Annotated in this window: 67 protein-coding genes and 1 pseudogene (1 of these 68 only partly in view); 29 read left to right on the plus strand and 39 right to left on the minus strand. The window is 37.2% G+C overall.

Annotated features, from left to right (window positions below; all coding sequences use genetic code 11):
• The 3 genes from J0M08_02595 to J0M08_02605 form a co-directional block, all read left to right on the plus strand.
• Window positions 1–200, plus strand: partial view of an AAA family ATPase gene (locus J0M08_02595; GenBank protein MBN8701923.1) — the end only. The gene continues 1,318 nt to the left of window position 1, outside the view; the window shows 200 of its 1,518 coding nt (coding positions 1,319–1,518); its start codon lies off the left edge, out of view; its stop codon occupies window positions 198–200.
• Window positions 201–289: 89 nt separating this feature from the next.
• The gene (locus J0M08_02600; protein MBN8701924.1) at window positions 290–1,174 is read left to right on the plus strand and encodes a DUF488 domain-containing protein; all 885 of its coding nucleotides are present in this window, start codon (window positions 290–292) and stop codon (window positions 1,172–1,174) included.
• 1 nt (window position 1,175) lies between these two features.
• The gene (locus J0M08_02605) at window positions 1,176–1,991 is read left to right on the plus strand and encodes a hypothetical protein (GenBank protein ID MBN8701925.1); all 816 of its coding nucleotides are present in this window, start codon (window positions 1,176–1,178) and stop codon (window positions 1,989–1,991) included.
• On the opposite strand, the gene J0M08_02610 is transcribed toward J0M08_02605, so the two are convergent.
• The 6 genes from J0M08_02610 to J0M08_02635 all read right to left on the minus strand — a co-directional run bounded on the left by J0M08_02610 (window position 1,988) and on the right by J0M08_02635 (window position 8,115).
• Complete coding sequence (locus J0M08_02610) at window positions 1,988–2,569, minus strand: hypothetical protein (GenBank protein ID MBN8701926.1); 582 nt, start codon at window positions 2,567–2,569, stop codon at window positions 1,988–1,990. The genes J0M08_02605 and J0M08_02610 overlap by 4 nt on opposite strands.
• Before the next feature lie 492 nt (window positions 2,570–3,061).
• Window positions 3,062–4,033: a deoxyhypusine synthase family protein gene (locus J0M08_02615; protein ID MBN8701927.1), complete on the minus strand. Its 972-nt coding sequence runs from the start codon at window positions 4,031–4,033 to the stop codon at window positions 3,062–3,064.
• Between the two features lie 253 nt (window positions 4,034–4,286).
• Window positions 4,287–5,945: a T9SS type A sorting domain-containing protein gene (locus J0M08_02620; protein ID MBN8701928.1), complete on the minus strand. Its 1,659-nt coding sequence runs from the start codon at window positions 5,943–5,945 to the stop codon at window positions 4,287–4,289.
• Window positions 5,946–6,112: 167 nt separating this feature from the next.
• Window positions 6,113–7,123, minus strand: a complete 1,011-nt coding sequence (locus J0M08_02625) for a M42 family metallopeptidase (protein ID MBN8701929.1) — start codon at window positions 7,121–7,123, stop codon at window positions 6,113–6,115.
• A 22-nt stretch (window positions 7,124–7,145) separates the two neighbouring features.
• Window positions 7,146–7,916, minus strand: a complete 771-nt coding sequence (locus J0M08_02630; GenBank protein ID MBN8701930.1) for a hypothetical protein — start codon at window positions 7,914–7,916, stop codon at window positions 7,146–7,148.
• Window positions 7,891–8,115, minus strand: a complete 225-nt coding sequence (locus tag J0M08_02635) for a hypothetical protein (GenBank protein ID MBN8701931.1) — start codon at window positions 8,113–8,115, stop codon at window positions 7,891–7,893. Before J0M08_02635 ends, J0M08_02630 begins: the two co-directional genes overlap by 26 nt.
• Before the next feature lie 208 nt (window positions 8,116–8,323).
• On the opposite strand from J0M08_02635, the gene J0M08_02640 reads away from it, so the two are divergent.
• Window positions 8,324–12,523: a choice-of-anchor L domain-containing protein gene (locus J0M08_02640; protein MBN8701932.1), complete on the plus strand. Its 4,200-nt coding sequence runs from the start codon at window positions 8,324–8,326 to the stop codon at window positions 12,521–12,523.
• A 25-nt stretch (window positions 12,524–12,548) separates the two neighbouring features.
• Here J0M08_02640 and J0M08_02645 read toward each other — a convergent pair whose 3' ends face one another.
• The gene (locus tag J0M08_02645) at window positions 12,549–13,709 is read right to left on the minus strand and encodes a PLP-dependent transferase (protein MBN8701933.1); all 1,161 of its coding nucleotides are present in this window, start codon (window positions 13,707–13,709) and stop codon (window positions 12,549–12,551) included.
• Between the two features lie 56 nt (window positions 13,710–13,765).
• On the opposite strand from J0M08_02645, the pseudogene J0M08_02650 reads away from it, so the two are divergent.
• The 6 genes and pseudogenes from J0M08_02650 to J0M08_02675 all read left to right on the plus strand — a co-directional run bounded on the left by J0M08_02650 (window position 13,766) and on the right by J0M08_02675 (window position 20,713).
• A pseudogene (locus tag J0M08_02650) lies at window positions 13,766–14,095 on the plus strand (hypothetical protein).
• An 85-nt stretch (window positions 14,096–14,180) separates the two neighbouring features.
• The gene (locus tag J0M08_02655) at window positions 14,181–15,413 is read left to right on the plus strand and encodes a hypothetical protein (GenBank protein MBN8701934.1); all 1,233 of its coding nucleotides are present in this window, start codon (window positions 14,181–14,183) and stop codon (window positions 15,411–15,413) included.
• Window positions 15,414–15,592: 179 nt separating this feature from the next.
• Window positions 15,593–17,638 carry a DUF4153 domain-containing protein gene (locus tag J0M08_02660; protein ID MBN8701935.1) on the plus strand — a complete coding sequence of 682 codons (2,046 nt, stop codon included), beginning with the start codon at window positions 15,593–15,595 and terminating at the stop codon, window positions 17,636–17,638.
• A gap of 137 nt (window positions 17,639–17,775) precedes the next feature.
• Window positions 17,776–18,216, plus strand: a complete 441-nt coding sequence (locus tag J0M08_02665; GenBank protein ID MBN8701936.1) for a single-stranded DNA-binding protein — start codon at window positions 17,776–17,778, stop codon at window positions 18,214–18,216.
• Window positions 18,217–18,322: 106 nt separating this feature from the next.
• Window positions 18,323–20,299, plus strand: coding sequence for a (E)-4-hydroxy-3-methylbut-2-enyl-diphosphate synthase (gene ispG / locus J0M08_02670; protein ID MBN8701937.1), 1,977 nt, complete (start codon window positions 18,323–18,325; stop codon window positions 20,297–20,299).
• Window positions 20,300–20,713 (plus strand): SRPBCC family protein, encoded by a 414-nt coding sequence (locus J0M08_02675; protein MBN8701938.1) that lies wholly within the window; start codon window positions 20,300–20,302, stop codon window positions 20,711–20,713.
• Window positions 20,714–20,815: 102 nt separating this feature from the next.
• On the opposite strand, the gene J0M08_02680 is transcribed toward J0M08_02675, so the two are convergent.
• On the minus strand, window positions 20,816–22,381 hold the full coding sequence (locus J0M08_02680; GenBank protein ID MBN8701939.1) for a T9SS type A sorting domain-containing protein: 1,566 nt from the start codon (window positions 22,379–22,381) through the stop codon (window positions 20,816–20,818).
• Between the two features lie 137 nt (window positions 22,382–22,518).
• Between J0M08_02680 and J0M08_02685 the strand changes: the two genes are divergently transcribed.
• The 3 genes from J0M08_02685 (at window position 22,519) to J0M08_02695 (ending at window position 25,919) form a co-directional block, all read left to right on the plus strand.
• Window positions 22,519–23,019, plus strand: a complete 501-nt coding sequence (locus J0M08_02685) for a GNAT family N-acetyltransferase (protein ID MBN8701940.1) — start codon at window positions 22,519–22,521, stop codon at window positions 23,017–23,019.
• 68 nt (window positions 23,020–23,087) lie between these two features.
• Window positions 23,088–24,281 (plus strand): hypothetical protein, encoded by a 1,194-nt coding sequence (locus tag J0M08_02690; protein MBN8701941.1) that lies wholly within the window; start codon window positions 23,088–23,090, stop codon window positions 24,279–24,281.
• Between the two features lie 96 nt (window positions 24,282–24,377).
• Window positions 24,378–25,919: an acyl-CoA carboxylase subunit beta gene (locus J0M08_02695; GenBank protein MBN8701942.1), complete on the plus strand. Its 1,542-nt coding sequence runs from the start codon at window positions 24,378–24,380 to the stop codon at window positions 25,917–25,919.
• A gap of 32 nt (window positions 25,920–25,951) precedes the next feature.
• On the opposite strand, the gene J0M08_02700 is transcribed toward J0M08_02695, so the two are convergent.
• The 10 genes from J0M08_02700 to rseP form a co-directional block, all read right to left on the minus strand.
• Window positions 25,952–26,620 (minus strand): ABC transporter ATP-binding protein, encoded by a 669-nt coding sequence (locus J0M08_02700; protein ID MBN8701943.1) that lies wholly within the window; start codon window positions 26,618–26,620, stop codon window positions 25,952–25,954.
• The gene (locus J0M08_02705; protein MBN8701944.1) at window positions 26,620–27,885 is read right to left on the minus strand and encodes an ABC transporter permease; all 1,266 of its coding nucleotides are present in this window, start codon (window positions 27,883–27,885) and stop codon (window positions 26,620–26,622) included. The genes J0M08_02700 and J0M08_02705 overlap by 1 nt, the downstream gene beginning before the upstream one ends.
• Window positions 27,882–28,979: an efflux RND transporter periplasmic adaptor subunit gene (locus J0M08_02710; GenBank protein MBN8701945.1), complete on the minus strand. Its 1,098-nt coding sequence runs from the start codon at window positions 28,977–28,979 to the stop codon at window positions 27,882–27,884. The genes J0M08_02705 and J0M08_02710 overlap by 4 nt, the downstream gene beginning before the upstream one ends.
• Window positions 28,979–32,347 (minus strand): efflux RND transporter permease subunit, encoded by a 3,369-nt coding sequence (locus tag J0M08_02715; GenBank protein ID MBN8701946.1) that lies wholly within the window; start codon window positions 32,345–32,347, stop codon window positions 28,979–28,981. Before J0M08_02715 ends, J0M08_02710 begins: the two co-directional genes overlap by 1 nt.
• Before the next feature lie 66 nt (window positions 32,348–32,413).
• Window positions 32,414–33,529 carry an efflux RND transporter periplasmic adaptor subunit gene (locus J0M08_02720; GenBank protein MBN8701947.1) on the minus strand — a complete coding sequence of 372 codons (1,116 nt, stop codon included), beginning with the start codon at window positions 33,527–33,529 and terminating at the stop codon, window positions 32,414–32,416.
• Window positions 33,530–33,571: 42 nt separating this feature from the next.
• On the minus strand, window positions 33,572–34,936 hold the full coding sequence (locus tag J0M08_02725) for a TolC family protein (GenBank protein MBN8701948.1): 1,365 nt from the start codon (window positions 34,934–34,936) through the stop codon (window positions 33,572–33,574).
• A gap of 18 nt (window positions 34,937–34,954) precedes the next feature.
• On the minus strand, window positions 34,955–35,575 hold the full coding sequence (locus J0M08_02730; protein ID MBN8701949.1) for a TetR/AcrR family transcriptional regulator: 621 nt from the start codon (window positions 35,573–35,575) through the stop codon (window positions 34,955–34,957).
• A gap of 71 nt (window positions 35,576–35,646) precedes the next feature.
• Entirely contained in the window at window positions 35,647–36,498 is an 852-nt protein-coding gene (locus J0M08_02735) for a hypothetical protein (GenBank protein ID MBN8701950.1), read from the minus strand.
• 15 nt (window positions 36,499–36,513) lie between these two features.
• Window positions 36,514–36,900, minus strand: coding sequence for a hypothetical protein (locus tag J0M08_02740; protein MBN8701951.1), 387 nt, complete (start codon window positions 36,898–36,900; stop codon window positions 36,514–36,516).
• A 12-nt stretch (window positions 36,901–36,912) separates the two neighbouring features.
• A complete protein-coding gene (gene rseP / locus J0M08_02745; protein ID MBN8701952.1) occupies window positions 36,913–38,232 on the minus strand; it encodes an RIP metalloprotease RseP in 1,320 nt (439 codons plus the stop codon).
• A 163-nt stretch (window positions 38,233–38,395) separates the two neighbouring features.
• Between rseP and hemA the strand changes: the two genes are divergently transcribed.
• Genes hemA through J0M08_02760 form a run of 3 tightly spaced genes read left to right on the plus strand, consistent with a single transcriptional unit; the run spans window position 38,396 to window position 42,858 of the window.
• On the plus strand, window positions 38,396–39,634 hold the full coding sequence (gene hemA, locus J0M08_02750; protein MBN8701953.1) for a glutamyl-tRNA reductase: 1,239 nt from the start codon (window positions 38,396–38,398) through the stop codon (window positions 39,632–39,634).
• Window positions 39,635–39,659: 25 nt separating this feature from the next.
• Window positions 39,660–41,240 carry a hydroxymethylbilane synthase gene (gene hemC / locus J0M08_02755; protein ID MBN8701954.1) on the plus strand — a complete coding sequence of 527 codons (1,581 nt, stop codon included), beginning with the start codon at window positions 39,660–39,662 and terminating at the stop codon, window positions 41,238–41,240.
• A 46-nt stretch (window positions 41,241–41,286) separates the two neighbouring features.
• The gene (locus J0M08_02760) at window positions 41,287–42,858 is read left to right on the plus strand and encodes a glutamate--tRNA ligase (protein ID MBN8701955.1); all 1,572 of its coding nucleotides are present in this window, start codon (window positions 41,287–41,289) and stop codon (window positions 42,856–42,858) included.
• Window positions 42,859–42,920: 62 nt separating this feature from the next.
• Here J0M08_02760 and J0M08_02765 read toward each other — a convergent pair whose 3' ends face one another.
• The 5 genes from J0M08_02765 to J0M08_02785 form a co-directional block, all read right to left on the minus strand.
• Window positions 42,921–45,830, minus strand: a complete 2,910-nt coding sequence (locus J0M08_02765; protein ID MBN8701956.1) for an insulinase family protein — start codon at window positions 45,828–45,830, stop codon at window positions 42,921–42,923.
• 125 nt (window positions 45,831–45,955) lie between these two features.
• Window positions 45,956–49,105: a SpoIIE family protein phosphatase gene (locus J0M08_02770; GenBank protein MBN8701957.1), complete on the minus strand. Its 3,150-nt coding sequence runs from the start codon at window positions 49,103–49,105 to the stop codon at window positions 45,956–45,958.
• 215 nt (window positions 49,106–49,320) lie between these two features.
• A complete protein-coding gene (locus tag J0M08_02775) occupies window positions 49,321–52,536 on the minus strand; it encodes a PKD domain-containing protein (GenBank protein MBN8701958.1) in 3,216 nt (1,071 codons plus the stop codon).
• Window positions 52,537–52,603: 67 nt separating this feature from the next.
• Window positions 52,604–53,767, minus strand: a complete 1,164-nt coding sequence (locus J0M08_02780; protein ID MBN8701959.1) for a 1-deoxy-D-xylulose-5-phosphate reductoisomerase — start codon at window positions 53,765–53,767, stop codon at window positions 52,604–52,606.
• A 4-nt stretch (window positions 53,768–53,771) separates the two neighbouring features.
• Window positions 53,772–54,641, minus strand: a complete 870-nt coding sequence (locus J0M08_02785; protein MBN8701960.1) for a M23 family metallopeptidase — start codon at window positions 54,639–54,641, stop codon at window positions 53,772–53,774.
• 97 nt (window positions 54,642–54,738) lie between these two features.
• On the opposite strand from J0M08_02785, the gene J0M08_02790 reads away from it, so the two are divergent.
• Genes J0M08_02790 through J0M08_02805 form a run of 4 tightly spaced genes read left to right on the plus strand, consistent with a single transcriptional unit; the run spans window position 54,739 to window position 59,548 of the window.
• Window positions 54,739–57,399 carry a hypothetical protein gene (locus J0M08_02790; GenBank protein MBN8701961.1) on the plus strand — a complete coding sequence of 887 codons (2,661 nt, stop codon included), beginning with the start codon at window positions 54,739–54,741 and terminating at the stop codon, window positions 57,397–57,399.
• Between the two features lie 59 nt (window positions 57,400–57,458).
• Complete coding sequence (locus J0M08_02795) at window positions 57,459–57,785, plus strand: heavy-metal-associated domain-containing protein (GenBank protein ID MBN8701962.1); 327 nt, start codon at window positions 57,459–57,461, stop codon at window positions 57,783–57,785.
• 5 nt (window positions 57,786–57,790) lie between these two features.
• On the plus strand, window positions 57,791–58,303 hold the full coding sequence (locus tag J0M08_02800) for a gamma carbonic anhydrase family protein (protein MBN8701963.1): 513 nt from the start codon (window positions 57,791–57,793) through the stop codon (window positions 58,301–58,303).
• Window positions 58,304–58,312: 9 nt separating this feature from the next.
• Complete coding sequence (locus tag J0M08_02805; protein MBN8701964.1) at window positions 58,313–59,548, plus strand: MFS transporter; 1,236 nt, start codon at window positions 58,313–58,315, stop codon at window positions 59,546–59,548.
• A gap of 16 nt (window positions 59,549–59,564) precedes the next feature.
• Here J0M08_02805 and J0M08_02810 read toward each other — a convergent pair whose 3' ends face one another.
• Window positions 59,565–60,419: a restriction endonuclease gene (locus J0M08_02810; GenBank protein ID MBN8701965.1), complete on the minus strand. Its 855-nt coding sequence runs from the start codon at window positions 60,417–60,419 to the stop codon at window positions 59,565–59,567.
• Window positions 60,420–60,553: 134 nt separating this feature from the next.
• On the opposite strand from J0M08_02810, the gene J0M08_02815 reads away from it, so the two are divergent.
• The 3 genes from J0M08_02815 to J0M08_02825 are packed head-to-tail and all read left to right on the plus strand — an operon-like array spanning window position 60,554 to window position 62,867.
• The gene (locus J0M08_02815; protein MBN8701966.1) at window positions 60,554–60,961 is read left to right on the plus strand and encodes a cobalamin B12-binding domain-containing protein; all 408 of its coding nucleotides are present in this window, start codon (window positions 60,554–60,556) and stop codon (window positions 60,959–60,961) included.
• A gap of 46 nt (window positions 60,962–61,007) precedes the next feature.
• Entirely contained in the window at window positions 61,008–61,787 is a 780-nt protein-coding gene (locus J0M08_02820; protein ID MBN8701967.1) for an enoyl-CoA hydratase/isomerase family protein, read from the plus strand.
• Between the two features lie 15 nt (window positions 61,788–61,802).
• A complete protein-coding gene (locus tag J0M08_02825) occupies window positions 61,803–62,867 on the plus strand; it encodes a type I asparaginase (GenBank protein MBN8701968.1) in 1,065 nt (354 codons plus the stop codon).
• Between the two features lies 1 nt (window position 62,868).
• Here the strand turns inward: J0M08_02825 and J0M08_02830 are convergent, their stop codons facing one another.
• The 5 genes from J0M08_02830 to J0M08_02850 all read right to left on the minus strand — a co-directional run bounded on the left by J0M08_02830 (window position 62,869) and on the right by J0M08_02850 (window position 68,450).
• A complete protein-coding gene (locus J0M08_02830) occupies window positions 62,869–63,675 on the minus strand; it encodes a glutamate racemase (GenBank protein MBN8701969.1) in 807 nt (268 codons plus the stop codon).
• A gap of 60 nt (window positions 63,676–63,735) precedes the next feature.
• On the minus strand, window positions 63,736–64,314 hold the full coding sequence (locus J0M08_02835) for an OmpH family outer membrane protein (GenBank protein MBN8701970.1): 579 nt from the start codon (window positions 64,312–64,314) through the stop codon (window positions 63,736–63,738).
• 148 nt (window positions 64,315–64,462) lie between these two features.
• The gene (locus tag J0M08_02840; GenBank protein MBN8701971.1) at window positions 64,463–65,020 is read right to left on the minus strand and encodes an OmpH family outer membrane protein; all 558 of its coding nucleotides are present in this window, start codon (window positions 65,018–65,020) and stop codon (window positions 64,463–64,465) included.
• Window positions 65,021–65,124: 104 nt separating this feature from the next.
• Window positions 65,125–67,698, minus strand: a complete 2,574-nt coding sequence (gene bamA / locus J0M08_02845; protein ID MBN8701972.1) for an outer membrane protein assembly factor BamA — start codon at window positions 67,696–67,698, stop codon at window positions 65,125–65,127.
• A gap of 5 nt (window positions 67,699–67,703) precedes the next feature.
• Complete coding sequence (locus J0M08_02850) at window positions 67,704–68,450, minus strand: isoprenyl transferase (GenBank protein MBN8701973.1); 747 nt, start codon at window positions 68,448–68,450, stop codon at window positions 67,704–67,706.
• A gap of 221 nt (window positions 68,451–68,671) precedes the next feature.
• Here J0M08_02850 and J0M08_02855 point away from each other — a divergent pair, with 221 nt between their 5' ends.
• Both J0M08_02855 and J0M08_02860 read left to right on the plus strand, forming a co-directional pair.
• Window positions 68,672–69,241, plus strand: coding sequence for a hypothetical protein (locus J0M08_02855; protein MBN8701974.1), 570 nt, complete (start codon window positions 68,672–68,674; stop codon window positions 69,239–69,241).
• A 4-nt stretch (window positions 69,242–69,245) separates the two neighbouring features.
• The gene (locus J0M08_02860; protein ID MBN8701975.1) at window positions 69,246–70,784 is read left to right on the plus strand and encodes a GMC family oxidoreductase; all 1,539 of its coding nucleotides are present in this window, start codon (window positions 69,246–69,248) and stop codon (window positions 70,782–70,784) included.
• An 82-nt stretch (window positions 70,785–70,866) separates the two neighbouring features.
• Here J0M08_02860 and J0M08_02865 read toward each other — a convergent pair whose 3' ends face one another.
• The 3 genes from J0M08_02865 to J0M08_02875 form a co-directional block, all read right to left on the minus strand.
• Entirely contained in the window at window positions 70,867–72,882 is a 2,016-nt protein-coding gene (locus J0M08_02865; GenBank protein MBN8701976.1) for a T9SS type A sorting domain-containing protein, read from the minus strand.
• 175 nt (window positions 72,883–73,057) lie between these two features.
• Window positions 73,058–73,690: a response regulator transcription factor gene (locus tag J0M08_02870; protein ID MBN8701977.1), complete on the minus strand. Its 633-nt coding sequence runs from the start codon at window positions 73,688–73,690 to the stop codon at window positions 73,058–73,060.
• 22 nt (window positions 73,691–73,712) lie between these two features.
• Window positions 73,713–74,945 (minus strand): hypothetical protein, encoded by a 1,233-nt coding sequence (locus J0M08_02875; protein MBN8701978.1) that lies wholly within the window; start codon window positions 74,943–74,945, stop codon window positions 73,713–73,715.
• Window positions 74,946–75,009: 64 nt separating this feature from the next.
• Between J0M08_02875 and J0M08_02880 the strand changes: the two genes are divergently transcribed.
• Window positions 75,010–75,417: a DUF2147 domain-containing protein gene (locus tag J0M08_02880; protein MBN8701979.1), complete on the plus strand. Its 408-nt coding sequence runs from the start codon at window positions 75,010–75,012 to the stop codon at window positions 75,415–75,417.
• Here J0M08_02880 and J0M08_02885 read toward each other — a convergent pair.
• Window positions 75,414–76,235 (minus strand): hypothetical protein, encoded by an 822-nt coding sequence (locus J0M08_02885; GenBank protein MBN8701980.1) that lies wholly within the window; start codon window positions 76,233–76,235, stop codon window positions 75,414–75,416. The genes J0M08_02880 and J0M08_02885 overlap by 4 nt on opposite strands.
• Window positions 76,236–76,284: 49 nt before the next feature.
• Window positions 76,285–77,295, minus strand: coding sequence for an SPASM domain-containing protein (locus J0M08_02890; GenBank protein ID MBN8701981.1), 1,011 nt, complete (start codon window positions 77,293–77,295; stop codon window positions 76,285–76,287).
• 111 nt (window positions 77,296–77,406) lie between these two features.
• On the opposite strand from J0M08_02890, the gene J0M08_02895 reads away from it, so the two are divergent.
• Genes J0M08_02895 through plsX form a run of 3 tightly spaced genes read left to right on the plus strand, consistent with a single transcriptional unit; the run spans window position 77,407 to window position 79,105 of the window.
• Complete coding sequence (locus J0M08_02895; protein MBN8701982.1) at window positions 77,407–77,940, plus strand: DUF177 domain-containing protein; 534 nt, start codon at window positions 77,407–77,409, stop codon at window positions 77,938–77,940.
• A gap of 13 nt (window positions 77,941–77,953) precedes the next feature.
• Entirely contained in the window at window positions 77,954–78,139 is a 186-nt protein-coding gene (gene rpmF, locus J0M08_02900; protein MBN8701983.1) for a 50S ribosomal protein L32, read from the plus strand.
• 27 nt (window positions 78,140–78,166) lie between these two features.
• The gene (gene plsX, locus J0M08_02905; GenBank protein ID MBN8701984.1) at window positions 78,167–79,105 is read left to right on the plus strand and encodes a phosphate acyltransferase PlsX; all 939 of its coding nucleotides are present in this window, start codon (window positions 78,167–78,169) and stop codon (window positions 79,103–79,105) included.
• 26 nt (window positions 79,106–79,131) lie between these two features.
• On the opposite strand, the gene J0M08_02910 is transcribed toward plsX, so the two are convergent.
• The 5 genes from J0M08_02910 to J0M08_02930 all read right to left on the minus strand — a co-directional run.
• Window positions 79,132–79,779 (minus strand): NAD(P)H-binding protein, encoded by a 648-nt coding sequence (locus J0M08_02910; protein ID MBN8701985.1) that lies wholly within the window; start codon window positions 79,777–79,779, stop codon window positions 79,132–79,134.
• Between the two features lie 48 nt (window positions 79,780–79,827).
• Window positions 79,828–82,656: a T9SS type A sorting domain-containing protein gene (locus J0M08_02915; protein MBN8701986.1), complete on the minus strand. Its 2,829-nt coding sequence runs from the start codon at window positions 82,654–82,656 to the stop codon at window positions 79,828–79,830.
• A gap of 61 nt (window positions 82,657–82,717) precedes the next feature.
• Window positions 82,718–84,409 (minus strand): SUMF1/EgtB/PvdO family nonheme iron enzyme, encoded by a 1,692-nt coding sequence (locus J0M08_02920; GenBank protein MBN8701987.1) that lies wholly within the window; start codon window positions 84,407–84,409, stop codon window positions 82,718–82,720.
• 37 nt (window positions 84,410–84,446) lie between these two features.
• Window positions 84,447–86,126, minus strand: a complete 1,680-nt coding sequence (locus J0M08_02925; protein MBN8701988.1) for an SUMF1/EgtB/PvdO family nonheme iron enzyme — start codon at window positions 86,124–86,126, stop codon at window positions 84,447–84,449.
• A gap of 109 nt (window positions 86,127–86,235) precedes the next feature.
• A partial coding sequence (locus J0M08_02930) for a hypothetical protein (GenBank protein MBN8701989.1) occupies window positions 86,236–86,477 on the minus strand: 242 nt, incomplete at its 5' end.

An 86,477-nucleotide genomic window follows, 5' to 3' on the forward strand; every position in this document is an offset into this window, starting at 1 on the left:
GGATTGCAATCAAGGATTATAAAAATGCATATCCAACAAGGTGTAACTTAACTCCTGCAACGACTTCAAATATTGAAAGCTTCAGAAAACTGGTTTTAAACCCACTAAGTCACCATGACATAAACAAGCACGAGATTTCATCTGAAATAATAAGTGCAATTGGAGTTATTAGAACATTAAGAACTGAATTGAACGTCTAAAAGGTTAAGACTATTCAGCTAACATAAAGCATTTAATAAATGAATTATAATTTCAATTTAGTCAAGAAAAAAAAAGATAACTTTGTACTGTGTATTATAGAAGAAAAGTCATATTAGCCCTTTTAGAGTCTTTTAATGGAGAATTAGGTAAAATTTCCTTCCAAAAATTACTCTTTTTATTTACCAAGCATCAGGAGAAACCTGCGTTTGATTTTGTTCCATACAAACAAGGATGCTTTTCTTTCCAGTCTTATGCTGATATGCGCACTATGATGAAATATGGAATGGTGGCGGAAGAAAAGGAAAAGTGGACAAAGACAGATAAAACAAATTACACATCTACACTTACCGCTAAAGACAAGCAAACATTACTTTATATCAAAAACAAGTTTGGTAAAGCTTCAAGCGATGATTTAATAGAATTTACGTATAAGAATTATCCTTACTACGCTTTCAAAAGCACTATTTCAAAGAAGTTTTTAAGTACTGAAGAATTGAAGACAGTTGCCAAAACCGTACCTGCAAATGATGATACAATTCTTTATACTATTGGATACGAAGGTATAAGTCTTGAGCAGTATTTAAACAAACTCATTCTTAACAATGTTAAGGTGCTTTGTGATGTAAGGAAAAATCCACTGAGCATGAAGTATGGTTTTTCAAAGAGTCAATTACAAAAAGCTTGCGAAAACCTTGATATAAAATACATTCATATTCCGGATCTTGGTATAGATTCAGATAAACGTCAAAGTCTAAATACTCAAAACGATTACGATCGTTTATTTAAAGAATATGAAAAGACTACGCTAGTAGCAAAGAAATCAACAGTTCATCAGGTACTTGATATTTTAAAAGAGAATGATAGAGTTGCATTAACTTGCTTTGAAGCTCACCAATGCCAATGCCATAGAGGAACTTTAGCTAAAGCGATTACACATTTGCCCGAATGGAAGTATGAATTAAAACATCTGTAAAATGGCACTTACAAAAGTTTTAATTACAGTAAAAACCTATCCAACCTTATCAGCTAAATATGAGGAGTTGGTTTGTACTGCCGGATTTAGGGAAGATGGCACGTGGATTAGAATTTACCCTGTTCAGTTCCGAAAAAAGGCTTACCATGAGCAATATGGTAAATACCAATGGATTGAAATTGACTTGGTAAAAAACGATAGTGATTTTCGTCCGGAGAGTTACAGACCTATTACACACGATACAGAAATTAAGATTATCGGAAGTATACCCACTGATGGTGATGCTTGGATGGAAAGAAGAAAATTTGTCTTAAATAAGGTTTACTTCAGCCTTACAGAGTTAATTGCTGAAGCAAAAGACAGAAATATAGAAACTTCATTAGCTGTTTTTAAGCCAACTAAAGTATTGGATTTTATATGGGAATCCGTTGATCGGGAGTGGGATGAGAAAAAACTTGCAGTTCTTCGACAGTATAACTTATTTGAACCTGATGCCGAAAACAGACTAGAAGTAGTAAAAAAATTGCCTTACAAATTCTCCTATGTTTTTTCTGATAACCAAGGAAAAGAAAGTACAATAATGATTGAAGATTGGGAGGTCGGTGCTTTGTTTTGGAATATGCTTAAAAAACTTGGTAATGAAGAAGAGGCTTGCAAAGCTGTAAAAGCTAAGTATTTTGATGATTTTGCGATGACTAAAGATTTACATTTTTACTTAGGCACTTCTGCTCAATTCCACTTGGTTGCTCCAAATCCTTTCTTAATTATTGGTACGTTCCACCCTAAGAAAATTACTCAAGCTACCCTTGATTTTTAAGTTGAATTTTTCAAGTTCCTGAGCCACCTTTCGTGGTTTTCAAAGTCGTCTTTATCTTTTTTAAACTTTTCATAGCTGTTATAAATCCCTGCTTCCAACCAGACGTGAATTATTTGAGCTTTGTCTGTAAATTCATGTTGGATTCTACTAACAAAGAAATTGCCCATACCATTATTAAATGCTCTCAAGAATGGAAATTCAAAATCATCACCGACTCTTGGCATAATAGGTATTTTGCCTTTAAAATTAATGGAGTTCCTCCATCCTTTGACATAAAAGGCATAAATCAACTCTTTAAAATTGAATAAATCCGGATTATCGAAAGCAATTTTAAAAATTTCATCATGAATTTGCTCCATTTGGGATTTGATTTTCTGATGACTTAAACCAGTTAACTCTTGAAGCTCTTTACTACTAAAATAACGATCCTCATTGTTTTCGTCATAAAAATCCTTAGAAATAAGTACTTGCAATAATTTATTGTAAGTGTTATTATTAGCTAAAAGCGTTTCTGCCTGCGCTCTCATTGCCTGAATTGACATAATCAAGTCTTTAAATCCCATTGTTTCTTCTTTCATAATTCCAATCTATTAAGTAAAGGCTAAAATAAGCCGTAAAAACGGATTCCTGAACCGTCAAAACGTTTCGCTTTTTACGGCTTTTATTCTTTGGTAACGAGGGTTTGGGCAATGTTGAAAGAAAAACCCCGCAAAAGCCAAAATAATGGTATTTTTGCGGGGAGAAAAAGTCAAACTTAAGCTAGAGGTCTTTTCAATAACCGAACAGGTGTTTTTTTATGCCAAGAAAGTCGGCCACAAACCGCTTCGATGTCATGCAAACCCGTTCTACTAGAGAAAAGCCGATTCATTAATTTGAGTCGGCTTTTTTATTTTCTTCAAGTTACGATGTTGGGCTCTTATCCGCCAGTTGGCGGACATCGGTTCGATCCCGAAAGCTATCGGGACGGTCCTAACTAATAAAAAAAGCCGATTCATAAATTGAATCGGCTTTTTTTATTTGAATTAAATCGAAAATCTGGAGTTTACATCAAAAAGGTAGTATCCTAACTTCTATTGCCCCAAAATCCAGGCAAATACAAGTGGCGCAACTATTGTAGCATCACTCTCAATTATAAATTTAGGCGTTGTTTTATCTAATTTTCCCCACGTAATTTTTTCATTTGGCACCGCTCCGGAATAAGAGCCATAACTAGTTGTTGAATCGGATATTTGACAGAAGTAGCCCCAGAATGGAACATCATGCCACTCTAAATCTTGGTACATCATTGGCACTACACAAATAGGAAAATCTCCTGCTATACCACCACCAATTTGAAAAAAACCAACTCCTTTGCCTGATGAATTTTTTCTGTACCAGTCGCTAAGCCACACCATATAGTCAATTCCCGACTTCATGGTGGTGGATTGTATTTCTCCTTTTATGCAATACGATGCAAAAATATTTCCCATGGTAGAATCTTCCCAGCCCGGACATATGATTGGTAAATTTTTTTCTGCAGCCGCCAACATCCAACTGTTTTTTGGGTCTATCTCATAATATTCTTTCAACACCCCACTCAATAACATTTTGTACATAAACTCGTGTGGAAAGTAGCGCTCTCCCTTATCGTTCGCATCTTTCCATAATTTATAAATATGCTTTTGTAATCTACGGAAAGCTTCTTCTTCCGGAATACATGTGTCTGTAACACGATTAAAGCCATTCTCTAGCAAATCCCACTCGTCTTGTGGACTTAAGTCTCTGTAGTTCGGAACACGCTTGTAGTGGCTGTGTGCAACTAGGTTCATAATATCTTCTTCCAAGTTAGCTCCTGTACAAGATATAATTTGAACTTTATCCTGGCGAATCATTTCTGCTAAGGATATTCCCAATTCCGCAGTACTCATAGCACCTGCAAGGGTAATCATCATTTTTCCGCCCTCTTCCAGGTGAGTAACATATGCCTTAGAAGCATCTACCAGTGCGGCAGAGTTGAAGTGTAAATAATTTTTTTCAATAAATTGAGAAATAGGTCCTTTCATATAATTAAGTTTAAAGTTGGAAAGTTTAAAGTTTGTTGGACGCAAAAATAGGAAAATGAATTAAAAAACCGGAATAATTGTTGCACAATAGTTTCGTGTTATGTGCAAACTACCATAATAATGAAACTTGTAATCTATTTCGTTCTCCTTCTTAATCGATTCACAATTGCAAGGTTAACACCCCGCTATACTCCTAAAGGATTGAGTAAAAGAAGTGTGCAAGAATTAGAATTATAAACAATTCATTTATATGTTATTCTTTTATTATTCTATTCACACTAACACCATTGTTATCAATTATTTTAACAATATACACGCCTTCTGAAAATGTTGATAAATCAAGCTGTGTAGCGCTAGAGGTAATAGAAATGGTATTTAACCGTTTTCCATTGGCACTGAATAGTTCAAGCGTTGTTGTGTTTTCCTTGGAATACGAAGGGATATAAACTGTTGTGACCCCCTCTGTTGGATTTGGGATAAGTACTATGCTACCTTCGGATAAACTTGTTGTAAATGAGTTTACCCAAACTGCATTGGCGTGCTTACTGGCCGATTTAGCAGACTGATTGTCAAAGCTGCTAACCGTGTAGTAATAGCCGGAAGAAGCCGGAGCAGAAAAATCATCGTAATACGTGTTTGTAGTGGTGCCTATGTATTCCCAGTATCCTTCGTTGGTGGCAGAGCGGTACACTCTATATCCGCCAAGTGGAAACGAGCCTGCGGTGCTTGCCTGCCACGATAGTGAGTAGTGGTCTTGAAAAGCAGTTGCTTGCAGCGAAGTGGGCACGGAGGGTGTAAAAATGTTTGTACCTCGCCCGGCTACAAGCTCTGCAAAACCATTACCGCTCACGGGTTTTCCTCCTATCGTGCCTTTTAAAGATGTTCCCCCCTCCCAAAACTTAAACAATACAACATTCGTCAACTGGTTTAGAATTAGGGGTGTCATTTCTACATTTATTCCACGCAAGGGATTGATAAATCGCCAACCGCTAGAATAATATTTATTATTCACTTGATCGTGCCAATAGCCCGTTCTTTCGAATATAAAAGTAGAACAGGTATCTTGTGAATCATCATCATACATAGCACTTACAAGTCGTGACGATGGTGTGCTTGGAATACTGTTGGTATCTGAAAATATCTGCCAAATATTAAACTCCGATGGGGTTTGCGGAATGCCCGGTGTAGTGCCCGGTTTATCGAGTTGAAGTGAAAACCACTCATAGTAATTGTCAGGATTAATACCTACTGTAAATGGTCCGTATTGCCTGTCTATCCAAGCAATGCCCGATGATATAGTATCTACTACACCGGCAAATTTAATCGTACCGGTTACTTTCATGTTGGAGTAAGAGTAGTAGTAAGAAGAATCGCCTTGCTCACCAATAGCTATAAACCCATCTTCTCCAACAATTAAAGGCGCTCTGTTACTTATCACATTTACATTCAGCTCATCGTTGTATATAATAGATTTTGCACGTGAATTGTAACTAAATGTTTTGCCATCTGTGGGGTATGTCCACTTGGAGTAGTCGCTAATAAAGGGCGGTATGGTGTATGTAAAATCCCACTTGCCGGTTTGTTGCGAAAACACAAACTGAGTAATATTTACATCGGTATGAAAAGTACCATCATTGGGCGTTGCAATATTAAAAATACGCATGGTAGCAGGTTTGGAAAAATAACACAACATCACATCGTACACCTTGTAATTAGGAGCCGAACCAATAATGTGCAAATTTAAATACCACCATTCCGTAGAGGTACTGGAACTTGTATGTTTACCATCATCAATGGGAAACGAGATTTTGCAATTGGGTGGTGTGTAGGGATAAGTTTGCCAGCTCTGTGCAAACATAGTTGCTGTAACAGCAAAAAAAATAAGCAAAGAGAAAAAGTGGTTATGTCGCATTTTAAAAAAGTTGAGCAAAGATATTGATAATTCTATTTCTCACAAGGGAGCCACTTTTTATAACACCACCCTAACCCTCCTCAAGGAGGGAAAACAAAATTTAGTAATAGAACTAATCTTGTTTTTAAAATTCAATATTCACATCCCGATAGCTATCGGCACAACACTCAATATTGGCTTTTTATATACGCCAAGCACAAGTCAATGGTGGCTTCTATACCTTTTTTGTGTGTACGCTCCACTCCGTGAGAAGCTGCTACCCCCGGACCAATTAGTGCTACACGAAAATCTTTTCCGGCTCTTAATGCAGCGGATCCGTCAGATCCGTAATAGGGATACACATCTAATTTGTAAGGAATTTTGTTTTTGTCTGCTAATTCTACCAATGTTTTTCTAAAGTGGAAATCGTATGGTCCACTGCTATCTTTCACACAGATAGAGCACGATACCTCGTTTCCTTCGCACGCGTTGCCCAACACACCCATGTCAATTACTAACAACTCTTCAATAGTAGGAGCGTAGCCAGCGGTGCCGCCATGTCCAACTTCTTCGTAGGTGGAGAAAAATAATTCTACAGGTAACGATTTTTTCTTTGCTGCCAAACGCCTTGCTAATTCAAATAAAACATAGCACCCGGCTTTATTATCCATAAAGCGTGATTTTATAAATCCACTTTTCAATTCTTGGTAACGAGGCTCAAAGCAAATAAAATCGCCCGTTTTTATGTCTAATTTTTCTACATCTTTTTTTGAATACACTTCTTCGTCAATACGTATGTGCATGTTTGAAACATCCCGTTTTTCTGTTTCTCTGGTGTTGTTGGCATGTGAAGAAGGGTTGTTTAATAACAATGTTCCGGAAAATTTTTTTCCATCCATGGTGATTATTTTTACATATTCTCCTTCCGCACTGGTAAGTGAAAGTCCACCAAGCAATGAAATAGCAAGAGTTCCGTTTGCATTTATTCCAGATACTATTGCACCAAGTGTGTCAACGTGCGCTGCAATAGCTAATTTGGGGTTTTCTCCTAACTTGCATTTTACGGCTCCTTTGTTGGTGTACTCGGGTTTGTAGCCGTAGCTTTTTAATAAATTAAAAATATATTTTGATGCTTCGTGCGTATATCCCGTTGGAGAGTCAATATTTACAAGCTCTTCCAGAGTTTTATAATTGTTCATGTTCTATTAATTAGTGAAAAACTTATTTTACCGATTGGAAAAGCACGGGAGAGTTGCCATACAACGGAGTATGTCCATCCCACTTTTCAATAAACATTTGTTGAATAAGCATTGGTGTTAAGGATAGTTGTTTTAATTGATTAGCAGTTTTTTCAGCTTCAGCTTGTACAATTAGTTTTTTGGCTTGTGCCTCTGCAACTCGCAATTCGTTTTCAACTTTCATGGCTTCTTGTACTGCTTTATTCTTCGCATTAACAGCATCTACAATTGTTTGGGGATATTTTAATCCACTTGTTAATTGTTCTAACTTAAAACCCTCAGCCGATAACACATCGGATAGTGTTCTTTGTACATCTGTCTCGAATTTCTCTCTATTACTAACAATCTCGTCTGTGGTATATTTATTCATTTGTAAACGGAATGCATCTTTTACATAGTTTAAAATGGTGGTTCTACTTACTTCATCCAAATCTTTTCTATACTTACGAAATATATTTGGAGAATTTCCCGGTACTATATTAAAGGAGAGTGTTGGGTCAACAATAAATTCACTACCATCTTTTGCGTTTACATTAAATGCTTCGTAATCCACTGTTTGAATAAATGTTGCATACTGCGCTACATCTTCTGTCCATGGGTTGTACCAAACACGCCCGGTAACAAGCGATACATCTTGCACACCTTTTTCGCTACCATATTGTTTTATTAAAATGCCTTCGTGCCCAGCGTCAATGCGCGTGCAGCTTGCAAGAACAAGTGTTAATAGGCTAAGCGTTAGGATTCTTTTTTTCATCTTTTTTTCTGTTTTTAATTAATAGTACGATATAGCGTATTAAAAAATAGTTTCCAATGGCAAAGACACAAAATAGAGCCACACCTGCTAATACAGCTGAGTCGGACTGTTTGCTTAATAGCTCTGCTATCCAAGAGAATAAATAAAACTCTGCAAAAATAATTAGAGGGGATGCAAAAATAAGATACTTTGGTTGCATGTGTGATTTTTTAAGTATTCTTAAAGATATAGTAATCTTGCTAAAGTGTATACAGTTAAAATGCAAAAAATCTAACTTGCTGTAAGCGTGTTTAACACAACAATAAATCATTTTAGACCAATTCATTTATGGCTATTTCAAGTGGATTTGCGTTCAAATAATTATTAACTTATAGTAGCTGATTTAGACCTAATTCTTTCAGCTGTGAATGAACAAGAAGCTGCTTTTATTAGTTGGCTTGTTGATAGGCTTCTGTAGGTTTGTACTAGCACAACTTGTCGTTACAAATCAGGGAGCTACCGCAAGTACTATTGTTACTGGTTTTGCCGGTCAGGGACTTATTATCTCAAATGCAACGATTTCTTGCCCCTCCAACGCTTACGGAACATTTAGCAACGGAGGTACCACCAATCTAGGCATTGCCAGTGGAATACTTCTTACAACAGGTAGCGCATCGAATACGGCATTTGCAGCGGTAAACAATAGCGATATAAGTAACGGCACAAGCTGTAACGACCCACAACTTTTAACATTAGATCCCGCTGCAACGTTTGATTGTTGTGTGCTAGAGTTTGATGTTGTGCCTCAATGCAGCCAAGTGGCAATTCGCTTTGTATTTGGTTCGGAAGAATACCCAACCTACGTTAATGCTACATTTAACGATGCTTTTGGCTTTTTCATTTCCGGTCCTAACCCTACAGGAGGATCTTATACAAACTATAACATTGCCAGAATCCCAAGCACATCTACGATTGTTAGTATAGATAATATTAATGCTATTACCAATAGCTCTTATTTTGTAAATAACGCAACCGGTACAACTATTGTATATAATGGATTTACTACCGTTTTAACACAAAGTATAAGCGTTATCCCTTGTCAAACATATCACTTTAAATTGGCCATAGCCGATGCTTCTGATAGATGGTTTGATTCCGGTGTATTCATCGATTTTTTACAGTGTAGTAATCTTATGTCGCTCAATATGTTGAGTACGCCCACTGCTTGCGGTAATACGAATGGTACCGCTAGAGTAATGGTGTCTAACAATACCGGACCTTATACGTATACATGGTCCCCCATGCCTACTGTAGGGCAAGGTACGGACAGCATTAGTGGACTTTCACCTGCTACTTATTCTGTTACCGTGGATGATAGTTATACTTGTATTTCCCCCATCACAGGCACTGTTGTTGTGGGTTCCGTAGCAACAACAACCGTTAGCATAAATTCGCCCACTATCTGTGTCGGACAAACCACAACGCTCACAGCAACTCCATCAAGCGGAGGCGGAATCTATTTGTGGCAGCCCGGTGGCGCTACAACGCAGAGCATAAGCGTAAATCCGACCACAGCAACAAATTATACAGTTAGTTATACTTTATTTGGGTGCATCAGTTCGGAAGTTGCGAGTGTGTTTGTAAATCCGCCACCTACAGTAGCGGTAAACTCAACCTCTATTTGCGCGGGACAAAGCGCAGTACTTTCTGCAACAGGCGCAACATCGTATAATTGGAGCACGGGCGCTACATCTACTAGTATTGTTATTTCTCCAAGCACAAGTACAAATTACACGGTTACGGGTACTGCACTGGGCTGTAGTCAGCAAGCCATAACTACCGTAAGTGTTGTGCCACTGCCTGTTGTTGCTGTAAATTCGACTTCTGTTTGTGCGGGACAAAGCGCAGTACTCTCTGCAACAGGCGCAACATCGTATAATTGGAGCACAGGCGCTACATCTTCGAGTATTTCTATTTCTCCAAGCACAAGTACAAATTACACGGTTACGGGTACTGCACTGGGCTGTAGTCAGCAAGCCATAGCTACTGTAATTGTTGTGCCACTACCTGTTGTTGCTGTAAACTCAACCTCTATTTGCACAGGACAAAGTGCAACCCTCTCTGCAACAGGCGCAACATCGTATAATTGGAGCACAGGCGCTACATCTTCCAGTATTTCTATTTCTCCAAGCGCGAGTTCGAATTACACAGTTACCGGTACTACATTAGGTTGTTCGGCTAGTACTATTGGGGTAGTTTCTATAACTCCACTGCCAATTATTAATGTTAATTCACAAGCGGTATGCATTGGACAATCTACTACACTGAGCGCGAGCGGAGCATCATCATATCTTTGGAGTACAAGCGAAACAACCTCAACTATTTCTGTATTACCAACCGCAACCACTAGCTATACCGTCACAGGAGCTCATTTGGGATGCAGTGATTTTGCAATAGCCACGGTAACCGTTAGTGCCAACCCTCCTGTAACTGCTAGTTCGGCACTGATTTGCGCGGGGCAAAGTGCTATACTGTCTGCAACAGGTGGAAATACGTATAATTGGAGCACTGGTGCAAGCACATCTGCCATTAGTGTTTCCCCAAGTATTACTACCAACTATACCGTTACAGGGTTTTTAACAGGCGGATGTTTTACTACAGTTGTAGCAACTGTAAGTGTAGTGCCGTTACCTATTGTTACAGCAAACTCAACATCTATTTGCTCGGGGCAAAATGCTGCACTAACTGCTACCGGAGCTACTTCGTATGTATGGAATAATGCGTCTACTACCCATGTTATTATCGTAGCACCTACAACCACCACTAGCTATACTGTTACAGGAACTCAAGCAGGATGTTCTGCTACATCCGTAGCAACGGTAAGTGTAGCTCCACTGCCAATAGTATCTGTGAGTAGCACTACAATATGCGCGGGACAAACAGCTATACTTTCTGCTGCAGGAGCTACTGATTATAGTTGGAATACAGGAGCTACTTCCTCGGCTATCAATGTATCTCCTAGCACAACTACTTCCTATACAGTTGTAGGTGCTCATGTAGGTTGCTCTGCAACTAGCACCGGAACGGTATTTGTAGAAGCTGTCCCAAGCAGCACGGCCACAACTGCCTTACAAACCATATGCAGTGGACAGAATGTAAATATAACACTTAACTCTGCTACAATCGGAACAGCCTTTGCGTGGCTTGTTTCACAAAGCAATACAATCGGTGCGAGTTCTGGTGCAGGAAATCTAATTCAACAACAACTCTACACAACAACAACTAATCTTGGAACGGCCACATACACTATTGTACCATCAGCCAATGGTTGTGTTGGACTACCAACTATTTTAACAATAACCGTTAATCCAACTCCAGTTATAACAACAACAGGTGATACAGCAGTTTGTAGTGGGAACACAGTATTACTAACCGCTAATCTACTTTCCAACACTACCTACAACTGGGTTGGGCCGAATGGATTCACGAGTTCTTTGCAACAAAATATTTTTACAAATATTTCTACTTCTGCTTCAGGTGTATACACGCTAACGGTAGCAGATGCAAACAATTGTTTTGATACGGCCTCTGTAAGCATTGTTGTAAATGCACTTCCCGTGGTTACTATTTCTTCGACTTCTCCTGTTTGTGAAGGTGGCATTATTGCTTTGTCTGCTAGTGGGGGCGCTAATTACAGTTGGACAGGAATCAATAGCTTTACCAGCGAATTATCGAACCCTGTAATTGCTAGTGCAACAGCAGCGGATAGTGGAATGTATAACGTAACTGCATCGGATAGTAACGGTTGCGTTAGTACAAATACGGTGTTAGTTATAGTAAACCAAAAGCCACTTATAGCCCTTTCGGCAAATGCTACTTCCGGCTGCACTCCTTTGTGTGTAACCTTTTCAAACACATCTGTTGCCACTAACTATGTATGGAATTTTGGTGATGGAACAACACTAACCACAAGTACTACTACTCAACATTGCTATAACACAAGCGGACTGTACGATGTAGCATTAGTAGCTACAAACGCAGCGGGGTGCTCGTCATCTTTAATCAAACAATCTTTTATTGATGTATTTCCCTCTCCAACAGCCAATTTTACTGCGACACCGGGATCTGCCAGTATTTCAAATCCACACATTCAGTTTACAGATGGCAGTATAAATGCAACTTGGTGGAAATGGGATTTTGGGAATACTTCAAATGCCCAATCATCAGATCAAAATCCATTTTACGTTTATCCGGATACAGGAACCTACACTATTGAGTTCATAACCGGTAATCAATTTGGCTGTACCGATACTGCCTACAAAGAAATTTATATATTCTCTGATTTCACATTTTATATTCCTAACTCTTTTACTCCTAACGATGATAATTTAAATGATGTATTCATGCCTAAGCTGATGGGGGTTTTAGAAGGGGCCTACGAATTTCTAGTCTTCGATCGTTGGGGGAATGTCATTTTCAGAACGACTACTACTAATATTGGATGGGACGGCAAAATAGATGGAACTGACGGTGCAGCACAAATAGATGTATATATATGGAAAATTAACATCACCGATTTATTCGGGATTAAGCATAAGCTTGTGGGGCATGTAAATGTTATTAAGTAGAGCGCTTTGGCTCTAATACAAAAAACTACACCTTTCCCAGCGCTTGTTCTAAATCCGCTATCAATACATCTACATCTTCAATTCCAATATAAATACGAACTAAATTCCACGGCAACGGTGTTTTATTAAAACTAACAGAATCAAAAAGCGCACATACCGGAAATGCCAACGACTCGTATCCACCCCACGAACAAGCCAACAGAAAGTATTTTAAATTGTCGCAAAATACATCTACCTGCTTTATGTCGGTTGCTTTTAGTTGAATAGAAATCAACCCACTTCCTTGTTTCATCTGCTTTTTAGCCAATGCCAATTGTGGGTTTGATTTAGCAAATGGGTACAATACCTTTTCTACTTTGGGGTGTTTTTCTAGAAAAGCTAACACCTTCAACGCACTTTCGGATGATCGATTTACTCGGAGCTCCATGGTTCTAAGTCCACGCAATAGCAACCATGCATCATGCGGAGAAATAATACTGCCGATGGTCATGTATTCAACAGCAAACAATTTATCGATTATTTTTTTGCTTGAGCATACAGCTCCTGCCACTACATCACTATGTCCGCCCATGTATTTGGTTGCGGAATGCACTACTATATCAATCCCTAGCTGAATAGGCGATTGATTTAAAGGAGAAGAATAGCTATTATCAATTATGGTGATAATATTTTTTTCCTTTGCAATCTTGCAAACTGCTTCTATGTCTTGCATTTCGAAGGTCATCGAATTGGGCGACTCTAGAAATATCAGTTTTGTGTTTGGCTTTAATGCATTGCTAATATTGCTGGTTTCGGTTCCGTCAACCATGGTATATTCTACACCATATTTCGGCAAATAACTTGTAAGCAGGTTGTTTGTCCAACTATACGGCTTCTGTACGCATACGGCATGGTCTCCACTTTTCAAAACCGACATTACAGCAGCAGCTACAGCAGCACTACCGCTCGAAAAAATGAGCGCATCTTCTGCTCCCTCAAGTGCCGCTACCTTCTTTCTAAGTATTGCTACTGTTGGGTTGTATCCTCGTGTATAAAAAGGTTGTGTTAATTCGTTCTTTAATCCTTCCCGCATTTTCGCCACATTCTTAAAACAAAAATTGCTACTCTGAATAATAGGAGGAGAAACTGCGTTAAAATAATTTTCTCGCTCTTCGCCCAAATGATTTAGTATGTAGGAGGTGTTCATTTTTTTCTTTTTGTTTAAAATAGTATATATTGTACGTAAACCAAAACTAAAAAACAATGGCAGCGTTTCTTTTAATTTTTACCGGTATTATTTTGGTATTTGTATTCCTTATGCTTATTACCATGTGGAAAATTTATGCAAAAGCCGGAAAGCCTGGATGGGCTTGTTTAATTCCAATCTACAATTATGTGGTTTGGTTAGAAATTGTTGGAAAACCAACATGGTGGGTAATTTTATTACTTATTCCAATTGTAAATATTGTTGTAGGTATAATGCTTGTACATCAGCTTTCATTGGCGTTTGGAAAGGATGTTGGCTTCACACTAGGGTTGATATTTTTACCATTTATATTTTTCCCAATGCTTGCTTTTGGTAGCGCTACGTATGTAAGAGGAGCTATTATTGCAGATTCGGCAACATCCACTATTTTAGATGCCAACCTAACAAAATAATTGCCGTAACTAAGCTTAAATGATCTTAAATTATATTTGGGTAGGTTTTTTTCTGCTTGCCTTTGTTTGGTGTTGTTATCAGTTTTTTATACTTGGCAATGCAGATGTATTTGCAGCGGTAATTGAGGGCATTTTTTCATCTGCTAAAACAGGCTTTGAAATTTCTATTGGCTTAACAGGTGTAATGACGCTTTGGTTGGGGCTAATGAAAATTGGGGAAAAGGCCGGGGCTGTGAATATGTTGTCACGTATTGTAGGTCCATTTTTTAGCAGGTTGTTTCCGGAGCTTCCCAAAAATCATCCTGCATTGGGAAATATGTTGATGAACTTTTCGGCAAATATGTTAGGACTTGATAATGCCGCTACGCCATTGGGTTTGAAAGCAATGAAGAGTTTGCAAGAGGAAAATAGAACTCCCGATACTTCGTCCAATGCGCAAATCATGTTCTTGGTACTGAATACTTCGGGCCTTACCATAATACCTATAAGTATTATGGTGTATCGAGCACAACTTGGTGCAGCCGACCCGTCCGATATTTTTATACCCGTTTTAATTGCTACTTTTTTTTCTACCCTTGTAGGGCTTATTAGTGTTGCTATTTGGCAACGAATCAACTTGTTTAATAGAGTGGTTTTGTCTTGGCTGGTTGGAATTACTACATTAGTTGGAATTATTATTTGGTATTTTTCGTCCCTTCCAAAAGACCAAATAGCAAGAGTTTCAAGCATATCCAGCAATTTTATTTTATTCAGTATTATAATCGCTTTTATTTTAGGCGGGCTTTGGAAAAAAATAAATCTGTACGACTCTTTTATCGATGGCGCAAAAGAGGGTTTTGAAACATCCATAAAAATTATTCCCTATCTCATTGCTATGTTGGTTGCTATTGCAGCTTTCCGAGAATCTGGTGTAATGCACGCTTTTATAAGAGGTGCGGAAATAGCTATTGGCGCAGTGGGCATGCCAACTGATTTTGTGGGTGCATTACCTACGGCTATCATGAAACCTTTGAGTGGCAGCGGTGCCCGTACGATGATGGTTGATGCCATGAAAACATATGGAGCCGACTCTTTCGTGGGAAGGTTGTCTTGCATGATACAAGGATCGGCAGATACAACATTTTTTATTGTAGCACTTTATTTTGGTTCTGTTGGTATTAAAAAAACTCGTTATGCTATCACCTGTGGTTTAATTGCAGATTTGGCAGGACTTATAGCGGCAATTCTTACCGCATATGTGTTTTTTAGTTGATAATTCGCGAAAAGTATCTAGATAGCACTAGTCATGACTTAGCATTTATTTATGGAGGCGAACGAGACTCCTGCACGCTGAGGCATTTGAAAGGTATAGAGCAAAGTACCGTTTTTCATATACTATCGAATTTTTATAATTAATACTTATATTTAATACACACTCTCACAAACTAAAAAATGGCACTCCAATTCCCTTCTTTATCAGTAGTTGTTACAGGTGTACAAAACACAATTAAACGATTTCCGTTTGTACTTGCTTCTGCAATTATTGCAAGTGCGGTTTCCATGTATATGCTTGAACTGAAAGGAGCTGAAGAGTACAACCATGAATATCTTTGGAAAATTGTGATGTGCTGTTGGCTCGGGTTGAACTTGTTTCTGTCCATATCTCTGATTGCGGAACAGGGCAACCATAGTACGACCCAAAAGTATGCAGCACAATTTTTTGGAATTACAATTCTTATCGTCTATTATTTTATCCTTCCCGAATTTGGAAGAATATCTATTTCCGATGGGACCCGATATTTTCTTTTCAGCTTAGGACTACACTTGCTCGTTTCATTTTCACCTTTCATCGCACGCGGATGGATAAATGGCTTTTGGCAATTCAACAAAACACTGTTTCTGCGTTTTCTTCTTTCCGCATTTTATTCGGCCGTACTTTATCTTGGCATTGCTCTTGCTGTTTTTGCAATTGATCAGTTGTTTAGTGTTCATATAAAAGGCCACCGCTATGCGCAACTTTGGTTTTTTATTGCAGGCGTTTTCAATACCTGGTTGTTTCTTGCGGGAGTTCCAAAAAATTTGGAAGAGTTGGAAAATGTTACTGATTATCCGAAAGGATTAAAAATGTTTACTCAGTTTGTTTTGCTTCCGTTGGTGGCTATTTACCTTGCCATTTTGTATGCATACGGAATAAAGATTAGCATTCATTGGGAGCTACCAAAAGGTTGGGTGTCGTGGTTGGTAAATGCATTTTCAGTTTTCGGAATTCTTTCATTGCTTCTTATTTGGCCTTTGCGTAACGATGAAGGCAACAAATGGATTAGCACATTCTCGCGTTGGTTTTACCGCGCGCTGTTTCCTTTACTTGTTTTACTTGGAGTTGCAATCGGAAAAAGGGTACTACAATATGGAATTACAGAAAACCGGTATTTTGTGTTGGTGGTAGCGCTCTGGCTGACGGGTATTGCCGCTTATTTTCTACTAAGTAAGGCAAAAAATATTAAAGTAATTCCAGTTACACTTTTCTTTATAGCTTTTCTTTCTTCGTTTGGGCCATGGGGAGCATTCAGTATCTCAGAAAAATCACAGGTAAATAGATTGAAAAAGCTGCTGACAGAAGAAAAAATACTGGTGGACGGAAAAATCAAGAAAGCTGCCAATATTAATTCTAATAAAAATCAGATTAGTTCGATTGTGCATTATTTGGCCAAACACCATCGTTTCGATGCCATTAAACCTTGGTTTAACGAAAATCTTGATTCTATTTTTGCACCAATTACCAATTATACCTACTATACAAGAAGGTATAATTATCGACATGATGCAGAAAAAATTCTTGCGCTGATGGGAGTGGGAGATAATTATTCTGGTTACAACTATAATGAAGGGGATGATAAAGGGGATATACAAAGAAATGCAGAACCCGTACATACCCTCAGAGACTCGAAGGATACAGAGAAAAGTGCAGAAATCCATACACCAGATGTAAACACGGTGGCGATGAAAAGATTTAATTACTATTCGGATGATATTAAAAAGCGGGAAGCAATTTCAGTAAGGGGGTTTGATTATTCCTTCAACTTCAGCAGTGCCTTTTATGATAGCGATGATAAATATTCTTATGACGAAACGTATAGTCAGATTTATTTCGGAAAAGATTCTGGTTTCGTGAGATATTCAAAGGATAACAAAGGGTATGTTTTTATGATGAACGGAAAAGAAATTCTTCAGTTGGATTTGAAAGAGCAAGTGAAAAAAATTTCCGAGTATGTAATGAAACATAAAGAACATCAATACGTCCAATATATTCCCACGACAATGATAACTTACGAAGGTCAAAATGATTTTGTTCGGGTAAAAATATATTTTTCTAGCATCCAGGGAGAAATATCGAAAAAAGAAACAACAGTTACGCAAATGGGAGGGGTTATGCTTTTGAGAATCAACTCACCAACAGATTCTATTAATCAGGCTGCGACTCCCAAACACCAACAATAAGCGCCCGTTGTTAATATTTTTATTTGGAACAAACCCCTTTTCACAGTAGATTTACAGAAATATAAGGTCTAGAATTAATCTTTAAAAAAACTGTATTGTTTTTCAATTTATTTTGTAATCAATAAAATCAAATTAATATGGCAGGAGTAAACAAAGTAATTTTAGTAGGAAACTTAGGAAAAGATCCTGAAGTTCGTTATTTAGAGGGCGGAACAGCGGTTGCTAATTTTTCATTAGCTACTACCGAGTCTTACAAAGACAAAACAGGTAAACGTGTAGATCAAACAGAGTGGCACAATGTGGTTGCTTGGAGAGGTTTGGCAGAAGTTGCAGAAAAATATTTGCGTAAAGGAATGCAAGTATTTATTGAAGGGAAAATTAGAACCCGTAAATGGCAAGATAAAGAAGGGAAAGACAGATATACAACAGAAATACTGGCTGACAACCTTACTATTCTTGGAAAAAAAGAAGATAATGGAGGAGGCCAAGCCAGTGGTTCTTCTATGAGTTCGTCTAATGTATCTGCTGAGGCTCCAATAACAGCTGATGACGGAAGTGTAGATGATCTCCCTTTTTAAATAGAAACTGAATAATTAAAAGAGCTCGAAAATCAATGGTTTTCGAGCTCTTTTTTTATGCAACAACCGAACTTTTTTGCAACTTAGCGATTGTATAGATCATACTATGGACACTACAAATTTTAAATACTGCAATAGTCTAACAAGCTATTCACGCTTTGTTACGAGAGAAGTTAAGGTTGGGGATATTGGTATTGGTGGAAACAATCCAATTCGGTTGCAATCCATGACCACCACTGACACAATGGATACTATAAAAACGGTAGAACAATCTATTCGCATGATTGAGGCGGGGTGTGAATTGGTGCGTATTACAGCTCCAAGTTTGAAAGAGGCACAAAATCTATTAGAGATTAAAAACGAATTGCGCAAGCGTGGATATAAAACACCCTTAGTTGCAGATATTCATTTTACACCCAATGCCGCAGAGCTTGCTGCACGTATTATTGAGAAGGTGCGTGTGAATCCGGGAAACTATGCCGATAAGAAAAAATTTGAACACATTGATTATACTACCAATGAGTATGAAGCTGAATTAGAGCGTATTCGCGAGCGTTTTACCCCATTGGTTAAAATTTGTAAGGAGTATGGTACTGCTATGCGTATAGGTACAAATCATGGTTCGTTGAGTGATCGAATTTTGAGTAGATATGGTGATACTCCTTTGGGCATGGTAGAGTCGGCTTTTGAGTTTTTGAGAATATGTGAAGATAACGACTATAGAAACATTGTTATTTCTATGAAAGCAAGCAACCCGCAAGTAATGGTACAAGCGTATCGTTTGTTGGTGGCTAAAATGATAGAAACAAATAGAAATTATCCTCTGCATTTGGGTGTTACAGAGGCGGGCGATGGAGAAGATGGAAGAATAAAATCTGCGATAGGAATTGGAACCTTGCTAGAAGATGGCTTGGGAGATACGGTTCGCGTATCACTTACTGAAGAACCAGAGTTTGAAATTCCTGTAGCAAGAGCATTGGTTAGCAGATATACAAATCGGATCAATACGAATCAAATTCCCAGAACCGAAATCTCGAATTTGACATTTTCTCCCTTGGAATATAATAGGCGCGAAACCATTGCTATTTCCAATATTGGCGGTAAGCACGCACCAGTAGTAATAGCTGATTATAGCAGATTCGAGATAATTACCCCAACAGATTTGACGCACATAGGATATAACTATAGCGAGGAGCTGGATAAATGGAATATTACCGACATGGCTGCTGATTATGTTTATTCCAAGCATTTATTAGATTTTCAGTTGCCTGGATTATTAAAGGTAATTACAACACCTGCTGTATGGTCAACAGCAGCAGATAAGTCAAAGTACTTTCCCCTATATGAAGCAGATGAATATCTAAAAGCAACTGAGAAATCGCATGTAATGAATTTTGTGATGTTGGATTGCTTTACAAAGGAAGATGCGAATTATGATAGTTTATTAACTACACTAAGTAAAGATAAAACGGTTGTATTGTGTTTGAGCAGTCAAAATAGCCATACCATGCCGGCTGTAAGAAAAATGTTTTTTGAGTTGTTGCAACGTACTATTAAAAATCCTGTCGTAATTATTTCAGATAGTAATTATACGAACATGGACGATACCTTGATTAATTATTCGATTGAGTCGGGTGCATTGTTATTGGATGGTTTTGGCGATGGTGTTTGTTTTGGTTGGAGTAATTTATTTACCTCAAAAGAAGAATTACTCAAGAAGACAAATGATGTTGCCTTCGGGATATTGCAGGCTACACGTACACGTATTTCAAAAACAGAATATATTTCTTGTCCTTCTTGCGGCCGCACGTTGTTTGACTTACAAGAAACAACCGCTAAAATACGCTCCAGAACCGACCATTTAAAAGGAGTTAAAATTGGTATTATGGGATGCATCGTAAATGGGCCAGGGGAGATGGCAGATGCAGATTATGGATACGTAGGAACAGGAATTGGGAAAATAACATTGTATAAAGGCAAAGAAGTTGTAAAAAGAAATATTGCTTCGGAGCAAGCGGTAGATGCGTTGATTGATTTGATTAAGCAACATGGAGATTGGGTAGAGAAGACAAGTGTGGAATAGATGAAACAAATCAGCCCAATACACCATATAAACAAACCCATCGAAGAGGTATTTGATACTATTTCAAACATAACATTATTTGCAGAGCATCATCCCTTGATGCGTAAGGCGGAATGTGTAGGAGAAAATAAATATGTGATGTATGAGAATATGAAGTTATTTCAGGGAGTAATGATTCCTTTTTCATATAACGCAGAAATAACGCAATTGGAAAAGAATAGAAAAGTAGAAATTGTTGCGAAGCCGAATTTTTTGATGTCTATTCTATTGTCGTTTAGCTTTATTGAGTTGAAGGGAAAAACGGAGGTACGCGAACTAGTTACTGTTAAAGGACCGTGGCCCTTTTCAACTATTTTGATAAATCTAATTCGCACCACACATTTGCAATTGATAGAATCAATTCGTAAATCTTAAGTGGCATTGATCGTTTACAAATGAGTTCTCGACTCCGCTCGAACCAGCTTCTGATTAACTGATTCAAACAAAGTCGAGAATACAGTATTGAAATTATTTATACTACTCCTTTACAAATCGAACGATGCTTTCTTGGTTATTTGTGCTTTTTACTTTTGCAAAATAAACACCGGCACTAAGGCTTTGAATATCTATTTCATTGCTTTGTGTGTGTTGTACACTAAGTACAGTATTCCCCAAAACATCTATGATTTGTATGCTTTCAATTGCTGAATTTATTTTTACAGAAAGCTTGTTGGTAGCAGGATTTGGGAATACACCAATTGAAATTTTTGGTTTATTGACATTTCCAACTGAAGCAAGATTGTTACAGGTAGGAAGCAAACCACTATTATAAAAAGCTTGTATCTGCTGTGCTCTTTGTTTTAGTAATCCAACACTTGCCCCATTGTTTTGCCCTGCGGCTGCTCTAGAGAATACAAATGCAATATCTAAATCTATAATTCCTCCGGCAAGCAAGGTGTCTATATCTACACTCCCTAATCCTCTTCTATCGCCTGGAGTTACAGTTTCTATCCAACCTGCCGGCACTTCCGGAAAACCGGAAAACATGTAAGGTGTTGGTGCATTGCCGCCTCTTCCGTTTCCTCCATAGGTTATTGGTAAACCGTCTCTCCATTTTGCATTCATGTAGTTGTAATAATCACTTGCGTTTGTCGGGTTCCCAGCTAGCGTATTGTCGTTGTTATAGTACGTGAAACCGCTCATTTGTTTATTCAAGAATACAATCCCTTCTGCGCCAAGCGCTGTGCCATATCCCACAATTCCTCCCGAAGAAGCATCATTGTTATCTCCATTGTATCCATAGTACATATTTAGTGTGCTATCACAACCTATATAATCATCAAATGGTCCGCCAATATCTAAATCGCTCCATAAACCAACCTTTGTGTTATGTAGGGTTAACGATGATTTATTTATTATTTTATAGTTTAAGAAAATCGTATTGTTTAGTGCGGTATCGGAGTAGCATTTGTAGGCGTATGCCATTCCATGAATCTCCAAACCTATTTGAGCAGAGCTTGTTTCGGTATGTGCATGTAGTTTATCGTTAAAAATAAAGTAAACCGCTTGATCTCCTTTAATGATAGGATAATCACCGTTTGCGGGATCGTAAATAGTATTTCCGTTAAAGTCAAAAAATGGAGTCATATCACTACTGAACGAACTACCACCCTTTCCCGGCCAATCGATAATTTCCTGCGGAATAGTTGTAAATAAACCAAGTTTAAAGCTATCAATCGTTGATTTGTTTATTCTCCACACTTTATCGTATTGGACAGATGTAGCTGCATCAATAGAATCGGTGATAGGATCTAGTGGTCCCGGCCAAAAGTCAGAGCCTGTTTGTTTATAAGTTTGACAAGCCGTTCTAAGGTTTCCACCAGCATCCAAACCACCTATCCATAATTGGCTAACAAACATGGTTGATGAGCCGGATCCTTTTGGCGCTTCAAAGTGACTTACTTGCCCGTTACTAAAGAGTCCACCGTCTGAATAGAATGCTGCTTTTATACTGTTTAAATCTAAATAAGCGCTGTCTTGCGCCTTTGTATCAAACGTTTTTCCTAGAAAAGCAAATGATAAAATGAGTAGTTCTTTTTTCATAGTAATTATTTTTAATAAGTTATATCATCTAACAATGCAACACCAGTACCAATGTATTAGTGGTTATTGTGAAACTATAAACGGTATTATTTTACCTTTGAAACATGGAACTCATTAAAATAAACGACTCAATTTAATTGTCAGCACTCACAATGGCTGATTGCCCTGCATTGGTGGAGCATTTAAAGGATAAAGAAATTTCTGATTTCACATTAGCAATCCCTTTCCCTTATCAATTAAGCGGTGCAGAGTGGTTTGTAAATTTTACGCAACAACGCAAAGAAAAGCTAAAGCACAATAGAGATTGGGCTATTCGAAAGGCAGATGGCGAATTAATTGGTGTTATTAGTTTTGTAGGCGATGTATCAAGAAAAAATATATACTCGGCCGAAATAGGCTATTGGTTAGCAAAAAAATATTGGGGAGTAGGTATTATGTCTAACAGCGTGAATGCGTTGTGCAGCTTGGCTTTTAAAGAACACAAGTATGTAAGGTTGGAAGCTCCAGTGTTTGCGCACAATATTGGTTCTCAACGTGTACTTGAAAAGTGTGGCTTTGAGTTGGAGGGGCGATTAAAAAGGGCGTACTATAAAAACGAAAATTTTTTTGATTCACTATTGTATGCAAAAGTAATTTAATAGATTACTATCAATTATTTTTTGGCACAGTCTTTGCTAACATATACCTTTGAAAAAATTACACCAAAATGAAAAGAAAAATACTAATTACTTTTTGCCTAATTGCAGTAGGCTTTCTGTTTGAATTGAAGGCTCAAGCGTATTATTATTACCCAAAGAGCTACTACTACTACAATAGATATTACGGTTATTACTCTTACGAAACGTATGATTATACACCCTATTACTTTAGCCAAACCTTGGGTTTTGTTTCCGGCATATACAATGACTATATGAGAGATAAACAAAAGAAAGAGGAAGAAGCAAAAGCTGCAGAGCAAATGAAACAGCGTATTACCCAAATGAAAGACTATTATGCAAGCATAGGTAAATATGCAGAAACGGTGCGTGATGGTTGGCACGAAGTAACAATTATTGGTGGTGGCGAGTTTATTGATACCAGAAAAGTATATGTGCAAAATAATAGAGTAACGAAAATGTATGCCGATGAATGGATTGAAAATCCTATTGCTTCTGCAGGACCAATTGTAAATTGCCGCACAGGTGTTCAATTGAAAGGAAAAGATGCAAGTCAGGTTTTGTTAGATGTGTATTTTATAAATTATTTGGGAGATCAAAGTGTGCTTGCGGAGCCTCCGTTAACTCCCGGAAAAGTTGTTTTTTCTGCCATTAACAAAGCATATGGAGAGTATTATATTCAATTTCAAGACGCTCTTTTTGGTCCATTTAAAAACAAATTCAAGTATAATTATTTGGTTGGTTGTAATGAAGAATCTGCAATGAATATATCTTGCAAACCCGGTAGATATAAAATAAAAGCTGTGGTAAAACGTGGTGGTGCCGATAATGGCTATCAGTCGGTATTTGAAATAGATGTTAAAGTAGGGGAGGGGGAATGTCGTACTATTCAGTTAAATGAATTTGGATTGAAAAACACTACACCTTTTTTGAAAAGTGCTGATGAGTATAAAAAGGGGAAAGTCGCATTTTGTACAAACATAAAAAAGTATAACATGCTCTATGTAGAAATTGATGGAAATGTAGTAGGTCCGTTTGTAAAAAAGTATTCGAAAAAAATGACTTCGGCACAACTACTTGAGTGTGCTGTTAAGATTGAATATAAACCGGGTACTTATACATATCGTATTTTAAAAGACAAAGGATATAGCTACACAACTGCTACCGAGCTTTATCAAGAAATTAAATCCGGAGAAATAACTATAAAGGAAGGGGATTACGAAATAGTGCCGATACTTAAATAGTATTTTTTATATTCTGAAAGCCTCTATAAACAAAGTTTGTAGGGGCTTTTTTGTTTTAAGGAATTACTACCTATTTTAGCCTTATATATTGAAATTATGCAACCGAAAATAACCGAACTAGAAAATAAAATAAAAGAAGCTCATTTGGGTGGTGGAGAAAAGCGTATTGAATCTCAACACAAAAAAGGAAAGCTTACAGCACGCGAACGAATTCATTTTTTGTTGGACGAAGGAACCTTTGAAGAGATCGGGATGTTTGTTACACACCGCTCCACAGATTTCGGATTGGATAAAGAAAAATATTTAGGAGATGGTGTGGTAACCGGCTATGGCAATATCAATGGGCGATTGGTGTATGTGTTCTCTCAAGACTTTACCGTATTTGGAGGATCGCTTTCAGAAACGCATGCAGAAAAAATTTGTAAGATAATGGATTTGGCCATGAAGAATGGTGCTCCTGTTATAGGTTTGAATGACAGTGGGGGAGCGCGTATTCAAGAGGGTGTTGTTTCTCTGGGTGGATATGCTGATATATTTTATAGAAATACCTTGGCTTCCGGAGTTGTTCCTCAGCTTAGCGCTATTATGGGCCCGTGTGCAGGTGGTGCGGTGTATTCCCCGGCAATTACAGATTTTATATTGATGGTTGAGAATACTTCATACATGTTTGTTACCGGTCCCAATGTGGTAAAAACAGTAACACATGAAGAGGTTACATCAGAACAATTAGGTGGAGCGTCCGCACACTCAACTAAATCAGGTGTTACACACTTTGCATGTGCCAACGAAATTGATTGTATTAATCACATAAAGCAATTGTTGAGTTACATGCCATCTAACTGTGAGGAAGATGCACCTGTAGTTGAATACAAAGCAGGTAATGAAAAACGAACAAAATTAAATTCTATTATTCCCGACAACTCTAATCAGCCGTATGATATACGAGATGTGATTACCGAAGTTGTTGATGGTGAAACATTTTTAGAGGTACACAAAAATTTTGCGGAGAATATTGTAGTAGGCTTTGCGCGTATTGCAGGACGCAGTATTGGTGTGGTTGCAAATCAACCGGCTTTTTTAGCCGGAGTATTGGATATTCACTCTTCAACGAAAGCAGCTCGATTTGTGCGCTTTTGCGACTCTTTTAATATTCCACTGCTTGTGTTCGAGGATGTGCCTGGCTTTTTGCCTGGTACCGACCAAGAGTGGAATGCAATTATTACAAACGGAGCTAAATTACTATATGCTTTCTGTGAAGCTACGGTGCCGCGTATTACAGTAATTACCCGCAAAGCATACGGTGGTGCGTATGATGTAATGAACTCCAAGCACATTGGTGCTGATATGAACTATGCTTGGCCATCAGCTGAAATCGCGGTAATGGGAGCAAAAGGAGCCGCTGAAATTATTTTCAAAAAGGAAATTAGTGAAGCAAAGAATCCGGAAGAAAAATTGAAAGAGAAAGAACAAGAGTATATTAAAACATTTGCAAATCCTTATCGTGCAGCTGAAAGAGGGTTTGTTGATGAAGTAATAAAACCGGAAGATACTCGTGAAAAATTAATCAAAGCATTTAAAATGCTGGAGAATAAGGTTGCTAAATTACCAAAGAAAAAACACGGAAATATTCCGTTGTAATTTGGCAAATGAAGTTTGATGTTTTGTGTGTGTTACACCACTTTTCCATCACTCAATGTAATTATTCTATCTGTTTTGTTGGCAAACCCCATGTCGTGGGTAACAACTAGAATGGTTTGTTTGAATTCTTCTTTTAGTGTTTTAAATATATCGAATACCAAATCACTGTTTTTTGTATCTAAGTTTCCGGTGGGCTCATCACCCATAATGATGAGAGGGTCGTTAATAAGCGCTCGCGCAATAGCTACACGTTGCTGTTGTCCTCCGGATAATTTGTTTGCTTTTTTTAAGGCTTGATCTCTTAATCCGAGCATGTCAAGTTTTTGGTAGGCGCGTTCTTGTATTTCTGCTTCGGAATATTTTGCCAATTTTATAGCGGGTAATGAAACATTCTCTAACACTGTAAACTCGGGTAATAGATAATGAAACTGAAAAACGAATCCTATTTTTTGATTGCGAATTTCTGCCAATTCATTTTTATTTTTCTTACTTAAATCTTCTCCATCAAAAAAGATTTGTCCCTCGTAGTCTGTATCTAATGTACTTAGCACATAAAGTAATGTAGATTTTCCACTGCCCGAAGATCCAATAATAGAAACAAATTCTGACTGATCAATGCTAACATTAATAGAATTAAGGGCTTGAAAATCTACCGGATCTCTAAACCATTTACTTAAATTTCTTGTCTCAATTAATGCCATTATTTCCCTCTAATTATATCAATTGCATCTACTTTAGAAGCTTTTCTGGCTGGTAAATACCCAGCCACAGCAGTTACAACGATGCCAAAAACAAATGCGGTAATAAAAAAATAAGGAGAAGAATTAAAGGTGAGGTGGTCTGAAGATATAAACCCTTTTATATCCATTTTGATACTACCAATAATTTTTTGTAGTAAACCACCTAGTATAAGTCCTAGTATTCCACCAATAAAGCCTATTACCAGCGACTCGGTTAAAAATATTTTTCTAATGTCTTTGTCTTTATAACCAATTGCCTTTAAAATAGCTATGTCAGGCATTTTTTCATAAATAATCATTGTCAAAATATTGAAAATACCAAAACCGGAAACGACCAAAATGGAGGCAATTACCAAGTAGGTAACCATATTTTGTATTTTAAACACCCCAAATATGTTAGCGTTAGCGGTAACCCAGTCGGTAGCTTTGTATCCAAATTTTTCTTCGTAAAGCAGAGCGAGATGTTGTGCCTTGTCTATATTCTTTAGTTTAATATTAATGTCGGTAATGTAAGAACCATCCACATTAAGCAGCTTTTGAGCGTTTCTAATATTAATGTATGCTCGAGATTTGTCTACCTCTGTTAACCCGGACTTGTTAACACCAACAACTTTCATTTCTAGTGTAACACCGGTGGGAGAAATAACATACATGTTGTCATTTATTTTGGCGCCAAGCAATTCGGCCAATCCTTCACCTAAAATAATTCCATTATTAATGGTTTGTAGCTTAAGTATATTTCCTTGTGTCATGTACTTTTCTACATTAAACAGCATGTTTTCCTTAATAATATCAACACCAGCAACCCTTCCCGAAACTTGTGCTAAACCCAATTTGAATATTGCTTGAGATCCTAGAAAAGGCGATACCCCAATAACTTCAGGGTCTTTTTCAAGAATGGAAATAATTTGGTATCCATTTTTTATTTTAGGTTGTTCTTCTTTCGGTTTTTGATTTCGTACTACGATCCATTTGTTGGAAGCGGTATCTATTCTTGAAACAATAGAAGGTCTATTTTTGTTGGCTTCGTTATAGATTCTAATATTGGCAGTTGTATTTATTGTTTGGTCAATAAAAGTGCTTTGAAATCCTGACATTAAGCCGGCTTGAAAAATAAACATGGCAATGCCGAATGTTACTCCTAACATGGCAACTAATGTTTGTCGCTTTTTAGAAAGCAAGTGTGTAATAGCAATTCGGACTGTGGGCGATTTTGTATTTATCATTTTTTCTCCAACTCTGTATCTTCATCAATACCAGATAGAATCTCAACAAATTCCAAGTCTTCCGCACCTTTTGTAATTGTTATTAAATCCTTAGTGCCCCTTACTTTTACTTTATTGTTTTCAATAATAAATTCGCGGGGAATAACAAGTGCATTTTCTTTTCGTTCAATAATAATATTTGCCTCTACGGATAGTCCGGAGAATGCAGCAATATCGTTCTTTAATTGGATGGAGCCTATAACTTTAGATGTTTTATTACCTTGACTTATTCGTGGATACGCTTCAACAACAACGCCTTTGTATGTCTCATTTTTAAAGGCATCTATCAAATACACAATTTCTTGATTCTTCTTTACAAGACCGATGTCTGTTTCATCTACACTAAGCTCAACTTCAAAATTTTTATTGTCGCCAACCTCCATCAACACCAATTGCGAATTTGCTAAATCGCCCTCCTTTACTGCAATGTCATATACTCTTCCTTTTATAGTAGAGGAAATAATATAATCTCCTTTATTACTCAGTTGAGCTTCGTATTGAATTTTTGCATTTTCGTATTCTGTATATAATCTATCTTTTGTACTTAAAAAAGTGCTATAAGCCTTTAAATATGTCTGTTTAGAAACATCAAATGTTGTTTTGGCAATATCTAACTGTTGTTTGCTAATTGCATTTTCCTTAAAAAGATTGGAGTAACGAGCATAGTTGGTTGAGTCTAGCTCGTATTTTGTTTTGGCAGAGGCTACTTCTTGTTTAACAGAAGTTAACATGGGTGAATTTTCACTTACGTTTTTGCTTGCTAGTTCAAGTAGGTTTTTCGCAGTATTTACGTTGTAATCACTTATCTCACTTTTAATAGTAACCAAAGGTTGATTAACACCTACGGTATCACCTACCTTCACATGTATGTGTGCCACATAGCCGGGAAGTTTACTATATACTTTATAATGATTAATTGGAAATAACTTTCCGGAAGCATAAACGGCTTGTGTTAAGCTTTTGCGTATGGGTTTAGTAGAGTTAGTGTTATTTTTACACGAAGCAATAACAACAAGCAATGTGGCTACTAGTCCAATACGAATTAAGTTTTTCATTAGTTGAATTTAGATACTAGTTTCTGTTTAAGATTATACGAAATTAAATACATTACAGGTACCAAAATTAAGGTCAAGAAAGTTGCAAAACTTAATCCAAATATCATTGTCCATGATAAAGGACCCCAGAAAGCAACGTTATCTCCACCAAAATAAATGTGCGGATTAAACTCTGTAAAAATGGTAACAAAATCAATATTTAAACCAACAGCCAAAGGAATCAATCCTAGTATGGTAGCAGATGCTGTAAGTATAACTGGTGTCATACGTGTTCTGCCAGCTTCAACCAATGCATCCCTTACACTCATTCCTTGTTCTAGCATTAAATCTGTAAACTCTACCAACAGAATTCCATTTCTAACAACAATTCCTGCAAGCGCGATAATACCAACACCTGTCATTACAATAGACATTTCCATTCCTGTAATTCCTATTCCTAAAAATACTCCGATTATGCTAAAGAAAATTTCTGCTAGAATAATTATAGGTTTGCTTACGGAATTAAACTGTGTTACCAAAATTATTAGGATTAAGCCCAATGATACGAGCATAGCTGTTCCTAAGAAACTTGCTGTTTCTTTTTGCTCTTCTTGTTCTCCGGTCATTTGGATAGTTACTCCCTCCTTAGCTTTAAAGGAGCTAATGTTTTTCTGTATTGCAGCAACAACTTCGTTAGGGTTGTAATCACTCAATACATTTGATGAAAGAGAAATAATTCGTTTTTGATTTTTACGTTTAATTCCACCATACGTGTTTTCGTAACGTATATCCGCAAAAGATGAAAGTGGCACTTGGCGCAACATTCCTTGCATAGCAAAATCTTGGAATGTAATTTTCATATTTTTAATTTGCTCAATATTATTGCGCTGCTCTTCTTTGTATCTAACCTGAATAGGATATTCATCTTCATCATCTCTAAATTTAGAAGCTTTGTCTAATCCGAAAACGGCTTTTCTTATTTCCATTCCAACTTGCCCCATCGAAATACCTTCTCTATTAGCACGTTCACGGTTTATATCAAATACAATTTCCGGTTTGTTATTTTGAAAATCCGACTTTAATTCTTCAACACCATCAATTTGTAGCTTGTCTAAATATGTTTTTAGTTCAGTAGAAGTTTCCACAAGATCTTCTAAATTATCGCCTGTAATTTCAATATTAATTGGCTTGGGAACCGGTGGCCCTGCTTGTTCCGGAGCAACTGTAATTTCCGCTCCCGGAATACCTTTTACAGCATCACGTATTTTAGTTAAGTATTGTGCCGTAGAAACGCCTTTACGCTCTCCAAAAGGAACAAAAGCAACTGCAATTTTCCCTCTGTTTGCATATTGTCCTTGATCTTCGTCTTGAGGATCGGTTACGCCAATAGTAACATTTGCAATTATAGAAGATACAACAGCGTTTGGTTGTCCGTTTGGATATACAACAGAATTTACGCGTTTCTCTACTTCCTTTAATACATCATTCGTATAGGCTTGGTCTGTTCCAACAGGTAAGCTCAAATACACATACACAAAGTTTGGATCCGACTGTGGAAAGAATACAACTTTAGGTTTGCTAACTACAAAAATGAATAACGAAAGAAAAAATAATCCAATGGTATAAAACACCATTCTCCATGGTCTATTCAATGACCAATTTAAAAATTTTGTGTATCCGGTTACAAACTTAGGCCAAACTTTATTTTGAAAACTTGCTACCCACTTTACAAGCACATATTTATTGAGTAAATAAACCCCTAAGCAGAATAGTAAGAAATTACCCATTCCAAAATTTCCACTTAAGTAGAATAGCACTGCAAGTGCAATAAATATAATAGACACCACTTTATTTCCTCTTGTAAAACCATTATTCTTTGTATGGCTTTCATCGTGAGGTTTCATAAAGGATACTGCAAATACCGGATTAATTATGTACGCAACAAGCAACGATGCTGTAAGTGTTATAATTAGGGTAATAGGTAGATAAAACATGAACTCTCCAATTACACCATCCCAAAATGCAAGTGGTACAAATGGAGCTAACGTAGTGAGGGTTCCGGAGAGTACCGGGAGGAAAACCTCTCCGGCTGCCATTTTCGCAGCTTCTTTTATGTTTTTCTTTCCGTTATCAAAAATTCGGTGGGTATTTTCTATAACAACAATAGCATCATCAACTACAATTCCAAGGGCAAGTAATAATCCAAATAATACAATCATGTTCATGGTAAAGCCAATTGATGGCATAAACAAGAATGCTAAAAACATGGAAAGTGGAACAGATAGTGCAACAAATATAGCGTTGGTAGCACCCATGAAGAACATCAATATTATAGTTACCAAGATAAATCCTATTATAATTGTGTTAATTAAATCATGAAGTGTGATGCGTGTTTGATCCGATTGATCTCCTGTAATAACAACGGTAAGGTCTTTCGGTAGTTTGTCAGATTGCATCTCTTTAATCAATACACGAATCTTGTCTGAGGCATCTATCAAATTCTCTCCCGCTCTTTTTACTACGCTCAGCGTAATTACATTTTTTCCTCCCAATCGTGCATAACTGGCTTGCTCCTCAAATGCATCTTTAACATCCGCTATTTCTTTTAGGTAAATTGGAGATCCAACCGGAGAACGTATAATTATATTTTGAATTTCTTCAACACTTTTAAATTCCTTTTTTATGTTAATGGTTCTTCGCATTCCATCCATCTTTACTGTACCTCCTGAAATGGTAAGATTGCCGTAGCCGATAGCTCTTTCAACATCGCCAATAGAAATTTTTGCAGCTTGAATTTTGTACATATCCAAATTTATCTGAATCTCTCTATCTAGCGCTCCAATCATATCAACACGAGTAATTTCTTTCATTGATTCGATTTGGTCTTTAATTTGTTCGGAATAATTTTTTAGTTTATTCAAATCAAAATCGCCCGAAACGTTTACGTACATAATTGGCAATTCGGAAAGATTAATGTCAATCACATTTGGCTCTTGTGGCAAATCGGTTGGCAAATCGGCTTTTGCTTTATCTATCGCATCTTTTACTTTCTGTTTCGCAATTGGAATATCAACATCGGTGTTAAATTCAACTATTACATTCGAATAATCTTGGTAAGAATTACTTGTGATTTTCTTTACACCTGCAATAGACTTTACTTGCTTTTCAATAGGTTTAGTAACCAAGTTCTCCATATTAGCAGGAGATGTACCGGGATAAATAGTACTTACAAATATTTTAGGAATAACAATTTCCGGAAAATTTTCTTTCGGTAAATTATTATACGCCATTAATCCCGCAAGGGTAATAATTATTGTAAGTACGTATATAGCCGTTTTGTTATCAATCGACCAGCTAGACGGCTTAAACTCTTTTATAATATCTTTCATACAATTTAGTTTGCAGTTAAAACTTAGCAGTTTGCAAATTGCTAACTGTCAATTCCCAACTTATTTTTATAGTATCGCTTTCTCTACTTTTACCGGCTCGCCTTCATTTAAGTCTTGGTATCCACCAGTTATCAGCTTGTCCGAAGCTTTTAAGCCCGATAAAATTTCAGCTTTCCCATTATACATTTTCCCTGTTTTCACAAGAACCTTTTTTGCTTTATTGCCCTCTTCAATAAAAACAAAATCTCCTTCGTTTGCATGTTGAATAACTTTTACCGGAACTACGATGGCGTTATTATTAGAGTAGTCAACTATTTTAAGAATACTTACCATGTTTGGATGATACTCTCTTTTGTTGTCTAAATTTACTTGTACCTCAAAAGTTCTATTTACTGCATTAATTACCTTTGCGCTAAACGTAACGCTTGTCTTAATAGTGTCTTGCATATCAGGAAAAATAACCATTACGGGATTTCCCTTCTTTACTCTGCTAGCGTAGGTTTCCGGAACATCTGCTTCTACTTTTAAATTGCTAAAATTAACAACTCGCACAATAGGGTACCCGGGAGCAGCTATTTGTCCTATTTTTGTATCAACCGCATCTACAACTCCATTTATAGGCGATTTAACTCTGGACATTTCTAGCTGTTCATTTAGTGTCGCCAATTTTTTTTCTAAACTTTCTTTTTGATTTTTTGCAGATAAAAACTGTATCTCGGTTCCAATTTTTTGGTCCCACAGATTTTTTTGTTTTTCATAAACGATAGTTGCAAGCTCCAATCCGTTTTTTAATTCAGCAATTCCATTTACAATCATTTTGTTATCAAGCTCTACTAGAATTTGACCTACAGACACTTCGTCTCCAACCTTAACATAGATGCGCTCTACAGAGCCTCCCATTTCAGGACTTAGGGATACATTTTCATCGGCATCAACTTTCCCTTGCACTTCAATATAGTTTAGAAAAGTATCTTGCTTAATAGATTCAACACTAACAGTTTTAATTTTTTCGTTTGATATCGAACTGGTATCTGTGCTAGCAATTTCAGATTCTAGTTTTTCTATCTGAGATTTTAGCTCAATAGCTTGTTTTTTTAATGCCTCCAACTCTGCCTTTTTATCGGGAGATGAGCAGCTTATAATACCTGTTGCGAGTAGCACAACAACGAATAACTTTTGCATAGTATATTTATTTGAGTTCATATAATTCTCTTTATTTTATGTTTATTTTACTAGTCCTCCAATAGCTTTATCAAAATCTATTTTAGCTACAAGAGCGTCAAATAGTGCATTGTAATAATTTGTTTGCGATTCTTTTAGTGATGTTTCAGCAGTTAGCACCTCTAGGTTGGAGCCAACACCTTGTTCGTATTTCAATTTAGAAACACGATAAACTTCTTCGGCTAGTTCTATATTTTTTTTCTGCATATCTAGTGTGGCGGTTGCATTTTGCAAATTCGTCTTGCTGCTTGCTAGTTCTAAATCAATAGACTGCTCCATAAATTGCAAGTTATTGTTTGCTTTGGCTACTTCAATTTTAGCTTGTTGAATTTTATAATGTTTTTGTAGCCCACTAAATATGGGAACATTAACAGTTCCACCTACTAGGATAGTTGGATACCAGCCCATTTTTGTATCAAACACATCAAATTTATTTCCCATTCTATTGGCACTTGCATTTCCATACAAGAAAATACTTGGCATGTGCGCGAATCTTTCGCTTTTTAGTTTAAGCTCTGCTGATTTGCGCTGTGACTCGAACAACGAGTATTCTATGCGAGAAGAGTAATTAAACTTTTCGTTAGCAATAGTAGTGGTTGGCTGAAATTTAATATCCGATATTTTTTCGGTTAGTGTAAGTTGTACACTTTGGTTCATTCCCATTTGGTACTTTAGTAAATGGGTTGATAATTCTAGCAAACGTTTGATTTTTTCTTTCTCAACAACTAAATTATTATAAGCCACAGTTATTCTATCCAAATCTATTTTCTCTACAAACCCATTGTCATTTAAGGCTTTTGTGTCGTCTGCCAATTTTTTTATGCGCTCTACGTTAGCATCTAATAATTTCATGCGCTCATCATTTACCAATACAGAATAGTACGCCTTAGCCACTGCTGTTGCAGCTTCTATCTGTGTTCTTTTAATAGCTTTTTGAGATAATTCTACATACGTTTTGGATGCTTGTAAGCCTACAATATAAGTTCCATCAAATAGTAGTTGCGATGCCGTAACGCCCGCAGCAGTATTGTATTTTGTGCCAAACTGCACAGCAGCAAAGGATCCTGGAGGGCCACCAAAAAAATCTGCTGGTACTAACTGTGTAGGAATTTCAATGAAGTATTTAGAGTCGAAACTTCCACTGATTTGAGGAAGTCCAATTCCGGTAATTTCCTTCACCTTGTTTTTTGCTATTTGCTCATCTAACAATGCATTGGCAACATCCGTTTTGTTTTTTAACGCATAGTCAATTGCTTGTTGTAAGTTGAACGAAAAAGTCTCCTTGGTTGGAGTAGCTTGTTGTGCCTTGGTTTCAAAGATGCTTACAATAAGCAAGAGCACTAGTGTACGCACATATATTTTGTTCATAGAGTAGGTATTTTATTTTTATTCTTCTTCAATTATTTCTTTGTATTTATTAATTAGCTTGTGTCCTTTAATGGTGTATATTCCATGCAAAAAATGGTCGGTTAGCGCCAATTGTACTTGTAATGTTTGAAATTGATCTGGCGGGAATAGATCCATGTTAAAAGCCATCTCTATTTCATGAATACGCAACCTAGACAAGACTTTAGAATCAACATCAACCCGAACCAAACCTTGTTTCTTCCCTTTCTCAATAGAATCCTCAACCATCTTTTCTACGCATTTCTTTTTAAAGTCATCCAGCAACTTCCAAGATTGCGGGTGGTATTTTTGAATATCGTAAAATAAATTAGGGTTAATGGAGCTAAACATTTTAGTCATATGCTTCATCATCTCCATCACTTCCTCAATTACATTGTTCGATTCTTTTTTTATACACTCTATGTCGCGCTGATCACTTGCTAACGTGTGTTTCATTAGCATGTGCACAACCTCGTTTTTATCTTTAAAATATTGATAGATGGTTTTTTTGGACATGCCTAAATGCTTGGCAATATCATCCATGGTAATACTTTTGATTCCATGACGAAAAAACAATTCTTTTGCTCCGGCTAAAATTTTATGTGTTGTTTCGTTCTCCATTTACGGAACAAAACTATGGAAACTATTTTTGATTTCAAAGTTTCCATTAAAAGAATTCTAAAAATGCAGTATTATCGAACTTTTTGAGACTTACTCTTTTCTTGCTGCTTCTTTTTTAGCTCATCCGGAATAAGCGAAGTTTCTATAGAATTGGAAAGTTGACGTCCAATTTCCGAGAAATGATTTTTTGCAATTTTTTCCGGGTCGTTTAGATTGGATGAAAAAGAGGTGTTTGCCGTTCCAAAATTTAAGTAATTCCCTTTGGTATCGAACACAGAAAAGTGTACTGTAACATCTCGACTATAGCTATCGGTATTAATATCAAAACTTTCGGGATTGCTGCGAATGTCTAATTCGTTTATAAAAACAAAAACAGTTGCGTTGTATTTATTAGCGAGATAAGTAAGTATTTCTTTGTTTTGTATTTCAGCATTCATAAACTTCTTTTGCTGGTTAACCTCAACCTGCAATTGGCCGTTTACAATTTTGGGCTTGTTATCTGATTTTTGTGGTTTGGTGTTCTTTTTGGTTGTGTTGTCTGCCGGAGCTAAATCATAGGAGTAGCCTATGTTTTCATGCACATACGCAACATCTTTTTTGTTTTTCAGCGAATCCATTAATAGCGAATACACATTAAATTTTTTCTTCAGTGCAAAATAAATTTCTTCATCAACTCCCGCCCGCATTGCATTCCGCACTTGATAAAAATTCATGTTATTGGTTGTTCCAATTTTTTTATCTACATCCGACAAGTACATTTTAGGGTCGAACGGAATGATTAGAAGTTTTTCTTTTCTTAAAATAGCCTCAATACTCATCATATCGTCCTGTGTTTTGGATGGATTGATGGTAGTGTTTTGAGAAAAGAAGCTACTGTTTGCTAGTAGTATAATTGCAGATAGAAGTAGGTGTTTCACACGCATGTTTTTAATTAAAATCTACTTTTGTTCAGAAACGGGAACGGCTTTACTAAAAAGTGTTGAGCCGTTTACACTTTTTATATCCACCGGCAATCCTGACGATCCGGTAGAATACCCATTTATTTCTTTGATGTTTACCGGGATTGCGCTGCTGTTTTTTAGTTGCACCGAAATTTCATCATTGGTGCTCCAGTCTGTAATTTTTGTTTTTACTTCATCACTTGTGCTCCAGCCTACCACGCGCACATCCATTGTATTTGCCGAATTCATATTTACCCAACGACCAGTTGTGGTTTCCTTTGAGGCAGAAACACTAGGTATTAGCTCTATGTTTTTTAGTGCAATGATGCTTAATGCGATTGCAATAACCGTTAAAATGAATTTAGTATATCCGTCAATCCTCATCAGTATAAAAATTTATTTAGTAAATAGTCGAATGATGTCGTTACCATTGGCATACAACAATAATGCCAAAAGAAGTATCATTCCTGCGTATTGGGCATATTCCAATACTTTTTCGTGCGGCTTACGTCCCGTAATAACTTCATACAACAAGAACATTACGTGTCCGCCATCTAGCGCAGGAATTGGTAGAATATTCATAAATGCTAATACGATAGATAGAAATGCGGTAAATGTCCAAAAGCGTTGCCAATTCCACACCGTATCGTATGCTTTTCCAATAGAAATAAATCCTCCCAAGGATTGGTGAGCGTCTTTGGTGGTAAATAATACTTTAAATTGTTTTACATATCCATCTATGGTTTCAATGCCTCTTTTTAATCCAGCAGGAAATGCTTCAAAAAAGCCATACTTGCGCACATTAAATTCCATATAGTCGCTTGCAGGCTTGGGCGAAAATCCTAACATTCCCGCTTCGTTCACATTGGCGGTAAGCGTATCAAATATCGTGTTGCGCTCTACAACTAATTGTACTTCTTTGTTTTTATTGGCACGCAGGTTTTTAACTACATCTTGAAAATATTTGGCACTATTTCCATTTATGGAAACCATCTTGTCGCCCTTTAGTAATCCAGCTTTCAGTGCTTGACTTTCCGGCAATACAGAATCAATTACACACGGGAAACGTACATCTAAAAATCCATTTTTCCCTTTTATAAGAGAAGCAAAAATTTCTTCTTTCATCTCTACATCCATCTTAAAGCCCTCACGCTCTACCTGCACGGTTTTAGCTTTATTCAGAAGTATTTCGATCGTTATTTTATTAAAATCGGTTACAGGATTGTTATCCACAGATAGTATTTTATCGCCATCTCTAAATCCTGCTTGCAGCGCCAACGAATCGCAAGCAATACCGTATTTTACATTTGCATTGGGCAGATATTTTTCGCCCCAAACAAATGCAACCATTGCGTAAATAAGAATACCTAAAATTAAATTCACCGTAACCCCACCTACCATTATTATCAAACGTTGCCATGCCGGTTTTGCTCTAAATTCCCAAGGTTGCGGAGGTAGCTTCATTTGCTCTTTATCCATCGACTCGTCAATCATTCCTGATATTTTTACATATCCGCCCAGCGGTAGCCAGCCAATACCATATTCGGTATCGCCTTTTTTAAATTTAAACAGTGAAAACCATGGATCGAAGAATAAATAAAATTTTTCTACCCGTGTCTTAAATAAACGTGCAGGTATAAAATGCCCCATCTCGTGCAACACCACTAGTATAGAGAGACTTAGGATTAATTGTAAGGCTTGTGTTAGAACTTCCATAAATATCTAAAATAGCCTTAAATATACTAAATACATGATACTTATTTGTTTTTGGCCCCGGCAAAACTGATTTTGGTTGGTTTTTCTAGTGCTTGTGGGCTTTATGACAATTTAATGACAATCTTTTTTAGGGTTCATTGCATTTTTACGGTGTTAATTACTTGTGGATAAACTTAAACTAATAGCATTTACGCATAAAAACTATCCGGGCGAAGAACTTGGAAAGTTGCATATTGAAGATACCGAAGCGCAAGAAAAACTTACGCAATTGAAAGTATCTCTTCAATTGGATGAATTATTGTTTATTTCAACCTGTAATCGGGTCGAATTTTTGTTTTCTACAGAAGAAGAGTTAACAGCTTCGTTTGTAAAAAAATTCATTTCTACTTTTTACGAGAACCTTGATGCGCACACGCAAGCAAAATTGAGCAAGTTGGCGTTGTGCTTAGAAAACGAGGATGCTCTTAGGCATTTATTTTCGGTAGCATCTTCCTTAGATTCGTTGGTGGTGGGAGAGCGTGAAATAATTACGCAAGTGCGAAGTGCATACGAACAATGCAAAAAGATGGGATTGACAGGTGATTCGATTCGGTTGGTTGTTCAAAAAACAATTGAGAACGCAAAAGAAGTTTACACCAAAACAAACATTGCTAGAAACCCGGTATCTGTGGTGTCTCTAGCGTATCGTAAATTGCGCGAACTGAACTGCAAATTGGATTCACGCATATTAATTATTGGCAGTGGTGTTACAAATACAGCTATGGCGCAGTATTTAAAAAAGCATGGCTTCAAAAATTTTACAGTTTATAATAGAACCCTTGCCAACGCAGAGAATTTAGCAACTGATTTGAGCGGAAAAGCGTTTGCCCTTTCCGATTTAAAAAATCACACTACCGGATTTGATGTATTGGTAGTATGTACAGGAGCTACGCAAGCAATTATTACTCCCGAGCTATACACCACTTTAGTAGCAAACGAAACCGGCAAAAAAGTAATTGTTGATTTGGCAATGCCGCACAATGTAGAAGACGCTGTGGTTAAAGCGTTCCCAACAAATTATATTTCTATAGCCGAATTAAAAGACATTGCAGAAAAGAATCTACAAGAGCGCGTAAGTGAATTGAAATCGTGCGAACAGATTATAGAAAATAATATTGCCGCCTTTAAAGAAGGCTATCGTGCCAGAAGAGTAGAAAGAGCTATGGGTTTTGTGCCTCAAAAAGTAAAGGAAATAAAAGAGACGGCACTCAACGAAGTTTTTGCAAAAGATATTGAACAACTAGACGAAAAGTCGAAAGAAACCCTTGATAAGGTGTTGAATTATTTTGAAAAAAAATACATCAGCGTTCCAATGAAAATGGCTAGAGAGATTATCTTAGAAGAGATACAGGCCAATAAATAGTATTTATCTGCACCCGATACATTAAATGAAAGCTCCCAAAATAATCATAGGTTCAAGAGGTAGTGATTTAGCGTTGTGGCAGGCCAATTTTATTTTGAAGAAGCTAGAAGAGGCCGGTGTAATCGCAGAAATTAAAATCATTAAAACCAAAGGTGATAAAATTCAAGACTTATCATTTGATAAAATCGAAGGAAAGGGTTTTTTTACCAAAGAACTGGAAGATGCCTTATTGAACAATGAGATTGATTTAGCGGTTCATTCATGCAAAGATTTACCAACCGCATCGCCTAAAGGGCTTTCTATTGTTGGGTATTCATACCGAGAAAATCCCGCTGATTTATTATTAATCAACAAGGAGGCGGTTGATGAAAAACAAAAATTCAATTTAAAAAAAGAAGCCGTTGTTGGCACTTCATCATCTAGAAGAAAGTCGCAATTGCTTGCATTTAGGGGTGACTGTAAGATTGAGGATTTAAGAGGAAATGTTCCAACACGCATTCAAAAATTAAGAGAAAAAAAATACGATGCCATACTTCTTGCTGCTGCAGGCATAGAGCGATTGAATATTGATTTAACCGATGTGTGGGTAGAAGAGCTTTCGCCTAAAGAGTATATTCCCGCAGCTGCGCAAGGTGTGTTGGCCTTGCAAACCAGAAGCAATGATAAAGATCTTATTGCTATTGTTCGGAATAAAATTAACGAACCAGAAGTAGAAGATATTGTGAGTATAGAGCGAGAATTGCTGGCCTTGTTTGACGGTGGGTGCCAAATTCCTTTAGGAATTTTTGCTGAAAAATTCGAGAATGAACACGAAGAGCTTATATACTGCGTACGAGTAGCGCATTCAAAAACATGGGACGCAACACCGGCTTATTATTATTACGAATCTAAGAAGCGAGAGAATTTTTCGGATCGTTTTATGGATAAAATAAAATCCATAAAACCGGTTTCCGTTTTTATTACAAGAGATGTTAACGAAAAAGGATTGTTCTATAAATCCTTGTCAGCAAAAGGATTTACGGTGCAGGGGCGAGCATTGATTGATATTAAAAAAATCCCTCTTCGTCCTACACCACCTACTGAATGGATATTTTTCTCTAGCAAAAATGCCGTAAAATATTTTTTTGACCAAAAGCCTCAATTGGCATCGGATGTACGATATGCTGTAGTAGGCAAAGGTACGGGAGATGAATTAAAAAAATACGGTAAACGTGCTGAATTTATTGGCTATTCAACAGATACACGTTTAACCGGCAAACAATTTGCTGCGTTGGTAGGCAGCAGAAAAGTACTATTCCCACAAGCAAAGGGAAGTTTTAAAACAATACAAAAACAATTTACCAAACCCGGACAAGCTATTGATTTGATTGTGTACGAAAGTATTAAACGAAACGAAGAAGAAATCCCAAATGCGGATATCCTTGTATTTACAAGCCCTTCCAATGTAGAAGCCTTTTTCGAAAAACACAAAATAAAAGAAAATCAAAAAGTAATTGCTATGGGTGATGCAACAGCCAATGCGCTAAAGGAACACCGAGTAGTTATAAACAAAAAGCCGGCAACGTTTGATGATATAGGTCTAGTGCAATCTGTGTTGGGTGTTTAGGGGATATCCCTTTAAAATTATACATTTACTTTCATTTTAAATTACTATGGAAAACAGAAGAGTTCGTGTTCGTTTTGCACCAAGCCCAACAGGTGGTTTACACATGGGTGGTGTGCGCACTGCGTTGTTTAATTATTTATTTGCAAAAAAACACGGAGGCGATTTTCTACTTCGTATCGAAGATACCGATCAAACCCGCTATGTAGAAGGCGCGGAGGAATATATAGTTGCAGCTCTTACTTGGACAGGAATTAAAATTGACGAAGGAGTAAGCGTTGGAGGGCCTTATGCTCCTTACCGTCAGTCGGAGCGAAAAGAATTGGGAGTCTATAAAAAATATGCAGATCAGCTAATTGCAAGTGGTCATGCTTATTATGCATTTGATACAGCCGAGGAGTTAGATGCAATGCGCAAACGCTTGGAAGCGGCTAAGGTAGCTGCTCCGCAATACAATGCGGTAAGCAGGCAAACCATGAAAAATTCGTTGACATTATCCGAGGACGAAACTAAAAAACTATTAGATGCCGGAACTCCTTATGTAGTGCGCTTAAAAGTGCCCCGCAGCGAAGAAATTCGTTTTCACGATATCATTCGTGGATGGGTGGTTGTTAATTCGGCACAGGTAGATGATAAGGTATTATTAAAATCTGATGGTATGCCAACCTACCATTTGGCGCACATTGTAGATGATTATGAAATGAAAATTTCTCACGCTATTCGTGGGGAGGAATGGTTGCCTTCCGCGCCTGCGCATATTCTTATTTATCGTTATTTAGGATTAGAAGATGTAATGCCTCAATACGCCCATTTACCGCTTATTTTGAAGCCTGATGGGAAAGGAAAACTTTCTAAAAGAGATAAGTCCGGATTGCCAATGTTTCCGCTTAATTGGCACGATAAGTCAACCGATGAACATTATGTAGGTTACAGAGAGATTGGTTATTTTCCTCAAGCATTTGCGAATATGCTTGCACTAATTGGATGGAATCCGGGCACTACGCAAGAAATTTTTTCTATGCAAGAATTGTGTGATGCATTTTCATTAGAGCGAGTAAACAAAGCGGGTGCGAAGTTTGATCCAGATAAAACCAAATGGTTTAATCAGCAATATTTGCGAATGCAATCGGATGCTGAATTAGCAGCATTGTTTCTTCCAATTTTAAAAGAAAAGATAAAAACAATTCCTGCAGAGGAACAACCTAAGGCAGAGCAATTGAGCAACAACAAACATTTTGTAGAACAAGTATGTAGGTTGGTAAAGGAAAAGTCACATTTTGTTTCTGAGTTTTGGGATTTTGGTAGTTACTTTTTTATGTTGCCTGCGCAATACGATGCCGAAGTTGTTAAGAAAAGAGCGACTCCCCAAACAATAGGATTTGTGGGCGAAATGAGAACAGCCTATGCATCATTAACAGGCTTTTCTGCAGTAGCAACAGAACAATTATTTAAACAAGTAGCCGAAAAGGTTGGTGTTGGGCCGGGACAAGTAATGCAATTATTTAGAGTGTGTATTAGTGGCGCAGCCGGTGGTCCTGCATTGTTTGAGATGATGGAATTGCTAGGTAAAGAAGAAGTCTTGAAACGCTTAGATAAAGCACTGTCCAGCCTGTCGAATTAATAAAAAAAAGAGCACGAGTGATTTTAAAATTTCACTCGTGCTCTTTTTTAATTTCAGTTATTTTAGTACCCAAAAATATCTTTAAGTGTTAGGTAGTTAACCTTTCCGTATTTCTCAAGTGTTTTAATATCTAAAAGATCTTTTTTCCCTAAAACCAGAATGGTATAATTTTTACCTTTTATGTGTTGGTTAAAAAATTCTTTTGTGGTTTGCAAGTTTAATGCCGGTAAAGCGGCATATATATCCTTGTTTATATCGTACTCGTACCCTAATTTTTTTGCAGCCAAATAGTTTGGAATAATACTCTGGCGCGGCATTCTGTTGGTTCGAATTTGTTGTAAAATAGATTCTTTAGACGCGCTGAATGTATTTTCTGCTTCAGTCATATTGGTAAGTAATTCCATCATAGACGACATTGCCTCTGGAAGCTTATCTGCCTGTGTTCCTAGGCGTGCCGAAACATAATGGTGTTTATCCAACTCTCTTGGCATGGTATATCTTGCTCCTGCTGAGTAAGCAAGCGCTTTAGATTCTCTTATTTCTTGAAAAACAATAGACGACATGCCTGCACCGTAATATTCATTAAACATAGAAATAGCAGGAATATTTTCTTTAGAGAATTTTAAGTCTCTATTTAGAAAAACAATCTCTGCTTGTTTCATGTCATAATCAATCACGAAAACTTCTTTTTCGCTAGGCTTTTCTGTAAACGCAACTGTTGGGGCTGGAGCATCCTTTTTTTGAGCGGTGGTGCCGTGTATTTTGGTTACAACAGGAAGAAAAATGTTTTCTTCTGAAGGACCGAAATAGCTAATGGTGTGTTTGTACGAAGTTAGATTTTTTATTAGTGTTGTAAGTTCTACAGCATCAAGCTTTTTTAGTTCTTCTTCAGATAGAATATTTGTAAATGGGGATTTTGGACCATATACACCATAGCTGCGAAGTGCATTTTGTGCAATAAATCCTTTGTCAAGCTTATTGTCTTCACGCACTTTTAGTAAGTCAAGCACCAAGTTGTCAAGTGCTTCTTTGTCCGGCTTACAGTCATTCAGCGTTGTTTCAAACAATGTTAGTGCTTTCTCAAAATACTTGTTTAGTCCACTTACCGAAATGATTACCTCATCCTCTGTACAAGCCATGTTATAAGTGCACGCAATTTTATAAAACTCTTCTTGTAGTTGCTCTGCAGTATATTTAGTTGTACCTAGATAAGAAAAATATCCTGCTGCAATTGGCAATCGCTTGTCGTGCATCTGTCCCATTGGAATTCGGTAGGAGAGAGAAAATAAATCATTCTCTGTGTTTTTACACGACAAAACCTCTAGTGTATTGAGCGAAGATTTTTTTATTTCTTTTTTAAAGTCAACAAATTCGGGTTGTATAGTTTCTATAGAAGCGCTTAAAATAGTTTTAACAAAAGGAGATTGATCGTTTCTGTTTACCTCAACCGGTGTAATTTGAGGCTTTACAACCTTTTCGTTGTTTTTACTTTCTCCAGTTTTTTTGTAAACAGCTACATAGTTATTGCTAAAATATTTTTTAGTAAAATCCATTATTTGCTGTTTAGTAATTTTCTCTAATCTATCATACGTATTTACTTCTTGCGCCCAATTGGTGTGGGTTACAAAAGAGTTTACCATGGCTTCTGTACGAACCATGTTGCTTCTTACTTTGTCCATTTCTTCGGCCTTCAAGTTGTTTACAATAGCGTTTGGAAGCCAATCAGGGAATTCTCCCTTTTTTAGTTTTTCAATTTGTTCTAAAAGCAGCTCCTTTACTTGATCTAATGTTTGTCCTTCTTTTGGACTCCCACCTAGTATCATGCAAGAGTAATCTTTCATTACCATTGGCATACAGTTTCCACCCAATAGTTTTTGTTTTTGATTTAAGTTCAAATCGATTAATCCTGCTGCATCATTGCTTAATATTTTGGATACTAGTAACGCTAGGTCTGCATCCGTTGTTCCTGCTCCTCCGGCAATTCTGTAGCCAAGCATTATGTTTTCGGCATTAGGGCCATAAACAGTTTTTACGATTGGTGCCTTTATTTCATCTTCGGGTGAGAATGTAAAACTAGGTACAGGCTTTGGTGCATACGAGCCAAATTTCTCATCAATTAAACGAATTGTTTTGTCCGGATCAATATCGCCCGAAAGGCAGATTGCCATATTGTTAGGCACGTAGTGTGTGTTGTAGTATTTTTTAATTTCTGTTATGGATGGATTTTTAAGATGTTCTACAGTGCCTATGGTTGTTTGTGTTCCGTAGGTGTGTTTTTGCCACAATCCTTCCAACAAAGCTTCAAATGCTTGGTTTCCGTCATTATCCATTCCAATGTTTTTTTCTTCATACACTGCTTCTAGCTCAGTGTGAAAGATGCGCAGAACGGGCTGTCTAAATCTTTCTGCTTGAATAGCAAGCCAGTTGTTTAGTTGATTTGATGGGATGTCGGTTATATAAACCGTTTGTTCAACCCATGTGTAGGCGTTGTCTCCTTGACCGCCAATGGCGGCAGTCATTTTATCGTATTCGTTTGCAATAGCGTATTTAGCAGCAATGCCGGATAGGCTATCAATTGTGCGGTAGATGGCTTTACGTTTTTTTTCGTCAGTAGTTTTTCTATATACCTCAAATGTTTTTTCTATTTCATCTAGATATTTTTTTTCAGTTGCATAATCTTTTGTTCCAAATTGACTGGTTCCTTTAAAAAGCATATGCTCTAAATAGTGCGCCAATCCTGTTGCATCTTTAGGGTCGTTTTTACTTCCTGCACGCACAGCAATAGCTGTTTGAATACGAGGCTCGGCTTTGTAAATACTCATGTACACCGTAAGCCCGTTCTGCAATTGGTAAATTCGGACATTTAGGGGGTCGTTTGGAACAGAGCTGTAGGTATATGTTTTAGGCGCTGTTTGTGCAAACGAAATTTGGATACTTGCACAAAGTAGATAGAGTAATACTAGTTTTCGCATATTTCTTATTTATAAATTATTTTTAAATAGTTCAAAACAATTCCCCTCTTGAGAGGGGCTAGGGGTGTGTAATATATACAATTTGAGAAGAATTATCAATAAATGAATACCGTCAATCCTTTGAGTTAAATCACCTTTATGCCCATTACCAACACATCGTCCACAGCTTCGTTTGCGCCTTGCCAGCTTTCTAACTCTGTTTTAACTGCAAATTCTTGCTCTTTCATGGGTAGATGTTGTATTGAAAGTAGTAATTTTTCTAAATTTTTGGTCATAAATTTTTTGTCTTTAGGTCCGCCAAATTGGTCGGCATAACCATCTGAAAAAAGGTAGAAACTGTCGTTTTTATTTATCTGAATGGTGTGACTGGTAAATGCTTTCGATTCATCATAAAAACCACCAATAGCGTTGCTGTTGCCTTTTATTTTTATCAGCTCGTTATTTTTAAGGTAATACAATGGTCTGTTAGCGCCTGCAAATGTAAGTTCGTTTGTTATGTGATTTATTCTGCACAGCGCAATGTCCATTCCATCGCGTGTTTCGGAGGTTAGTACACTTTGTTTTAATGTGCTGGTTACCAAATTGTCCAACTCTTTAAGCATTTGCGATGGTTCGTATATTTTCTTTTCGTTTACAATTTGATTTAACGAAGAGTTACCCACCATAGAAACGAATGCTCCGGGAACGCCATGTCCGGTGCAATCTACCATAGCTATAAATGAAAAGTTTTCTTTTTTTGTGAACCAATAGAAATCCCCACTTACAATATCTTTTGGGCGATAGTAAATAAAAAAATCTTTGTAAGCTCTGCCAATATCGTATGTTAAAGGAAGTATCGCTTCTTGAATTTTTTTTGCGTACGAAATACTATCGGTAATGTCTTTATTTTTTTGCTCAATTACTTTTTTCTGTTCTACCACCTCTGTGGTGCGCTCTTTTACTTGCTTTTCGAGTATCTCTGATTTTTTTTGAAGTCGATAAGTACGGTAGCGAATAAATAAAAAAATGCTGATGCCTATGCAAGTAGCTACTAAAAGTAAAAACCAAGAGCGCTTGTAGAATGGTGGAGTGATAATAAAATGAAACTTTGCAGGTTCTTTATTCCAAATACCATCGGCATTACAAGCCTTTACTAAAAAAGTGTATTCTCCGGGAGCAAGGTAATCGAACGTTTTTTTTATGTCTTTTGTTGGCATTGACCAATTCTCATTTTCAGAGCCTTCTAGTTTCCATTGGTAAAGCACCTTTTTGGGGTCGGTTAAACTAATGCCGATGTAATTGAACGTAATATTGTTTTGTGAGTACGAAAATTCAGTTTGTGTTGTCTTTGTTGAATCGCCTAAAGTAACATCTGTAATATACGTTCTGGGTTCGTACGGATTTGGAACATCTTTCTCCGGATAATATTTCATTACTCCGTTTACGGTACCAAACCACAAGTGTCCTTCGGAGTCTTCGTAAGCAGCATTTAGGTTGGTTTCTATGCCCATAAAACCCTCTGCTTTTCCGTAATGTTTAAATGTATTAGCAACTTGGTCGTATTTGTCAACACCTTTGCTGCTGCCAATCCAAATGTTGTTGTTTTTATCACAAAGCACAAAATAGGCGTCATCAGAGGTAAGTCCATCTGCTGTTGTAAAGGAAATAAATTTATGTCCGTTGTATTTATATATACCACCACTTTGTGTGCCAATCCATATATTGCCTACTTTGTCTTCGCAGATGGAGTTGATGTTGTCGTGTTCTAGATTGGTAGTTCTATTAAAACGAGTATAACCTTTGCCGTCTATCTTTAACAAGCCACCTTGTGTTCCAATCCAGGTGTTTTTCTTTGAGTCGATAAACACTTTGTTTACCATTAAGTTGTCGATACCGTATTTTGAATTTAAGGTATCAACTTTATTGGTTAGTGTGTTGAACAAAAAAGCACCACCTCCCCAACTGCCTATTACTAAGTTGTTTTCAGCGGTTACGCAAATAGTGCTAATAGTTTTAGTAAACGAACCAACTTTTTCAAATTTATTTTTTGTGCTATTAAAATAAGAGAGTGTTCCATTGTTCCCACCAACCCATAGTTTCCCGTTTTTATCAATGGCAGATGCCATTAGGGTTGTTTGTTTAAACTCTTTTAAATCGTAGTAGTGTTTATATGAAACAGGAGCGTTGCTGTTTTCAGAAATCTCTATAAGCCCGTTATCTGTGCATGTCCATATTTTTTTATCGGCAGTTTGTATAACAGACCAACTGTTTTTCAAAACATTTTTAATAGTAGAAAAATTATGCAACTCAAATTTTTGTTGTGCAGCATTTATTTTACAAACACCATTTAGGGAGCCAATCCAGATGTTGCCTTCTTTGTCTTCGAGGAGGGATAAGATTTGCGACCCTAGTAAACCATTTTTTTCTGAAAGTGTTTTCTTGTGCTTATTTGTCTTTAAGCTTACAATATATATATCCCCATTATTTGCACCTGCTATAATTTCTCCTTTTTGAGTTTCCAAAATGGAGGTTATTGTATTATAATCTGGGATGAAAATTAGATTCAAAAACATTTTTTCCTCTATTGTTTTCAATCTCAAAAGACTATTGGTTGTGGCTACTACATAATTATCTTTTGATTTAATCAAGCCAAATACAGATAGAGTTAAATCTGAATAAAAAATCTTTGTGAAGTCGCTAGAATAGACAAATAACCCCCCAAAGCTACCTAAAATTATATTTCTGTTGCTGTCGAGTAATAAAGAAGAAATGTTTTTTATACTGTTTTTAAGTTTTATTTTTTTAAGAGAATTGTTGAATATATTCAAACTCCATAATCCATTTTCGTTTGTTGCTATGAGTAATTCTGATTTGTTTCTTTTGATGATGCTATTAATTCTTGTTATTATATCTGGATGTTTGATTGTAGATTCAATTTGACCATTATTAATATTTAAACAACTTATTTCCCCAGACTGATGGCCAATAAAAAGTACACTGTCTATTATGTTAAGGGTAGATATAAAATTTGTGGCTAATCCATTTTTTCGAGTATATACTTCAGAGTAATTTCCACCTAATTTAAGAAGACCATCTGCTGTCCCAATCCATATAAATCCCTTTGGGTCTTCCGCCATTGCAATCCCATAGTTTTGGGGTAGCTTGTTTTCTATCGAATACTTTTCAAAATTATAAATCTGAGAAGAAGAGTTCGAAAGGCTAAACAGAAAGAGTAAAACGGGTAAACTCGCTCTTAAAAGAGAATTGTTTTTTTTATTAATATTAGGCGTTTTCACTTGTGCAAATATAACCAAGAATGGGGTAATCGCAATCGATTTGTTTACTAGCGCTCATTCGATTGTATTTAAAGCTCGCAGGCTTATACACACATAAATATTCAATCGTGTTCTTACAAAATTTAACTTTTCATATTTCGATATATTCAGAATAAAATTCGACTGAATATTTAATGAGAAAGATTTTTGTATTAAAATTGTGCAAGAGCTCTGCGCTACTTAACTATTGAAACTTTAGAGATAATTGTTTTGTTTCCTGGATTGGCAGTATTGTTCCAATACAAGAAATAAATTCCGTTAGGAAGCGTGTTTACTCCAAATGTAATTTTGTTAACACCCTTTGTTGTAATAAATGGAGCGGTAGAAAATTGCTCTCTGCCCATTACATCAACCAATTGTATTCTTTTAGTTTCATTAGCCTCTTGCTCTGTTGCCGTGTACTCAATTGTAATGTATTCCTTTGCAGGGTTGGGATAAACGGTAACTCTATTCTCGCTCACTGTACTAGAAGAAACACTGGTTCCTAAGTTCATGTATATTAAGTTAGAGTCTAAATACACGTTAACATTCGTAATGTTGGTATCGCTTGGGGATATAGTAAATGTAGTACCACTCATAGACACATCAATAGGCATTCCTGCAATATCTACATGAATACCATACACCCCAAAGGGAAGTTTTTCGAATATAAATTTTCCCTCATTAGGTCCTTGTGTGGTATCGCTGGTTGTGCTTACTACAATGGCTCCACCGGGCTTTTTAGATAGGTTTGTTGGAGCCCCGCCAATTGGACTTCCCGGCCCCATCATTTTTCCGTAAGCGTTGCCTTCTAAAACAAATCCCTCAATTCTACCCGGGCAAGACGATGCAGGGCATGGGTCTTGCAGTACTTTGCATGTAATATCAATTAACGAATCGAATCCAACATGATGATATATTTGCGCTCCCGTCCAGAACATAGTGTCGCCATAATAGGTGTTTACTGCCATTGGGTAAACCGTGCTGGTGGTAGGTGCTGCAAGCAGTAAATATTTATCTATTGGTACATTTTGAAAGCTGTATTCGCCTTTGCTATCAATAGTTGTAGTGTCAACTAAATCCATAGCTACATTATTTGTAAGGTCGTATTTGAATAAAAACACAACTCCCGATTTCACGGTATCTAAACCGTTGTTTTTAAATATGTGACCGGAGAAGTTTGAGACTACGGTAACCCTCATGGAGTCTATCACAGGGCATGATGTGTTAAATCCGGAGCCTAATTCTACATTGGTTACTTCTAAGTAATAAGTGGTACTTACGGATGGTGTTACTAACGTGTTAGGGGAGGTATTGTTAGGGATTGAATCTCCCAATGAAGAAGTCCAGTTATACAGTCTGTACCCGTAATTGTATTGTCCTATTTGTCCGCTTGCAGCTCCATTTAATTGAATGGATGTGCCGATTTTAATAATAGTGTCTTTGCCTGCATATACTGTGGGAGTAGGATGTACAGTTACATTTTGATTGTATAAATCGTAGTAATTGGCAGTATCTGATATTCCACAATTATTGGTAATAATCAAATAAATATCGTATTCATAGCTTCCGTAGTTAGTGTATACGTGTTTAGGGTTAGAGCTAGTAGAGGTAGTTCCATCTCCAAATGTCCAGTAATAATTTGGGTACGAAATATTATTGGGTAAAAAGTGAAGAGAGTCTCCTAGGCAGGAGTTAACAATAGCATCGTCATTGGGTTGCACAGTAAATATTGCTTCTGATTTTTTGTTACCAACTGCAGCAATACTATAATAAGCTGTATCTTTTGTATTGCAGGCATTTTCAGTGAATAATGTTACTGTATAATTGCCGGTTGCTGTGTAGGTATGTTTTATCGTGTGTTCTAAGCTTTGCGGAGAGCCGTCTCCAAAGTCCCATGTAAATTTATTGGCTTGTTGTATGTTATTTAAATAAAAACTAAACTCTATACTATCACCGCGGCAAATCGTGTCTAGGGAAGCATATATGTTGTAATCCGATTTTCTTCCGTTACCAATATGTACCATATCATTAGGCGAAGGAGAATATGTTTCGGAATCTCCACAGCCGTTGGTTGCAGTAACAGATACGGGGTATGTTCCTGTAAACAAATACGAGTATTGAACTTGAGCTCCGGGTAGCTGTCCTCCATCGCCAAAATTCCATAAAAACGTGTATTCCGGGTACCCATATACTTCAAAATTAATAGGTGTTTTAGGGCAAAGGGTGTCGTTGTTTTGTAATGGATAATTGTTTGCCACCATATATATGCTGCTGGTAGATGTTATATTTACCTGCTTGTTTGTACTTACCTTTATAGGTGTAAGGGTGTAGCTTTGGCTAGCTCCACAAAAATTGAAAATGGTAAGAGTTGGAGTGTATAATGAGCCTCCGTTGTAGCTGTGTGGAATGCTATATGATGTATCAGGTGCTGTGTTGCCATCTCCAAACTGCCAAGTAAAGTAATGATTGGGGTAGTTGTATTTAGATAGGTAGAAATATACAGGAGTGTTAATACAAATAGAGTCGCTACCGCTAAGAGATGTTGAGTAGTCTATAGGCGAAACTGTAGGAAGTGATGTTACCCCATTAGTAACATGAATTGGAGACAAATGTAGTGTATCGCTATTCCCACATGAGTTGGTAACTACAACAAAAGGATAATACCAGCCAAGTGTTGAGTAGGAGTGTTGTTCGCTTATGTTAAATATTTGCATACTTGTACCATCTCCAAAATGGCACGTAACTACTTCGTAGTTTGAACTGAGCCTATTGAAGTTAAAATTAGCGTATGCGCCTGGGCATATAGCGCTATCGGATGTGTTTATGTTGGCATCCCATTGATACATTATGGGGTGTATTGTATCTGTTATATTAACCTGAGTAGTGCTTGTAAAGATACCGCAAGGCCTTTCTGCAAGAAGGGTTATTGTTTTATTTCCGGGGCTAGTATAATAATGCTCTGGGTTATCTAAAAGGTTGTAGGTTATTGCGCTGTCTCCATCACCAAAGTACCACCTGTATTTTGTGGCGGAATAGTAGGTAGTACACTTTACCATTGTATATGGGCATATTGGGCTATATATACCTGTCGTGATGCCCATGGATGTGTCTACTACTGTTATGGATGTATTGTATTGATTTGTATAACCAGTACAGCTTGCCGGACCTCCCCAAACTTGTACATAAAAAGTTCCTGCCCAACCATAGGTGTAAGTTGTGTCGTTTTTACTAGTCGTAAAATTTACCCCATTTCCCATATCCCAGCTGTAGCATTGGTCAGTTGCTCCTGCTATGGTTAATGAAACCACCGCACCCAAACATACCGTATTGCTTGGCGCAACAAGGATTGGATTAGCGTTGGTAAAAAGTGCAATTGAAAGTATTGTTAAAAGCGAATAAATTTTTTTCATGTACTTGGAATTAATAAACGTAAATATAGTAGATGAGAAGTGTGAAATAAAATAATGGCAGTGTTTTTTAAATTAATTCTTCTGCTTTTATTCTAGCTTCTTTGTCGCTGTTTACATAATCATCATACGAAGGTTCCCTTACAAATTGAGCTTTTTCCATGCACTTTTCAATTACGGTACTCATTTTTAGAAAAGAAATTTTGTCGTGCAAGAATGCATCTACTACCACCTCGTTAGCGGCATTTAGAACACAAGCAGAGTTTCCACCTTTTTTCATTGCTTCGTAGGCCAATGATAAATTTCTAAATGTTTTGGTGTCTGGCTTTTCAAAGGTTAGTTGTGGATAATCTAAAAAATTAAATCGTGTAAAATTATTTGTCAGCCTATTGGGATATCCCAGCGCAAACTGAATAGGCAAGCGCATATCCGGCAGCCCTAGTTGGGCTTTCATAGAGCCATCGGTAAATTGAACCAACGAATGAATAATGGATTGAGGGTGTACAATAACATCTATTTGTTCGGGTTTTAAATTAAACAACCACTTTGCTTCAATAACCTCTAATCCTTTGTTCATAAGTGATGCAGAGTCAATAGTTATTTTGGCTCCCATCGTCCAATTAGGGTGTTTTAGCGCTTGTTCTTTAGTAGCTTTTTCTACAAACGATTTATCTTTTCCTCGGAATGGCCCTCCGGATGCGGTTAAATATATTTTTTCAATTGGATTGTGAAATTCGCCCACCAAACATTGAAATATGGCAGAGTGCTCGGAATCTACCGGATAAATGTTCACGCCCTTTTCTTTAGCAAGTTTTGTTACCAATTCGCCTGCTACAACCAACGTTTCTTTATTTGCCAAGGCAATTGTTTTTCCTGCATTAATAGCAGCAATGGTAGATTGTAACCCAGCATAACCAACAATGGAAGCCAATACAACATCTATGCTAGCCATTTCCACTATTTGCGCAACAGAATTTATTCCCGCAAACACCTTAATATCATAGGGTTTTAGGATATTTTTTACGTGGGTGTATTTTTTTTCGTCAACAATTACAACCGCATTGGGCTTGTATTTTATTGCCTGCTCAATTAATAAATCAGCATTGCTTCCTGCTGTTAAAACTTCCACCACAAATTTGTCGGGGTGTTGGTCAACCACTTGTAGTGCTTGTGTGCCAATACTTCCGGTGCATCCTAAAATAGCAATGTGTCTTCTTTCTTTTTTCTTCTTCATAGGGTTAAAATACCATGTAGTCCTGCGGATTAATTGGATTTCCGTTTAACCACAGTTCAAAATGTAAGTGAGGCCCGGAGGTTAGTTCGCCCGAATTACCAACAATAGCAACAACTTCACCTGCTTTAATAAATTCGCCAGCTTTTTTTAAAAGAGCAGAGTTGTGTTTATATACAGAAATTAAGTTGTTGGCATGTTGTATGTAAATTGTATAACCGGATTCCAAAGTCCAATCGGCACTTATTACGGTTCCGTCTAGTGCTGCTTTTATGGCTTCATTTTCTTTAGCTAAAATATCAACTCCCAAATGGTTTTCTTTTATATCGAAAGATGCCGAAACAAGGCCATTGAGCGGAGTAAAGAAGAAAACGCTACTAAGCATGTTTTTGCCGGTATTATCTGCTGTTTGCAGCGAATATTGATCTTGCGATTCAATTTCTTGCCTTAACTCCAAATCCTTTTCTGACGGTTGTGTGTTTACCTGTTGATACTTTTGGGTGCTATCCGAACCCGGAGCGGAGCCTTTTTCTTCTGATAAATTACCCGTTACAATATTGTTGATGTTGGTAATGTATTTACTCTTCAAGTCTAACTCGTTTTCAAGCGAATCGACTTTAAATAAGATAGCCATTAATTCTTTGCGGGTATTTACATCTGCGTATCCGGGTATGTATTCGCGCAGTGGGGTAAACGCCACTAAACTTATCACCAGCGCAATCAAAGCAATACTAACAATTCCTACTAACGTAAATAGGTTTAGCGGGGTTAGTTTTAAAGAAAAATTTTCTTCAAAAGTGCTATCGTTGAGCACCACAAGCCTATACTTGTTTTTAAGCTTGGTAAGTATTTTTTTCTTTTTAGGTATTTCCGCCATTTTCTATAGTCTGGCAAATATACTCAAAGCACATAAATTCTTTGGTTAAACAATAAATTTTGATAATTTTTGTTAATTATCTGTAATTTAGACAATAGTGCTTAAAAGCCTCATAAAATATCTTCTAGTTTATATACCTATTTGTTTAGTTGTATCGTGTTCTACTAAAAAGAACAAATTTGTAAATAGACAGTACCATAATCTTACTTCGCATTACAATGGGCAGTATTGGGCAGAAGAAAGCATAAAAGACGGTGTTTTTAAAATTGAGCAATCGCATAAGGACAATTACAACAGGTTGTTGCCCATTTTTATTCATCCCAACGAAGAGGAGTCGAAAAGCATTTATTCAGAGATGGATAGAGCCATTAAGAAATCCTCTACTGTTATACAGCGCCATGCTATAACAGATAAAAAGGGCAAAGAAATTCCAGGGGCTGTGCGTTGGATTGACGAGAACTACATGGTTATTGGGAAAGCTTATTTTTACAAGCGAGACTTTTTTTCTGCGATAGAGGTGTTTGATTATGTTTCAAAAGTATATGTCAAAAGCCCTACTCGTTACCAAGCTATGTTGTGGCTTATTCGCACGTATAATGAGATGGCAAGCGTTTCCATGTCTCAACAAGTAATTGATTATATAAACGCAGATAAAAATTTCCCCAAAAAATGGCAAGGAGAATTTTCTGCACTTACGGCAGATTATATGATTAAGCGCGGTATGTATGCCGATGCAGCTCAACAACTAACCAAGGCTATAATTTTGTCGCACGGAAAAAAAACAAAATCTAGGTATGCCTTTGTGTTGGCACAGTTATATGAAAAGTTAGAGGATAATAAGAAAGCTGCACAGTACTATGATTATGTAATAAAGCAAAACCCTCCGTACGATATGTTGTTTGCTGCCAAAATACACCGTGCAAAGTTGTATGATGCAGATAGCAAAGATGGCAAACACATAAAGAATGTGTTGTCTAAAATGGCTAAAGACCCCAAGAACAAAGAATACCTAGACCAAATTTATTATGCCATGGCAGGTATTGAAGAAAAAGAAAACAACTTGCCGGGAGCAATAGACTATTTGCAAAAATCGGTTAGAGTTAGTGTGTCTAACAACAATCAAAAAGCATTTTCGTTTTTAAAATTGGCCGATATTCATTTTGAAAAACCTGATTATGCCAAAGCCGATAAGTATTACGATAGTACTGTGGTTTTCTTAGAGAAAGATTATCCTAATTATGATTTTATTGTAAGTAAGAAAAAAAGTTTGAATAGTTTGATTGCCAATTTGCAAACTATTTTATTGGAAGATAGTTTACAAAAGTTAGCAAAAATGAGCGAACTGGACCGTAATGCCGTAATTGCCAAAATAATTGCAAAAGTGCAGGAGGACGAGAAAAAAAGACAAGAAGAGCAAGAAAAAATGGCTAGCGAACTTAGTAATCAATTATTGAACTTGAATTCCAATGCCACCAACACAAGCACAAATCCAACATTGGGTGGTAATGGAATGTGGTATTTTTACAATCCGATAACTGTAAATTTAGGATTAGGCGAATTTTCAAAAAAATGGGGAAATAGAAAATTAGAAGACAATTGGCGAAGGTCTAATAAAGAATCATCCGATTTTGGCGGAGACCAAGCATCCGGGAATTCTTCTGAAAATGCAACAGCTCCAACCGCAAATGTTGTTTCTACAAAAAAAGAATTGAAGTCGAAGGAGTATTATTTGAAAGATATTCCGCTAACTGCAGAGAAAATGGATGCTTCTAACAAAAAGATTGTAGAGGCTTTTAATAACGCAGGAGCCATTTATAAAGAAGAATTGTTGAACAATAAAAAGTCAATTGAAATGTTTGAAGAGCTCATCAAACGTTATCCTAAAAACAAGTACGAGCTGTCTTCTTATTACCAATTGTATCGGTTAAACTTGGCTGTAAATAATAGCGATCGAGCCAACTATTATAAAAACCTGATTCTTACAAATTATTCGGATTCTGAATACGCGCGTATCATTAAAAATCCGGATTATGCTAAAACGGCTAATGCAAACAAAAATATTATTGAGCGCTACTACAGCGAAACATTTGATATGTACAATTCCGGAAATTATGCAGCAGTTATAAGTAGGTGCGATTATGCCGATACTGCCTATTTTAAAAATGCACTTATGCCAAAGTTCGATTTGTTAAAGGCAATGGCAATAGGCAGAACAAAGGATTTAAAATCGTTTGAAATGGCGCTAACGGCTGTAATTGTTAGGAACCCCAAAGAGTTAGAGGTAAAAGCGAAAGCGCAAGAGTTGTTGGATTATATCAGCCAGAAAAGAGCAACAGCAAGTGGAGATACACTAAATAAACCAATTAAGCTGGATAGTACGCTAAATGTAAATGCAGCCTACGTTTTGGAGGAAAGCGCATCTCATTACTGGGTTTTAGTGGTAAAAAACAATAAAGGGAATGTTGCAAATTTTAAAGTGGCACTTTCTAATTTTAATGCAACAAATTATAGCCTCGATAATTTGCAAATAACATCCACCTTTTTGGATAACGATAACCAATTGGTGTATGTAAAGCAATTCGCTGATAAAGACAAAGCGTTAGATTACTATTCATTTACCCAAAATGAAGCGGAGTTATTTGTCGATTTGGAGGAAAATACATTTTCTTCGTTTATTATATCAACAAATAACTTTCAGGCACTGTTTAAAAATAAAAAGTTGGATGACTATTTAACTTTTTTCTCTGAAAACTATTAATAAGTTTGCCCATTCAGCACTATTGTTTTTTACCCTACATTTGTGTCAAAATTAAAATTATGATAAACAAATTAGTTGTGTGTTTGCTTTTAGTAGCTAGCACAGTTTCTTTTGCACAAAAAAGCAAGCAAGAAATAAGAATTAAAACTTCTGCACAATGCGAAATGTGTAAGAAGAAAATAGAGAAAGCCGTTAAAGCTGTTGATGGTGTAGGTAAAGCGACACTAAATTTGAGCGACAAAGTAATTACTGTAAAATTTAATTCTTCCAAAACCAACGCAGATGCAATTAGGAAAGCAATAAATGCCGTTGGTTACGATGCTGATGATACCAAAGCGAGTATGGAGGCGTATGATAAACTGCCGGGTTGTTGTAAGAAAAACTAGCTTTTATGGCACTAATTAAGGAGGTAAAAGGCATTTCGCCCAAAATGGGCTCTAATTGTTATTTAGCAGAAACAGCAACATTAATAGGAGACATTGAAATGGGAGATGATTGCAGTGTGTGGTTTAATGCGGTAGTTAGGGGTGATGTGAATGCCATTAGAATGGGTAACAAAGTAAACATTCAAGACGGGGCAATTATTCATTGTACTTATCAAAAGGCTGCAACAACAATAGGCAATAATGTTTCCGTTGGGCACAATGCCATCGTTCATGGATGCACCATACACGATAATGTATTAATTGGAATGGGTTCTATTGTAATGGACAATGCAGTTGTCGGCAGCAACTCAATTATTGCAGCGGGCTCTGTTGTGCTTGAAAATACAGTAGTTGAGCCTGGGGCGGTTTATGCGGGAGTGCCTGCAAAAAAAGTAAAAGAAATAAATCAAGAATTAATTAACGGGGAGATAAACAGGATAGCCAACAACTATGTAATGTACTCCGGTTGGTTTAAATAAAAGGAAAACGTGGAACAACCAAAGCCTCTCGTGGATGCTCTTACCGGGTATCAAAAATTTATTGTAGTAGTTTTAGCATTGTTACAATTTACTGTAGTGCTCGATTTTATGATACTTGCTCCGCTAGGAGATATTTTAATAAAAGCACTGCAAATGACGCCAGCAAACTTTGGTTGGGTGGTTTCTGCTTATGCCTTTAGTGCGGGGTTGTCCGGCATACTGGCTGCAGGGTTTGCCGATAAATACGATAGAAAGAAAATATTGTTGTTTTTTTATACGGGTTTTGTGTTGGGTACGTTATTTTGTGGGCTGGCCAATACCTATTGGCAACTATTAACAGCGCGTATTGTTACAGGAGTTTTTGGGGGTGTAATTTCTGCAGTTGGTATGGCTATCATTACAGATTTGTTTACCATCAATCAACGTGGACGTGTGATGGGTTTTGTGCAAATGGCTTTTGCTGCTAGCCAAGTTCTTGGAATTCCAATTGGGTTGTATCTAGCTGCTAAATGGGATTGGCACGCAACCTTTTTTATGATTGTTATTTTGGCTACAGTAATTGGGATTGTAGTTGCTATTAAAGTAAAACCAATAAACGAACATTTAAAACTACAATCTACCAAAAGCCCTTTCTTGCATTTGTGGCATACTGTTAGCAACTCGTCCTACCAAGTTGGGTTTTTGGCAACAGCCATGTTGTCTATAGGCGGTTTTATGTTGATGCCTTTTTCCAGTGCTTTTTTGGTAAACAACATCGGAATTACACACCATGATTTGCCCTTAGTTTTTATGTTTACAGGTATATCTTCTATTATCATCATGCCAATTATTGGAAGAATTAGCGATAAGATAGATAAGTTTAAATTGTTTGCTATTGGCTCTGTTTGGGCAACTATTATGGTGGTGGTTTATACCAATATATCTGTGATGCCTTTGTGGCAGGTGGTTGTAGTTAATATGCTTTTGTTTATGGGAATTATGAGCAGAATGATTCCTGCAACAGCATTAGCAACTCAAATTCCGGAAATGAAAGATAGGGGCGCTTTTATGAGCATTAACTCTTCGCTACAACAAATGGCGGGAGGAATAGCAGCTATTTTTGCGGGACTTATTGTAAAACAAGAAACAGAAACAGCGCCATTGCAGCACTATGATACGCTTGGATACATTGTGGCTGCCGTAATTTTAATTTGCATTTATTTTGTATATCGAGTAAGTGTGCTTGTAAAAAGCAAAAACAACTAAGACAATATTAAAAAATTTATTTTCGCAAAGCCAAGTGTTCGCACAATTGAGCGCACTCCTGTAAAATAGCCTTTATTCGGAATGGCTTAATTCCAAGGTTATCTAGTAGATTGTGATTGTCATTAAGGTCCTTACATAAAACAATTGTTTTGTCTAACAATTGTTTTTTTTCCGGTTTTGTTAGCGATGTAAGGCATGTGATAGGGTATAGACCGTAGGTATCAATAAGGTCTTTCAATCCGTTTTTTATTGGATAATCCCAACCCAATAAATGTAATCCAGCGCAAGTGCCATATTTCATAGCATCTTCGGAGAAGCGCGTATTTGTTGCAACCCAGCCGGCATACAACTTGTTTGCTAGTTCGGGCTGTTTTTTCCATTGCCCAATAACATCTAAAAATCTTGACTGAATGTATAGCGGTATTTTTACATCGCAGAAAACTCCTGACTGATTATGGTATTTACATTCTACCATAATATAGTTGTTTCCCTTTTCTGCAATTACATCAATTTCATGACTAACACACAAACCTTGAGTGGTAACACCTACCGTTGTTTTATAGCCCTGGTAATTTAAAATTTCGGCAACAAATTTTTCGAATGGATAACCCGATGGCCCAAGACTCATGATAGCTTTCTTTAAATGATATCTTGCGGCTAGATGCCTGGATGTATCTCGCAACAAACCAAATGCAATTTGATAAATTTTTTTTGTAGAAATACCTTGATACAATTTAGCATACACCTCACTTAAAATATAATCTATCTGTTCTGTGGTAGCTCCAGACTGCTTTAAAGAATGGTGTAGTTTTTCTTCTGAAAAATTAGCCTTATCTCCGGAAGCTTTTGTAACAATAAAATTTGTGGTCATGTAATGTTTTTGAACGAGCTAAATATAAGTATCCTAAAAATACGGATTAAAAGGTACACTTTATTTGATTTATCGAACGTTTGGTTGTTAAATACAAATAAGATTATTTGTAAATTGTAGTAAAATAATTGGACATGAACAGACCCATACGAGTATTAATTGCAAAAGTAGGATTAGATGGTCATGATAGAGGTGCAAAGGTAATTGCTTCTTTTTTGCGTGATGCAGGGATGGAGGTTATTTACACCGGATTGCGACAAACGCCCGAGATGGTTGTAAATAGCGCATTGCAGGAAGATGTAGATGTAATAGGTGTAAGCATTTTGTCGGGAGCACACATGACTGTTTTCCCAAAAATAATTTCATTAATGAAAGAGAAAGGTTTGACCGATGTGCTGCTTACCGGTGGTGGAATAATTCCGGAAGATGACATGAATGTATTGAAAAAACAAGGTGTTGGAGAGTTGTTCGCGCCTGGTACCGAAACAAAAATAATTATAGAGTACATTTCTACTTGGGTAAAAACCAATCGTAAAATATAATATAGCTGCTACAAGACTCCTTTTTATAAACATCAAAAGAATAGACATGAACTACGAAAATATTTTAATGAATAACGAAAATGGAATAACTACAATTACCATTAATCGTCCCGAAAAATTAAATGCACTCAACAAAAAAACGATACAAGAAATTGGTCATGCTATTGCAGACTCTATAGCAAATACAGCTGTTTCGGGGATTATTATTACGGGCGCAGGACCAAAGTCTTTTGTGGCCGGGGCTGATATTTCTGAATTTTTAGGACTTACTGTTGAGCAGGGAAAATACCTGGCACAAGCTGGACACGATGTGTTTGATAGTATTGAAAATTCAACTAAGCCTGTAATAGCTGCTATAAATGGCTTTGCGCTGGGTGGAGGGTGCGAGTTGGCAATGGCTTGCCATATGCGTATTGCCAGCAACAATGCAAAGTTTGGGCAGCCCGAAGTAAACCTTGGGCTAATTGCAGGATACGGAGGCACACAACGATTAACACAATATATAGGCAAAGCAAAATCAATGGAATTGCATTTAACGGCCGATATGATAACAGCCGATGAGGCTTTACGCTTAGGATTGGTAAATTATGTTACTACCCCGGAAGAGCTTATTAATAAGGCAAAAGAGATGCTTGAAAAAATAAAAACAAAATCTCCGGTAGCTGTTTCTAGTGCAATTGCAGCTATTAATTACTATTACCAATCTCACAAAGTAGGGTACAAGAAAGAAGTAGAAGAGTTTGGGAAATGTTTTGGCACCGAAGATTTTAAAGAAGGAACGCAAGCGTTTTTAGAAAAACGAAAAGCTAATTTTAAGGGGAAGTAGACGTGTTTTAATAGAATGAAAAAACTAGCACAATCTATAAAGGATAAACGAAAGCCATCTGTACTTCTTGTATATACAGGCGGAACGATTGGCATGATAGAAGACCCCAAAACAGGGCAATTAAAGCCATTTGATTTTCGAAATTTAACGACACAAATTCCGGAGCTTAGTAAATTCAATATTACACTAACACCTGTATCGTTCGAAAAACCTATCGATTCCTCTAACATGCATCCCGATGTTTGGGTGATGTTGTGCAAGTTAATAGAAAAGAATTACGAAAAGTACGATGGTTTTGTAATCTTACATGGCTCTGATACCATGGCTTATACAGCATCTGCATTAAGCTTTATGTTAGAGAATATTGCTAAACCGGTTATTCTTACCGGCTCACAACTACCCATTGGGATTATTAGAACAGATGGAAAAGAAAATTTAATTACAGCCATAGAAATTGCGTCTTCTCAAAAGGATGGATTACCAATTGTTTCGGAGGTTTGTATTTATTTTGAATACCAATTGTACCGAGGCAATAGAACCAATAAGTTTAATGCAGAGCATTTTCAGGCATTTCAGTCGCCCAATTATCCTATATTGGCTGAGGCGGGAGTGCATATAAAATATAGTACAGCCTATTTGCAAAAACCATCTAATAAGCCATTGCGCATTCATTACAAATTGGATGCTAACATTGCTATTCTAAAATTATTTCCCGGAATAACACAATCAGTAGTAAATGCCATACTATCCTCTAAAGGACTAAAAGCGGTTGTGTTAGAAACCTTTGGAGCCGGTAATGCACCAACAGATGCATGGTTTGTAAAAGAGCTCAAAGAGGCAATAGACAAAGGCATTATTATTTACAATGTTACACAATGCAGTGCCGGAAGCGTGGAGTTGGGACGATACGAAACAAGTGCACAATTGAAAGAGATAGGCGTTTTAAGTGCCTTTGATAGCACTACCGAAGCTGCTGTTACTAAACTTATGCATTTATTAGCCAATTATAATTCTAAGTCCGAGATAAAAAAATTACTCGAAAAAAGTATAAGAGGGGAACTTACGGAAAAATGGAATTAACCTACTTCCAAATAGCAGCTTCTTTCAAGCTGATTTTATTTTTGAAAAAATAGTTGGTGCTTTGCTCAAACGATTGTGTATAGTCGGATACAAAGAATTGATGAACAGGTTTTTTGGTAGTAGTAAGCATTTTCTTTTTGCTTAAATAATTGTGTACATGTTTGGCTACAACACCTGCGGAATCAATTATATCAATGTTGTTTTTGTAGTATGCTTCCACTTCTTTTTTAATAAGCGGATAATGTGTGCACGCTAAAATAAGCGAGTCGATATTTTTTAATTTAGGGCGAGATAGGTAAGAATTAATAATGGTTTGGCTTATTTTATTGTTAAAAAAACCCTCTTCAATCATAGATGCCAACAGCGGTGTAGCCAAAGAAGCTACTTGCAGACTTTTATCTTTTAAATGGATTTTTTGCGCATACACATTTGATTTGATAGTGCCTTTGGTGCCAATTACTCCAATATGTTTGTGCTTTTTGTTTCTGGTAACCTCTTCCACCACCGGGTCAATCACATTTATTACGGGAATTTTAGATCCCACAAAATCTTTAATAGTTTCGTAAGCCATTGCTGATGCGGTATTGCAGGCAATAACAATCATCTTGCATTTTTTTTGCAATAAAAACTGACTTATTCGAATGGCGTAATACTTAATAGAATCGGGAGACTTATCTCCATATGGAAGATGAGCTGTATCACCAAAATAAATCAACTTTTCGTTTGGCATTAGCTTTACAATGGCATTTGCCACCGTCAGTCCACCAATACCGGAATCGAAAATACCTATGGGATTGTTGTTTGCCATGAGTTGGTATAGCTGTATAAAAAAACAAGACCCTTCTGGGTCTTGTTTTTTTATGGAAATTTATTTTTTAGGCTCTTCCTTCGGTTTTGGCATAGTGCCTTGTGTAGCAGGAGTTGCTGCTTTTGCAGCTTTGCTTAATCCTAGTTTGTCCGATACGCTGCTTAACAAATCATCTGCAGGGTCAGAAAAAAGGACATTTCCTAAGCTTGTATCCAATACATATTTGTAGCCTTTGTCTTTGGCAATTTGGTCAATTGCTTTTTTTGCTTTGTCGTAAATTGGTTTTGCCAATTCTGTTTTTTTTCTATTTACTTCTTCTTGCGCAGACGCTTGAAATTCCTGTATGCGTTGATTTAAATCTTGCAATTCTTTTTCTTTTGTTTGTTTTACCAAATCAGAATATTTGTCTTGGTTGGCCATATAATCTTGGTACTTGGTTTGCAATTCGCCTTGCATAGTACCAATGCTTGTTTCCAATTCTTTTATAAACGCCATGCTTGCTTTTTCGGCTTCTTTCGATTCTGGCATTAATCCTATTAACGAATCAAGGTTAATGTGTCCTATTTTTTGAGCACTTATGTTAAGTGTAGATAGAAATAAGCAAGCAATAAGTGTAATTTTAAATGTAGTGGTTTTCATATGTAGATTTTTAATTTTTTATTGTCATATGGTATAGCTATGTTATCTAAATTCTTGTTTGCTTTTAGGAAACATAGCTATACCATATCAATTTTTTTTACAAAAATAAACTTAATAATGTGATAGCAAGTAATAATTTAAAAAATGTTTACTTGGTTGTTTTAGCTTTGTTTTGAGTACCCGTGGATGCTCCTTGTTTATATCCTAATGCTATCAATACTTCATCGCTAAAATCTTTTTTAGGATTGGTGTATAACATAGTTAAGTCGCTTGCTTTGTCAAAAACCACATCGAGTGTTTTTTTCTCTGCAATTGTTTTTACGGCAGTATATACCTTGTCTTGAATTGGTTTTACTAGGTCTTGGCGTTTTTTAAACAATTCGCCATCTACCCCAAATTTTGCTTTTTGAATGTCTTTTGCTTCTTTTTCTTTCGCAATAATTTCGTTTTCGCGCTTTTTACGCATTTCGTCTGTTAGCAATATTTGCTCAGCTTGGTAGGCTTTATATAACTTATCAATTTCGGCATATTTAGCTTCAATTTCCTTTTGCCAGTCGGCAGATACTTTATCTAAATCTTGTTGTGCGCTTTTGTACTCAGGTATTTGAGCTAAAATGTATTCTGTATCCACAAATCCCCATTTTTGGGCTATTGAAATACTTGTGGTAAGTACAAGTACAAAAAGTGATAAACTAATTCTTTTCATAGTATTCGTTTTATTGGTAGTTAATCTAGTCAATTACAAATAAAGTGCCAAAAATTTATTATTGTACTAAATTCCTGCATTTTTCATTTTTAATTCTTCATTTCTTACAATTCGCCCATATTTGCTCCAATAGTAAAGTGGAACTGTCCTTGTGGTTTACCGGTTTGTATATTGCGCCCTGAACCATAATTATCATTAGGGTTGTAGTCGAAGCCCCAACCATAGTCAAAGCCAATCAAGCCAAACATGGGTAAAAATATTCTAACTCCCAATCCTGCAGAGCGTTTTAGCTCAAATGGACGGTATTTTTGAATACTATTCCAGGTGTTTCCGGCTTCTGCAAAGGCTAAGCAGTAAATAGTTGCTTGCGGATTTAATGAAATAGGGAAACGCAACTCTGTTGTGTATCTATTTACCATTGGCGACCCACCTGCGCTTGAAATGCTGGCATCGTTGTATCCTCTAAGTGCAACAATTTCATTTCCTAAAATTCCATTGAACCCAGTCATACCACTACCACCAACAACAAATCGTTCAAATGGAGAGCGCCCTACTTTCGAATTGTACATGCCTAAAAAACCGTATCCTACCTTGGTGTAAAGCACTAAATTTCTTGCTTCTTTACCCTCTGCTGCTTTCTTATTGGTTAATTGGGTAAACCATGCAGCTGTAAATTTATATTTTTGGTATTCGATAAATTTGAATCGTTCTTGTGCGGTAGCAGTAGAATAATCTAACTTGTTGAATAAGGAGTAGGGTGGAGTAAGTTGCGCTGAAAACGAAATATTACTTCCTCGTGTTTCGAAAATAGGTTTGTCAACTGAGTTTCTGGATATACTGAATCTGTAGCTAATATTGTTTGCAAAGCCCGAAGAAAGCGAAGGAATTACCGAACCAAAATTATTTACTTGGTAATACTGGTAGTTCAACTCTTGGTACAAAACAAAATAGTCATCGGGCTTACGCAGTCTGTTCCCTAGACCGACAGAAGCTCCGGTTATTTTTAAGAAATTCCAATCACTTTTTGCTCTATTTTTTCCATCGCTCCCTAAAATCCCACTGTTTTGAACGGTGTGATATGCCGAAAAACTTAATGAATTTGGTCTTTTCCCGCCTAACCAAGGTTCTGTAAACGACATGTTATAGCTTTGAAAAGGAAGCCCGTTGGCTTGTGCTCGCAAGCTTAAACGTTGTCCATCTCCGGTAGGTAGAGGTCTCCAAGCTTCTTTCTTGAAAAAGTTTTTCGTAGAAAAGTTATTAAAGGTAATTCCGAGTGTTCCTACAACACTTCTGTTTCCCCATCCACCGGACAGTTCAATTTGGTCGTTTGGTTTTTCTTCAACTGCATAATCAATATCAACGGTTCCGTTTGCTGGATTTGGAATAGGATTCGGAACCGTTTTTTCTGGGTCGAAATAGCCTAGTTGGGCTAGTTCTCGTGTGGTACGAATAATATCTGCACGGCTAAATAGCATTCCCGGTCTGGTGCGAATTTCTCGCATAATAACGTGGTCGTTGGTTTTTGTATTTCCGCTTACCGTTACCTTATTGATGGTGGCCTGCTTGCCTTCGTACATGCGTATTTCCAGGTCTATGGAGTCGTTTTCTACATTTATTTCTACCGGAGTTATTTGAAAAAATAAATATCCATCGTCCATGTACAAAGAGCTAACATCAATGCCGTTGGGGTTCATATTCAACTTTTGGCTTAATAAATCTTGGTTAAAAATATCGCCCTTTTTTATTGCCAATACATTTGATAATTCTTTAGCTGTGTATTTGGTATTGCCCATCCAGCTTATGTTTCTGAAATAGAATTTTTTTCCTTCTGACAAGGTAATCTCTATATTTACACGCTTCTTTTTTCTGAAAGGAACTTTGTAAACTGTGTCTTTTAAAATTTTAGCATCGCGAAATCCTGTGGTATTGTATTTTGTAATAATTCCGGGCAAATCTTTTTCTAAATTCTCTTCTAGGTATTTGCCATTGTTGAAAGGGTTGTACCACACTTTTTCTTTTGTTTCTTTCAATGCTTTTTTAAGTTTCATTTTAGAAAACGAAGTGGCATTGTGGAAAATGATTTTATTTACCTTGTATTTTCCTCCCTTTTTAATGTTGATATATAGTGTTACCGAATTAGATAACAGCGAGTCTTTTTCCGGTCTAATGGTTACTTCTGTATCCATAAAACCCTTGTCTATAAAGAAATTTTTGGTTATTGCACTTGTTGATGCAATTAAATGATCGGTAATTACTTTTCCTTTTACCAGTTTTATTTTTTCTCGTAAATCATCTGCTTCTCCTTTTTTGATTCCCTTAAAAGTAAATTTAGAAAGTCGAGGTCGTTCTACTAAAGAAATTTCCAAGAAAACAGTATTACCAACCAATTTGGTAATAGTTATTTTTATATCATCAAAAAGTCCTTGTTTCCAAAGGTTTTCAATTGCATCAGAAATTCGTTCGCCAGGAATAGAAACTTTATCACCTACAGATAGTCCGGAAACAGTAGCAATAATTCCTTTATCTAAAAATTGCGGTCCGGTAACGGTAATACCCCCAATTTCAAACTCTTGCGGAGTTTGATAATTTATAGCAAAGCTATCTGTTTGCAGCGCTACTTGTGCATTGTAGGCGCTATAGGTTACACATAAGATAAAAAATAAAACTATTCTTTGCATCTTTCCTATTGTGTGGTTAGTTGCTCGCTTGTTTTTCCAAATCTGCGTTCGCGATTTTGGTAATCATAGATGGCTTCAAAAAAGTCTTCTTTTCTAAAGTCCGGCCAAAATTTATCGGTAAAATAAAATTCGGCATACGACAGTTGCCAAAGTAAAAAGTTGCTAATTCTATGTTCGCCACTGGTACGAATCATTAATTCAGGATCCGGCACATTTCGAGTGGTTAAGTAGGAAGAAAATAGCGTCTCGTCAATATTTTCGATGGTAATTTTATTGTTAGAAACATCTCCGGCAATTTTCTTCACGGCATCAATAATTTCCCATTTAGAGCTATAGCTTAATGCAAGAACTAAGTTGGTTCTTGTGTTTTGAGATGTGTTTTTAATTGCTTCGTTTAGTTCGTTTAAACAGTCGGTAGGCAGCGATTTTAGGTTGCCTATGGCGTGCAAGCGAATATTGTTTTTATTCAATGTTGGTGTTTCTGCATTAATGGTGTGTACCAGTAAACTCATCAATGCATCTACTTCTTCTTTAGGTCTGTTCCAGTTTTCGGTCGAGAAGGCATAAAGAGTAATATATTCCACCCCAATTTCGGCAGCAGCCTCAACAGTTTCTCTTACCGATTTAACGCCATTTTCGTGACCATACACCCTGTTTTGACCCTGTTGCTTGGCCCAACGTCCGTTGCCATCCATAATTACAGCTATATGTTTTGGCAAACGATTTAAATCAATTTTTTCTTTAAACGACATGTTCGTATTGTTGACGGGCAAAAATAGCAATTAAAGTTAACCTGTGTAAATAATTGACTTATAACGCCTGAATGTTTAAAAAAGTATAGTTAATATTTGTTAAAAGTAGTGACTTTACTATAAAGATGGGGTTGTCTTTGAAAGCCCTCTTCAATAGGGCTCGAAGTGGTTTTTGAATATATTTGCCATTTGGATTACCTTTAAAAATTAATCACACTAGTATGAATAGACGTAGATTTTTTAAACTTGGGGCAGGTGGGGCTGTAGTGCTTATGGGAGCTGGGTCGCTCAGGTGGTTTGCATTGGGATACTCCTCTCAACTAACATCCGGAGAAACTCCCATTGCATTGTCAACAAAGGAGTTTGTAATCATGAAATCAATCATAGAAGCGCTGCTTCCTGATACGAAAGATTTCCCAAATCCAATTAAAATGGGGCTTCCGCAGCGTTTAGACGAAGAAATATGGGCTTTGTCCGAGCGTTTGAAGGGCGATTTAAAAAACGGTTTGCAGGTAATTGAACACGCTCCTTTATTACAAGGCTATACAAGCAGATTTTCTAGTTTGTCATTGCAAGAGCGTGTTAAATGTTATGAAGCTTACCTTACCGGTTCGAATGATTTATTGCAACAAATTTCAGGTGGACTAAAAGTAATGGTTCACTTTTTTTATTATAGCAATTCGGCTACTTGGTCGGCAATTGGCTATGAGGGGCCATTTATTAGTAAAGCAAAACCAGCACCATCAAGAGCTGCGTATGCAAGTCTCTTAAAAAAAACAAAACTAGCGTAACAAAATGAGTATAAAAACATATTTAGATATCACAAGTGATATTGAAGAAACAGTTGATGTGTGCATAATTGGAACTGGTTGTGGCGGTGCTACATTGGGTGTGCGTATGGCAGAAGCCGGCAAGAAGGTACTATTTGTTGAACGAGGTGGTTACTATACAAAAGAAGATTTTGATCAACGTGAAGATAACATGATTGCCAAAATTGATGGCGGTCGTGGGTTTGATACCAGTGAAGACGGGTCTATTTCACTCACCTACGGAAATAATGTGGGTGGGGCTAGTGTGCATTATTGGGCAGATAGTTATAGAACTCCGGAGGACAGATTGGATTTGTGGGAAAAGCAGTATGGTTTGGAAGGACATGGAATAAAGGATTTGGCTCCTTATTGGGATCAACTAGAAAAAGATCATAATGTGCACGAGCCAACCGAAACATACTACAACAGGATGAATCAATTGTTGCGTGAGGGTTCGAAAAAATTGGGTTGGAAGGGGCATCCAATTCCACAGGCACGCAAGCCCTGCGCTTCTAGTGGATATTGTATGCAAGGCTGTTCGTACGATTTTAAACAAAGTCAGTTGGTAACACACATTCCGCGTGCCATTGCTGCCGGGGCAAAAGTTTTTGCTGATACTAATGCAGTAGAATTAGTATGGCAGGGAACAAAAGCAACTACGCTTAATTGCGAAGTTTTAGACAGAGCAACAGGTTTGCCAAATGGCAAAAAAGTAAAGATACACGCTAAGGTATTTGTACTAGCAGCCGGTGGATACGGATCTCCGGCCTTTTTATTGAAGAATGGATTTAAAGAAAAACTTCCGGCAGTGGGCGAGCATACCTATTGCAATCCATCGCCAATGGTGCATGCATTGTACAATGAAGAAATAATAATTTATAGAAATATTCCGGCCGCTTGGGGCGTAGATCAATTTAGATTAGCTAAAACAGAAAATGGGAAATACGTTGAAGGTGGATATATGCTTGTTGCAAATCAACTTCAGCCTGCCTTGTTTGCGGCTGTGCTGCCTGCTTTTGGCGATGCACACAGAAAGCTAATGACAAATTTTAGAAAATTGGGTGGAACTATTTCTTGGATTGATGATGTAGAAGAAGGACGAATTGAATACAAGGATGGCTCTCCAAGATACCATGTTCCTATTGGTGGCGAAAACGAAAAACGTATTCGCGATTCGTTTGAAAAGCAAGCCATCATTAATTTTGAGATGGGTGCCAATGAAGTATATTTTGGGGATGCAAAAAACACTCATATCACCAATAAAAATCAAATTAAAGCTGCAGTAGCAGCATTAGATATAAAACCAGGAAGGTTTATGTTTGCGGCTCCGCATCCTGCAGGAGGAGCAAGAATGGGCAAAGACCCGAAAACAAGTGTGGTTGGGTTTGACCACAGAGTTCACAATACCGACAATCTTTATGTTTCAGACCCAAGTGTATTTCCTACTGCACCAAGTGTAGATCCTAGTCTTACCATTATGGCGTTTAGCGAGATTGCTGCTAAAGCTGTTTTGTCGGTTGTTTAGCTTTTTGAAAAACAGAAAAAGGGGCGTGTCGAAAATTTTTTCGACACGCCCCTTTTCTAAATCTAGAATAGTTGTTTGTGCATTACTGAATAACTATGCGATTGTAGTGTGTTTGATTATTAGTGCTTATTTTAATAATGTACACGCCTTCGTTGTAATTAGCAGTGTTTAAAATTAGTTGTTGGTGTATGTTTTGTTCTTTGAAAATTATTTTTCCGGAAATATCTCGTATTTCAATATCAAATAAGGTAGAGTTGTAGTTTGATACCTTAATATATTCCTTTGCCGGATTAGGAGTTATAGTGAAATCTGTAAACTGTGCATTGGATACAGTGTTGTATAATACATTAACACAAGCAGATGTATCAACACATCCATTTTTTTCTACAATAACAGCATAGTTTCCATTTACTGTTGCAGTATAGGTAGAAGTTGTATCTCCACTTATTGTTTGCATGGTTGTGCAATTGTACCAGTGGAAAGCAGCCGCAACTTCAATAGAAGAAAGAATATTTCCGTTTTGGCTTATTGAATCGTTAGGGCCTTGATTAACCGAAGCTATAACAGGAATTCTAAAACCTGTTGTTGCTGAATTTGCTGTTGCATCTACATAATATGTAGTGCTAACTGTTAGTGTTGGTGTTGTAAATGTATTTCCAGTGCCAATGGATACACCTCCGGTAGATGCTGCATACCAATTAACAGTTCCGCTGCTTGGTGTTGCGCTTAAAGTACCAACACCGGAGTTGCATATGATTGCTCCACTCGTGTAAAGTACAGATGGTGCAAATACTTTGTTGTTATCTACTACAAATTGTGGTAAGTTGTTAGTTCCCGTTGCGCCAATTCTTGTAAGGTTGCTTCCCGTGGTTACTGAGTTTAAAATGGTAGAAGCCGGAGTGTTCATGTCATAATACGCCATTAATCCGGTTTCTGTTCCTTCTAATGTACTGTCCATGCAAGCAATAATGTCGTTAATATTTCTCGGAGTATTCCATATACGAACTTCGTCTATATTTCCATCAAAAAATTCTCCACCACCACCAGAACTATATCTACCACCAAGTACCATTGTGCCTGATAAATTTAATGTTACCGTTCTTTGCCCAACCTGAACTCCATCAACAAATATCGTCAGTGTACCGGAATTGTGCGTTACTGCTACATGATGCCAATTTCCATCATTTAAGTTGGTCGCAATTGTATTAGCCCAACTGTTTTTATACGTTGCCAATGTGGCTCCGGGACCAATTGCAACTTCTAATCCAAAGCTATCCCATCCAAAAATTCTTCTGTAAGCGCTGAATGATGTTGCCGATGTTTTAAACTGAGCTTCCAAAGTAAAGTTTGAGTTTCCTGTTATGGCTCCAGCTACTTCACATTTGTCATCTGTTCCGTCAAAGTTTAGTGAATAATCATTTATATACTCCCCAAAAGGAAAATCATCTTTGTAAACAGCACCTGTAATAATCAGATTATTTGCAGAAGCAGACAAATCGGCTACAGACCCTTTATGCATAGGGTAGTAAGCCACTAGATTTGTTTCGGTACCCTCCAATTGCTTTATTCTGTTGTCGTTAATTTCTTGTAGGGTTCGCGCTGTATTCCATACTCGTATCTCATCGTAATAGGCGCTTACTCTATCGTTGCTGAATAGGGAATAAGAAATGCCTACATACATTTTATTACCTGTAAAATTATATGTTGCAGATGCTTTTGTGTAAACCTGCACACCATCTACATACACAAACATATTAGTTTGATTGTTTGTAACTGCAACATGATGCCAACCTGTATTTAGTCCTGTGTTGGCGGTTGTGGCTCTCCATGATCCGTCATAAACTTGCAAAATACCGTTGTTTAAAGCAATATCGCTAGCATAGTTATCAAAGCCAATTAGTCGAGCATAACTGCCATAAGCATTGCCATTGTTGTTGTACCAAAACTCAATCGTGAAAGCACTGTTTCCTGATAACGGAGCTGTAGTTGTTGTAAGATAATTTGTGCCACTAGCTGTTAAGTCAAATGCATAGTTTGATGCTTTTGATTGAAAGGTTGTTACGCCTAATAGTAATAGAGAAAGTAGTTTTCTTTTCATTTTCATTTTTTTAGGTTTAATTATCAAATAATATAATCAAGCTATAGAACCATATAAAACATGGGTGTTATACGATATTTATATTGTATGATAAATTTGTTTCTGCTAATTTCTCCAAAAAGCCGAGTGCTTGTACTACCCTATATGGGTAGTACCCACAAAAAAAATAAAACGGTTAGATAAATTTTTTGGCGTTTGCAACTTCTATTGCGGCCTCTTTACTATCAACCTGAAGTTTGATATAGATATTCTTTATATGGTATTTAACAGTGTCTTTTGAAATGTTTAAAAGCGATGCAATTGTATTGTAACTTTTGCCGTTCGATAAATGAGTTAGCACTTCCGTCTCTCGTTCTGTTAAAGGTGTTTTGGTGTTTTTTTTAAATGACCCAACCACCATCTTTGCAATCTTCATACTCATAGGTGCGCCACCTTGCAAGCATTCATCAATAGAAGACATTAACTCTTCTCTGTCCAATGTTTTTGTTAAATAGCCCGCTGCGCCCGCAACTAAAGCCGAGAAAACAGTTTCACTATTCTCAAACACAGTTATTATGATAACCTCTGCACTTGGCAGCAAGTGCTTTATTCTCTTTGTGCCTTCTATCCCATTTATTCCGGGCAAATCAATATCCATCAACACAATACGTGGTTTATCTTGCAAAAGATTTGCAAGCGCGTCTTCACAGTTAGAATAGCTATCGGCTAAAAAAAGTTTATCATTTGCCTTTATGTATTCGCATAATATATCTCTTAACTCCTTGTTGTCCTCTACAATTACTAATCTATATGGATTTTCTACTTTCATCTAGTACAAAGTTATTGAATAATTACCCATTCGTACTACCTGAAACGGGTAGTTGAACGCTGAAAATAATTTCTGTTCCGGTTGGTAAAATGTTGTTAAACGAAATATTAGCACCAAGTTGATCGGCTCTGTATTTCATGTTTTTAATGCCTTTGCCAGTGGAAAAACGTTCTGTATTTATAATTCCTTTGCCATCATCTTTTAGCCGTATTTCAAGGGTTTTGGCCTGTGTGCTAAAAGTAAAATATATATTTTTTGCTTTGGCATGTTTATACACATTAGTAATAGCCTCTTTTAATAAAGGCACAATTTGTTTGCTCCAGTTTGGCGGCAGTTCAATGTTAGGAAGCACTTCTGGTTCGGAATGCACAAAAAGGTTGATGTTCGAATATTTTAAATAATCATCGGCAAAATCTCGCAAATACATAAACAGTTCTTGCAATTGGTCGCTTTTAGGGTCTTTGGTCCAAATAAAATCTTTAAAATTGTCGTATACCTCTTTGGCATTTCTATCTATTTTAGAAATTATTTCCGCTTTTTCTATTTCCGATTTATTAAGAGTTGTTAATGCTGCAAGGTGCCTCAGAGAGGCCAATTTGTTCCCAATTTGATCGTGAAAATCACGGGCAATCTCTTCTCTTACTTTTTGTTCTTTGGCTAATTGAAGTAATTGTTGAAGTTTATTGTTGCCACTTACCAGAACATATACCATAAGAGAAAGTACACCAAGTATAAGTAGTAAATTAAAATATCTGTATTCTAGCGACATTGAAATACTGTCGCCATCAAATTCAATCCAATTAAATGTTTCAACAATGTAAAAAATTGTTATGCTTATAAAAGATGCCAATGTCATTAAGGCCCCTTCTCGTATTCCAATAAACATAAATGAAGCTGCTGCTAAAACGATATACCAAAGCACATCATTTGAGTTAATTCCATCAGAAATAAAAACACTCGATGATACTAGGTATAAACCTACAATGGATCCAATAAAAAGAGCAAGTTTGGTGTTCCCTGTTTTTTTGATGATTAATAGCCCTGCTATAGATAATGATAGTCCAAGGTAATTATGAAAAGCTTTTGTTCCAATGACAATTTGTTGGACTAGATAAAATGCGCTATACAAAAAACCCATACCAAAAATGATAACAAAAGCTAGCACATATATTCTTGATTTTTCATGCGTTGATTTATCGGCTTTTAGTTTTGGATGTAAAAAGTAATCAACTAGTTTATTAAACGAATTCAACATTTTTTTTTGCAAATAAAACTAATGTTTGTGATATTGATGCGTAACAAAGATTAAAAATAATAGTTTGAAAGTTAGAATAATATTCATTTTGTTGTCGTGGAGTATTAAAATGTTTTCGATTGACCCCGATAAAATCATTGGTACGTATTGGTCTCCGGACAAAGACGGCAAAATAAGCATCTATAAGAAAAATGGAAAATATTATGGGAAATCTATTGAAAGTAAAACTCCTAAACTTAGAGATGTAAACAATCCAAACCCAGCATTGAGAGACAGAATTGTTTTAGGAACAGATGTTTTTTTTGATTTTGTTTTTGAAGGTGATGAGTATGTAAATGGAACCATCTATAATCCATTAGACGGGAAAACATACAGTTCTAAAATGTGGCTCGAAGGAAACAATTTGAAATTGAGAGGATATATTGGTATTCCAATACTTGGTGTAACCAAAACAATGGAAAAAATAAATTAATTATATCCCGGACAAGACTCCGGTTTTTCAGAAATTTTAAACGAAAGAATTAATCCAACAAACGAGTACCAATCTTTATTTTTCGAATTGCCTCGCTGGTAGCCAATTTTGTGTATTCCCGGATTTGTGCTTCTGTCAGAAAGCTCCCCCGCTATAGCACCCTTGGTTGATGCAAGCCAATTGGGGTCTACGTAAACTGTACTTACATCATCCAAATAGTCTGTTGTTGTTTTTCGCATTCCCCATTCCACGGAAAATCCAAAGCCTTTTCCAAGGCTTTGTTTAAACCCAATTCCAAATGGAATAGAGGGTTGTACTCGTGTGTAGTTCTTGCCTTCTGTAGCAAGTGGTTGTAGTTTTACCCAACTGCCTCCAACATTTGCCTTAGGGTTAAAATGAAATGCACCAATGCCTGCAAATAAATAAGAGCTGAATGGATTTTTTTTCGAACCAAATTTATACTCTAAATAATTAAACTCGAATTGAGCAGAGGCTTCGATAATAATAGATCGAAAATTTAGATTCCTGGCTTTTAAAGATGCGGCCGTAGATTTAGCATCATCGCCCTCCACGTTTCCGTAAAATGCATTAAATCGTAATCCCCAACGAGGGTTAAAATTTCTTCTGAATAGTAGGCCTGCTGCGGGTTTTGTAAATTTGTAAAAATCAGTTGAACTTACTAAGTCGCCAATATAGTAAGAGCCTCCAATAAATACGCCCAATTCGGCATTGGGTCGGGCTTTTTCCTTGTATTGTGCAATTACTACATTGCTAAATACCAATAAATAAAGTAAACTATATTTTACCAGAATGCGCATGCGTACTATCAGCTAACGTTTTTTGTTATAAATTATTGTGCAACAGTGCTTATGTCCAAACTTTAGTGCCTTCGCTACAATTAGCACAAATATCAATTTCTTTGCGAGATTTTAGTAAGGCGCTTCTAAAGCTTTGATAATGAGTGTTTTGCCATACATCCTGGAACGTTTCCGTATTCAAATTGCCAAATTGGTGTGTAGCATCTTTATCAAAACAACAGGGCACCACATTGCCATCCCAGGTAATTACACAGGCACTCCATAGCTTCCAACAGTGGTTTAGCAGCTTATTGTTTATTTCGAATTTTCCTTCTTTGTTTTGAATATAACGCGCGTATTTTTTATTAAGTGGGATTAAGTCGTTTCCGCCCTCAAAATCATATACTTGGGCTGTTTTAAATTTTATAGCGTCTACACCAATATCTTTTGCCAATTTGCGTGCATCCTTTAATTGGTGCTCGTTGTGGCGTACTACTAAATATTGAAATATAATGTGTGGTGTTTTAGATTTTAGCTTTTTTTTCCATTCAATTAAGCGCTTCGTGCCTTCTAGCACTTTTTCTAAATTACCCCCAATTCTATATTTTTCGTAAGTATCTTGAGTGGTTCCGTCAATAGAAATGATAATTCTGCTCAAGCCACTTTCAATTGTTTTTTTGCAATTCTCGTCTGTTAAGTAATGCGCGTTGGTGGAGGTATTGGTGTACATGTTTTTTTTTGATGCCAATGCCACCATATATAAAAAAGAGGGATTCAAATAGGGTTCTCCTTGGAAATAGAACGTTAAATAGCCTGTATAGGGCGAAATTTCATCAATAGTTTTGCGAAAAAACTCTTCTTTTAGCATTCCTGTGGGTCTGGAGAAGCTTCGCAATCCGCTAGGGCATTCGGGGCACCTTAAATTACAGGAAGTGGTGGGCTCAATGGCTAAGCTAATTGGGTAGCCCCATTGGATAGGATTTCCACTAATACGCGAGTAATAGTAGCTCAAAACCACTTTTAATCCGTTTAAAAGGCGCTTTAGGGTTGTTCTTTTTAGTATTTCTAGTACTTCGGTCATTGTGCAGCTGCTCGTAAAAGTCGGAATAAACGCTTGATTTTAAGGGGGGGGTTAACAACTTTTTTTATTAGTTCTTTTTTTCTATCTTTGCGAGCTTTAAATTTTGTTGCCATGAATAGGAAAGAGGATTATTGCATACCGTTTACGGGACTTAGTAATGGTAAACATAATTTCGAGTTTGATATAAGTAACACGTTCTTTGAGCAACTCGATTATTCTGAGGTACAAGCAGGCACGCTAAAAGTAGATGTTTTGCTTGAAAAACAAACAACGATGCTTGTTGTAACCCTCACTATAAAAGGATTTGTAAGTTTAGTATGTGATAGATGTGGAGAAAATTTCAACACTCCATTAGATGCATCTCAACAACTTATTTACAAATTAAATAATGCTGAATTTGTGGATGAAGATGAGATTGTATATTTATCAAGCTCTGATTCTGAAGTAAAGTTAAAGCACAAAATATATGAATTTATAATGCTTTCCGTTCCCGCCAAAAGGGTACATCCGGATGACGAGAAAGGCAAAAGCACTTGTAATAAAGAAGCATTAAAGCTTCTAAAAAAATATGCTGTGAAGGAAAAAGAAAATAAACAGCAAACAGATCCTCGTTGGGATGTGTTAAAGAATATTATTAATAATTAAATTAAAAATTGTCATGCCAAATCCAAAACGTAAGCTCTCGAAGCAAAGACAAAGAAAGAGAAGAACGCACATAAAAGCTGTAGTTCCAACAATGGCGGTATGTCCAACAACCGGAGAAACTCACCTTTTCCATAGAGCATATTGGCACGAAGGAAAACTTTACTACAAAGGTAAAGTGGTAATGGAAAAAGCTGCATAGGCTTATTAATCAGCATTTAGTAGATAAATGAAAATTGCCCTTGATGTATTAGGAGGCGATTTCGCACCTAACAAACCAATTGAGGGGGCTATTCTTGCACAACAAGAATTGCCCTCTTCTGTTCGTATTGTACTAATTGGTAATCAAGAAGAAATAAAAACTCTATTAGCAAACAATGGGGTTGATTCAGAAAAATTCGATATCGTTCATGCTCCCGATGTAATTAGTATGGGCGAGCATCCTACCAAAGCATTCGCCCAAAAGCCTAATTCTACTATTGCTGTTGGATATTCACTTTTAAAAGAAAAAAAAATTGATGCATTTGCAAGTACCGGAAACACCGGGGCTATGCTGGTAGGCGCTATGTTTACCGTAAAGACTATCCCCGGTGTTATCCGCCCTTGCATAACATCGGTACTTCCAAAAGAAAAAGGGGGAGTTGGTTTGTTGTTGGATGTAGGCTCTAATGCAGATTGTAAGCCCGATGTATTGTATCAATTTGGAATTTTAGGTAGTTTATTCATGAAAAATATTTATGGAATAGATAATCCTAGAGTGTCATTATTAAATATAGGCGAGGAGGAAGAAAAAGGAAATCTTGTTGCACAAGCTGCACACAATTTAATGAAAGACTCCAAAGACTTTAATTTTATTGGCAATGTAGAAGGTCGAGATTTGTTTAACAACAAAGCCGATGTAATTGTGTGCGATGGATTTACAGGAAATGTGGTGTTAAAACAAGCTGAGGCATTTTATTATATGATTCGCAAACGCGGATGGAGAGACGAGTATATAGATAGATTTAATTACGAAAATTACGGTGGCACACCTATACTTGGTGTTAATGGTACTGCCATTATTGGTCACGGAATATCCAATGAAATAGCCATTAAGAACATGGTGCTCTTAGCTAAGAATGTTGTTGAAGCTAATCTTTCCGAAAAAATTAGAGAAGCGTTTTTGTAGCAATCTTTTAGATAAACGCAGGGTTTCTACTTCCCTCGTTTTATAATATCAGCAAAATAAAAAATCTGTTGTTCCGGTTTCTCTGTGGCAATGTGCAGCATTGCTTTTGCAACGTACTGTGCTTTTATAGATTTATACTTCTTTAGCGGACCAACTAATAAGTAATTAATTCCGGAAAAAAGTACGATGCCTATTTTTTCTCCTAAACGAGATTCTTTTCTTTCGCCAACTAAGAAAGAGGGGCGCATAAAATAGCTTTGCTTGCCTATCGCATTTTGAACACCGCTTTCCATTTCGGCTTTTGTTTTCAAATAAAAATTTCCGGTAGCGCTTGCACCAATACTGCTTACGCTTACCATAGTTTTAATACCATTGGCAGCCGCTAGTTTCGCCACTTTTACAGGATAGCTGCAATCTATTTCGTATTGGGCTTCTTTCGACCCCGCAACTTTTAGTGTCGTGCCCAAGCAATTGAAAACCACATCTCCAACAAGTTCGTTTTTTATGGAATCAATGGTAGTGTATGTGCAAATAAACTGTTTTAATTTGGGGTGATTAGTATTTATTTTTTTTCGTACAAAAATGCGCACCTCTGAAATGGCAGTACTAGAAAGGCATTCCTGTACTAATAAATTTCCAATTAATCCGGTGGCGCCAAAAATAAGAACTCTCATATAGGTAATTTGGTTGAATAAGACTAAAGTAGAAATTAAAATCGGTAGTTAGTGGATGGTAATAACTTGTCGTCCGTGGTAATTTTTTTCGGAAGTTACATCTACATGGTAAATGCCTGCAGGTAATTTGGCAATATCTATTTTTCCAATGTTTTTATCGGATAAATAAACAGAGCCATCAAACACGATAATTCCCATCATGTTTGTTACGCGAACATTTACGGGTTTTTGTGTAGAAAGGTTTACATATAGATTAAGCTCTTGACCGTGGGATAGTGGATTTGGAAATACTTTCAAGGAGTTAATGTTTTCAAAATCTACATTTATTGGAATTGTTTTGGAGTAGGTGTAAGAACCATCGTAATCGGTTTGCTTTAGTCTATAATACGTTATGCCGGGCATTACGTTGTAATCGCTGAATAGATAATTGGTAAGACCCTGTGTATTGCCCTCTGAATCTACAATTCCTGCAGTTTCAAAATTTACAGCATCTACAGACTTTTCTACTGTATAATAATCGTTGTTAATCTCGGTAGCTGTACTCCATTCTAATAAATTATAATCTCCCTTATTGATGCCAATAAAATAAAGTAATTCGATAGGTAATGCTGAGTTACCTCCTGTACTTGCATGTGGCCACAATTCAGAAAAACTTGAAACCGTAAATTCAATGTAATTATTCCCAAATTGACTACCATTACCCGTTTGTGCAATATACACTAATGATGTATTGTCAGATGGGTCGTATGTACCGTCTTCTGTTGGTCCATTGTATTTTGTTGCGCCAAGTGCAGCTATAGAAGCAACATTGTCTAAGGCGTTTGTTGTTGTAATAGTAGTGGCTGCTGTTTGAAGTGCAGTAAGCTCTGCAGCCGTAAAGTAAAGACGAACGCCCGCACCACCACCGCCTAGGGCGTTTTCGGTATCTATTAAAAAGTGTCGTTGTAAATAGGCTGTGTTACTAAATGTCCCAACCGATGCATCTATATAAACGGTAGCTGTAACAATACCAATATTGGTAGAGTTGTCATCCACAGCTACAATAGCTTTGCCTGTGGCATCAATAATGTACATCCACGTGTTTGCTCCGGGCGAAAAACAGCTACCGGTAACCGATGTGGATGGTATGGTAGTAGGAGTAGCGGATGTAATTAAATTAAACACATCGTCTGTACAGCCTGTGGCATCTTTAATTTCTATATCATATGTTCCTCCATTAGTAACAGTTTTACTAACCATTGTGCTTGTATATACACCACTGTAAGCAAAGGCAGATGTAGCTGTTTCTTGATAATCAAAACTTTTTCCTCCGGTAGGGGTGAATGTTAAAACAGTTCCTCCAGAGCCAGGACACGAAATAGAATAGGTAAAATAGGTGGCTAGTGCGGCAGCATCTCCACCATTTAAAGTTATTTCACAACTTGGCTGAATGGCAAATCCGTCATTGTTTAAGCCGGCATACATGCTACATGCATTATTGGTTAGGGCTACAGTTGCTGTGTCAATCTCCCCACAACCATTTTCAGCAACAACTGAAACACTGCCGCTAGCCGTAGCAAATAGAATACGAGCGTTTAGGGCTGTTCCTCCGCTAAGCACAGATGCTCCTGTTGGCAGCAGCCAGGTGTAAGATGTTGCAATTCCGGTTGTTATGGAAGATGAGTAATCGCCAATATCTCCATCACAAACCGTTCCATTACCTGTTAATGCAGCAATAGAAAGTGTTCCGGAGGTTAGTCCGTTTAAATCGCTACCGCAAATATAGCCGGATGTGTATCCATCATTGTTTAATCCGCTAAACATACTGCATGCTACGTTTGTAACAGCAATATATTCTGTTTGAGATTCGCCACAACCGTTTGATACAACTACCGTAACACTTCCACTATTTGTGCTAAATAAGATAGTGGCATTTCCGTTTGTTCCACCTGATAGTACAGAGGCGCCTGTGGGATAAGACCAGGAATAGGATGTAGCAGCACCTGTAGCCACCGCTACAGAGTAATTTTCAAAATTGTTGTTGCAAAAATTAGATGGACCAACTAATGGGTTAATAGTTAAAGGCGCAGCACCTCCATTTAAATCGGATGCACAAACGTAATCGGAGTGATAGCCATCATTATCTAGTCCGCTAAACATACTGCATGCTACGTTTGTAACAGCAATATATTCTGTTTGCGATTCCCCGCATCCGTTTGATGCTACAACGGTAACACTTCCGCTGGTAGTACCAAATAAAATTGTTGCAGTTCCATTGGTGCCACCAGATTGAATAGATGCTCCGGCAGGATAAGACCAAGAGTAAGATGTAGCAGCACCTGTAGCCACCGCTACAGAGTAATTTTCAAAATTGTTGTTGCAAAAATTAGATGGACCTACTAGTGGGTTTAATGTTAATGGAGCAGCACCGCCATTCAAATCGGAAGAGCAAACGTAATTCGAGTTGTACCCATCATTGTCTAATCCACTAAACATGCTGCACGCCACATTGGTAACAGCGAGAATTTCGGTATCGCTTTCTCCACAACCATTGGTTGCAGTAATTTGTACGTTGCCACTAGTAGTACCAAACAATATAGTTATATTACCATCTGCTCCTCCGGATTGTGTAGATGCCCCCGCTGGATAAGTCCAAGTGAAAGAAGTAGCGGCTCCTGTAGCAACTGTAACTCGGTATCTTTCGGAATTGTTATTGCAAAAATTTGAAGGTCCGGTAATTGCACTAAGAGTTAAAGCTGCTGCACCACCATTTAGGTCGGATGCACATATATACCCTGAAGAATAACCATCTTCTTGACCACCCAAATATTGGGCACGAGCATTGTGTAGTCCTAAAACTATACATACAAAAAATAATATGTATTTTATTTTATTCATTTGTAGTTATTGGAAATTATGTGAACCTCACACCACTTCATAACTATTTTGTGTAAAAAAATTATTCAGTTCTAACTCCTCTACCACCTTGTCTATTATCTCTTGTAGTTGCCTGGTTTGCCCATCCTTGACCACAATAATCTCTATCGCCAATTCGCACCCAGTTTGCATTTAAATATGCAGCTCCACGCCATCCCCATCCTGCCCTGCCGGTTACCCCTGTTGTGTAGGTCGTATTTTGAGTTGTAAGTGTATTATTTCCATTTAATCCAGGCCAATAGTTTACATCTGCGTGCCCAAGAGAGTTAACAGCTCCGTTCCCATGATCTCCTTGAAACGATCTGCCGGCAGCACAGCCTATAATTACACAACACTCCCATACATTACCAGACATTTCCATGATTCCATAATAGGTGGCTCCAGAAGTTATACGCGTTGTTGCTGCTCCGGCAAAAGCCCCACAACGAACAGGTCCGGTAGTGCTTCCTGCATAACAAATATTTGCATTTGCAACAGAGTTTGTTTCTGTAACATTCCCCCCATTTGTAATACCCGCTGTGGTGGCGGCTGTGATATTTGCTGCGGTTCCCCAAGGGTACTCACCGGCAACAGCAGGATTTGGTAACCCAGCACCTTGACCACCCCTACACGCTTTTTCATATTCTGTTTCGGTCATGGGGCGCAGTGCAGCCCAATCTAGGTAGGCCGCTAAGTCAGCAACTGTCATCCAGTTGCAGGCTAATGCAAGACCATCCGATGCTGTTTCGTTATAACTATCATCATCATCTAAATCGCAAGCGTATTCCCCTGCGGTAGCACCAGAAGGGGCATTTTTACATTTAACACCATTTCTGTTTTGAGGGGTACCTGTGGCGGCTGTGTTACACATATAACTTCCGGCCGTAACAGCTACAATACGATTAGCTTGCTGTGTTCCGTCTAGGGTATTTAAAAATTCCACATATTGTTGTTGGCTTATTTCGTACTTCATGCAATAAAATGCACTGTATCCAACAGGAAATGCAGCAGGAACGGTTGTTGGTGCACTTACAGGAACGGCTGCATCTGTCCAGTCGTCCGATCCTCCTGTTTGAGCAACAGCACTCTTGCCTAGAGATCCGGCTCCACCGCCACCAACAGTTATTGCATTATCTGAAGTAACTGTAAATGTAGATGACGCTACGTTTGGAGTTCTAAAAGTGCCAATGGTGGTGGTGCTTCCATCACCTAAAATAAAATCTCCGGCTGGTACATATACCATTTCAATAGCAAACACTTGCACAGTAACTTTACAATCATCAAATAATCCATCAGTTCTATATCTCCATCTTAATTTAACATCGTCCCAATTAATGGAACCATTTCCCGCTGAGGTACGGTATAAGAAAACTCCTTTTCCATCAGAGCTTACATCTGCTGTTGCAGCAACCCCATTTGCGGTAGTTACTGTGTGGTGTGCATCTGTCGTGCTAAGGGTACAGTGGCTCCAAGTAGAACCTGCAGTACACGCACCTCCCGTTTCAATTTTGTATTTTGCAAACACCCAAATTGCATCCCAATTGTTGGCACCACCTGATATACGCCAAGAGTTATCCCAGTTTACATCAAACTCAATGTTTGTAAAGTTGGCCGCGTTGTTTGCTCCTGCTGTAATATCTTGCCCACTAGTAGAAACACTGGTTATTACTACGTTATTTGCGCCTGCTTGTATTGAGAATGCTGCAATACAAGTAAAAAACATTTTTTTTATCATGATACTCTAAAATATAATTTTTTAAACTAATTTAAAATTAAGGCTCTGTTCGTACACCTCTACCACCACTTCTATTATCTCTAACTGTGTGTCCATTCCAACCTGGCCCACAGTAGTCTCTATCAGAAACTTTAACCCAATTTGCATTTAAATAAGCCGCTCCGCGCCATGCAATGCCGGCTCTTCCGGTGCAACCTGTAACTCCACCATAAACATTATTTGCTGTAGTTGTGGTTCCATTTCCATTGATGCCCGGCCAGTAATCTACATCTGCAGCACCTGCAGAATTTAGAGCCCCATTTCCATGACCACCTCTATACGACCTTCCCGCTGCACAACCCACAATTACGCACATTTCCCAAACATTCCCGGTCATTTCTAATATACCATAGTAGGTAGATCCGGATGTAATTCTGTTTGAGGATGCAGTAGAGAAAGCTCCGCAGCGCATTGGTCCTGTGGTTTGACCATTATATACCACATTAGAGTTTGCAACAGAGTTTGTTTCTGTAACATTCCCTCCATTAGTAATACCCGCTGTTGTGGCTGCTGTAATGTTTGATGCTACTCCCCAAGGATATTCATTTGCAATAGGAGGAAGTGAGCCCCTGCACGCCTTTTCGTATTCTAGTTCAGACATAGGGCGCAAGGCAGCCCAATCCAAATAAGCTAAAAAATCGGCAGGAAGCATCCAATTGCAGGCAATTGCTAGCCCATCGGAGGCTGTTTCTCCGAAGGTATCATCGTCATCTAAATCGTTTCCGTATTCTCCTGGGGTAGCCCCAACCGGAGCAACCTTACATTTAACGCCATTCCGATTTTGAGGGGTGGCGGTGGCTGCGGTATTGCACATAAAGCTCCCTGCTGTTACAGCCACACATCTCGCAGCCTGTTGTGTTCCATTTAATGTGTTTAAAAATTCTACGTATTGTTGTTGACTAATTTCGTATTTCATGCAATAAAAAGCATCGTATCCAACGGGAAAATTTGCGGGAATTGTAGTTGGTGCATTAACAGGCACTGCTGCTTCGGTCCAGTCGTCAGCTCCTCCAGCTTGTGCAACTGCCGCATTTCTACCTAAGGAGCCCGCTCCGCCACCGCCAACTGTAATAGCGCCATCACTTGTTACGGTAAAAGTAGAAGCCGCAACACCGGGAGTTCTAAATGCAGCAATTGTAGTAGTGCTTCCATCTCCAAGAATAAAATTACCCGAAGGGACATATACCATTTCGATAGCAAATAGCTTGATGGTTACTTCGCAATCATCGCTTAATCCATCGGTAACGTATTGCCAACGTAACTTAACATCGTCCCAATTTATCGAGCCATTCCCATCTGCTGTCCTATGAAAGAAAACCCCCTTCCCATCAGAACTTACATTCGATGTAGCAGCAACACCGTTGGTGGTGGTTACTGTATGGTGAGCATCTGTAGTGCTTAGTGTGCAGTGATTCCAGGCTGCAGAAGACACACAAGAACCTCCGGTTTCAATTCTGTATTTTGCAAAAACCCACACAGCATCCCAATTGCTAGATCCGGTAGATCGTCTCCAACTATTATCCCAGTTTAAATCAAATTCTATATTGGTAAAGTTAGCGGCATTGTTTACACCTGCAGAAACATCTTGCCCGCTAGTGGTAATACTAGAAATTGTGACGTTGTTGGAACGCGCTCCAAAAGCAAATAAAAAAATAAAAATAAAAATGTTTTTTATCATGAAAATATATCAAATAAGCCGCATAAGTCATTGATAGTAAATATACGTCATAATGCTTAAGTTGTAAAACAATGTAAGAAAATTTAGATATACCCCAAAAAAGCTTCGACTAATTTTTTAGTTGATCTTGACTCAAATAGTCTTGCTCTGTTTTAGTTGGATACAGTGTTTTTACAATTTCCAACATAGGTTTGTTTTCGAGTTTGCTTTCTATCCAAACAACTATATCAAATGTTTCGAAAAAAATAGTTTCGGATTGAACTGTTTTTAGTGCATTCAATTCATCTTTTAGTTTGGTGAGTTCTAGTTTTAATTTTGCTTCGCTAGAAATGTTTCGCAAGTAATTAGCAA

It is taken from the genome of Bacteroidota bacterium, assembly GCA_017303975.1.
Taxonomy (GTDB): domain Bacteria; phylum Bacteroidota; class Bacteroidia; order JAFLBG01; family JAFLBG01; genus JAFLBG01.

Excerpts from the sequence above, each read along its gene's own strand:
- J0M08_02605 (MBN8701925.1), top strand. The coding sequence starts at position 1,176 with ATGGCACTTACAAAAGTTTTAATTACAGTAAAAACCTATCCAACCTTA.
- J0M08_02610 (MBN8701926.1), bottom strand. The coding sequence starts at position 2,569 with ATGAAAGAAGAAACAATGGGATTTAAAGACTTGATTATGTCAATTCAG.
- J0M08_02615 (MBN8701927.1), bottom strand. The coding sequence starts at position 4,033 with ATGAAAGGACCTATTTCTCAATTTATTGAAAAAAATTATTTACACTTC.
- J0M08_02620 (MBN8701928.1), bottom strand. The coding sequence starts at position 5,945 with ATGCGACATAACCACTTTTTCTCTTTGCTTATTTTTTTTGCTGTTACA.
- J0M08_02625 (MBN8701929.1), bottom strand. The coding sequence starts at position 7,123 with ATGAACAATTATAAAACTCTGGAAGAGCTTGTAAATATTGACTCTCCA.
- J0M08_02630 (MBN8701930.1), bottom strand. The coding sequence starts at position 7,916 with ATGAAAAAAAGAATCCTAACGCTTAGCCTATTAACACTTGTTCTTGCA.
- J0M08_02635 (MBN8701931.1), bottom strand. The coding sequence starts at position 8,115 with ATGCAACCAAAGTATCTTATTTTTGCATCCCCTCTAATTATTTTTGCA.
- J0M08_02640 (MBN8701932.1), top strand. The coding sequence starts at position 8,324 with ATGAACAAGAAGCTGCTTTTATTAGTTGGCTTGTTGATAGGCTTCTGT.
- J0M08_02645 (MBN8701933.1), bottom strand. The coding sequence starts at position 13,709 with ATGAACACCTCCTACATACTAAATCATTTGGGCGAAGAGCGAGAAAAT.
- J0M08_02655 (MBN8701934.1), top strand. The coding sequence starts at position 14,181 with ATGATCTTAAATTATATTTGGGTAGGTTTTTTTCTGCTTGCCTTTGTT.
- J0M08_02660 (MBN8701935.1), top strand. The coding sequence starts at position 15,593 with ATGGCACTCCAATTCCCTTCTTTATCAGTAGTTGTTACAGGTGTACAA.
- J0M08_02665 (MBN8701936.1), top strand. The coding sequence starts at position 17,776 with ATGGCAGGAGTAAACAAAGTAATTTTAGTAGGAAACTTAGGAAAAGAT.
- ispG (MBN8701937.1), top strand. The coding sequence starts at position 18,323 with ATGGACACTACAAATTTTAAATACTGCAATAGTCTAACAAGCTATTCA.
- J0M08_02675 (MBN8701938.1), top strand. The coding sequence starts at position 20,300 with ATGAAACAAATCAGCCCAATACACCATATAAACAAACCCATCGAAGAG.
- J0M08_02680 (MBN8701939.1), bottom strand. The coding sequence starts at position 22,381 with ATGAAAAAAGAACTACTCATTTTATCATTTGCTTTTCTAGGAAAAACG.
- J0M08_02690 (MBN8701941.1), top strand. The coding sequence starts at position 23,088 with ATGAAAAGAAAAATACTAATTACTTTTTGCCTAATTGCAGTAGGCTTT.
- J0M08_02695 (MBN8701942.1), top strand. The coding sequence starts at position 24,378 with ATGCAACCGAAAATAACCGAACTAGAAAATAAAATAAAAGAAGCTCAT.
- J0M08_02700 (MBN8701943.1), bottom strand. The coding sequence starts at position 26,620 with ATGGCATTAATTGAGACAAGAAATTTAAGTAAATGGTTTAGAGATCCG.
- J0M08_02705 (MBN8701944.1), bottom strand. The coding sequence starts at position 27,885 with ATGATAAATACAAAATCGCCCACAGTCCGAATTGCTATTACACACTTG.
- J0M08_02710 (MBN8701945.1), bottom strand. The coding sequence starts at position 28,979 with ATGAAAAACTTAATTCGTATTGGACTAGTAGCCACATTGCTTGTTGTT.
- J0M08_02715 (MBN8701946.1), bottom strand. The coding sequence starts at position 32,347 with ATGAAAGATATTATAAAAGAGTTTAAGCCGTCTAGCTGGTCGATTGAT.
- J0M08_02720 (MBN8701947.1), bottom strand. The coding sequence starts at position 33,529 with ATGCAAAAGTTATTCGTTGTTGTGCTACTCGCAACAGGTATTATAAGC.
- J0M08_02725 (MBN8701948.1), bottom strand. The coding sequence starts at position 34,936 with ATGAACAAAATATATGTGCGTACACTAGTGCTCTTGCTTATTGTAAGC.
- J0M08_02730 (MBN8701949.1), bottom strand. The coding sequence starts at position 35,575 with ATGGAGAACGAAACAACACATAAAATTTTAGCCGGAGCAAAAGAATTG.
- J0M08_02735 (MBN8701950.1), bottom strand. The coding sequence starts at position 36,498 with ATGCGTGTGAAACACCTACTTCTATCTGCAATTATACTACTAGCAAAC.
- J0M08_02740 (MBN8701951.1), bottom strand. The coding sequence starts at position 36,900 with ATGAGGATTGACGGATATACTAAATTCATTTTAACGGTTATTGCAATC.
- rseP (MBN8701952.1), bottom strand. The coding sequence starts at position 38,232 with ATGGAAGTTCTAACACAAGCCTTACAATTAATCCTAAGTCTCTCTATA.
- hemC (MBN8701954.1), top strand. The coding sequence starts at position 39,660 with ATGAAAGCTCCCAAAATAATCATAGGTTCAAGAGGTAGTGATTTAGCG.
- J0M08_02760 (MBN8701955.1), top strand. The coding sequence starts at position 41,287 with ATGGAAAACAGAAGAGTTCGTGTTCGTTTTGCACCAAGCCCAACAGGT.
- J0M08_02765 (MBN8701956.1), bottom strand. The coding sequence starts at position 45,830 with ATGCGAAAACTAGTATTACTCTATCTACTTTGTGCAAGTATCCAAATT.
- J0M08_02775 (MBN8701958.1), bottom strand. The coding sequence starts at position 52,536 with ATGAAAAAAATTTATTCGCTTTTAACAATACTTTCAATTGCACTTTTT.
- J0M08_02780 (MBN8701959.1), bottom strand. The coding sequence starts at position 53,767 with ATGAAGAAGAAAAAAGAAAGAAGACACATTGCTATTTTAGGATGCACC.
- J0M08_02785 (MBN8701960.1), bottom strand. The coding sequence starts at position 54,641 with ATGGCGGAAATACCTAAAAAGAAAAAAATACTTACCAAGCTTAAAAAC.
- J0M08_02795 (MBN8701962.1), top strand. The coding sequence starts at position 57,459 with ATGATAAACAAATTAGTTGTGTGTTTGCTTTTAGTAGCTAGCACAGTT.
- J0M08_02800 (MBN8701963.1), top strand. The coding sequence starts at position 57,791 with ATGGCACTAATTAAGGAGGTAAAAGGCATTTCGCCCAAAATGGGCTCT.
- J0M08_02810 (MBN8701965.1), bottom strand. The coding sequence starts at position 60,419 with ATGACCACAAATTTTATTGTTACAAAAGCTTCCGGAGATAAGGCTAAT.
- J0M08_02815 (MBN8701966.1), top strand. The coding sequence starts at position 60,554 with ATGAACAGACCCATACGAGTATTAATTGCAAAAGTAGGATTAGATGGT.
- J0M08_02820 (MBN8701967.1), top strand. The coding sequence starts at position 61,008 with ATGAACTACGAAAATATTTTAATGAATAACGAAAATGGAATAACTACA.
- J0M08_02825 (MBN8701968.1), top strand. The coding sequence starts at position 61,803 with ATGAAAAAACTAGCACAATCTATAAAGGATAAACGAAAGCCATCTGTA.
- J0M08_02830 (MBN8701969.1), bottom strand. The coding sequence starts at position 63,675 with ATGGCAAACAACAATCCCATAGGTATTTTCGATTCCGGTATTGGTGGA.
- J0M08_02835 (MBN8701970.1), bottom strand. The coding sequence starts at position 64,314 with ATGAAAACCACTACATTTAAAATTACACTTATTGCTTGCTTATTTCTA.
- J0M08_02840 (MBN8701971.1), bottom strand. The coding sequence starts at position 65,020 with ATGAAAAGAATTAGTTTATCACTTTTTGTACTTGTACTTACCACAAGT.
- bamA (MBN8701972.1), bottom strand. The coding sequence starts at position 67,698 with ATGCAAAGAATAGTTTTATTTTTTATCTTATGTGTAACCTATAGCGCC.
- J0M08_02850 (MBN8701973.1), bottom strand. The coding sequence starts at position 68,450 with ATGTCGTTTAAAGAAAAAATTGATTTAAATCGTTTGCCAAAACATATA.
- J0M08_02855 (MBN8701974.1), top strand. The coding sequence starts at position 68,672 with ATGAATAGACGTAGATTTTTTAAACTTGGGGCAGGTGGGGCTGTAGTG.
- J0M08_02860 (MBN8701975.1), top strand. The coding sequence starts at position 69,246 with ATGAGTATAAAAACATATTTAGATATCACAAGTGATATTGAAGAAACA.
- J0M08_02865 (MBN8701976.1), bottom strand. The coding sequence starts at position 72,882 with ATGAAAAGAAAACTACTTTCTCTATTACTATTAGGCGTAACAACCTTT.
- J0M08_02870 (MBN8701977.1), bottom strand. The coding sequence starts at position 73,690 with ATGAAAGTAGAAAATCCATATAGATTAGTAATTGTAGAGGACAACAAG.
- J0M08_02875 (MBN8701978.1), bottom strand. The coding sequence starts at position 74,945 with ATGTTGAATTCGTTTAATAAACTAGTTGATTACTTTTTACATCCAAAA.
- J0M08_02885 (MBN8701980.1), bottom strand. The coding sequence starts at position 76,235 with ATGCGCATTCTGGTAAAATATAGTTTACTTTATTTATTGGTATTTAGC.
- J0M08_02890 (MBN8701981.1), bottom strand. The coding sequence starts at position 77,295 with ATGACCGAAGTACTAGAAATACTAAAAAGAACAACCCTAAAGCGCCTT.
- J0M08_02895 (MBN8701982.1), top strand. The coding sequence starts at position 77,407 with ATGAATAGGAAAGAGGATTATTGCATACCGTTTACGGGACTTAGTAAT.
- rpmF (MBN8701983.1), top strand. The coding sequence starts at position 77,954 with ATGCCAAATCCAAAACGTAAGCTCTCGAAGCAAAGACAAAGAAAGAGA.
- plsX (MBN8701984.1), top strand. The coding sequence starts at position 78,167 with ATGAAAATTGCCCTTGATGTATTAGGAGGCGATTTCGCACCTAACAAA.
- J0M08_02910 (MBN8701985.1), bottom strand. The coding sequence starts at position 79,779 with ATGAGAGTTCTTATTTTTGGCGCCACCGGATTAATTGGAAATTTATTA.
- J0M08_02915 (MBN8701986.1), bottom strand. The coding sequence starts at position 82,656 with ATGAATAAAATAAAATACATATTATTTTTTGTATGTATAGTTTTAGGA.
- J0M08_02920 (MBN8701987.1), bottom strand. The coding sequence starts at position 84,409 with ATGATAAAAAAAATGTTTTTTACTTGTATTGCAGCATTCTCAATACAA.
- J0M08_02925 (MBN8701988.1), bottom strand. The coding sequence starts at position 86,126 with ATGATAAAAAACATTTTTATTTTTATTTTTTTATTTGCTTTTGGAGCG.